Consider the following 115,343-nt stretch of genomic DNA (forward strand, 5'->3'; position numbering starts at 1 on the left):
GTCGGCAGCGGCGGGTGCGGCCGGAGCAGCGGCGGGTGCCGGAGCAGGTGCGGCGGGTGCGGCCGGAGCAGGTGCGGCGGGTGCGGCCGGAGCTGCAGCAGGTGCGGGCGCGGCAGCCGGAGCGGGCGCGGCGGGCGCGGGTGCAGCAGCCGGTGCGGGTGCGGCGGGGGCTGCAGCGGGAGCGGCCGGAGCGGCGGGGGCTGCAGCGGGAGCGGCACCGGACCCGATGCGGGCGAGCACCGCGCCGACGGCGACGGTCTCATCCTCAGAGGCGAGGATCTCCTGCAGCGTGCCGGCGACGGGAGAGGGGATCTCGGTGTCGACCTTGTCGGTCGAGATCTCCAGCAGAGCCTCGTCGACGGCGACGTCATCGCCGATCTGCTTCAGCCAGCGGGTGACGGTGCCCTCGGTGACGCTCTCGCCGAGTTCCGGCAGGACGACGTCCACAGCATCCGACGATGCCGCCGGCGCTGCTGCCTCGGCGGCAGGAGCAGCCGGAGCTTCAGCGGCGGGAGCCGGGGCTTCAGCCGCGGGCGCTGCTTCAGCCGCAGGGGCTGCCGCTGCGGGTGCGGCGGCGGAACCGGCGCCGCTGCCATCGCCGATGCGCGCGAGAATCGCGCCGACCTCGACGGTGTCGTCCTCGGCGACGAGGATCTCCTCGATCACGCCGCTGATCGGCGAGGGGATCTCGGTGTCGACCTTGTCGGTCGAGATCTCGAGCAGGCCCTCATCCGCCTGTACGGTGTCGCCCACCTGCTTCAGCCATCGGGTGACGGTACCCTCGGTGACGCTCTCCCCGAGTGCGGGAAGGACCACGGGTGTGCTCATGACGGAGTCTCCTTCAGAAAATCTTTGACGCATCCAGCTTAGTGAACCGGACGCCTGGTTGTGTGGATCAGAGGGCGTGGAGCGGTTTTCCGGCGAGGGCCAGGAAGGCCTCGCCGAGCGCTTCACTCTGTGTCGGGTGTGCGTGGATCAGGGGAGCGATGTCTTCGGGGTGCGCCTCCCACGCGACGGCCAGCTGGCCCTCGGTGATGAGCTCGCCGACGCGGTCGCCGAGCAGGTGCACACCCAGCACGGGGCCGTCCTTCTGGCGGACGACCTTGACGGTGCCGCCGGTGCCGATGATCTCGCTCTTGCCGTTGCCGGCGAGGTTGTAGTCGTAGGCGACGACGGCGTCCTCGCCGAACTGGGCGACGGCAGCCGCCTCGGTGATGCCGACGGACGCCACCTCGGGGCTGCAGTACGTCACGCGCGGGATCTGCGATTCGGGCAGCGTCGGAACCTGCATGCCGGCGATGCGCTCGGCCACCGCGATGCCCTGCAGGAACCCGCGGTGCGCGAGCTGCAGTCCTGGCACGATGTCGCCGACCGCCCACAGTCCAGGCACGCCGGTGCGGAGCTGATCGTCGACGGTCACGAAGCCGCGGTCCAGGGTGACACCGGCCTCTTCGAACCCGAGACCCGCGGTCACGGGTCCCCGGCCGACGGCGACCAGCAGGTAGTCGGCGGTGAACGTCTTGCCGTCCTCCAGCGTCACCGTCACCTGCGCGTCGTCCTGCTCTGCCTCCTGGAACCGCGTGCCGAGCGAGTACTTGATGCCACGGCGGCGGAACGCGCGCTCCAGGCCCTTGCTGAGGGCGATGTCCTCGTTGGGAACCAGATGCGGCAGCGCTTCGACGATCGTGACCTCGGCGCCGAACGAGCGCCACACGCTCGCGAACTCGACGCCGATGACGCCGCCGCCCAGGATCACGACGCTCGAAGGCACCTCATCGAGGGCGAGCGCCTGCTCGCTGGCGATGATGCGTCCGCCGATCTCCAGCCCTGGCAGCGAGCGGCTGTACGAGCCTGTCGCCAGCACGACATCGGCACCGACGTAGCGGTCGTCGCCGACGCGCACAGAGCGGTCGGTCTCGAGCCGCCCTTCGCCTGCGATGACGGTGATGCCGCGGGCCTTGATCAGACCCTCGAGGCCCTTGAACTTCTTCGCGACGATGCCCTCGCGGTAGGCGCGGACGCCGGCGGGGTCGATGGCCTCGAAGGTCGCCGTGACGCCGACCGAAGCCGCCGTGCGCACGTGATCTGCGACCTCGGCCGCGTGCAGCAGCGCCTTGGTCGGGATGCAGCCGCGGTGCAGGCAGGTGCCTCCGACCTTGTCCTTCTCGATCAGGGCGACCTTCTTGCCCAGCTCACTGGCGCGCAGGGCCGCGGCGTAGCCGCCGCTGCCGCCGCCGAGGATGACCAGGTCGAACTCGTGGGTTGCCATCAGGACTCCTTGACCGATGCCTGCGCGAATGCGATGAGTGAGCGGACCGTCGCGCCGGTCGGGCCCTTCTCGGTGTAGCCGTACGCGGAGCCCTTGTGCTCGCCGGAGCCGGCGATGTCCAGGTGGACCCACGGGATGCGGGGAGCGTCGTCAGCATCCGACGTCTTGCCGATGAAGCGCTGCAGGAAGAGTCCTGCGAACAGTGATCCACCCGAGCGGTCGGCCATGTTGGCGTTGACCATGTCGGCGATCTGCGAGTCCAGCGACTCCTCCATGAACTCCGGCAGCGGCAGCGCCCAGGCGGGCTCGCCGGTGGCATCCGACGCGGCGAGGTACTCGGCGACCGCGTCATCTGAGCCCATCACACCGGTGTGCCGCATGCCGAGCGCGACGATGATCGCCCCCGTCAGCGTGGCGACGTCGATGATCACGTCCGGGTTCTCGCGGCTCGCGGCGACCAGGCCGTCGGCCAGCACGAGGCGACCCTCGGCGTCGGTGTTCATCACCTCGACGGTCTGACCGTCGAGCATGCGCAGCACGTCGCCGGGGCGAGTGGCGCGGCCAGAGGGCATGTTGTCGGCGATGCACATCCAGGCGGTCACTCGCACCGGAAGCTGCAGCGCCGCGATGGCGCGGATGGCGGCGAGGATGCTGGCGGCACCGGCCATGTCGAACTTCATCCCCACCATGGCGGCCGCCGGCTTCAGCGAGAGTCCGCCCGTGTCGAACGTGATGCCCTTGCCGACCAGGGCGATGTGACGCCCGGCACCGGCGGGCGCGTAGTCCAGACGGACGAGGCGCGGCGGGCGGTCCGATCCGCGGCCGACGCCGAGGATGCCCCCGTAGCCCTGATCCTCGAGCTCGTTCTCGTCGAGAACCTGCACATCGATCGGCAGCTCGGCGACCGCGTCGACGGCGGACTGGGCCAGCTGCGCCGGGCTCTGCCATTCGGCGGGCGTGTGGACCAGGTCCTTCACCAGGGCGACGGCCTCAGCCACGGCGCGGGCGTGCTCGAGCGCGCCTGCGGGCAGCTCGGCAGAGTGCAGCACGAGCGATTCGGCGCGCGCCGGCTTCTTCTCGGAGCGGTAGTCGTCGAAGCGGTAGCCGCCGAGCATGGCGCCCTCGGCGGCAGCGGCCGCGAACTCCTCGAGGCCAGGGGCGAAGCCGATCGAGACGGTCTCGAATCCGGTCAGACTGCGCACGGCCGTCGCGACCGCGTCGCGCACGGAGGCCGCGTCCGGGGTCGAGCCTGCGCTGACGACGGCCAGCGGCAGCGCGGTGACAGCGGGCAGGTGCACGCGCGTGTACGCGGACGCCTTGCCCTTGTAGCCGATGGCGGAAAGCGTCTCCACGAGTCCCTCGTATCCGGTCAGCGCATCGGTGTCGGCTGCCGGATCGGGGATGACGAGCACTGCGGCGTCTGCAGCACTTCCTGGGAACGGATCGGACGTGTGCGAGATCACGGGAAGCGTCATGCCTCCATCCTAGGGAAGCTGCCGTGTCGGCGGCCTCACGGCCGGCCGTGTTCGCTGTGAGCTTCCATTCCGCAGACCCCTTCGGTCCCCGGCCTCGTAGCATTGACATATGCCCTCTTCCGCAGACCTCTACGAGTCGATCGCCGGAGCGCCCGACGTGCCGACCGGCCTGCCGCTGGTCATCCTGCTCACCGGGTTCACCGATGCGGGAAACGCGGTATCCGGCCTGATCGAACACCTGCAGGCCACGGTCGATCCGCAGCTCATCGTGAGCTTCGACAACGACGTGCTGCTGGACTACCGTGCCAGGCGCCCGATCGTCGTGTTCGACCAGGATCACCTCACCGAATACCGGCCGGCACGGCTCGACCTGTCGCTGGCGCATGACGCGCTGGGGCAGCCGTTCCTGCTGCTGTCCGGGTACGAGCCGGACTTCGCGTGGAACGCCTTCACCGATGCCGTGCTCGACTTCGTCGACGCCTTCCAGGTCTCGACGGTGACGTGGGTGCACTCGATCGCGATGCCGGTGCCGCACACCCGCCCTCTGGGCACCACGGTCAGTGGCAACCGCCACGACCTGATCGCTGCGCACTCGGTATGGCGTCCGCGCACGCAGGTCCCCGGAACCGCCGCGCATCTGCTGGAGTTCCGTCTCATCGAGCACGAGCAGCGGGTCGCCGGGTTCGTGCTGCTGGTGCCGCACTACCTGGCAGACACCGACTACCCGGACACGGTGATCGCGGCCGCGGACAAGCTGATGATCGGCGCGGGGCTCGTGCTGAGCATGGACGAAGTGCAGGAGCGGCGCGAGGAGTTCCTCACCCGAGTGGGCGAGCAGGTGGTCGGCAACGATGAGCTGACGCAGATGCTGCACACGCTCGAGCGCCGCTACGACGCCTACATGGCCGGACGCGAGGACGACGACGGCGATGACGAGTCGTTCGACGAACGCGACCTGCCGAGTGCAGATGAGCTCGCCGCAGAGCTGGAGCGCTACCTGGCCAACCGACGGCCGGGAGACGACGAGAAACAGCGGTGATCACGATTGTGCCGCAGAGGACGCACCATGCTCCGGTGTGTGTGATAATGGATCTCTGACCCGTTGTCAATGGTCGTTCTCATACGGAACGCGCTTGACAAGGGTCTTACTAGTGTCCGAAACAGCTCGGAGCGCGTGCACCGCTCCGTGAAAGGCGAAACGTGACTGCTGCCACGAGCAAGAAGACCCGGACGAGCACCAAGACCGCCGCTGCCGAGGTTGCCGCCCCCGAGGTCGACCCGACCGAGGTCGACGAGGCGACGGCGCCCGCGACCAAGGCCCCGGCGAAGAAGGCTCCCGCCAAGAAGGCCCCTGCCAAGAAGGCCCCTGCCAAGCGCGCCAAGAAGGTCGAGGAGCCCGAGGCCGACGAGGAGGCCGCTGAGGCTGACGAGGCCGACGAGGAGGAGGGCGACAAGAAGCCCGCCTTCACCGAGCCACTGCCCACCGGCGCCATCGTCATCTCCTCCAAGGACGAGGACGACGCCCCGGTCTACTCCACCCAGATCACCGGCGCGACCGCCGACCCGGTCAAGGACTACCTGAAGCAGATCGGAAAGGTCGCGCTGCTGAACGCGGCCGAAGAGGTCGAGCTCGCGATGCGCATCGAGGCGGGTCTGTTCGCCGAGGAAAAGCTCTCGGTGATGTCCGCCAAGGAGAAGTCCAGTCAGCTGGGCCTCGACCTGCAGTGGGTCGCCCGCGACGGTCAGCGCGCCAAGAGCCACCTGCTGGGCGCCAACCTGCGTCTGGTCGTCTCACTCGCCAAGCGCTACACGGGCCGCGGCATGCAATTCCTGGATCTGATCCAGGAGGGCAACCTCGGACTCATCCGCGCTGTCGAGAAGTTCGACTACACCAAGGGCTTCAAGTTCTCTACCTACGCGACGTGGTGGATCCGCCAGGCGATCACCCGCGCCATGGCCGACCAGGCCCGCACCATCCGCATCCCGGTGCACATGGTCGAGGTCATCAACAAGCTCGCCCGCGTGCAGCGCCAGATGCTGCAGGACCTGGGCCGCGAGCCCACGCCCGAGGAGCTCTCGCGCGAGCTCGACATGACGCCCGAGAAGGTCGTCGAGGTGCAGAAGTACGGCCGCGAGCCCATCTCGCTGCACACGCCTCTCGGCGAGGACGGCGACAGCGAGTTCGGTGACCTCATCGAAGACACCGAGGCCGTCGTGCCGGCGGACGCCGTCGGATTCACGATGCTGCAGCGCCAGCTCGAGCAGCTGCTCGACTCGCTCTCGGAGCGCGAAGCCGGTGTGATCCGGATGCGCTTCGGACTCGGCGACGGACAGCCCAAGACCCTCGACCAGATCGGTGACACGTTCGGCGTGACGCGTGAGCGCATCCGTCAGATCGAGTCGAAGACGATGGCGAAGCTGCGCCACCCGAGCCGTTCGCAGTCGCTGCGGGACTACCTCGAATGAGTCAGACGGCACCTCAGGCGCGCTCAGCCGGCCTGCGGTACGTCTTCCCCGTGCTGGCGGGTAAGCTCGCGCGTTTCGCGACCCGTCTGCGCGGGGGAGGGTCCGCCTTCCCCGGCTACCTCACGAACCGTCTCTCGCCGACGCTGCTGCCGACCCTTGCCGGTCAGTTCCGCTACGGCGTGGTGTTCGTGCTCGGCTCCAACGGCAAGACCACCACGACGCACATGATCAGCGAGGTGCTGCGTGCGCACGGCCTGACCGTGTTCACCAACCCCACGGGCGCCAACCTGCCGCAGGGCGTCACCAGCGCACTGCTGGCCGATGCCACGCTCACGGGCCGGATCAAGGCCGACGTCGCGGTGCTCGAGATCGACGAGGGCTTCGCTGCCGATCTCGCCGATCGTCTGTCGCCGTCGGTGATCCTGTCGCTGAACGTGCAGGTCGACCAGCTGTACCGGTTCTACGAGACTGAGCGCGTCGCCGACATGATGCTCGAGGCATCCAAGCGCGCCTCGGCGCACGTCGTGATCAATCGCGATGACCCGTACCTGTCGAAGATCGACGTGGATGCCATGCGGGCACCGGTGTCGTTCTTCGGAGTTGCCCCCGAGATCGTCGCCGCCTCCGCACACGGACTCGCCAACGCGGCCGACACGCGCAGCGGCACCGCCGGCACGCTCGCACGCGACGCCTTCGCCGAAGTGCGCGAGGTCTCCGGTCGCGACATCGTCGTGAACGTCGGGGGAGCGGATGCCCGTGTCACCCTTCCCGCCCGCGGGCTGCACTACGCGGCAGATGCCGCGGCGGCGCTCACGGTGGCATCGGGAGTGCTCGGCGACGAGTTCGACACCACGCGCGCCGCGGCAGGGTTCGCCACCATGGCACCGGCCTACGGTCGCGGTGAGGTCATCCCGCTGCGCCGGGACGGCGCCGGCGAGCAGGTCGAGTTCGTCATGTTCAAGAACGCCCCCAGCATCCAGATGAACCTGGACGCGCTCGAGGGAGCGCCGGCGCGTGCGCTGATCGCGATCGACGAGGGCACCCCTGATGTCTCGTGGCTGTACGACGTCGACTTCGCAGCGCTGCCGCGGGTAGACGTCGTCACGGGTGAGAAGGCGTACCAGCTGGCTCTCGCCCTCTCCTACGCCGGAGTCGAGATCGGCACCGTCGAACCCGACATGGAGAAGGCTGTCGCGATCATGCGCTCCTTCCCCGACACGGATGCCGGCAAGCAGACCTGGTTCGTGAACTACGAGCTGATGATGATCGGCCGCCGCATTCTCGGCCATGGCGACCAGGAGGTGGCGCGCCGATGACGCAGCTCACGATCGCACAGCTGTACCCGGCGGAGCTCGGGATCACCGGCGACCGCGGCAACGTGCGCGCCATCGAAGAGCGCATCGCGGCGCGCGGTGCGAACCGCGTGACCGCTCGTGCCGGTGTGGGCGAGAACCTGCCGGACGACGTCGACATCATCGTCATCGGCAATGGTCCGCTCTCGGCCATGCGCGGCGTGCACGCAGACCTGGTCTCGCGTGGCGACCAGCTGCGCTCCTTCATCGAAGCGGGTGGCGTGCTGTTCGCGGTTGGCGGCTCGGCCGAGCTGCTCGGCGCCGGCATCGACCTCACCGACGGCACGAGGGTCGAAGGCCTTGGGCTGATGCCGTACCGGGTCGCCCGGACGCGTGACCGTCGAGTCGGATACATCACCGTGCAGACGCCTGACGTGCGCGTGGTCGGATTCGAGGACCACGCCTCGGAATGGACGCTCGACGACACGGCGGCCGCCTACGGCGCCGTGATCGCTGGACGCGGCAGCTTCGCCCACGGCGAGGGCCGTGGCGAGTTCGTGCGTCACCACAACGCGTTCGCCGGCAACGTGCAGGGCCCCGTCCTGCCGCTGAACCCTGCGCTGGCCGACCTGCTGGTGGCCGCTGCCGGCGAGCGCCGCGGCATCGCCCTGAGTGAGCCTGTAACCGGCCCGTTCGACGAGCACGCCGAGGGCGCTCGGGCGGCGATCGACCGCTTCATCCACGAAAAGGGCTTCAAGACCATCCAGCTTTGAGATCGCAGACCCGGAGGACGGCATGAGCATCAGCAGCGCGGCACCCCGAGTGCTGCTCTCGCGTGCCGCGCTCGAGCAGAACGCGCGCACGCTGCTGACCGATGGCTGCACGGTCGATCTGCGGCACGATGCCTTCGGTCACGGTCTGGACGAGTCGGCGCGGATCTTGGCGGATGCCGGGGCCGGGGCCGTTCTGGTCGACGGGCCGGATGAGGTGGAACGGCTTGGCGCCGTCGGCATCGCAGCGCACGTGAACGGCGCAGCCGACATCGACGCGTGCGCGCTGTTCGGGATCCCGGACGCCACAGCATCCACCACCGAACCGGTGATGCGGCTGGAAGGCCGCGTGCTGTCAACCAAGCCGCTTCACGCCGGTGAGGCGGTCTCGTACGGATACACGCACCGCGCACAGCAGGACACGCGCGTGGCGCTGGTCACCGGCGGCTACGCACAGGGCATCCTCCGCGCCCTCGGCAATCACGCCCTGGTGCAGATCGGGGAGCGCACGCATCCCATCGTCGGCCGCATCGCCATGGACGTCTGCGTCGTCGACCTCGAGGGAGCCGATGCCCCCGTCGGAGCACCGGTGGCGTACTTCGGCACCGGCGCGATGCGTGACGCGCTTGCGCACTGGGCCGACGTCACCGGGCTGACGGCTCTGGAGATGGCGGTCGTCATCGGTCGCCACGGACACCGGGAGTGGGTCGCATGAACAACGAGGTCGGTCCGGTGCTGGAGATCTCGCGGGCGGCGTTCCGCCGCAACCTCGCCGCGGTGCGTGAGCACATCCGGCCGGCCGAGCTCATGCTCGTGATGAAGGACGACGCCTACGGGCATGGCCTCGACTGGTCGGTGCCCGAAGCTGCAGCGAGCGGCGTCACCTGGTTCGGCGCCTACGACATCGAGACCGCGCTGCGCATCCGCGCGCTCACCGATCAGCGCGTCTACGCGTGGGCGACGTCGACCACTGCCGAGGTCGAACAGGCCATCGCGAGTGGCATCCACCTCGGCATCGGGTCGATGGACTACCTGAGCGACGTGATCGGTGTCGCCGGGCGCACCGGTGTCCGCGCGGACGTGCATCTGAAGATCGACACCGGGCTGCACCGAAACGGATTCCGCCCAGAGGACTGGCCGCAGGCGGTCGCCGCCGCCCGCCGGGCGGAGCAGCGCGGCGCCGTGCGGGTGGTCGGGGTCTGGAGCCACCTGGCTGAGGCCAGTGACGCGGAGGACGACGCCGCACAGCAGGTCTTCCACGAAGCGGTGCGCATGCTGACTGATGCCGGCGGACGGCCAGAGGTGCTGCACCTCACGGCATCAGCGGCGTCGTGGTGGCGTCCGGAGCTGCGCGGGTCGCTGAGCCGGATCGGAGCGTTCTGCTACGGCATCCGATCCGCAGACGGTCCCGAATTGGACGGCATCGAGTTGATCTCGCGGCTGTCGGCGAGTGTGGATGCCGTCGACGACGATCATGTCGTGGTCGGCCTCGGCGCGTTCCATGGCCTGCCGTCCACGCTGCGTGGCGCGCTCGTCGCGACGCCGGGTGGACCACGGCGGATCGTGCGCATCGAGGGGGACTCGACAATGGTCGAGCGCTGGGACGGCGCGCAACCCGGTCAGCGGGTGGTCGTGTTCGGTCCAGGCTCCGCCGGGGAGCCGGATGCGACCGCTCTCGCAGAGCGCATTGACACCGTCGGCGAGGAGATCATCACTCGCCTCACGCCCGCCGTGCGGCGGGTCATAATCGACTGAGGGCCGAGCCCGGCGGCGGGCTCAGAACCTCAGGTGCGTGTCACGCCTCGATCAGCCGCGCTGTCTCGTCGTGCCACGTCGTGGCGATCGCGCGCAGCTTCGCCTCGTACTTGCGGCCGTGGTGGGCGCAGAACAGCAGCTCCGAGCCGTTGACCTCGGCGGCGATGTAGGCCTGTGCCCCGCAGGAATCACAGCGGTCCATCGCAGTGAGGCGGTACTCGACAGTCTCTCGCTCAGTCGTAGCGTTCATCTCGGTGCCTCCTCAGGTTCGAGCATTGTGAGATCGTGCTCAATACAACCACGAGACGCTTGAGGTAATGCCCGCCGCGCGGCGTGTTTCGCTGTGCGCGTATCCGGCCCCTGTCAGTGCGTCGCTGGGGGAGTGTCGCGGCCTGCGGCGGTCCGCGCGCGAAATAGACTTGATCATTGTGACCGCCGAGTATTCCGCCCATCACCTTCAGGTGCTCGAAGGGCTCGAAGCCGTTCGCAAGCGCCCCGGAATGTACATCGGGTCGAACGGCTCGCCTGGCCTCATGCACTGCCTGTGGGAGATCATCGACAACTCCGTGGACGAGGCCGTCGCAGGCAACGGCGCGAAGATCGACATCGTGCTGTACGCCGACGGCAGCGTGCAGGTCGGTGACCGCGGCCGCGGTGTGCCCGTCGACGTGGAGCCGCGCACCGGATTGACCGGCGTCGAGGTCGTCTACACGAAGCTGCATGCCGGTGGAAAGTTCGGCGGCGGATCGTACGCCGCATCCGGAGGTCTGCACGGCGTCGGCGCCTCGGTCGTCAACGCGCTGTCGGAGCGCCTCGACGTGGAGGTGGATCGCGACGGCAAGACCTATGCGATGTCGTTCCGCCGTGGCGAGCCCGGCATCTTCGAAGACGCCGGCGAGCCGCGTCCGGATGCCCCGTTCCGGCCGTTCGAGGACCGCAGCGAGCTGCGCGTGATCGGCAAGGTGCGCAAGGGTGTCACTGGTACTCGGGTGCGCTACTGGGCAGACCGACAGATCTTCACGAAGGACGCCGCGTTCCAGCTGGGCGACCTGGAGAACCGTGCGCGACAGACCGCGTTCCTCGTGCCTGGACTCGAGCTCGTCGTGCGCGATGAGCGTCCGCGTCCGGCATCCGCCGCCACGGCGACCGAAGACGGCGCGCCCGCCGCCCCGATCGAGACCTCGTACCTGTACGAGGGCGGCATCTCCGAGTTCGTCGAGTACCTGGCATCCGACGCGCCCGTCACCGACACCTGGCGCATTCAGGGCACCGGGTCGTTCACCGAGACGGTGCCGGTGCTGCAGCCCGACGGGCACATGAAGGCTACCGAGGTGCACCGCGAGTGCGAGGTCGACATCGCGCTGCGCTGGGGCACCGGATATGAGACGACGCTCCGCTCTTTCGTCAACATCATCGCCACGCCCAAGGGAGGCACCCACCAGCAGGGCTTCGAGCAGGAGCTGCTGAAGACCCTGCGCGGCCAGGTCGAGCAGAACGCCAGGCGACTGAAGGCCGGCAACGACAAGCTCGAGAAGGATGACGTTCTCGCCGGTCTCACCGCCGTGCTGACCGTCACCGTGCCGGAGCCGCAGTTCGAGGGTCAGACCAAGGAGGTGCTCGGCACGCCCGCCGTGCGCGCGATCGTCGCCAAGGTGCTGCGCACCGAGCTCGGGCAGCGATTCACCTCGACCAAGCGCGACGACAAGAACCAGGCGTCGATGCTGCTCGACAAGATCGTCTCCGAGATGAAGGCGCGCGTCTCGGCGCGCGCGCACAAGGAGACCCAGCGACGCAAGACCGCGCTCGAGTCGTCCTCGCTGCCGGCCAAGCTCGTCGACTGCCGTTCGAATGACGTCGCGCACAGCGAGCTGTTCATCGTGGAGGGCGACTCGGCTCTCGGCACCGCACGTCACGCTCGCAACAGCGAGTTCCAGGCGCTGCTGCCGATCCGCGGCAAGATCCTCAACGTGCAGAAAGCGTCCGTCAGCGACATGCTCGGCAACGCCGAGTGCGCGGCGATCATCACCACCATCGGCGCAGGTTCTGGGCGCTCGTTCGACCTGAGCCAGGCACGCTACGGCAAGATCATCCTGATGAGCGACGCCGACGTCGACGGTGCGCACATCCGCACCCTGCTGCTGACGCTGTTCTTCCGGTACATGCGGCCGCTGGTCGAAGCCGGACGCGTGTTCTCGGCTGTGCCGCCGCTGCACCGCGTGATCGTGATGAACCCGGGTTCGAAGCCCAACGAGACGATCTACACGTACTCAGAGGCTGAGCTGCACTCCCTGCTTTCGAAGCTGCAGAAGGCCGGCAAGCGCTGGCAGGATCCGATCCAGCGCTACAAGGGTCTCGGCGAGATGGATGCCGACCAGTTGGCGAACACCACCATGGAGAAATCAGGGCGCCTGCTGCGCCGCGTCACGATCGGCGACGCGGAGTCGGCTGACGCCGCGGTGCGCACCTTCGAGCTGCTGATGGGCAGTGAGGTCGCTCCGCGCCGCGAGTTCATCATGACCTCGAGCGACCGCCTCAGCCGCGAGTCGATCGACGCATAGCGGGTGCCGGCCCGCCGGCTGCGCCGGCGGGACCCGCTCAGCCGATTGCGGTTCCGATGGAACCGATCATGGCATCCAGCGCCTGGCCGGATCCGTCGCGCTTCATGCCGGACTCCGGCAGCTGCCGCACGCTGCCATCGGTGCCGATCGCGCGCGGCTCGATGCCGACCCAGGCCAGGGTCAGGCGGTTCTCGCCCTTCAGGAATGCGTGACCGCGCACACCGCCGGTGGCGCGCCCCTTGCCGGGGAACTCCGCGAACGCCGAGACCTTCGCGCGTCCTGAGTCCGCCCCCGCCAGCATCCCCTCGGAGCCCGAGACCGTCACCACGACGGCCTCCTCGGCCGAGGTGATGACGGTGAATGAGATCACCTCGGCGCCGGAGCCGAGCTTCATGCCTGCCATGCCGCCGGCAGCCGCGCCCTGCGGCCGAACATTCGCCGCCGAGAAGTGCAGCAGCTGGGCATCCGAGGTCACGAAGACGAGCTCGGCGTCGTCGGATGCCTTGGCAGCGCCGATCACGACGTCCTTCGGCTTCAGCCCGATGACCTCCACCTCGGGGCGCACGGCGAGAGCCGACGGTACGAACCGCTTGATGACGCCTTCCTTCGTTCCGAGCGCCACGGGGGTGTCATCGTCGAACCGGATCAGGGTGACTACCTGCTCCTTGCGGTCGGTGAGACCGAGGTAGTCGGCGATGCGCACGCCGGCCCCGAGGCCCACCGAGGTGGCGGGCACAGCGGGGATGTCGACGGGGCTGAACCGCACGACGCGCCCTGTGCTGGTGACCGCGCCGATCTCGCTGCGTGTGGTGGTCTCCAGACGCGCTACGATCGCGTCGTGCTTGCTGCGGCGCGCCGGCGTGGTGATCGTGGTCCCCGGCTCGAGGTCTACGCGCACGGCGCGCCCCGTCGTCGACAGCAGCACCGTGGTGGGGGCGTCAGCCAGTTGAAGCTCGGCGACCGACTTCGTCGTGCGGGCCTTCGGGGGAGCGGCGTTCAGGAGCAGCGTGCGGCGGTGCGTGCCGAACTGCTCGGCCACGGCATCCAACTCCTGCGCGACCTGCGCGCGGATCAGCCCTGGGTCGCCAAGCAGTCGCTCGAGCTCGGCGATCTCGGCGAGCAGCTTGTCACGCTCGGTCTCCAGCTCCAGCAGCGAGAACTTCGTCAGGCGCCGCAGGCGCAGCTCTAGGATGTACTCGGCCTGGACATCGTCGAGGTCGAAGACCTGCTTCAGCCGCTCCCGTGCGGCCTCCGAGTCGTTCGAAGAGCGGATGACCTGGATGACCTCGTCGATGTCGAGGATGGCCAGCAGCAGGCCCCGCACCAGGTGCAGGCGCTCATTGCGACGCGCGAGACGGTACTGGCTGCGCCGGGTGACGACCTCGACGCGGTGCTGCAGATAGACCCGCAGCAGCTCCTTGAGTCCGAGCGTGCGCGGCTGCCCTTCGACGAGGGCGACGTTGTTGATCGAGAACGAGTCCTCGAGCGGTGTGTAGCGGAACAGCTGCTCGAGCACCGCGGCCGGGTCGAAGCCGGTCTTGACCGTGACCACCAGACGCAGGCCGTGCTTGCGGTCGGTGAGATCCTGCACGTCGCTGATGCCCTGCAGCTTCTTCGCGTTGACCGCGTCCTTGAGCTTCTCGATGACGCGCTCAGGCCCCACCTGATATGGCAGCTCGGTGACGACGATGCCGGTGCGCCTGGGGCCGAGAGATTCGATCGAGGTCTTGGCGCGCAGCTTGAAGGCGCCGCGCCCGTTCTCGTAAGCGTCCTTCACGCCGTCAAGGCCCATCAAGATCCCCCCGGAGGGGAAGTCGGGGCCTGGCACGAACTCCATCAGGTCGGCGGTGGTCGCGTCCGGGTTCTCCAGCAGGTGGATGGCGGCCGCGACGACCTCGATGAGGTTGTGCGGCGCCATGTTCGTCGCCATGCCCACCGCGATGCCGCTGGCACCGTTGACGAGCAGATTGGGGAATGCGGCAGAGAGCACGGCCGGCTGCTGGAACTGCCCGTCGTAGTTCGGCACGAAGTCGACGACGTCCTCGTCGAGGCTCTCGGTCATCGCCAGAGCGGATGCTGCCAGTCGAGCCTCCGTGTACCGCGAGGCGGCAGGGCCATCATCGAGCGATCCGAAGTTGCCGTGCCCGTCGACGAGCGGCACTCGCAGCGCGAAGTCCTGAGCAAGGCGCACCAGTGCGTCGTAGATCGCGGAGTCGCCGTGCGGGTGCAGCTTTCCCATCACCTCGCCGACGACGCGGGCGCTCTTGACATGTCCGCGATCAGGACGAAGGCCCATCTCGGCCATCTGGTAGAGGATGCGTCGCTGCACCGGCTTGAGGCCGTCACGGGCGTCCGGCAGAGCGCGCGAGTAGATCACCGAGTAGGCGTACTCGAGGAACGATCCCTGCATCTCCTGTGACAGGTCGATGTCCTGGATGCGCTCGGGGACGGACTCGGACGGCGGGGTCTTCGGCATGGACTTCCTGCTGGTCGCTCGGGGCGGGCTCGCGGCCGCTCACAGCGGACCGCGTCGGGATGCCTGTGAAAGACTGACCCGGATGCCTCTCATGCTACCGTCCGCCCTTGATTCGCCGCGAAACATCACCGGGGTGGCGCCCCACCTGCTGGCCGCGCTGCGCGGAGAATCCGACGAGCTCGCCCGGGCGAGATCAGTCGTGCTGGTGGTCGTGGACGGACTGGGGGCGATCCCGCTGCGAGCGCACGCCGGGCATGCGCGCACGCTGAGCTCGGCGATGGCGAAGAAGGACGTCGGTGGCGCGGTCTTCCCGACCACCACGGCGGCCGCGCTGACCAGCCTGCTCACCGGCGCAGCCCCGGGCGTGCACGGGCTGGTGGGCTACCGTGTGCGGCATCCGGAGCAGGACGTACTCGTCAACCAGCTCACGGACTGGGACCGCATCGACCCGCTCACCTGGCAGGCCGCTCCCACGGTGTTCGAGCAGGCGACGGCGGCAGGCAACGCGGCCTTCGTGATCGGCTTCGCCGGGCACGCCCGCAGCGGCTTCACCCGCGCCACGCTCCGCGGCGGCGAGTTCCACCCCGCGGGCTCACCCCCTGACCGCATCGCGCTGGCGTACGAGCTGGCGGATGCCAACGACGGCGCGATCGTGTACTGCTATCTGCCCGAGGTCGACAAGGCCGGCCACAAGCACGGCGTCGACTCACCGGAGTGGGTCGCAGCGCTGGAAGACATCGACGCGGCGCTGTCGCAGCGCGTCCCGGACGGCGTGGGGGTGCTCGTCACGGCCGATCACGGAATGGTCGATGTGCCTCCGCACCGGCAGCTGGTGCTGGACGCCGCCGGCGGCTGGCACGATGGCATCCGGCACATCGGCGGCGAGCCGCGAATGATGCACGTCTACACCGAGCCGGACATCGACCAGGGCGCCCTGCTGGCGCGCTGGCGGCGTGATCTGGAGGGCTTCGCCGATGTGGTCAGCCGCACCGAGGCGATCGACGCAGGGCTGTTCGGCCCGCTCGTGTCGGATGCTGCGCGTGGGCGGATCGGTGACCTGATGGCCATCGCACGGTCGAACGTCGCGTTGTACGACGGTGCGGCGGAGGATCAGCGCGGACGCGGCATGGTCGGCCAGCACGGCGCGCTCACGCCGGAGGAGTGGCGCGTGCCGTTCATCAAGCTGGGCGCCTTCCGGCGCTGAACGTCAGTCGTCGGTGCGTGCGCCGAAGACGATCTCGTCCCAGCTCGGCATCGCGTTGCGGCGCTTGCGGCGAGCAGTGCTCGCTTCGGCCGGCTCCGCGTGGGGCTCGGGGTCCGGCTCCTCGTCGGCCGGCTCGTCGAGTGCATCGAAGAGGGCGATGGGTGAGCTCTCGTCGCCGTCCTCGTCCTCGATCACCGGTGCCGACTCGCGCTGTCCTCGACGACGGCGAAGCGCCTCGAGCAGGTCAGCGGTCTCTGCGCTGGTCTGGTGCTCGTCGGGTGCGCGCCGCGCTGCAGCCGCCTGCGCAGCAGCGCTGGAGTGTGCGGGCTCGGCGACTTCATCGCTCTGCTCCTCGGGCGGGGGGAGCAGCCGAGGGCCGAATGCGGCGGAGTCGAAGCGGCTGTCGTCCTTGTACGGCGAGACGCGCTCGGCATCCACCGCACGCAGGCGGGGGATGAGTCCGTCGGGAAGCGACCCCTGGCGGGAGAGCTGCGTGGCGTCGGCGTTGGACGGCGACAGCGTGCTGCGCCGCGGATCGAAGGTCCACCTGGCGTCGTGCGCGACCTCGTTCGCGGTGAACTCGAGCTTGACGGTCCAGCCGGACTCGTCCTTCCAGCTGGCCCAGCGCTCCTCGGTCGCGGCGAGGTCGGCAAGCTTGGCCCGCACGGCGGTGCCGAAGGTGGGCTGCGCGTCTGGCTCGACATCGCTGCCGATCAGCACGGGCACCGCAAGCGCCTGGTTCACGATGTGCTCGCGCTCAGCCAGCACTGGACCCTCGAAGCGTGCGACGTCCGATTCGCTCACGCCGAGCAGGGCGGCGACCTCGGCGGCCGAAAGACCGGCGCGGATCTGAGCTTGGATGTCGCGTGGGCTCGCAGCGAGGCGAGCGGCCGCCGGCTCTGTCTGGCGGGTCGCCCGTCGCACCTCGCGGTGCAGCACGTCGTCGATGGGAAGCGCGAAGCGCTGCCCGGACTCGGTGGCGAGGACGAGGACTCCCGCTTCTGTTCCGACGATGGTGACGTTTTCCATGCCAATGCCCCTCTGATGGGTGTGCATTCATGGTGTCATGGCCACCCGTGCGGGGCCGGGAATAACGCGGGCGTGCCGCGAGTTTTCCCGTGCGAACACGACTGCATTTGCGAAATGCGCCGCAGTCATGCAAACTATGGCCGCCGCTCACCCGAAAACGGCACTTCATCACCCACCCACTCGTACCACGGAAGTGGAGATCCACCGCATGGCAACCGACTACGACGCCCCCCGCAAGAGCGAAGACGACTCCGAGTCGATCGAAGCACTGAAGGAGCGTGTGCCGAACACCCAGTCCGGCGCTGGCGACGTCGAGGACTCTGATAACCCCACGGGTTTCGAGCTCCCCGGTGCGGACCTTTCCGATGTGGAGCTCGACGTCGTCGTGCTCCCGGCCCAGCAGGACGAGTTCACCTGCATGAGCTGCTTCCTCGTGAAGCACCGCTCGCAGCTCGACCACGAAGGCCCTGAAGGTCCCATCTGCAAGGAGTGCGCCGCCTGACGCATCCCTGACACGTCCGCGCCCCGGCCTCACGGCTGGGGCGCGTTCTGTTTTCCGGGGTCAGGCGGGTGCGTCGGCTGCTGCGACGCGAGCAGCGCGGATCGCCGCGGCCAGCCGGTCGGGTGTGCGCGTCGAGATGGTCCAGCTGTTCATCGGGTCGTCCGGGTCCGTGACCGGCACGACCACGACGCCGTCAGCTCCGCCGCGCAGGAAGTTCCAGCCGTCACGGGCTATGTCGCGGGTGCGCCGATTGCGGGCATCCTCACCGGTGAAGTCCTCTGGCTCACCGAGCCAGCGCGCGTCGATGTGCGCACGACCGACGCGCAGCACGGTGCCAGCTACCCGCACGGTGGGGGAGAGCACGATGCTGAGCACGACGAGCACCAGCGACACCGCCGCTCCGATGAACAGCGCCGCGTTCGAGCTGATCGGGGTGAACACCAGCGAGACCATGGGCCCTGCGAGGGCGATCGTCACCAGCATCCACAGACTCGGGGTCAGTCGCTCGCGGTAGATCTCACGCGCGTCGCGTTCGGTGTTCTGCATTAGCCTCATGGGGTGACTCATTCCGTTGCCGTTCCCATTATCGCCGCGAACGTCCCGTTCTACGCACACCCAGGAGACGCCGGCGCCGACCTGGTCTCGACCGAGGCCGTGCGCCTCGAGCCAGGGGAGCGGGCGCTGATCGGCACCGGTGTGCGCATCGCGCTGCCAGAAGGACATGCCGCCTTCGTGGTGCCGCGCAGCGGCCTGGCGGCGAAGCACGGGATCACCGTGGTGAACTCGCCCGGCACGGTCGATGCCGGCTACCGCGGCGAGATCAAGGTGACCCTGCTGAACACCGACAGCAAGGAAGCGTACGATGTGGCGGTCGGTGATCGGATCGCGCAGCTGATCGTGATGCCCGTCGTCCAGGCCCGCTTCGAACCCGTCGAGGTGCTCCCGGACAGCGTCCGCGGCGACGGCGGCTTCGGATCGACCGGCTATACCCAGGGAAAGAGCGAATGACTGAAGAGATCGAACCCACGCTGAAGTCCGCACCGTCGGACCGTGCCACGGCGGGACCGTTCGACGACGCCGAGGCCAACCCGGTCCGGCCGTACATCGACCTCGGCGGCATCAAGGTGCTGCCCCGCGAGGGACTGAACCTGCGTCTCGAGGTCGAGGAGCAGAGCAAGCGCATCGTCGCGGTGGGCCTCGACTACGCAGCATCGTCGCTGCAGGTGCAGCCGTTCGCGGCGCCCCGCACGCGCGGACTGTGGGACGAGACCCGCGTGCAGCTTCGCGACCAGATCCGCACTCAGGGCGGGCGTGTCGAAGAGCGCGAGGGACCGCTCGGCAAGGAGCTGCTGGCCGAGGTGCCGGCGACTGCCGCAGAGGGATCCGGCATGCGCCTGGCGCGCTTCGTCGGCGTCGACGGCCCACGCTGGTTCCTGCGTGGCGTGATCGGCGGCGAGGCGGCGTCTGACCCGGCGGCCGCAGAGCAGGTCGAGGATCTATTCCGCTCGATCGTCGTCGTGCGAGGTGGATCGCCCATGCCGCCGCGCGACCTGATCCCGCTGAAGATGCCGTCCACGCCGGGCGCGGCGTGACCGGACACGCCCCGGAGCCGTCCGAGGGTTCCGCCCCGGAGCCGTCCGAGGGTTCCGCCCCGGAGCCCTCCGACCAGGCGACGCCGAGCGACGCCAGCGCAGCTGAGGTGTTCGGCGCGGCGCTGGGCTCGGCCGCGCGGCGCGCCGGCATCGACCCCGATGCTGAGCAGACGACTGGCCACATGGTCTGGCAGGTCATCGGCGGGTGGCGCGGCGTCATGGAGTCCGTGCTGCCGCTTCTGATCTTCATCGTCACGTACACGACCACGAACCACCTGGTGCTCTCGCTCGGGCTGTCCGTCGGCATCGCCGCGGTCTTCACGATCGTGCGCCTGGTGATGAAGTCGCCGCCGGTGGCCGCGTTCTCGGGCCTGTTCGCCGCTGTCATCGCCGCGGGGCTGCCGCTGTTCACCGGCCGAGCCGAGGACCAGTTCGTCGTCGGGTTCATCACCAACATCGTCTACGGTTCGGCGTTCCTCATCTCAGCGCTGGTCCGATGGCCGATCATCGGCCTTGTCGTCGGCTTCCTCGTCGGAGAGGGTGTGGCGTGGCGTCAGGATGCCCGCAAGTGCCGGACCTTCACCTGGCTTTCGGTGGCCTGGGCCGCGCTGTTCCTGCTGCGGCTCGGCCTGCAGCTGCCGTTCTACTACTCCGGCGATGTCGCCACACTCGGCACGGTGAAGCTCGTGATGGGCATCCCGCTGTTCGCCTCGCTGCTCGCGGTGACCTGGCTCGTGACACGCCGTCTCTACCCCCGCCGCGAACAACGCTGAACGTTCACCTTCTGATAGATTTATCTTGACATCAAGATAAATTTCGCACTTTCGCCGAGACTCGGCGCGGCGCACACTGGTAAGGCACACCTTGCTAGCCGCGACGCGCCCTCGGCGAGCAAGATGGATGTGCCTGTCGCTTCCATCCGAGTCAGAAGGAGACGGATTCGTGTCCACGGTGAACAGCTTCGGTGCCAAGAGCACCCTGACAGTCGGCAGCACCGACTATGAGATCTTCCGCATCGACACTGTCGCCGGCCACGAGACGCTCCCGTTCAGCCTGAAGGTGCTGCTCGAGAACCTGCTCCGCACCGAGGACGGCGCCAACGTCACGAAGTCGCAGATCGAGGCGCTCGGATCGTGGGATGCCACGGCCGAGCCCAACACCGAGATCCAGTTCACGCCCGCCCGCGTGCTCATGCAGGACTTCACCGGCGTGCCCTGCATCGTCGACCTCGCCACCATGCGCGAGGCGGTCACCGCCCTCGGCGGCGACCCGAGCAAGATCAACCCGCTCTCGCCGGCTGAGATGGTCATCGACCACTCGGTGATCGCCGACCTGTTCGGCACCGAGAACGCGCTGGAGCGCAACGTCGAGATCGAGTACGAGCGCAACGGCGAGCGCTACCAGTTCCTGCGCTGGGGTCAGACCGCATTCGACGACTTCAAGGTCGTTCCCCCCGGCACCGGCATCGTGCACCAGGTCAACATCGAGCACCTGGCCAAGGTCATCTATGACCGCACCGTCGACGGCGTGCTGCGCGCCTACCCCGACACCCTCGTCGGCACCGACTCGCACACCACCATGGTCAACGGTCTCGGCGTGCTCGGCTGGGGCGTCGGCGGTATCGAGGCCGAGGCCGCGATGCTCGGCCAGCCCGTGTCGATGCTGATCCCGCGCGTGGTGGGCTTCAAGCTCACCGGCGACATCCCCGCCGGCGTCACGGCGACCGACGTCGTGCTCACGATCACCGACCTGCTGCGCAAGCACGGCGTCGTCGGCAAGTTCGTCGAGTTCTACGGCGCAGGCGTCGCATCCGTGCCGCTCGCCAACCGCGCCACCATCGGCAACATGTCGCCGGAGTTCGGTTCGACCGCGGCGATCTTCCCTGTGGACGACGTCACCCTCGACTACCTGCGCCTGACCGGACGCTCCGACGAGGCCGTTGCTCTCGTCGAGACGTACGCCAAGGCCCAGGGCCTGTGGCACGACGCCGATCGCGAGCCCACCTACTCGGAGTACATGGAGCTCGACCTCAGCACTGTCGTGCCGTCGATCGCCGGCCCCAAGCGCCCGCAGGACCGCATCCTGCTGTCCGAGGCCAAGGAGCAGTTCGAGAAGGACATCGTCGGCTACGCCACGGCGAGCACCTCCGACGACATCGTCGACCTCGAGTCGAAGCACTCGTTCCCGGCATCCGACCCCGGTCAGGTTCCGGGGGACGAGGCACCGACCACGCGCCCAGTGCACATCAACAGCGGCGCCCCGGCGCACGCGTCGAAGCCGGTGCCGGTCACCTCGCCCGCTGGTGACAAGTACATCCTCGACAACGGCGCCGTCACGCTGGCGGCGATCACGTCGTGCACCAACACGTCGAACCCGTCGGTCATGGTCGCTGCGGGCCTCATCGCCCGCAACGCGCTGAAGAAGGGCCTGAAGCAGAAGCCCTGGGTCAAGACCACGCTCGCACCGGGATCCAAGGTCGTCACCGACTACTACGAGAAGTCGGGTCTGAACAAGGACCTCGAGGGCCTGGGCTTCTACACGGTCGGCTACGGCTGCACCGTCTGCATCGGAAACTCCGGTCCGCTGATCGACGAGGTCTCGGCCGCTGTCAACGAGCACGACCTGGCCGTCACCGCGGTGCTCTCCGGAAACCGCAACTTCGAGGGTCGCATCAGCCCCGACGTGAAGATGAACTACCTGGCCTCGCCGCCGCTGGTCATCGCCTACGCGCTGGCAGGGTCGATGCACTTCGACTTCGACACCGACGCGCTCGGCCAGGACACCGACGGCAACGACGTCTTCCTGAAGGACATCTGGCCCTCGTCGTCCGAGATCGAGGCGATCATCGGCCAGTCGATCTCGCGTGACCAGTTCATCAACCAGTACGCCACCGTCTTCGAGGGTGACGAGCGCTGGACGAGCCTGCCGACCCCGAGCGGCCCCATCTTCGAGTGGGACGAGGACTCGACCTACGTGCGCAAGGCGCCGTACTTCGATGGCATGACGATGGAGCTGACCCCGGTCGCCGACATCACCGGCGCCCGCGTCATGGCAGCGCTCGGCGACTCGGTCACCACCGACCACATCTCGCCTGCCGGCGCGATCAAGGGCGGCACCCCGGCCGCGAAGTACCTCATCGAGCACGGTGTGGCACAGAAGGACTTCAACTCCTTCGGCTCGCGCCGCGGCAACCACGAGATCATGATCCGTGGCACCTTCGCGAACATCCGCCTGAAGAACACGCTCGTCAAGGCCGTCAACGGCGGTGAGCAGATCGAGGGTGGATACACCCGCGACTTCACGCAGGAAGGCGGCCCGCAGGAGTTCATCTACGACGCGTCGATGAACTACCAGGAGCAGGGAATCCCGCTCGTGGTGTTCGGCGGCAAGGAGTACGGCTCGGGCTCATCGCGTGACTGGGCGGCCAAGGGCACCACGCTGCTGGGCGTCAAGGCTGTCATCACCGAGAGCTTCGAGCGCATCCACCGCTCGAACCTGATCGGCATGGGCGTCGTGCCCCTGCAGTTCCCCGCCGGCGAATCCTGGGAGTCGCTGGGCCTTGACGGCACCGAGATCATCGCGATCGAAGGGCTGACCGCTCTGAACGAGGGCATCACCCCGAAGACGGTCAAGGTCACCGCGACCCCGAGCGAGTTCTCGGCGGAGGGCCGCGAGCCGATCGTGTTCGACGCGGTCGTCCGCATCGACACCCCCGGTGAGGCGGACTACTACCGCAACGGCGGCATCCTGCAGTACGTGCTGCGTTCGCTCGTCTGACCCATTCAGCAGAAAGCGCCCCGCTCGGCTTCGGCCGGGCGGGGCGCTTCGCTGTTTCTGGGCTTCAGGAGAACATCTGACGGAGCACGTCGATGTCGCCGGTATCGATGTGCTCCTGAATCCTCGCGACGAGCGCGGGGTCATAGAGCATGCCCGACAGCGTGTCGGTCCACATCCTGCGCACAGCAGCGATATCTCCTGCATCGGCCGCCACACCCATCGCCTCCAGTGTGCTCTGGTACGGGATCTGCTTGAACCCGGCGGGCGCGGCGGCCGGACTGTAGTAGTCGATCTGCGGGAGGGCCGGGTCACGGTAGATCCGCAGCACCTGACCCGGATGGATCGTCCTGGTGTGGTTGAGCGCCGCGAGCGTGCCCGCATCCCGGAGGCACAGGCGTGCGCCGATCGCGTCAGGCGCGTCGCCGCTCGCGACGGTGTAGGTCACGATGCGTCCCTCGGCATCGCTGCCCACCGTGCCGGCGGCGAGCTCGCGTGCGCCCTGATCGACGATCTCGTTCGTGACGTCTGGACTTGCCATGCCGACCGCGATCCAGCCGGACTTGTCGCACGGATCGACGGGAGCAGTGTCCACCGGGGCGGCCGCATCAGCCGCCGGCTCCGCGCCGACCGGATCAGCCGAGGGATGCACTGCCTGCTCTTTCGGCACGGGTGCGAGAACAGGGGTGGGCGTGGCGCTGCACGCGGCGAGCATCGCGGTGAGCACGATCGTGGATGCTGCGGCGAGCGTGCGAGTCATGGCTGTCACCTTGGCAGGTGTCAGGGTGAAGTTCCACTCCCGCGATACACTGGGCGGATGCGCACGGGCACCCCGCCGTGCGATCGCCGAGTCGCGGAGGAGCGTCCATGCCGATCCTGCCGAGTATCACCGGTCCTCGAGACCTTGATCGCCTCTCACCGGAAGAGCTCACCGCGCTTGCGGCTGAGGTCCGCACATTCCTCGTCGAGAATGTCGCACGAACGGGCGGGCACCTCGGGCCGAATCTCGGCGTCGTCGAGCTGACGATCGCCCTGCACCGGGTGTTCTCATCGCCCGATGACCCGATCATCTTCGACACCGGTCACCAGTCGTACGTGCACAAGCTGCTCACCGGGCGGCAGGACTTCTCGCAGCTGCGCTCCCGCGGCGGGCTCGCGGGTTACCCGCAGCGCTCCGAGAGCCCGCACGACGTCGTCGAATCGTCCCATGCCTCCAGCTCGCTGAGCTGGGCCGATGGCGTCTCACGCGCGCTCACAGCGACGGGCAGAGCCGATCGGCACGTCGTGGCCGTCGTCGGCGACGGTGCCCTGACCGGCGGCATGACCTGGGAGGCGCTGAACAACATCAGCGATGACAACGACCGCAATCTCGTCATCGTCGTCAACGACAACGGCCGCTCTTACGCCCCGACGATCGGCGGCATGTCGCGCTACCTCAACCGCGTGCGCACGGCCGCCGCGTATCGCGATCTGCACCAGAAGTCCGACCGGCTGTTCCGGGCGTTCGGGCCGTTCGGGCGTGCGATGTTCCGCGGTGTGCGCGGTGGCACCCACGGGTTCCTGTCGCGCTTCACGAACAACGTCGCCCTGTATTCCAATCTCGACATCAAGTACCTCGGTCCGGTGGACGGTCACGACATCCCCGCGCTGCTCGAGACGCTCGAACTCGCCAAGGCCTACGGCGCCCCGGTGATCGTGCATGCGATCACCGAGAAGGGTCGCGGCTACCAGCCGGCTCGCGACGACACGGCAGACCAATTCCACGCCGTCGGACGCATCGATCCGAAGACGGGTGGAGCGCTGTCCTCGTCGTCCGGCCAGTCGTGGACCTCGGTTTTCGCCGATGCGCTCGTCGATGTCGGTGCACGCGAAGACAAGGTCATCGCGATGACGGCTGCCATGCTGCGTCCGACCGGTCTTGCCTCCTTCGCCGAGCGGTTCCCCGACCGGGTCTACGACGTCGGCATCGCGGAGCAGCACGCGGTGGCATCGGCCGCCGGCCTCGCCTTCGGCGGTCTGCACCCTGTCGTCGCCATCTACGCCACCTTCATGAACCGCGCGTTCGACCAGGTGCTGATGGATGTCGCACTGCACAAGGCCGGAGTGACGTTCGTGCTCGATCGCGCCGGCGTCACAGGGCCGGACGGCCCCAGCCACCACGGCGTCTGGGATCTGGCGATGCTGCAGCTCGTCCCCGGCATCCGCATCGCCGCCCCGCGTGACGCGGTGCGGCTGCGTGAGCTGCTCGATGAGGCTGTCGCCGTCGACGACGCACCGACGGTGATCCGCTACCCGAAGGGCGACGCCCCACACGAGATCATCGCGGTGGAGCGTCTGGCTGACGGCACTGATGTGCTCGCCCGCCGCGGTGACGAGGACGTGCTGATCGTGGCCATCGGCTCATTCGCCGAGATGGGTCTGGACATCGCCGAGAAGCTCGACGCGCACGGCATCGGCGCGACCGTGATCGATCCGCGCTGGGCGGTGCCGGTGCAGCCGGCGGTCGTCGAGCTCGCACGCCGTCACCGCCTGGTGATCACCCTCGAGGACGGCATCCGCGTCGGCGGCATCGGCACGCGCGTCCGCCAGGTGCTGCGAGAGGCCGGCATCGACACGGGCGTGGACGAACTGGGACTGCCCGATGAGTTCCTCGATCACGCGACGCGCGATGAGATCCTGAAGGATGCCGGCCTCACGGCCGAGAAGATCGCGGCCGATGTCGTCGAGCAGGTCAGCGGCACGCGTCTGCCGGTCGCGAAGGCTCCGGGGCAGACCGGTGTGATCGACCTGCCGCTGCACGGCAGTCGCTGAGCCCTCGGGCCGGGCCCGTAGCGGCGGTCAGTCGACGAGCTCCTCGGCGATGATCCGCTCGATGACGGGCAGGCAGCGCTCGCGATCCGCGTCGACGAGTCCGATCCGCGTGCGTCGATCGATGACGTCGTCAGTGCTCAGCGCGCCCTCGGCCTGCACCGCGAAGGCGATATCAGCGCGCGTGATGTCGATGCCCTCGGCGATGCCGGCGCCGGACCCGGCCGAAGCGGGCGCCCCCGCCACGAGGCGCAGCTCGGCGGTGCGCGATGCCGGCGCTGCGCCGCCGAGTCGCGCCCGCACCGCAAGGTCGACGGCATCCTCGGCCATCCGACGGTATGTGGTGAGCTTGCCGCCCAGCACCGCGATGGCACCCGAGTCGGATGCCGTCACCAGATGCTTCCGGGAGATGTCGGCCGTGGCGGCTGAACCGCTGTCGATGAGCGGGCGGAGACCTGCGAAGGCGCCCCGCACGCGATCGCGGCCGATCGGTGCGTCGAGCACCCGGTTGAGGCTCGCCAGCAGGAACGCGATCTCGGGTTCCGACGGCTGCGCGACCAGGGGGATCGGGCCGGGGGCTTCCTCATCCGTGAGCCCGACGATGATCCGCCCGTGCTGCTGCGGCAGCGCGAACACATATCGGCTGATCGATCCCTCATGCGGGATCGTCAGCGCCGCCGTCGGCGACCCGAGGTCGGCGGCATCCAGCACGATGTGCGTCCCGCGACTGGGGCGCACCGTGATCGACTCGTCGAGTGTCCCCGCCCAGACGCCGGCCGCGTTGATGACGGCCCGCGCGCGGATCTCGAACTGCTCGCCCGTGAGCGCATCCGACACGGTCGCGCCGTCTGCGCGCAGCTGCAGAGCGCGAGCACGAGTGAGGATGCGAGCGCCGAAGGCAGCGGCGGTGCGAGCGACGGTGACCACCAGGCGCGCATCGTCGACGAGCTGACCGTCGTTCGAGAGCACACCGCCGCGCAGCCCATCTGGCCGCAATGCCGGCGCCAGGCGCCGTGCGGTGCGTGCCGTGACGAGTCGGGGGCCAGGCAGCACTGAGCGGGGCGTGCGGGCGCGCATGCGAAGCAGATCGCCCATGCCCATGCCGACGGCACCCGCCACCCGCTGATTCAGGGTGACGCCGGGGACGAACGGCAGCAGCTGCGCCAGGGGATGAATCAGATGCGGGGCGATGCGCGTCATCAGCAGGTGGCGCTCCTGTGCGCTCTCCTGCGCGGTCGCGAAGTCGCCGGTGGCGAGGTAGCGCAGCCCTCCATGCACGAGCTTCGAGCTGAACCGACTGGTGCCGAAACCGAGGTCCTCGGCTTCGATGAGCGTGACGCTCAGCCCGCGCGAGGCGGCATCGAGCGCGACGCCGGCGCCGGTGATGCCACCACCGATGACGAGCACGTCGGTGGTCTGGTCTGCGGCCTCGATCAGCTCGCGACGCCTCCGAGCCGCGTTGAGATCGGCGGAGTGCGGGGCAGAGGCGGGGGAGAGGCGCGTCATGGTCGCAGATGTCCGTCGACCGCTGCGCGCAGTTCGCGAGCCCAGCCCGCCTCGTCGATGAGTTCGGCGACGGTGCCGTGCGAGAGCACCGCAGACTGCACGATCAGCAGCAGCATCACGGCGATCTGCTGCGGATCACCACTGCGCACCGACCCACCGGACTGCGCGGATGCGATCGCGTCGGCCAGCCAGCGCAGGATCACCCGCTGGCTGGAGCCGACCCGCTGCAGCGTGTAGCGGGTGAAGCTCTCGGGCTCATCCTCGAGCAGTCGTGCGTAGACCGGATCGGCGCGGAATCTGGTCGTGAAGGCGAGAACGTCGTCGACAAGCTCGGCGCGTGTTCCGACGGGCGAGGGGAACGCCTCGAGGATGACCATGACCCTGCGACCCAGCGCCGAGCGCACGACGTCGTCGGCATCGCTCCACTGCCGGTAGATCGTCGGGCGGCTCAGCCCTGACTTCCTGGCGAGCTCAGCGATCGTGACGCCGTGCACGCCGCGGCGCTGCATGAGGGCGTCAGCCGCGTCGAGGATCCGCGCCGGGGTGCTGTCCCCGGGCGAGGCGGCGTCCGCACCGGCCGTATCTGCGAGTTGACGTTCTTCCATGATGTGTCACACTGTAACGCATGGAGCAAGTGACGGACACTGCAGTCCCGCCGATGCGATGGAACGGCTGGGGCGACCCCGCCAAGGCCAAGGATCTGCCCTTCGCGGTGCGCAGCCTCATCCCGCTGCTGCTCGGCCGCATCAAGCGCCCTGACGCCGCAGCGATGCTCGAGGAGGTCCGCATCCCGGCATCCGCTCTCGATGCAGCCGACCTCGATGCGCTGCGAGATGCCGTCGGGGCCGACCACGTCGACACCAGCGCCGAGGCGCGCATCCGCCACGCCGGCGGACGCTCCACACTCGACCTGCTGCGCCGCAGGCGGCATGAACAGGCCGCTCCCGATGCTGTCGTCCGACCGGCGTCGCACCTCGAGGTGCGTGCGGTCCTCGACCTGGCGGTAGCGCGTGGCATCGCCGTGATCCCGTACGGCGGCGGAACCAGTGTCGTCGGTGCGCTCGATCCGGAGCGCGGAGCGCACCGAGCTGTCATCAGCCTCGACCTGCGGCGGCTGAGCGGCCTGCTGCGCTTCGACGAAGTCAGCGCTGAGGCGGTGCTCGCGGCCGGCACGGCGGGCCCCGAAGCCGAAGCTCTGCTCACCGCACACGGATTCGAACTCGGGCACTATCCGCAGAGCTTCCGCTACGCCACCATCGGCGGGTTCGCAGCGGCACGCTCGTCCGGGCAGAACTCCGCAGGATACGGCCGCTTCGACACCATGGTCACTGGCATCCGCGTCGCCACCCCGACCGGCGACATCGAACTCGGACGCTCGCCTGGCACCGCCGCCGGGCCCGATCTCATCCGGGTGTTCCTGGGCTCTGAAGGCGTGTTCGGCGTCATCACCGAGGTGCGGGTGCGCGTGCATCCGATCCCGCGCGAGCGGGTCTTCGAGGCCTGGACGTTCCCCGACTTCACCACCGGCGCCGACGGTCTGCGCCGCGTCGCGCAGCAGGGCGGCGGCCCGACTGTCATCCGCCTCTCTGACGAGGCAGAAACCGCCGTGAGCCTCGCGCAGGTGGGCAAGATCGGCAAGGCGCTCGCGAAGGGAGCGAGCGCGATCACGGTCTACGAGGGTGACGACATCCCCGCTCGCCGTGCACGCACGACGGCCCTGCTGCGCGCTGCCGGAGGCACCTCGTCCGGTGAGGGCGCCGCCGAAGACTGGCTGGAGGGCCGCTTCGACGGCCCGTACCTGCGCGACTCCCTGCTCGACGCCGGCGTCTTCTGCGAGACGCTCGAGACCGCCACCACCTGGTCGAACCTCGCCGAGCTGCGCGCAGCTGTCGAAGACGCCCTGCGCACCGGATTCTCGGATGCCGGGGCGAAGAGCTACGTCATGTGCCACGTCTCGCACGTGTATCCCACCGGCGCTTCGCTGTACTTCACCGTGCTGGCCGGCGTGCGCGGCGACCAGCTGGCGGCGTGGGAGCCGGTGAAGGCGCGCGCGAACGACGCCATCCTGGCCGCCGGCGGCACCATCAGCCACCACCACGCAGTGGGGCGTGACCACGCACCCTGGCTCGCCGAGGAGATCGGCGACACGGGCATCCGCATCCTCACCGCCATCAAGCGCGAAATCGACCCGACCGGCATCCTCAACCCCGGCGCGATCATCCCGGTTCCGGTCGCGGAGCCGCTGGCGTGAGCGCGTCGCCTCGCGTCGCGTTGCTGGCGAATCCGCACTCCGGCAAAGGTCGTGGGCGTCGCGCCGCCGATGACGCCATCGCGACGCTGCGGGCGCGCGGCGCCGAGGTGCAGGTGTACGCGGGGGAGTCGCCTGCCGATACGCGCAGGCTCGCCGAGGTCGCTCTGGCGTCCGCACCGGACGTGATCGCGGTGGTCGGCGGTGACGGCACGCTCTCCGGGATCATCGACGTGCTGGCCGCGGGTGACGTGCCGATCGCGCTCATCCCTGCCGGGACGGGCAACGATCTCGCCCGCGCGCTCGGCCTGCCGCGCGGCGACGCCGCTGCGGCCGCAGGGCTCGCGTTGCACGGGCATCCGCGCGTCATCGACGTCGGCGAACTGCACAGCGAGGGCCGGACGACCCCGTTCCTGTCCGTGGCGGCGCTCGGCTTCGACGCGAAGGTGAGCGATCGCACGAATCGGCTGCGCTGGCCGCGCGATGCGCTGCGCTACTACCTCGCGCTCGTGATCGAGCTGATCCGCCTGACGCCGATGGACTTCCGCGTCGCCGTCGACGGCGAGCCGGCGGCGTCAGCGCCCGGCACACTCATCGCGGTCGGCAACACCGCCAGCTATGGCGGAGGGATGCCGGTCTGCGTCGGCGCAGCGCCCGACGACGGTCTGCTCGACGTCGTGCACGTGGTGCCGCTCACGAGAATGCGTCTGCTGCGGCTGTTCCCGCTGCTGCTGCAAGGACGTCATCTGACCCGGCCTGAGGTCATCCACCGGCGAGCCCACACCGTGGAGGTCTCAGCCCCAGGGCTGGTCGTCTACGCTGACGGCGAGCGGGTCGGATCGGGCGAATGTCGGGTCACAGTGCGACCAGCCGCGCTGCGGGTGCTGGTGCCGGCGACGGGAGGAGACGCGGATGCCTGATTTCGACGTGGACGTGGCGATCATCGGCTCCGGATTCGGTGGCTCGGTGGCCGCCCTGCGGTTGAGCGAGAAGGGCTACCGCGTGCGCGTGCTCGAGGCCGGTCGCCGCTTCGAGGACGACGACTTCGCGAAGACATCCTGGGATGTGCGCCGGTACCTGTGGGCGCCGAAGCTCGGTTGCCATGGCGTGCAGCGCATCCATCGACTGCCGCACGTGATGATCCTCGCCGGCGCAGGCGTCGGCGGCGGCTCGCTGAACTACGCCAACACGCTCTACGAGCCGGGCGATGCATTCTTCACCGACCCGCAGTGGCCCGCGGACGTGCCGTGGCAGCACGAGCTCTCGCCGCACTACGCGACGGCGAGGCGGATGCTGGGTGTCGTCGAGCACTACCCGCACACGGGCCCCGTGGAGCGGATCATGCGCGGCGCCGCCGAGGACCTCGGCGTCGAGGAGACCTTCCGCCACGCGCCGGTCGGGGTGTTCCTGGGGATGCCGGGGGTGACGGTGCCCGATCCGTTCTTCGACGGCGAAGGTCCCTCCCGAACCGGCTGCACGCTGTGCGGCAACTGCATGGTGGGCTGCCGCGTCGGTGCGAAGAACACGCTGATGAAGAACTACCTGGCACTCGCCGAGCGACGCGGTGTGGTCATCGAGCCGCTGCGCACCGTGACCGAGGTGCGCGAGCATCCCGACGGCGGCTACCTGGTCACCACCGAGCGCAGCGGCGCCTGGGTGCGGCGCGAACGCCGCACGATCCGCGCAGAGCAGGTCGTGTTCGCCGCCGGCACGTGGGGCACGCAGCAGCTGCTGCATCGCATGCGGGCATCCGGTGCCCTGCCGCGCATCTCGGATGCTGTCGGCCGCCTCACCCGCACCAACTCTGAAGCCCTCGACGGGGCTGTCGCGACCCGCGTGCCCGAGACCGCGCAACTGGCGCAGGGCGTCGCGATCACGACGTCATTCCACGTCGATGAGCGCACGTACGTCGAGAACGTGCGGTACGGCCCGGGGTCCAATCTGATGGGCGCGCTCGCTACGGTGTTGGTGCCAGGGGACCGGGGGCTCGTGCGGCGCCTCGGCGCGCTCCTAGGGAGCGCTGTGCGGCATCCGATCAGACAGTTCCGGCTGGGCTCGCTGCGCCGCTGGAGCGAGCGCGGCATCATCGCGCTCGTCATGCAGACCGCCGACAACTCGCTGACGCTGTCACTGCGGCGCCGGTTCGGGCGCGACGTGCTGACCAGCCGTCAAGGGCACGGCGAGCCCAACCCGTCGTTCCTGCCGCAGGCGCACGTGGCCGTCGAGGCCATGGCTCGTCGGATGGAGGCCGAGACGGGCGTGCCGTCGGATGCCCGCGGCTCGTGGCCCGAGGTCTTCGGCATCCCGCTGACAGCGCACTTCCTCGGCGGAGCCGTCATCTCGGGCAGCCCAGAGACCGGTGTCATCGACCCGTACAACCGCGTCTGGGGGCACCCTGGCCTGCACGTCGTCGACGGCGCGGCCATGCCGGCGAATCCCGGAGTGAACCCCTCGCTGACGATCACGGCCATGGCCGAGCGGGCGGTGTCGCATTGGCCCGTCCGGGGTGCCGCTGACGCGCGCCCTGCCCAGGGCTGAACGTCTAGAAACGGCGACGCCCCGCCTGACCTTCTCGGTCAGGCGGGGCGTCGGTGTCTGCGGATCAGGCCTGCAGATCAGGCCTACGCGATACCGCGGATCGGCGGGTTGTGGAACGTGCCGCCGAAGGCCCGCTCGGACGCGCCCTCACGGTCGAGGTACGGCGATGCGCCGCCGTCGATGAACGGCCAGCCGGCGCCCAGGATCAGGCACAGGTCGATGTCTTCGACCTCTGGCACGACGCCCTCGTCCAGCATGATGCGGATCTCCTGCGCCAGGCCATCCTGCACTCGCGTGAGAATCGTCGACGCGTCGGCGGGCGACGAGCCCACCGCGCCCTTGAGCGCCTTCTCCGCAGCCTTGGTCCAGCCGGTCACGCGACCGCCCTTGTCCTTCTCGACGACGGAGTCCAGCGCCGCCAGGGCGTGGAAGTTCTCGTTCGCGTAGAAGCGCTCGGGGAACGCGCGCACCATCGTGTCCTGCACGTGCGCTGCCACCTTCCAGCCGACCAGGTCGATCAGCTGGAACGGACCCATCGGCAGGCCGAGCGGACCGAAGGCCTTCTCGACGTCGGCGATCGGGGTGCCCTCGTAAACGGCACGCGCGGCCTCGCCCATGACCTTCGCCAGCAGGCGATTGACCACGAAGCCGGGGGCGTCTGCTGTGAGCACGGCGTTCTTGCCGAGGCCCTTGGCGACCACGAAGGCGGTCGACAGCGCAGCATCCGACGTCTGCGGCGTCTTCACGATCTCGATGAGCGGCATGACCGCCACCGGGTTGAAGAAGTGGAAGCCGACCAGACGCTCGGGGTGAGCGAGCTGAGAGCCGATCTCCTCGACGGACAGCGACGAGGTGTTCGTCGCGAGAATCGCATCCTCAGCAATGATCTTTTCGATCTCGCCGAAGACCTGCTGCTTGACGCCGACCTCTTCGAACACGGCCTCGATCACGAAGTCGCAGTCCGCGTACAGGGACTTGTCGGTGGTGCCGGTGACCAGCGAGCGCAGCTTGTTGGCGGTGTCGCCGTCGAGGCGACCCTTCGCCTCGAGCTTGCCGATCTCCTCGTGGATGTACGCCACGCCCTTGTCGACGCGTGCCTGGTCGAGGTCCGTGATCAGCACCGGCACCTGCAGCCTGCGCACGAACAGCAGCGCGAACTGGCTGGCCATCAGGCCGGCGCCGATGATGCCGACCTTGGTGACCTTCTTCGCCAGGGCCTTGTCGGGTGCGCCGACCGGGCGCTTCGCGCGCTTCTGCACGAGATCGAACGCGTACATCGAGGCAGCGAACTGGTCGCCGGTGACGAGCTCGGCCAGTGCCTCGTCCTCACGGGCGAAGCCTTCGGCCTTGGTGCCGCTCTTGGCCTTGTCGAGCAGGTCGAGTGCGGCGTACGGCGACCGGGGAACGGTGCCGATCTTCGACTCGAGCATGTTGCGCGCCATCTTGATGGCGACCGGCCACTTCACGGTGCGCTCGATCTTGCCTGGCTGGTTCTTGCGCTCAACCTTCTTGCCGCCGAGCACCGCATCCGCCCAGGCCAACGAGTTCTCGAGGAAGTTCGATGCGGGGAAGATCGCATCCATGAGTCCGAGCTCGAAGGCCTGCTGCGGCTTCAGCATCCGATTCTGCTTCAGCGGGTTCGAGATCACGACCTCGAGTGCGTTCTCGATGCCGATCAGGTTCGGCACCAGGTAGGCACCGCCCCAGCCGGGGATGATGCCGAGGAAAACCTCGGGCAGCGCGAGGGCGGCGGCCGAGGAGTCGACAGTGCGGTACGTGGAGTTCAGCGCGATCTCCATGCCGCCGCCGAGGGCGAGACCGTTCACGAACGCGAACGAGGGCACGCCGAGGTCGGACAGCGAGCCGATCACCTTGTGGCCGAGCTGCGCGATCAGACGGGCGTTGTCCTTCGAACCGACCTTGCTGATGTCGGAGAGGTCGGCACCAGCGGCCAGGATGTACTGCTTGCCGGTGATTCCGACCGCCTGGATCTCGCCGGCCGCAGCCCGAGCCTTCAGCCCGTCGAGGGTCTCGCCGAGCTCGGTGAGAGTCGCCGGTCCCAGTGTGTTCGGACGGGTGTGGTCACGGCCGTTGTCGAGCGTGATGAGGGCGAGCACCTTGCCGGACGCGAGGCGCACATCGCGCACGGGGGAGTGCGTGATCACCTCGTCGTCAGTGAGGGCCATGATCGGCGAGAAGTCGATGTCGTCGTAGCTCACTTCTTCTTCTTTCCGTCGAAGAACGGGTTCTCCCAGATGACCGAGCCGCCCTGGCCGAGGCCGACGCACATCGCGGTCAGGCCGTAGCGCACGTCTGGGCGCTCGGCGAACTGCGCGGCGAGCTGGATCATCAGACGCACCCCTGATGCCGCCAGCGGGTGACCGAGGGCGATCGCGCCGCCCCACTGGTTGACCCGAGGGTCGTCGTCTGCGATGCCGAAGTGATCGAGCAGCGAGATCACCTGGATGGCGAACGCCTCGTTCAGCTCGAACAGGCCGATGTCGGCGATCGTGAGACCGGCCTTCTTCAGCGCCTTCTCGGTCGACGGGATGGGGCCGATGCCCATGATCTCGGGCTGCACACCGGCGAAGGCGAACGAGACCATCTTCATCTTCGGCGCGAGTCCGAACTCCTTCACAGCGCCGCCGCCGGCCAGCAGCGACATGGTCGCGCCGTCGGTGAGTGGGGAGGAGGTGCCCGCCGAGACATTGCCATGCGGACGGAACGGCGTCTTCAGCGCAGCCAGGTCCTCCATGGTGGTCTGCGGGCGGCGGCCCTCGTCCTCAGTGGCGAGGCCCCAGGCGCCGTCGGCGCCCTTGATGGCCACGGACACGAGGTCGGGCTGGATCTTGCCGGCGTCGTACGCCGCCTGCACCTTGTGCTGGCTGAGCATGCCGAAGCGGTCGGAGCGCTCCTTGGTGAGGTGCGGGAAGCGGTCGAAGATGCGCTCAGCCGTGACGCCCATGTTCAGCGCGCCGGGGTCGACCATCTTCTCGGCGACGAAGCGCGGGTTGGGATCGGCGTTGGCGCCGATCGGGTGGTGACCCATGTGCTCGACACCGCCGGCGATGGCGAAGTCGTACATCCCGATGCCGATCGATGCGCCCATCGTGGTCACACTGGTCATGGCTCCGGCGCACATGCGCTCGACAGCCAGGCCTGGCACCGACTGCGGAAGCCCGGCGAGGATGGCGACGGAGCGACCGAGGGTGAGCCCCTGGTCTCCGGTCTGCGACGTCGCGGCGATCGCCACGTCGTCGATGCGGTCGGCCGGCACTGCGGCGTTGCGCTCCATCAGGCCGATGGTCGCCTTCACGGCGAGGTCATCAGCGCGGGTGTTCCAATACATGCCCTTTTCGCCGGCGCGCCCGAACGGGGTGCGCACTCCATCGACGAAGAAGACGTCCGAGATCTCGGCCACTCTGCCTCCAAAGGTTGGGGATTGACCCCAGCCTAGGAGGCGGCGCGGAGCGCACGGCATCGGTTGGGTTGAATCTACGAAGCCGTCTCGTCGGCATCCGACGACGTTTGCGGCCCTTCTACAAAAGCATCGGCGATCTTCTGTGCAGTATGCGCAACCTGCCAGGGCCGCGCACCGAGGTCGGTCAGTGCCGCGCCGATGGCGTCGGCCGTGAGTGCGGGCGGATGCCACGCGACGCGTCGCAGAAAATCCGGTGTCAGCAGGTTCTCGGTCGGCATGTGCAGTTCTTCGGCCGTCGCCTCGACGAGCGGGCGCGCGGCCTTCAGCCGCAGGTCCGCCTCGGGGTTGCGATCCGACCACGCGCGTGGCGGCGGCAGAGCATCGCTGGGCACGCGCTCGCGAGGAAGCTGCTCGGCGGTGCGACCGCTCTCGATGGCATCCCACCAGCGATCCAGCTGGGTGCGGCTGGCACGACCGTTGAACTCCTTCAGCGCTGCCAGCGCCTGTTTGGACTGTGGGGCTGCGAGCACCGCGGCGAGCAGCGACCGATCGGGAACGAGCCTGCCCGGCGAGACGTCCATCTGCTGCGCATACTCCTCGCGCGCCGTCCACAGCGAGCGCGCCACGGCCAGCTGCCTGGCGCCGCGCACCTTGTGAAGACCGCTCAGACGTCGCCAGGGCTCGTCACGGGGCGGCTTCGGTGCGCGATGCAGGGTGGCATCGAACTCCTGATCGGCGAACTCGGTCTTCTGCGCGTCGCTCAGCTCGCCGGCGAGCACGTCGCGCACATCGATGAGGTGCAGGACGTCGAGTGCGGCGTACTCGAGCCACGGCTCGGGCAGCGGCCGGGTGGACCAGTCGGCCGCAGAGTGCGCTTTGGCGAGTGTGATGCCCAGCGCGTGCTCGACGACCGCTGCCAGCCCGAAGCCATCGCTGCCGAGCAGCCGGGAGGCCAGCTCGGTGTCGAAGATGCTGGGCGGCTCCAATTCGAGTTCGCGCAGCGAGGGCAGATCCTGACTGGCGGCGTGGAAGACCCACTCGGTGCCGCCGATGGCGTCCTGCAGCGGCGCGAAGTCACCGATCGCCGGCGGATCGAAGAGGAACACTCCCGCGCCGCGGCGGAAGACCTGCACCAGGTACGCGCGCTGCGAGTAGCGGAACCCTGAGGCGCGCTCGACGTCGACGGCCACCGGGCCAGTGCCCTCGGCCAGGGATCGGGCGGCGTCCTCGAACTCCGTGCGGTCGCTGATCACGGAGTATTCAGCCACGTCCGCCCTTTCTCGCGCCGAACACGGCGACATCCTCTGATCCTGGCGGAAGCCCTGCCAGCATTCCCACCAACTCTGCCCATGCTTCCACATGCGGGCGCAGTGGAGCATCCGGAGTCCACGACGCACGCAACTCGATCTGCGCTCCGTCGCCCTCGTCGGCGAGGCCGCCGAAACCCTTCGACAGCATCTTGGTCGACGTGCCCGAGGCGGCGTGATAGATCGCGTCACGGGAATCGAGGGCATCGACCAGCCAGGACCACGCGACATCGGCGAGCAGCGGGTCCGTGCCGATCTCGGGTTCGAGCGGCGCCTGAGCGAAGGCGATGACGCGCCACGCTCCGTTCCAGGCCGACGGCTCCTCTGGGTCGTGCAGCAGCACGAACCGCCCGGTGCCGTACACCGAGTCGCCGTGGTCATCCGGTCGCACATCGGCGGCGAGCGCCAGCGAGAATGGCGCGAGCCCACTCGGAGAGGGGATCTCGCGCACGACGATATCGGCGCGGAACGGCGTCGATCGCAGTTCTGCTGCGGCCGCTTCGAAGAGGGCGGCGGCATCCGGGGGTGCGCTCACGTGGACAGGCTAGAGTCAGGAGGCGATGAAGAGTCTCAGGCACGCCGTAGCCATCGCCGTCCCTGCCGTGATCGCAGCGGGTGCGGCGGTCGCCTTCGCGGTATTCGCGACCGCCCGACGGGTGGTGACGCCGACCGCGCGTCTGAACGACGTCGAGATCCTCGCCGTCGACACCGGCGCGCAGACGATCGAACTGACGCGCACGCCTGATACCGAGCTGCCTGGCCGCTATGGGCTCTTCACCACTGGCACGTACGGGTACGTCAAGCTCGGCGCGGTGCTGAGCGCGGATGCACGGACTGTGCGCCGCAAACTGCTGACGCAGGTCGAGCCGGGCGCGAACGTCGACCGCGCTGCCGCCTTCAGCGGCTGGTACTACGTCACGCCCAGCGAGCTGCATCTGCCATGGGAGAGCGTGCTGATCGGCTCGCCGGCAGGTCCCTGCCCTGCATGGCTCTTCCCAGCGGAGTCGTCGACCTGGGTCATCCAGGTGCACGGTCGCGGCACCACACGGTCGGAGTGCTTGCGTGCGGTGCCCGTTCTGCATGCACTCGGCCTGCCGAACCTGGTCGTGTCGTACCGCAACGACGGCGAAGCGCCGCGGTCGCGTGGCGGCGTCTACGCGCTCGGCGCGTCGGAATGGCACGACGTGGATGCTGCGATCGGCTACGCCCTGCGACACGGTGCTGAGCGGGTGGTGCTGATGGGCTGGTCGATGGGCGGAGCGCTCGTGCTGCAGACTGCTGTCTCTTCGGTGCACCGCGACGTGATCGCCGCAGTCATCCTGGACTCGCCGGTGGTCGACTGGCGCACGGTGCTGCGGTTCCAGGCGCGCGAAGCCGGTCTGCGCGAACCGCTGCCCGCCCTGGCGATGGGAGCACTGGAGAACAGCGTCACCGCGCGCCTGAGCGGCGCCGAGGGCGCGATCCCGTTCGATCAGCTGGACATGGTGGCGCGGGCATCCGAGCTCGACGCGCCTGTGCTCATCCTGCACAGCGAGGATGACGGCTTCGTGCCGGCCGACGCATCGCACGCCCTCGCCGCGGTGCGCCCCGATCTGGTCACGATGCCGTCGTTCACGGTCGCCAGGCACACTAAGATCTGGAACTACGACGAGACGGGCTGGACCACGGCTATCGCGGATTGGCTGCGCGCACAGGGAATCGTGGACGACGGCGTCTAGCGCTTCTGTGCGACCTGGTTCTTCGCGCGCATCAGCATCCCCGTCATCCCACCGATCCGCAGCGGCGAGACGAGCTTGGTCAGCCCGATCGTCTGCGGGTAGTCGTTCGGGATCGCCAGCACCTCATCAGCGGTGAGTCCGGTGATGCCCTGCGCGAGGATGCTGGCGAAGCCGCGCGTGGTCGGCGCCTCCGGCGGTGCGGTCGCGTGCATCGCCACCACACCGTCGTTCACCTCGATGTTGATGAACACGGGCGACTGGCACTCGGCGACGCGCTCGTACATCTCCGGATGATCCGCGAGATGTGCGGGCACCGCAGGCAGCTCGTTCGCGAACTCGAGCAGCAGCTCGAGCCGGTCGGTCTCGGGCGTATCGAGGAAGTCGTCGCGGAACTCGGCGAGCGTGGCGGGAACGTGCGTGTCAGTCATCCCTGCAATTCTCCCACGCCGAGCCGCAGGAGGGCTCGGCGTGGGCGGCAGTCAGAGCGAGCCCGGCTCGGTGCCGGTGGCGATCGGCACGCGCACGGCGCTGCCCCATTCGCTCCACGAGCCGTCGTAGTTGCGCACGTTCTCGAAGCCGAGCAGGTGCTGCAGCACGAACCAGCTGTGACTGGAGCGCTCACCGATCCGGCAATAGGCGATGACGTCATCGCCGGGCTTGAGGCCGGCGTCACCCAGGTAGATCGCCTCGAGCTCGGCCCGGGGCTTGAACCCGCCGTCCTCGGCGACAGCACGCGCCCACGGCACACTCTGGGCCGTCGGGATGTGGCCGCCGCGCAGCGCGCCCTCCTCGGGGTACGCGGGCATGTGGGTGCGCTCGCCCGAGTACTCCTCGGGGGAGCGCACGTCGATCAGCGGGCCGCGGCCGATGAACGCCAGCACGTCGTCCTTGTAGGCGCGCAGCACCGAGTCGTCGCGCTCGACGACCGGGTATTCGGTGGCGGGCCGGACGGGCTTCTCGGTGGTGAACTCGCGCCCCTCAGCGATCCACTTGTCGCGGCCACCGTCGAGCAGACGCACGTCCTCGTGGCCGAACAGCGAGAACACCCACAGCGCGTACGCCGCCCACCAGTTGTTCTTGTCGCCGTAGATGATGATCGTGTCGGAGCGTGTGATGCCCTTCCGGCTGAGCAGCGCGGCGAAGCCCTCGCCGTCGACGTAGTCGCGCACGACGGGGTCGTTGAGCTCGGTGTGCCAGTCGACCTTCACCGCGCCAGGAATGTGTCCGGTCTCGTACAGCAGCACGTCCTCATCCGACTCGACGACGACCAATCCGGGGGTATCGAGATTCGCCGCCAGCCAGTCGGTGGTGACGAGGCGGCCAGGCTCGGCGTACTCGTTGAACTTGGCGGATGAGGTGTCGTGGTCGACGGTCACAGCTGCTCCTCTGGGTGCAGGACGCGGGGTGGGTGCGGTGACGGCGTAAAGTTGAGCCGTCCCCCTTCGACCATAGATCCCTTCCGGCATGCCCGCACTCGGATCGTAAGACTATGACTTCCAGGAACGTGATGACCCAGCAGCTCAGCACCGGCGTCGTGCATCTGACCGACCGCACGCCCGTCGTGACCGGAACCGAGATGCTGACCAGTCTCGTGCCGCCGCCGCAGTTCGACAGCGCGACGTTCGAGACCTATCGCGCCGACGACGCCTACCCCTCGCAGGAGGAGGCCAAGCAGACGCTGATCCGCTTCGCCGGCCCCAGCGAGCCGGTCAAGAAGGCCGGCCTGTTCCGCCGTGCACCGAAAGAAGTGCCGATGAAGCCCGGCGTCTACCTCGACGGCGGCTTCGGCGTCGGCAAGACGCACCTGCTGGCATCGATCTACCACGCCATGCCCGCTCGCCGTAAGTACTTCGGATCGTTCATCGAGTACACCGCCCTGGTCGGCGCCCTCGGGTACAAGAACACCGTCGATCTGCTGCGCGGAGCCGACCTGCTGTGCATCGACGAGTTCGAACTCGATGATCCGGGCGACACCATGGTGATGACCAGGCTGCTCGGCGAGCTCGTGGCATCCGGCACCAAGCTCGCGGCCACATCGAACACCCCGCCCAACGCGCTGGGCGAGGGACGCTTCGCCGCGCAGGACTTCCTGCGCGAGATCCACGCCATGTCCGAGGCGTTCCAGACTCTTCGCATCGACGGCATCGACTACCGCCAGCGCGCGATCGACGGCACCGCCGTGGTGCTCACCGACGCCGACTACGCGAGCGCGGTCGAGCAGTCGGCTGCTTCTGGCGCAGCATCCGACGACGACTTCTCGGACGTCATCCGCCATCTCGCCCAGGTGCACCCTTCGCGCTACATCCGACTGATCGACGGGCTCTCGTTCGTCGGTCTGCACGATGTGCGCGTACTCACCGACCAGTCCGAGGCGCTGCGCTTCGTCGCGTTCATCGACCGCGTGTACGACGCGCAGCTGCCCGTGGCGGCCACCGGAGTCTCGCTCGACGCCGTCTTCGCCGATGAGATGCTCGCCGGTGGGTACCGCAAGAAGTACCTGCGCGCGATCTCGCGCCTGAACTCCCTCACGCACTCGCTGCCCGACGCCGCGTAACCTGACGTTCACATTCGGGCGGCGTCCGTAACACACCCGCAACAACGCACGCCGCCGCCGGAAACACGGCGGTCGCAGACTGAGCCTCGTTCACACACGATGAAGGAGGTTGGGATGGATGCTGCGGGCAACATCTCCTGGGTGATCACGGCCACTGCGCTCGTGCTGCTGATGACGCCGGGAGTGGCGTTCTTCTACGGGGGACTGGTGAAGGCGAAGAGCGTCATCAGCATGATGATGATGAGCTTCGGGGCGATCGGTCTGATCGCGGTGCTGTGGGTGCTGTACGGATTCTCGATGAGCGCCGTCACAGACCCCACCCAGTTCGCCGGCAACCCGTTCGCCGACTTCGGGTTGGTCGAGACTGCCGCGGGCGACGGGGCGAATGTGGCACTGCTGAGCGTCGCCTACGGGGCGACCTTCGCGATCATCACGGTCGCATTGATCTCGGGGGCCATCGCCGACCGCGCGAAGTTCGGCCCTTGGCTGATCTTCGTCGGCGTGTTCGCCACGCTGGGGTACTTCCCGATCGCCGCGTGGGTGTGGGGCGGCGGCTGGATCATGAACCTCGGCACGACCCTGTTCGGTGCCGACAGCGGCATCGCGGTGATCGACTACGCCGGCGGCACCGCTGTGCACATCAACGCCGGTGCGGCGGCGCTCGCGCTGGCGCTCGTCCTCGGCAAGCGGATCGGCTTCGAGAAGGGCATCCAGCGACCGCACAACGTTCCGCTGACGCTGCTGGGCGCAGCGCTGCTGTGGTTCGGCTGGTTCGGGTTCAACGCCGGTGCCGAATGGCTCTCGGAGGACATGGGCAAGGTCGGGCTGATCGGCGTCAACACGCTGGGGGCTGCGGCAGCGGGCATCCTGGGCTGGATCCTCATCGAGCGGATCAAGGACGGCAAGCCGACGTCGGTCGGCGCTGTCTCCGGGCTCGTGGCCGGCCTCGTCGCGATCACGCCCGCCTGCGCGAATCTCACGCCGGGGTGGGCGCTGCTGCTGGGTGGTCTGGCCGGCATCGCCTGTGCTCTCGCCGTCGAGCTGAAGTACCGCTGGGGCTTCGACGACTCGCTGGATGTGGTCGGTCTGCACCTGATCGGCGGTCTGCTCGGAACGCTCTACCTCGGCTTCTTCGCCACAGGGCAGGGCCTGTTCACAGGTGGGGACTGGCGACTGCTCTCGGTGCAGGTGATCGCCGCCGGCGGAGTGCTGATCTACTCCTTCGTGATCGCCCTGGTGATCGGCTTCGCGATCGAGAAGACGATCGGGTTCCGGGTGACCAGTGAGGCCGAGGTCGCCGGCGTCGACCAGGTGGTGCACGGCGAGGCCGGGTACGCGCTGGTCGAATAGCGTCTCGGTAGGGTGGGCAGGTGAGTTCGAGCAAGAACATCCTGTCCACCCTTGTCGACGTCGTCGTTCGGATGCTGTCCCCGAAGCCGTCGGCGAGCACGCAGCAGCATTCCCCGCAGCCGACAGCCACACTGCGCCCCGAGGGGCGCAGCACGCGCACAGGCACCCGACGCGACGAGCAGGCAGAAGCGGGGCGGATGCCGGAGTCGGAGACCGTGCAGGTCGACCCCGAGCGCATCCACGACGTGGCAGTGAGCTACTCGCCATCGCGCAATGACGCCCCGGACTCGGGCGAGGTCATCTGGACGTGGGTCCCCTATGAGGAGAATGACGGCCGCGGCAAGGACCGCCCTGTGCTGGTGATCGGACGACACACCGACGATCGCGTGTACGCCGTGCGGATGACCAGCAAGCCGCACGACCGCGACCGTGACTTCCTGTCGATCGGATCGGGAGCCTGGGACGGGCAGGGTCGTGAGTCCTGGGTCGATATCGAGCAGCTGTACAGCGTGCACCACGACGGCATGCGGCGTGAGGCCGCCGTGCTCGACAGGGAGCGCTACGGGCGCGTCGCGCAGGCACTGATCTCGCGCTACGGGTGGGCTCGGGAGTGATGCGACCCCACCCGCGGCGATTCAGCGGGTCGGCACCTCGAACGTGAGCTGCAGTCGTGCGGAGCGGGGACGCAGGTGGAAGGCCGGCGCCGACACCGGCCCGCACGATCCGCTTCCCACGGCGTGCTGGGCGGCATCGATGCCCAAGAACGCGGTCTCGCCAGGCACGAGTTCGTGGATGTGGCCGGCCGCATCCAGCTCGGCGTTCGACCAGGCGCGCGCCGTGAAGCCGAACGTGCCGACTCCGGTGATGCGCATCGCCGTGCCGTCCGCCCACGTGAGGTCCACGGTGCGCACGTCGGAGCGGTGACCGTTCTCCTGCGGCACGACGTACGGCGCCTGCAGCTCGTCGAGGCTCGCCGTATGACGGGCGAGCCATACGGCCGCCCGGCTGTCCGGGTACGACTCGCCAGGTCCGAGGCCGAACCAGTCGGCGCGCTCGAGGACACCGGGGATCGCGAGGTCGAGTCCGAGTCGCGGCAGCGGCAGATCAGGCCACACGCCGACCGGTGACGCCGTGGCGTCGAGCCGGACGAGCCCGTCCTCAGCCGACCAGCGGTAGCGGACCTCGAAGCCGAAGCCCTGGCCGACCGGGGCGAGCCTGGCGCTCACCTCGATCGCGTCGTCGCCGATCTCGACCTGGCGCGGCCAGTGCAGCATCCGATCGTATCCGTATGTCCGCCAGCCGCTCCCAGGCGATGTGGGCTGCACGCTGTCGTTGTCGATCGGCGCGCGCCAGACCGACCATCGCAGGGCGTCGACGCGCAGGTCGCCGATCGAGAGCGGCATTCCGGTGCTGGCGCTGAAGGTCGCGGGACCGAATCGGACGAGCTCGGATGTGGTCACGGGGCGAGCGCCCGTGGTCGTTGCTGTGGCCGGTGCCCGGCGCGCGCGCAGCGGCAGGTCGGCCCTGGCGACCACGTGCTCGGCATCCGCCCACGTCGCGGCAGCGGTCAGCGAGGCCTCCACCCGCACTGCCGACTCGCCGTCCGGCGCGCTGCGCGCGGCATCGTCAGCCGCTGCCAGCGAGACGAGCGTCGATTCGCCTGGTGCCAGGGTGGGCACGGCGAGATCTCCGCGGCCGACTTCGCCGTGCGCGCCCTCGACGATCCAGCAGAAGCGCAGGTGCGCGGTATCGATGTGGTCGTACTCGCTCGTGATTCTGACGCCGCCCGTCTCTGCGACGATCCGGACCGGCTGGATCTGGGCAGCGTACTCCAGAAGGCCCGGCGAGGGCATCCGATCGGGAAAGAGCAGGCCGTCGAGGCAGAAGCGTCCATCGTGCACCGGCTCGCCGAAGTCGCCGCCGCATGCGTAGGTGCCGTCGACGCGGCGGATGCCGTGGTCGATCCACTCCCAGATGAATCCGCCCTGGCTGCGGGGGTGCGTCCGGAAGATCTCGATGTACTCGCCGATGCTCCCAGGACCGTTGCCCATCGCGTGCCCGTACTCGCACAGGATGAGTGGCTTGTCGACGACGTGCTCGGCGGGGAAGCCCCACATCGCTGGTGCCACGTCGCCGCGTGCGTACGCGGCGAACTCCTCGTACTCCGAGTACATCTTGCTGAAGACGTCGGATGCTGCCGGATCTCCCTCATAGTGCACCGGGCGTGCGGGGTCGCGATCCTTGGACCACTCGTACATCGCGACGAGGTTCCGGCCCTTGCCGGCCTCGTTGCCGAGCGACCACATGATCACGCTGGGAGAGTTCTTGTCGCGCTCGATCATGCGCTCGATGCGATCGAGGCACGCGTCCCGATAGAAGTCATCGTCGCTGGGGTTGCCGACCCAGTCGGCTTCGATGAAGCCGTGCGTCTCGTAGTCGGCCTCATCCATGACATACAGGCCGTACTCGTCGCAGAGCTCGAGAAAGCGCGGATGCGGGGGGTAGTGGCTCGTGCGGACGGCGTTGATGTTGTGCTGCTTCATCAGCAGCACGTCGGTGAGCATGTCGTCGTCGGTGAGCGTCCGCCCACGATCGGGGTGGAACTCATGACGGTTCACACCGCGCAGCATGATGGCTGCGCCGTTGACAGTGAGGATGCCCTGCGCGATGGCGATGGTGCGGAAGCCGGTGCGCAGCCGCACGGTCTCCTGGGGCGCGACGATCTCGACGTCGTACAGTCGGGGAGACTCCGCGGTCCACGGTTCGACCGCGGTCGTGACGGCCTCACCTGCGGCGACGTCGATTCCCAGTTCGGGGATGCGGATGCGCGTGTCGGCGTCACCGTCGACGGCGCATGAGAAGCTCCCGACGCCGTCTGCGTAGCCGGCGTGGATCTCGACGTCGCGGATGCCCCGGACCGGCCGCAGCTGCAGACTCACGCCGCGGAAGATGCCGGAGAGCCACCACTGGTCCTGATCCTCGAGGTAGCTCGCCGCGGACCACTGCCACACGCGCACCTGCAGCGTGTTGGAACCCTCGTGGAGCAGCGCGCCGATCTCGAATTCACTCGGCAACCTGCTTCCGCTGGAGTAGCCGATCTGCTGGCCGTTCACGGCGACCGTGAACCAGGAATCGACGCCCTCGAAGCGCAGCAGCACCGAAGCGCCCGCCCAGCCGTCTGGAAGATCGAAAGTTCGCCAGTAGTCGCCGACAGGGCCGTCCGGCACGTGCGGGGCATCCAGCGGGAACGGGTACACGTGATTCATGTAGGCCGGCGAGCCGTGGCCCTGCAGCTGCCAGTGACCCGGCACCTCGATCTCGTCGCCACCGGGGTTCGTCAGCCAGGTGGCATCGGTGTCGGGCACGCCGGCCGGGTGGTACGCGAAGGCCCAGGTGCCGTCGAGGCTGATGCTCGGCGCGTCCGAGCGCAGCCAGGAGCGGGGCGACTCGATGCCGTCGTACGGCTGGATCCTCCCCGTCTGCGCGGTTGTGATGAAGCGGGGCATGGTCATGACGAGGGAGTCTCCTGGAGGGCGAGGGCGAGGTCGTGGATCACGCGGCGGTAATGGCCCGGATCGGCGGGGAATACGTCGAGTGCGAGCGTTCCATCGGGGTCGGCGATCCGTTCTGCGCGAGCGGCGCCGAGGCGGTCGCGGACGGCCTGCAGCGCCCGAAGGTCGGTCATCGCCTCGGCGAACACCCTGTACCGGATCGAGGAGAGCGGCTCTCCGTGCGGGCCCGGGTAGACCAGGAAGGGGTCGCCGCCGGGGAACGCGCGGTCGGCGCACGTGTCGCGGAACGGGTCGATCGCCTTGCGCGATTTCGCCGAGTTGTAGAAGTTGAAGCCCCAGTGCAGGAAGCCGGATGCCCGTGTCAGAAACAACTGGGCGCCGATCACGCGGTTGCGGGCGGAGGGAAGTGCGATGAAGCGGTTGGACACGTCGGTGTCCTGCGCGACGCAGTAATACAGCCACGGCTGCACGCCCGCCTGCAGGAACGGCTGGGCGTGATCGGTCGCCACCACAGGGGTGGGCACCACGCCGCTCTCGTAGAGCTCGAAGTCGCTGATCGCGTCGATGATCGTGCATCCCTCGAGCAGGTCGCTGACGACTGCACGGGCGGCGCGGTAGCCCTCGAGATTGTCGCGCGTGGGTTCGTCGGAGATGTGGAAGTACACGTGATCCAATCCCCACTCGCTGTCGAGCACCTGCCGCAGCTGCGGAAGCAGCTGCTCGAGGAAGGCGCGGTAGCGCGGGTCTGTCGATGGGACGTGCCAGCCGAAGCGCAGTTCGAGGTCGTCGTCGGTCTGCACGTGGATGGCCGGCGTGGCATTCGCGCCCCACTGGGTGAACAGATGGGCGATCTCCAAGCGGTCGAAGCCGTGGCTGCGGCACAGGTCCATCCAGCGGCGCAGGGCGGAGAAGTCGAACTCGTATTCGTCGGTGCCGACGTCGCGGATGCCGAGCAGCTGGGTCGGCGTGCGATGCCCGCCGATGGCGGTGTCGAGCGGCGGCGTCCACACCGGCGTGAGGATCGTGTTGGCCTGGATGCCGCGCGCGGAGGCGAGGAAGCGGTCGACAACGGCCCAGTGCTCGTCGCCGAACACCTCGAGGCCGTAATGGTTCGCCAATCCGTCACAGTGGAACCATTGTGTGTTCGGGATCTCGAGCTCGGGGAGCGACTGATCGACGATCATCACGGGCACGGACAGCTCGGCGATGATCTGCTCACCGGCGTACACCCGGACGGCCGCGGAGTCGGCCAGCGCGGCAGCCTCGGGGTCAACCACCAGATCGACCCACAGTGCGCGCCACTGGGCGGCTACGGCGGTCACGCCGTCGGACTCGATCGGCAGCAGCAGGTCGGGGTACAGGCCCGGTGTGGTGTGCAGATACCCGGCATCCGCTCCAGGAGGGGCGGGATACTCGACCGGCACCAGCTCGACCGAGGTCGCCTGCGCGCTCACACCGGTGGGGGAGTCCACCTCGATCCGCAGACGCTCGGTGCCGGACACGGCCCCGATGGGCTGCCACCGCACGGCCACCTGGAATGACGCGGTCTCGCCTCGGAATCCGATCAGGGGCAGGTCCGTGTCGAAAGGACGGGGCTCGGCGGTCGGCTGCACTTTCTCGAGCGAGTCGCACAGCACGACCCGCCATGTTGAATCGCGGATGATCTTTCAGCCTTTCACGCTGGATGAGGTGATGCCCTCGACGAACTGTCGTTGCAGCACGAGATACATGACGACGAGGAAGCTACGCTCAAGTTACCGGTAATGCACCTTGTGCGACAAGCCAGGATCAGTGCGCGGTTCTGCCGCCCAGGACCGCCGTCAGCCGCGCGGAGGCGTCGTCGACTTGCGCACGTGGAGCAGTGGCGCCGCAGGCTCGGTGATGGGCCCTGAACGCGCTGGCTCGATCTTGCGGAGCAGCTGCTCGACGGCACGTCGCCCGACGCTCGCGACATCGATCTTCGTCGTCGTCAGGGGCGGGTAGAAGTACGCCGCCTCCGCGATGTCATCGACTCCGGTCACGCTGATCTGTTCCGGCACGCCGATGCCGCGTTCGTGCAGAGCGTGGATGACGCCGAGAGCGATCTGATCGTTCGCGGCCACGACAGCTGTCACCTCGTCGACGGGCAGGGTGAGTCCGATCTCGTATCCCGCGCGGGCAGACCATCCGCCGAAGCGGGCTCCGACCGGCTGCAGCTGCTCGGCCTGCAGTGCGGCTGTGAACGCTCTGCTGCGACCGTGGCTGGCGAGCCATTTCTCCGGCCCCCCGACGTGGAACAGTCTTTTGTGGCCCAGCGATAAGAGGTGCTGCGTCGCGACCAGCACGCCGGCGGCGCCGAGGTCCAGTCCCTGCTCAGGGTTCTGCACCGAGTCGCTGCGTTCCATGAGCACCGGTACGCGGAAGGTGGCTCCGGTGAGCGCGTCCGCGATGCTCTCGGTGGGGATCAGTGCGATGACGCCGGCGAGATCCTGCTGGTTGATCAGTGCGAGTGCCTCGTCGATCGACTCGTCGCGATCCGGCTCGAGAGTGATGATGTCGAGCAGGTATCCCGCTTCGCGCGCAGCCTGCGACGCGGCACGGATGACTTCGATCGGACCGACCTGATCCATCTCATAGGTCAGCGCCGCGATGCGATGCGATCGCTGAGTGGCCAGAGTCCTGGCGGTGACGTTCGGCACGTAGCCGAGCTCGGCGATCGCAGCGGCCACGCGCTCGCGCGTCTCAGGGCGGAAACCCTCATCGCCGCGCACGATGCGCGCCACTGTCTGATGGGAGACGCCCGCGCGCTGTGCCACATCGTAGATCGTGGGGCGCTTGAGCCGCGTGCCGCTGTGGTCAGTCATCGTGTTTGGCCTATCCGGCCCCTGTGCGGGGAGCCGTTCGGGGTCAGCCTAGCGGCCCGCAGTTAGGCTGACACCGGGTCATGCACAACGTCGCCACCGGACTCATGCAGTCCGATCGCGACGTTTGGCGTGGAGAGGATAAGTGGGCAGAACCCGCTGAGATCAGTTGTCGTCTCCGGCGTCTTCTGAATCGCTGGATTCGGGGGTCTCCTCCGAGTCCGCTGCGTCGTCGGCCTCATCGGTCGGAACCACCTTGACGGCCGAGATCTCGAACTCGAGGGTGATCTTCTCGGAGACGAGCACTCCGCCGGAATCCAGGGGAGTGTTCCACTCCAGGCCGTAGTCGCGGCGGTTGAGGCGGCGACTGCCTTCGAAACCGGCGCGGAGTTCACCGTACGCGCCCACCTCGATGCCTGTGAGCGCGAGCGGGATCATGACCTGGCGTGTGACGTCGCGGATCGTCAGATCGCCAGTGACGCTGAAGGCGCGGTCATCGACCTCTTCGATGTGCGTGCTGACGAAGGTGATCTGTGGCCACGTGTCGGCCTCGAAGAAGTCGGCGCTGCGCAGGTGGTCGTCACGCTGCTTGCTGCGAGTGTCGACGCTGGTGACGTCCATCGTGACCTTCGCCCAGGAGTTCTCCGGGTGCTCGGTGTCGACATGCAGGTGGCCGGTGACGTCATTGAACGCGCCGCGGACGGTCGTGACCATCGCGTGCTTTGCAGAGAAGCCGATCCGGGTGTGTGCCGGGTCGAACTCCCAGTCGCCGTTCACTTTGTCGTGGTCGATCACGCGTAACTCCTGTTCGCTCTCGCAACGGTCGGCGAGACAACTGGTAGATAGTACCGGTTCGACCTGGGGAATACGGGGCCATCGGATTGTGCGGCGCACAGCCAATCCGTTCGGGCGACGTCGACGAACCTCTTGTGAACCGCACAGCGGTGAGATCCAAGGAGGAATCATGCGTTTCATCCCCACAAAGGTCCACGGCATCCTCGACTACATCGTCGGGGTCGCACTCATCATCGCGCCGTGGCTGTTCGGATTCGCGTCGGTCGGGGGAGCGGCCGTCATCATCCCGATCGTTCTCGGCGTCGGCTTGATCGTCTACAGCCTCTTCACGAAGTACGAGTGGGGCCCGTTCGGGTTCATCCCGATGCCGGTCCATCTCGTGTTCGATGTCGTGGCAAGTCTCTTCCTGGCGCTGTCGCCCTGGATCTTCGGCTTTGCCGACGAGGCGATGAACGTGTGGCTGCCGCATGTCGTGGTGGGCGCGGCGGTGATCGTGGTCGTGATCTTCTCGCAGCCGCAGCCAGCTCAGGTGCGAACCCGCGAGATGCGCGTCTGACGGCCGCCGCGCACGTCGCGCACAAGCGAGTGGTGGGCGGGGCCACCGGCGGTCCCGCCCACCTGCCAGATGTGAGCGATCAGCAGCCGTCGCCTACGAGCCGCTCTTCCCGTTCTTCGCGGCGAAGTCGACCGAGACGACGACACCTTGCTCGACCCCGCGGACCCAGAGCCAGTTCCCCTGCACCTCGAAGGACTCCACACCCGACACGGCGACCTCCGAGTTGCGGACGGCATGGCTTTCGCCGCCTTCAGCCGAAGACGCAGCAGCAGCGTGGAGACCGTCACCGCTGTGGTGATCCCGCCTCGCAGGGCCAAGCCGGACGTTCGTGGACGTCGGCGGGGGAGCGACGAGTCTGGGGCGTTCTGCATGTCTGATCTCCTGAATCGCGGGGGATTGCTGCGATCAGTGACGGTAGGGAAGTCAGATCACTTGAGTGCGGCGTGAGGATGAACGACCAGACAGCGATTCTCGTCTGTCGTGGTGAACGGCGGGTGTCACCGCATGCTGTGGCCTGAGGTCTAGCGACGTGCGGCCGCGAACTGCGGAAACGCGAGCAGCACCATGTCCACGAGTTCGTCGAGGGGGCGCGTGAGCGGATCGGTGGCAGGAAGGCCGAATTCCAGCTCGATGTCGTCGATGGCCCCGATGATCTCGTCTCCGGTCATGCCCTCGTGGTTGACGGCGACTCCGATCACCTTCGCGTCGGAGAAGGCCTCGATCAGGGCGATCTCGCTGGCGAGGGTGGGCATGGGGATCAGTGGGAAGTCGCCGAGGGCCAGTCGGTGCGGGGCGTGCTGCACGATCACGCCGGTCGGCCTGCTGCCACGCAGGATGTATGCCGAGGTCAGGTAAGCGGGATGGCTGAGCGCGCCCTGGCCCTCCACGATGATCAGATCCGGGTTCTCACCGTCGAAAGCGGCGACAACTTGATTCTCGACCTCACCGGAGCAGTACTGCGGCACCAGGGCATCCAGCGCGACGCCGTACTTCCCACCTTGGATGATGGCCGTCTGCCCGGTGCCCACCAGGACAGTCCGGATGCCGCGATCGTTGAGCGATGCGGTGAGCAGCGTTGCTGTCGTGCGTTTGCCGATCGCGCCGTCAGTGCCGAGGACAGCGATGCGCGGGCAGGAGACGTCGAAGATGCGGCCGGAGAACTGATGGAGCTCCTCGATGCGACGCGGACGACGGATGTCGGTGATGGTCACCCCGCTGAGCAGACTTGCCGCGACGAATTCGACGTCGTCGCCGAGGAACTCATGTAGACCGTTGATGATGTGCATGCCCCGCGCGACGCCGTCAAGGAGAACCTCCCGCTGAGCGGCGGAGAGTCTTCCATCGCTGGGGGCGACGCCACAGATGAGGTAGTCCGGCGTGTGCCCGGCGTGCGTGATCGCCTCGGCGAGGGTCGCGAGGATCGGGATGCCGTTCGCGGTGTCATCCAGGATCATTCCGGCGTCGGCGCCGGCGAGCGCGCTGTCCAGGACACTCAGGACGTTGTACTTCTCGGAGTGACGGACGAGGCCGTTGGCGGTTTTGCCGTCCTGTTTGCCGAACTGGCCTTCGCAGTAGACGACGGCGGTGACCCCCGCCGGAAGCGAAAGTCCGGTGCCAGGTCGTTGTTCGTCTCCGGGAAGGCCGATAGTCGTCGGGATGACGGTGTTCATTTTTTCCTCAGTTGTCGCACAGAGGAGGCGACAAGAAGCGGAGGGCCGTGAAGCTGTCGGTCGACGAGAAGTCTTCCCTGATGATCGGCGAGATGCCGACAACGCTGACGCTATCAGGTGCGGGAGGGAGAAAGGCCGGATCGGCCGTGAAGTGTGGGCGATACCGGACTCGAACCGATGACCTCTTCCGTGTGAAGGAAGCGCGCTACCAACTGCGCCAATCGCCCATGTGTAGTTGTCGTGTGCACTGTGGCACAGGTAGAAAGCATACCCGATCGCTGGAGTGGTTCCGGCACGCGGTGGGCGACCGGGCGTGGCGCATCTCGAGGGTCCGACGTGACACGCCCGGCTGCGTCACGCGGTTTGGTGATGGGCCGATCCTGGGATAATGTATTTCAAGTGCCCGGGACACCGGGAACGAAATGCGGATGTAGCGCAGTGGTAGCGCATCACCTTGCCAAGGTGAGGGTCGCGAGTTCGAATCTCGTCATCCGCTCGAGTGCAGGAGCCCCTTCGGGGGTTTCTGCATGTGGGTTCGAATCCACCTCATGGTGGCGTGGCCGAGAGGCTAGGCACCGGCCTGCAAAGCCGTTTACACGGGTTCGAATCCCGTCGCCACCTCTCTGCACAACTGAATAGCCTTCTAGGCGCGATTGGCGCAGCGGTAGCGCGCTTCCCTGACACGGAAGAGGTCACTGGTTCGATCCCAGTATCGCGCACAGACAAAACCCCGGTTCAGCCGGGGTTTTTTGTGTTTAAGCCGACCGCGCGCTGTGCGCGCAGCACCGGAGCGCGCTCACCGCATCGAGTTGTGACGCATCCAGTCGTCCCAGGTCATCGACGCCCCGACACGGACGGGCTCGGCGAGCGAGGCTCGCAGGCCGCGCAGGTAGTACTCCAGGTGTCGCAGATTCAGGGCGCGGTCCTCATCCGGGTCGTCCGAGGCAGACGGGCGCAGGTGGACGATCGCGGCCATGATGTCGCCGGGGCCGAACTCGTAGGGGATCACGCCGCGGGCGGCATCGAGCTCGACCAGAGCCTTGAGTGCCTCGTGCAGCTCGTCGGAGAGTCGCTCGATCTCGGGTGTCATCGGCGTGCTGCGGTTGAGCAGCGTCGGCAGATGTCCTGTGGACTGCTCGAGGTGGCTGCGCAGGAAGTGCGCGACGGTGCCATCGTCGCCTCCGTCTGCGGCGCTGGCACCTGCCGTCTGCACTATGTCCTCCAGTGAGCTGCGACGCAGCTCGCGGATCAGATCGTCCTTGCTGGCGTAGCGGCGGTAGATGCCGCCGACGCCGATTCCAGCGCGCTCCGCGATCAGTGACATCGGGGCGTCGTAGCCGCGCTCGGCGAACACTTCGCGGGCGGCGCGGAACAGAGCTGTGTCGTTCGCGCGAGCCTCTCGGGCGCGCCCGGGGGCGGCAGGGGGATCGGCGGGCATTTCGCCAAGGTAGCAGAGTGCGGCTATGCTCTCCAGATAGAACGGAACGTTCCGTTCCGATTGGAGATTCATGTCGACTGACACGCTGCGCGTGGCGGCATCAGCCCCGCGCCATACCGAGCCGAAGGCCCCGCGACCCTGGTTCGTGCTCGCTCTGGCGGTCGCAGTCCTCACCTATTCGATGATGCAGACGATGCTGCTGCCAGTCCTGCCGGCACTGAAGGATGCCCTGCACACGGACGGGATGGGAGTGAGCTGGATCCTCACTGCCTACCTGCTCAGCGGTGCGGTGGCCGCCCCCGTACTCGGTTCGTTCGGAGACAGGTTCGGTCACCGTCGCATGCTGCTCGTCTCGATGGGCGTGTTCGTCGTCGGCAGCATCATCGCGGGCATCGCACCGAACCTGACGCTCGTGCTGATCGGTCGTGTGCTGCAGGGGGCATCCACGGCATCATTCCCACTCGCACTCGCGATCGTCAGCACGTACCTCTCCGGTGACGAACGGCGCTCGGCGACCGGATGGCTCAGCGGAACCGTCGGCCTCGGCGCCGGCATCGCGCTCGTGATCGGCGGGATCATCGCGGGAATCGCTCCCTGGCAGTGGCTGTTCTGGGTCGGCGCGGTCTTCGGAGTCCTGTCGATGGTGCTCGTCGCCGCCGCGGTGCCGGCGCGTCGCGCAACCGGGCAGGCGCGTGTCGACTACGCCGGAATCACGCTGCTTGCCGTGCTGCTCGTCGGTGTGCTGCTGGTCGTGTCCCAGGCGTCGAGTTGGGGGATCACGTCGCCCGGCATCGTGGCAGCAGCCGTCATCGCGCTGCTGGCCGCCGTGGCGCTGATCGCCGTCGAGCGACGCGTCTCGGCGCCACTGCTCGACCTGCCGGTGCTGGGCCGCCCGACGATAGCGATCGGCAACGCGCTGGGCGTGCTGCTCGGGTTCGTGCCCTACCTCTTCTACGTCGGCATGCCGATTCTGCTGCAGACGCCAGAGCCGGTCGGCGCCGGCATGGGAACCCAGGCGACCGGCTGGGTGATGCTGCCTGGAACACTCGTCGCGTTCGTGGGCGGACGGTTCGCGTCGGTTCTCATGCGGTGGATGCGGTCGGCATGGGTCTCCGCGCTGGCCATGGTGCTCATCGCGGTGGGAGCGCTCGGCATCGCCGCATGGCCGCACGACCTCATCGCGAACATCGTCTTCTACGCCGTGATGGGGCTGGGCGCCGGGATCGGCATGACGGTGGTGGCGGATCTAATCGCGCGAGGGTCTGAGCCGCACGAACTCGGCGGGCTGCTGGGCGTGAACGGCGTACTGCGCACGATCGGCTCGTCGTTCGGTGCGCCTGTGGCGATGCTGATCCTGGCCGCCGCTGCCGGCGTCACCGGGTTCGTCGTGCTGTTCCTCGTCGCTGCGCTCGCGAGCATCGTCGGCGCGGTGCTGTCGCTGTGCCTGCGGACCGGAGCGCGCTGAGCGCAACGGGGGCATCCGGCAGTGTTTCCGGATGCCACGGGGGAGGCGCGTAGACTCAACCCATGGAATCCGTGTCGACCCTTCCCGTGACCTCTGTCACCGGCGTCGTCACGCGAACTACGAGCGCCTGAGCGGGCAGGGCGCCATGCGCCCGCAGCTGAGCCGACTCATTCCATCGTCTATCAGGAGAAACCCCCGTGTCAGACAACGCCCAGCCCAGCGCCGACAAGCGCGACGGCTTCGCCCTGTTCACCGACCGATCCGTCATCGCCATGCAGGTGAACGGCGACCTCAAGGATCTCGCGGCCACCGTCACCGAAAGTGACATCGTCGAGCCGGTCACGATCGACAGCCCTCTCGGGCTCAGCATCCTGCGTCACTCGACAGCGCACGTGCTCGCGCAGGCAGTGCAGCGCATCCGGCCGCAGTCCAACCTCGGCATCGGACCGCCCATCACCGACGGCTTCTACTACGACTTCGGTGTCGACGAGCCCTTCACGCCCGAGGACCTCAAGTCCATCTCGAAGGAGATGCAACGCATCATCCGCGATGGGCAGCGCTTCACCCGTCGCGTCGTCACCGAGGAAGAGGCACGAACAGAACTCGCGCACGAGCCGTTCAAGCTCGAGCTGATCGAGCTCGCGGGCGGCCCCGGCTCTGGTGCGGATGCTGCCGAAGGAGCCTCCGCCGAGATCGGCGCCGGCGAGCTGACCATCTACGACAATGTCACCAAGGATGGCGAAGTCGCGTGGAAGGACCTCTGCCGTGGCCCCCACGTGCCGACCACCCGGATGATCGGCAACGGCTGGGATCTCACCCGCGTCGCCGCGGCCTACTGGCGCGGCAGCGAGAAGAACCCGCAGCTGCAGCGCATCTACGGCACGGCCTGGCCCACCAAGGACGAGCTGCGCGCCTACCAGGAGCGGCTGGCCGAGGCCGAGCGCCGCGACCACCGCAAGCTCGGCGTCGAGATGGACCTCTTCTCGTTCCCCGATGAGATCGGCTCTGGTCTGGCGGTGTTCCATCCCAAGGGCGGCATCATCCGCTACGAGATCGAGGAGAACCTGCGCCGTCACCTGCTGCGCAACGGCTACGACGTCGTCAACTCGCCGCACATCACCAAGAAGGATCTGTTCCAGACTTCAGGGCACCTGCAGACCTACGCAGATGGCATGTTCCCGCCGATGCACCTCGACGAGGTCGTCGACGACGAGGGCAACGTCACCCGTCAGGGCCAGGACTACTACCTCAAGCCGATGAACTGCCCGTTCCACAACCTGATCTTCCGCTCTCGCGGTCGCAGCTACCGCGAGCTGCCCCTGCGCCTGGCAGAATTCGGCACCGTGTACCGGTACGAGAAGAGCGGCACGCTCTCTGGCCTGACCCGCGTGCGGGGGCTGACGCAGGACGACGCGCACATCTACGTCACCCAGGATCAGGTGCGCGAAGAGCTCACCACCAACCTCAACCTGGTGCTCGAGCTGCTGCGCGACTACGGGCTCAACGACTTCTACCTCGAACTGTCGACCAACGAGATCGGCAACCCGAAGTTCCTCGGCGAGCCAGAGCAGTGGACCACTGCGATCGACACGCTGCGTGAGGTCGCTGTCGAGTCGGGTCTCGACCTCGTCGACGACCCGGGCGGAGCGGCCTTCTACGGCCCGAAGATCTCGGTGCAGGCACGCGATGCGATCGGTCGCACCTGGCAGATGTCGACGATCCAGCTGGACTTCAACCAGCCGGAGCGCTTCGAACTCGAGTACACCGGCCCCGACGGCGCCAAGCACCGTCCGGTGATGATCCACCGCGCGCTGCTCGGCTCCGTGGAGCGCTTCTTCGCGATCCTACTCGAGCACTACGCCGGCGACTTCCCGCTGTGGCTTGCGCCCGCGCAGGTGGTCGGGGTGCCGGTCGCCGATGATTTCGGCCCGTACCTGGATGAGGTCATCTCGCAGCTGCGTGCAGCGGGCATCCGGGCTGAGGTCGACCACTCCGACGACCGGATGCAGAAGAAGATCCGCAACCACACCACCGCCAAGGTGCCGCTGATCCTGATCGCCGGTGCGCAGGACCGCGACGCCGGCACCGTGTCGTTCCGGTTCCGCGACGGCTCGCAGGAGAACGGCGTGCCGATCGCGACCGCGATCGAGCGCATCCGCACCGCCGTCGCGAGCCACGCGCGGGTGATGACGGCAGAGGATCTCGCGTGACTGACGTCGAGGACGCCGGCCGGCTGGCCGGCGTCCCCGACGAGTTCCAGCGGCTGTGGACCCCGCACCGGATGGCGTACATCCAGGCTGGACCCGAACCGCTGCGCGAGGAGTGCCCGTTCTGCGAGGCGCCGAAGCACGATGATGTCGAGCGGCTGATCGTCGCGCGCGGCAAGACGGCGTACGTGCTGTTGAACCTGTTCCCGTACAACTCCGGCCACCTGCTCGTGTGCCCCTACCGCCATATCGCGACGTACGACCAGGCGACGGCCGAGGAGGTCGCCGAGATCGGTGAGCTCACCCAGATCGGCATGCGGGTGCTGCGCGGGGTCTCGAACTGCGACGGGTTCAACCTGGGCATGAATCAGGGCGCTGTCGGCGGCGCGGGAGTGGATGCCCACCTGCATCAGCACGTCGTGCCGAGGTGGACGTCGGATGCCAACTTCTTCCCGATCATCGCCAAGACCAAGGCTCTGCCGCAGCTGCTCGGCGAGGTGCGCGAGGCCGTGGCCGGGGCCTGGCCAGCAGGCGCCTGAGACCGCATCGACGTCCGGGGGAAGATCATCCACATTCTGCAGACGCGTACGCCAGGCCTGTTCCTCGCCGGCGTTGCGATAGTCGGCATGGTGGCCCTCACAGGCTGCGCGCCCACTGATCCGGTGGCCGAACCCTCGGCGGTCGAGACGACGTCGCCGGGGTCGCCGACGCAGCCTTCGCCGGCGGACACCGAGGCGGAATCGGATGCCATGTCAGAGGCGCTCGCGGAACGCGAGGCGTTTCTCGACGCCCAGCAGTTGCCGCGGGACGGGACACCGCTCGTGGCCGTGACGGATGCCCAGAAGCAGCTCGTGACCGAGCAGCGCGCCTGGTCGGAGTCGCAGGGCGCCACCTGGACTCCACAGGACGAGTCCATCGTGCTTGCCCTCGCGGCGGACGCCTGCGAGAGCGCGATCCTCAATCAGCACGTGATCGACGGCGCGTTCCTGATGACTGTGGTCACGAACTCACCCCTCGTGCAGCAGCTGATCCCTGCCGACGCGAGCGATGAGAAGAAGGCGCTTTACGTGCGCAACCTCGCATCCATGTCGGTTTTCGGCGCAGGATTCCTGTGCCCCAGCGACAAGGCGGCCTACAACGTGGCATTCGCGGAGGCCTTCCCGGAGCAGTGATCACGGGAGCCTGAAATGAGATGCCCCGTGATGGGCCTCAGCGCACCTGGCGCGCGGTGAACTGCATCCGCGGGTTGGCGTACGACTCCTGCACCTCGATCAGGCGCAGCTCGCGATCGCCGGAATCCAGCGTCGCCTGCAGCAGATCGAACACGCTGGACACGGTGCGCTCGAGGGCGAGCTTCGCGTCTGAGGTGGCGACGTAGTGCGCGGTGAACAGCGCCGCGGTCACGTCACCCGACCCGTTCGCCTTCATCGGCAGGTGCGGGGTCGTGACCAGCCACGCGCCCTTCGCATCGGCTGCGAGCATCTCGATCGTGCCCTGCTCGCGGTCGGGACGCTCCACCGAGGTCACCAGCACGGTGGACGGGCCCATGGCCATCGCCGCATCCACCGAGGCGAGGGTCGACTCGAGGGTGTCGGGCGAGGTGCCGGTCAGGTATCCGAGCTCGAACTGGTTCGGCGTGATGATGTCGGCCACCGGCACGACCTTGTCGCGCAGCAGATCGGGAATCGCCGGTGCGACGAAACAGCCCGACTTGGCGTTGCCCATCACGGGGTCACACGCGTACACCGCGTCAGGGTTCGCTGCCTTGACGCGTGCGACGGCATCGATGATGACGTCGCCGATTCCCTCACCGCCCTGGTAGCCGCTGAGCACAGCATCGATCTGACCGAAGACGCCGCGGTCCTCGATGCCGGTGACGACCTCGCGCACATCGGCCGGATCGATCATCGGACCACGCCACGCACCGTAACCGGTGTGGTTCGAGAAGTTCACCGTGTACACCGGAAGCACATCGACGCCGATGCGCTGCAGCGGGAAGACGGCGGCGGAGTTGCCGACGTGTCCGTAGGCGACGGCGGACTGGATCGAGAGGATCTTCATCCTGTTATCTTCGCACCCGCCACGGCACCGCTCGTCACGCGACGGCACCGCTCGTTACGCGAGGGCGCCGTCTGTCACCGCTGCGCCGCCGCGAGGTCGTCGATGAGGCGCTCGGCATCAGCATCCGACAGGTCGTGCACGGTGAGGCGCAGATGATGCGAGGCCGGCGTGGTCTCATCGAGTCGGAACTCGTCACCGGTACGCGCGAGCCAGCCCCGACGCATCAGCCGCTCGGCGGCGATCCGTGCCGGCACCGCCAGCTGCACCCACAGACTCAGCCCGTCGGACGACGCGGTAGGGATGCCGCGGGCGGCGAGCGCCGCGGCGAATGTCGCATTGCGCTCCGCGTAGTACGCCGCGGCGCGGGAGATCTGGGCGCGCACGTCGGCATCCGTCAGCTGCGCATGCGCGAGCCGCTGCAGGAGGTGACTCACCCAGGTCGTGCCAGGGCTGAGGCGCATCGACAGGCGCTCGGCCGTGGTCGGGTCTGTGGCGGCCAGGGCCAGGCACATGTCGGGCCCGAGAAACTTCGACACCGAGCGCACCAGCGCGTAGCGCCGGTGCTCCGGGCTGATCAGGGACGCGTACGGGTGCGGGGACAGCAGCGAGAAGTGGTCGTCTTCGATGATCAGGACGTACGGATGCTCGGCGAGCACTTCCCGCAGAGCGGCGGCGCGTGCGGGGGAGAGGCTGACCCCGGTCGGGTTCTGCGCGCGCGGTGTGCTGATGATGGCGCGCACGCCGGCATCAAGGGCGGCGCTCAGGCCCTCGACGGTCATTCCCTCGTCGTCCACCGGCACCGGCACCGCGCGATAGCCGCCGAGACGGACAGTGTGGATGCTGGCAAGGAAGCAGGGGTCCTCGAGTGCCACGGCGTCGTCGCGCATGAGTGCCTGCGCGAGCAGGCGCTCCACGGCATCGACGGCGCCGCTGGTCACGCAGATCTGCAGGTCATCCCGGGGGAGGTCTGCCAGCATCCACTCCCGCGTCCACTCCTCGAGACCCGCGTCGATGACGGGCTCGCCGTAGAGCACCGGGCGCCCGACGATGCGGCTCAGGGCCGCCGTCGGGTCGGGGATCAGCGCGGGGTCCGGGTTGCCGGAGGCGACATCGTGCAGCACGGTGTCGGCCACACCTTCCTGAGCGACGCTCTCGGCTCCGGCGATGAGCGTGCCGGCTCGTCCTCTGGACACGACGAGACCCGCCTGGGCGAGTTGACGATAGGCGGCGACCGCCGTGTTGCGGTTCACGCCGAGGAGGCCAGCGAGCTCTCGCACCGGCGGCAGGGCGTCACCGGGGCGCAGCATTCCGCGCTCGCGCAGCCCGCGCACGCTGCCGGCGATCTCGGCGGCGGTGGTCCCGGTGATCATGTCGTTCACACCTCGATTCTATGGTGCTATCTTTTGACATAGGCCAAACAATTCTTTGTCACAAGAGGAGTCACCCATGGCATCCGACCAGAACCCGACCACCGGATCGCAGCGCGTCAAGCGCGGACTCGCCGAGATGCTCAAGGGCGGCGTCATCATGGACGTCGTCACAGCGGAGCAGGCGAAGATCGCCGAGGATGCCGGCGCTGTCGCCGTCATGGCGCTCGAGCGCGTACCCGCCGACATCCGCGCTCAGGGCGGCGTCTCGCGCATGAGCGACCCCGACATGATCGACAGCATCATCGCCTCGGTCTCGATCCCCGTCATGGCGAAGGCCCGCATCGGGCACTTCGTCGAGGCACAGGTGCTGCAGGAGCTCGGCGTCGACTACATCGACGAGTCCGAGGTGCTCTCACCCGCCGACTACGTCAACCACATCGACAAGTGGGACTACACCGTGCCGTTCGTCTGCGGTGCGACCAACCTCGGCGAGGCGCTCCGCCGCATCAACGAGGGTGCGGCGATGATCCGCTCCAAGGGCGAGGCCGGCACCGGTGACGTCTCCGAGGCGATGAAGCACATCCGCAAGATCCGCGGCGAGATCGCAGCGCTTGGCGCGCTGTCGAAGGACCAGCTGTACGTCGCAGCCAAGGAGCTGCAGGCACCGTACGAGCTGGTCGCCGAGATCGCTGAGACCGGCAAGCTCCCCGTCGTGCTGTTCGTCGCAGGCGGCGTCGCGACGCCGGCGGATGCGGCGATGATGATGCAGCTCGGCGCAGACGGCGTGTTCGTCGGCTCCGGGATCTTCAAGTCCGGCGACCCCGTAGCGCGTGCCAAGGCGATCGTGCAGGCCACCGCTGCCTACGACGACCCGAAGGTCATCGCGGAGGTGTCGCGCGGACTCGGCGAGGCGATGGTCGGCATCAACGTCAGCGACCTGCCCGCCCCGCACCGGCTCGCCGAGCGCGGCTGGTAGCGCGCAGCACCAGGCATTGCGCCCGTCGCTGGCATCCGATCGAATCGAACGCGAATGATCGGGTGCCAGGGGCGGTGCTCCGACGAGAGTGGATGTCGAAGGGAGCAGCGATGATCGAGACTCTGAACCATCTCGTCGACGAGATCGAGGCGCACCTCGGTGACGCCCCGGACGTCGACGAAGTCGCACGTGGCTCTGGGGCCACCGGGTATCACGTGCGGCGGATGTTCTCGTCGCTCGCAGGCATGTCGGTGTCGGAGTATGTCCGCCGCCGCCGGATGACTGTCGCCGCGGCGGATGTCATCGGCGACGAGGATCTCCGCACCATCGCCGTGCGGTACGGCTACGGCTCGACCGAGGCGTTCGGGCGAGCCTTCCGTGCCGTGCACGGTGTCGCGCACGGCGATGTCCGTCGTGACGGCGGCCCCCTTCGCAGCCAACCACAGCTCAGGTTCCGCCTGACCGTCGAAGGGAGCATCCCGATGGATGCACGAATCCACGAACAACCCGCGTTCCGTCTGATCGGTCACGCCGCGCGCGTGCCGCTGATCCACGAGGGCGTCAACCCGCACATCCAGGAGCACATCGCCTCGCTGCCGCCCGCCGAACACGGTCGGCTGAAGATGCTGAGCAGCATCGAACCGGCCGGCCTCCTGCAGGTGACGGCCGACGTCGATGACGAGTATGCGGAAGGCAGCGAGCTCACCTACCTGCATGGGGTCGCGGTGTCGGCAGAGACCTCGACCCCAGATGACCTCGACGTCATCGACGTCGGGGCCGGCACCTGGGTGGTGTTCCGGATCTCGGGCCCGTACCCGGCGGCCCTGCAGTCGGCGTGGGCCGCGACGGCAGCCGATTGGTTCCCGTCGAACCCGTGGCGACTGCGCCACGGGCCGTCCATCGTCGCGATCCTCGATCGTGCCGAGGACTTCAGCACCGCAGTCTGCGAACTGTGGATGCCCGTCGAACGGAGTCTGCCTTGACCGACCTTCTGACACCACTGCAGGGCAAGCGCGTCGGCGTGCTCGCCCTGCAGGGCGACGTGCGCGAGCACGTCTCGATGCTGGAGAGGCTCGGGGCGGAGGTCGTGCGCGTGCGCCGCCCCGAGGAGTTCGCCACCGTCGGAGGACTCGTCATCCCGGGCGGGGAGTCGAGCGTGATCGACAAGCTCACGCGCATCTTCGGACTGCGCGAGCCGATCCGCGACGCGATCGCCGAGGGGATGCCGATGCTCGGCACCTGTGCGGGGCTGATCATGCTCGCCGACACCATCACCGACGCCATCGACGGCCAGCAGACGTTCGGCGGCATCGACGTCGTCGTGCGGCGCAACGCCTTCGGCCGCCAGGTCGAGTCGTTCGAGGCGTCACTCGACGTGCCCGCGCTCGGCCCCGAGCCGGTGCGGGCGACGTTCATCCGCGGTCCGGTCGTCGAGACCGTGGGATCGGATGCCACCGAGCTGGCCGCCCTCGCTGACGGCCGTGTCGTGGCGGTCGAGCAGGGCAACCTGCTCGGCATCAGCTTCCACCCCGAACTCGACGGCGAGACGCGCTTCCATCGGCGGTTCCTCAAGCGCGTGGCGGAGCAATCGGCACTGATAGGGCAGCGCATCCCGTCCCGCTGATCTAGCGCAGACCATCCACCAGGGTGCGCACCGCCTCGACCGATCTGGCGATGTCGTCTTCGGTCGTCGCCCAGGACGACATCGAGCAGCGCAGCGCCGCCTGGCCGCGCCATTCGGCACCGGTCATCGCGGCCGTGCCCTCTGCGAGAATCGCTTCACCCAGTTGCCTGGTCTGCTCGTCTGAGCCGAAGCGGAACATCACCTGGGTGTAGTCGACGTCGTTGAGCACTTCCACTTCCTCGATCGATTCCAGTCCATCGGCGAACAGGCGCGCATTCGCGTGCAGGCGATCGATCAGCGTGGCGACGCCGGAGCGGCCGAGAGCGCGCAGCGCGGCCCATGCGGGCACGCCCCTCGCCCGGCGCGACAGTTCGGGCGCGGCATCCCACGGATCAAGACTCGAGTAGATGAGGTAGTCACCGCCGGTGCGGAACATCGCGATCGAGTCGGCAGGGTCCCGCACGATCGCCATGCCGCAGTCGTACGGCACGTTCAGCGTCTTGTGCGCATCGGTCGCCCACGAATCGGCATCCGCCATCCCCATGGTCAACGGTCGCAGCGCAGGCGACGCCGCAGCCCACAACCCGAAAGCTCCGTCTACGTGTACCCACGCGCCATGCTCCTGGGCGAGAGGGATCAGCACGTCGAACTCGTCGAACGCGCCGGTGTGCACCTCGCCGGCCTGCAGGCACACGATCAGTGGGCCCTCTCCGCCGGCGAGCGCCCTCTGCAACGCGTCAGGGCGCATCCGTCCCTGGTCATCGGCATCGACCACCAGCATCTCGTCGCGTCCGATGCCGAGGAACCGCGCCGCCCTGTCGACCGAGCCATGCCGGTCAGCGCCGACGACGAGCCGCAGCGGCGGGGCATCGCGCAGACCCCGTGCAGCCAGGTCCCATCCGCTCCTGGCATAGACCGCGTTGCGAGCGGCGGCGAGGCAGGTGAAGTTCGCCAGCTGTCCACCGGTGACGAAGCCGACGCTGGATGAACGCGGAAGATCCAATAGATCCAGCATCCACTGTCCTGCCACTCGCTCCATCGCGACCGTGGCAGGCGTGAGCAGGGACGAGCCGGAGTTCTGATCCCACGCCGACACGAGCCAGTCCGCGGCGAGAGCCGCCGGGTGGGTCCCGCCGATCACGAACCCGAAGAAGCGGCCGCCCGGGATGGCGACGAGTCCTGGATCGGCCAGTGTCGCCATCTGCTCCACGACCGATGCCGGATCCGCACCGTTCTCGAGCAGCGGGCCGCCGAACGCGGTGAGCATCTCATCGATGTCCGCGCGCGGCCAGACCGGCCTGTCGTCGAGGGTGTGCAGGAATCGCGTCGCGAGGTCGTGCGCGGCGTCGAGAGCCCGCTCCCGATCATCCATGTTCGCCAGTCAAGCACCGGCCCGATGCGCCGGCAAGAGCATGCACCGCGTGCGGTCGCCGCCGCTCTCGGCAAGCGGACCGCTCGTTGCTAGAATGGACGACGCCCTGGAGGCGACTCCGGGCGGATAAACGAGCGGAGATATATGTCCGGGCATTCCAAGTGGGCCACGACCAAGCACAAGAAGGCGGTCATCGACTCGCGCCGTGCCAAGTCGTGGGCGAAGCTCATCAAGAACATCGAGGTCGCGGCAAAGCTGGGCGGCGCCGACATGGCCGGTAACCCGACGCTGTTCGATGCGGTGTTCAAGGCCAAGAAGATGTCGGTCCCCAAGGACAACATCGACCGCGCAGTGAAGCGCGGAGCGGGCATCGGCGGCGAGTCCGTCGAGTACTCCTCGATCATGTACGAAGGCTACGGACCCAACGGCGTCGCACTGATGATCGAGTGTCTGACCGACAACAAGAACCGTGCGGCAGCCGAGGTGCGCACCGCGCTGAGCCGCAATGGCGGCACTCTGGCAGACCCCGGTTCGGTCGCGTACAACTTCAGCCGCAAGGGCGTCATCGTCGTGGGCGGCGAGGGCACCACTGAAGACGACCTCATGATGGCAGCCCTCGAGGCCGGCGCGGAGGAGATCGAGCCCCATGGCGACGGCTACGCCGTCATCACCGAGGCGACCGACCTGGTCACGGTCCGCACTGCACTGCAGGCCGCCGAGATCGACTATGAATCGGCAGACGTCGAGTTCGTGCCGAACCTCAAGGTCGAGATCGACGCCGCCACCGCGCGCAAGGTGTTCCGCCTGATCGACGCGCTCGAGGACAGCGACGACGTGCAGAACGTCTTCAGCAACTTCGACCTCACCGCTGAGGTGCAGGCCGAGATGGAGAACGACGGCGACGACGACTGAGCCGATCCGGCGGCGCGGGCGCGCCTGTGCCGCCGCGTCGGTGACCGATCGTAGCCTGGGGGAGTGAGCTCCTCTCTGCGCGTTCTGGGCATCGATCCAGGACTCACCCGCTGCGGCATCGGCATCGTCGACGTCGACCGGTCGCGTCGCGCGACGCTGGTGCACGTCGGCGTCGTGCGCACTCCGGTGGATGCTGACATCGCCGAGCGCCTGGCCGGCATCGCCGCCGGCATCCGCGCTGTCATCGAAGAGCACGCCCCCGCAGCGGTGGCGGTGGAGCGGGTCTTCGCCCAGCAGAACATGCAGACGGTGATGGGCACGGCCCAGGCATCCGGTGTCGCGCTCCTCGTCGCGGCCGAAGCGGGCCTGCCCGCCGCCACACACACGCCCAGCGAGGTCAAAGCCGCAGTCACCGGGTACGGCTCGGCCGACAAGCGCCAGGTGCAGGCGATGATCGCGCGCATCCTGCGACTGGATGCCCCACCGCAGCCCGCTGACGCAGCGGATGCCCTCGCCATCGCGCTCTGCCACGCCTGGCGCCGTGGCGGGCCCACGGCCGGTTCCGGCGGTGGCGGACTGACACCTGCCCAGCGCGCGTGGGCTGACGCAGAGCGCTCCACGCGCGTGTCTCGAACGTATGTGCGACCATCCAGCTAAGGTGAAGTCATGATCTCCTCCCTGCGCGGCACGGTGCTGCACACTGCACCCGGTCAGGTCGTGATCGAGACCGGCGGCGTCGGGCTCTCGGTCTTCGTACCGGCCGACATCGGACACACGGCTGTGGCGGGGGAGCAGCTTCGCCTGCACACCAGTCTGATCGTGCGCGAGGACGCCCTGACGCTGTACGGATTCAGTGACCAGGACGAGCTGGAGATCTTCGGGCAGCTGATCAGCGTGACCGGCGTCGGGCCGAAGTCCGCGCTCGGCGTGCTCTCGCACCTCACCGTCGACCAGATCGCCGAGGCGGTCACTGCCGAGGACGACGCTCCGTTCCGCCGTGTCTCCGGCATCGGACCGAAGACCGCGAAGCTGATCGTGGTGCAACTGGCAGGCAAGGTGCAGCCGCGCATCGCCAGCGCGCCCGCGGGCGCTCCGGCTACAGTCATCACCGATCAGGTGACGGCGGCGCTGGTCGGGCTCGGATGGTCCGAGAAGGTCGCGGCAGAGGCTGCCCTGCAGACTGCGGAGGTCGCGACGGATGCTGAGCGCGAGTCCGTGCCGGCACTGCTGCGCCGCACGCTCGCCGCCATGGGCCCTGGAGGCAAGCGTGGCTGACGAACCACACGACGCCGCCGAGGCGCTCGACGAGACCGAGCTCGCGATCGAAGGCGCGCTGCGGCCGACCAGCCTCGACGAGTTCGTCGGACAGCACAAGGTGCGCGGCCAACTGCAGCTTCTGCTCGAGGCCGCCCATATCCAGGAGCGCACGGCAGACCACATCCTGCTCGCCGGCCCGCCGGGACTCGGCAAGACGACCCTCGCGATGATCGTCGCGCACGAGAGCGGTCGACCGCTCCGGCTCTCCAGCGGCCCCGCGATCCAGCACGCCGGCGACCTCGCCGCACTGCTGTCGAGCCTGACACCGGGCGAGGTCCTCTTCATCGATGAGATCCATCGGATGGCCCGCTCCGCGGAGGAGATGCTGTACCTCGCGATGGAGGACTTCCGCATCGACATCATGGTCGGCAAGGGCGCCGGCGCCACCAGCATCCCCCTCGAACTCGCCCCGTTCACCCTGGTCGGCGCGACCACGCGCTCGGGCCTCCTGCCCAATCCGCTGCGAGACCGGTTCGGGTTCACCGGACACCTCGAGTTCTACGATGAGTCCGACCTCGAGCGCGTGATCTCACGGTCGGCGAGCGTGCTCGGGGTGCGCCTGCCTCATGATGCCCTCTCGGAGATCGCCCGTCGCTCCCGAGGCACGCCCCGCATCGCCAACCGACTGCTGCGCCGCGTGCGCGACTACGCACTCGTGCATGGTGGTGGTGGCTCAGCATCCATCTCCGACGTGCGCGCGGCGCTTGAACTTTACGACGTCGACCCGATCGGACTCGACCGCCTCGACCGCGCCGTGCTCGACGCGCTCGTGCGTCGCTTCCGTGGTGGCCCGGTAGGACTCAGCACCCTGGCCGTCGCCGTCGGCGAAGAGGGCGAGACCGTCGAGAGCGTGGTCGAGCCCTATCTGGTGCGGATCGGCTTCCTCGGGCGCACCCCGCGCGGCCGCATCGCCATGCCGGAGGCGTATGCACATCTCGGCATTGCGCACCCCGACGGGGCCGCATTGTTCGATGACCTATAATCGCTGAAGACTTCCCGGCTCATCCCCCCTACGCACCGCCGCGTTCGGCGTGCACCTCGAAAGGCTGTAACTCTCATGGAAATCATCCTCTTCGGACTTCTTGCCGTGATGCTCGTGTTCATGTTCATGAACACCCGCAAGCGCCAGAAGCAGATGAAGGAACAGCAGGAGGAGAAGGCTTCGAAGACCGTCCCCGGCGCGAAGGTGCTGCTGCAGGGCGGCCTGTACGGAACCGTCGTCTCCTACGACCCCGTCGATCTCGACAAGCCCGCCGAGATCGAACTCGCTCCCGGCGTGATCATCGAGGTGCACAGCCAGTCGATCCTGCGCGTCGTCGAGCCGACCGAAGCCGCTGACTCGTACGCAGAGGATGCCGCTGCGGACGCCGTGGAAATCGTGGATGAGGAGCACCCCGAGGTGACTCCCGCCAAGGACGCGAACGACGGCATCGAGACGATCCAGGTCGAGACGCCTGAGGAGACCAAGGCACGTCTCGAGCGCAACGACGACAACTGACGAAAATCGACGCCTTCGGGCGTTTCACGCGGAAAGCGGAACTACGTGGCATCCTCAACTCCGACCCGCCATGCGTGGCGGGTCCTTCTAGGCCTGCTCCTCGTCACGGCGGCTTTGTTCGGCATCAACGCCCTCGGCGTCTACGGGTTCAAGGAGAGCTCATGGACGCCGGAGCTCGCACTCGACCTGCAGGGTGGTACGCAGATCGTACTGAGCGCGCAGACCGCCGACGGCTCCGACCCGACGCAGGAGCAGCTCGACCAGGCCGCGGCCATCATCCGCCAGCGCGTGGACGCCTCCGGCACCGCAGAAGCTGACATCACCACCGAGGGCGGCCGCAACATCGTCGTCCAGATCCCCGGTGTCGCCGATCAGGAGACTCGCGATCGGATCCAGGCGAGTGCACAGCTGGAGTTCCGCGCCGTGCTCGTGGCCACCGACCCCGCGACGGAGTTCGTCGGCGAGGACGGCAAGACGACCGCCTTCCCGACGCCGAACGAGACCATGAACGCGGTCCCGACGCCGAAGCCGACCGACGGCAGCGATCCGTCGCAGATCACCGAGAAGCAGTTCGCCGCGCTGCAGTCGTTCGACTGCACGGCCGAGCGTCCGAGCACCACGCCGCCGGCTGACGAACCGCTGGTCGCCTGCGACCCCACCGGCTCGGTCAAGTACCTGCTCGGCCCGATGGAGCTCGACGGCACCGTCATCGACGATGCCACCGCCGGTCGTGACCAGAAGTCCGGCGCATGGACGGTCAACCTCGAGCTCGACAGCAAGGGCACCGAGGTGTTCGGTGACATCAGCCAGCGACTGAACGCCAACCGCATCGCGGGCCTCAGCCCGCGTGACCAGTTCGCGTTCGTGCTCGACGGCGTCGTCATCTCCGCCCCGGTCATGCAGGCCGCGATCCTCAACGGCAAGCCCAGCATCTCGGGCAACTTCACGCAGGAGAGCTCGCAGACCCTCGCCGACCAGCTGCGCTACGGCGCCCTGCCGCTGAGCTTCAACGTTGAGAGCTCTGACACGATCTCGGCGACGCTCGGCTCGCAGCAGCTGCAGATCGGCCTCATCGCCGGTCTGATCGGACTTGGTCTCGTCGCGATCTACTCGCTGATCAGCTACCGGGCACTCGGCTGGGTGATCATCGCATCCATCGGCGTGATGGGTGTGCTCACCTACATCATCATCTGCATTCTCGCGTGGCGCATGGGCTTCCGCCTGTCGCTGGCAGGTGTGGCGGGTCTGATCGTCTCGATCGGATTCACGGCCGACTCGTTCATCGTCTACTTCGAGCGAATACGAGATGAGCTGCGCGATGGCAAATCCATCACCGGCGCCGTCGAAGACGGCTGGGGCCGCGCCAAGCGCACGATCTACATCTCGAAGTCGATCAACATCCTTGCAGCCGTGGTGCTGTACATCCTCGCCGACGCCACGGTGAAGGGCTTCGCGTTCACGTTGGGTCTGACAACGCTCATCGACGTGTTCATCTTCGTGATCTTCACGCATCCGGTGATGCAGCTGCTGGCGCGCACCAGATTCTTCGGTGGCGGACACCGGCTGTCCGGACTCGATCCGGAGTCGCTCGGTGCGGTGTACCGGGGTCGTGCCCAGTTCCGTGAGGCGCAGGTCGGCTCCGCCGGTCGCGCGGCTCGCAACAAGGGCGCCCGCAATGAGGCCGAGAAACGCCAGACCATCGCCGAGCGCAAGCGCGCGGAGGCACTCGCCGCCAAGGGATCCTCGGATGCCGGAAAGGACTCCGACAGCTGATGTTCTCCATGAATGAGTTCGGCAACAACCTATACTCGGGCAAGACGTCCTTCCCGTTCGTCGCGAAGCGTCGCCTGTGGTTCATCATCGCGATCGTGCTGATCGTCGGCAGCGCCCTGGTGCCCCTCATCCGGCCGGTGCAGTTCTCGATCGAGTTCACCGGTGGATCGCAGTTCGTGGTGGCAAGCCCCGCGACCGGTGCCGACGGCAAGCCCGACCAGTCGCTCGCGACCGATGCGGTGCGCTCGGTGGTTCCCGAAGCCACGGCCAAGGTCGTGATCGTGAACAACCGCGACGTCCGCGTGCAGACCGACCAGATGAGCGCACTGCAGACCCAGCAGGTCACCGAAGCGCTCTCGCAGGCGTACGACGTCAAGGTCGAGGACATCACCAACTCCTTCATCGGACCGGCCTGGGGCGAGAACGTCACCCGGCAGTCGCTGTGGGGCCTGGCGATCTTCCTCGCGCTGACCTTCCTGATCCTGGCGATCTACTTCCGCACCTGGAAGATGTCGGCGGCAGCGATCCTCGGTCTGCTCGACGTGCTCGTGATCACGGTCGGCGTCTACGCGCTGGCCGGATTCGAGATCTCACCGGCGGCGGTGATCGGATTCCTGACGATCCTGGCGTACTCCTTGTACGACACCACAGTCGTGTTCGACAAGGTTCGAGAGAACACCACCGAGGACGCGAATCAGACCACGCGAACGTTCGGCGAATCGGTGAACCTCGCGGTGAACCAGACGCTGGTGCGATCGATCAACACCTCGGTCGTGGCAGCGCTGCCGGTCGGTGCGATCCTGTTCATCGGCGCGTTCTGGCTCGGTGCCGAGACGCTCACCGACATCTCGCTGTCGATCTTCGTCGGCATCATCGTGGCGACGTACTCGACGCTGTTCGTCGCCGCCCCGCTCTACTCGCTGTTCCGCGAGAACGAGCCCGCGATCGTCGCTCACGACGCCAAGGTGCACGAGGCGCGTCAGCGCTCTGTAGCGGCCAAGGCCTGATCCGCTCGCGGGGTCGGCAACTGCCGGCCCCGCGTAGGATGTTCTGATCGGACAGGAGCAGCAGATGGCGGATTCGCAGGCGACCTCGCAGGGATCGAGCCTGCGTCGGCTCGTGCCGCGCATCTTCTCGCGAGCTCCCCGCGTCAACGACCTCGATAACCTGATCCGCACCGTCCGCGCGAATCATCCGCGCGGTGATCTGCCGATCATCGAGCGCGCCTATCAGGTCGCGCGCGACAAGCATGCCGGGCAGCTGCGCCAGAGCGGTGAGCCGTACATCACACATCCACTTGCCGTCGCGCAGATCCTCGCCGAGCTCGGGCTCGGGCCACGCGCCATCGCCGCGGCGCTGCTCCACGACACGGTGGAGGACACCGGCTACGCACTGACGGAGTTGACCGAGGAGTTCGGCGACGAGGTCGCCATGCTGGTCGACGGCGTCACCAAGCTCGACAAGGTCAAGTACGGCGAGAGCGCGCAGGCCGAGACGGTCCGCAAGATGATCGTCGCGATGTCGAAGGACATCCGCGTGCTGCTCATCAAGCTCGCCGACCGCCTGCACAATGCCCGGACCTGGGGCTTCGTGCCGCCGGAGAAGTCCGCGCGCAAGGCCAAGGAGACCCTTGAGATCTATGCGCCACTGGCGCATCGCCTCGGTATCCAGACGATCAAGTCCGAGCTCGAGGACCTGTCGTTCGCCGTCCTGCATCCGAAGATCTACGCCGAGATCAACAGTCTGATCGCGCAGCGCACACCCCAGCGTGAGAAGTACCTGCAGAACGTCATCGACTCGATCGACGAGGACCTGCGCGAGCTGCGCATCCGCGGCAAGGTCGTCGGTCGTCCCAAGCAGCTGTACTCCGTCTATCAGAAGATGGTGATCCGCGGACGCGAGTTCGACGACATCTACGACCTGATCGGCATCCGCGTCCTGGTCAACTCGGTGCGCGACTGCTACGCGGTTCTCGGTGCGATCCACGCGCGCTGGACGCCGCTGCCCGGCCGGTTCAAGGACTACATCGCCACCCCGAAGTTCAACCTCTATCAGTCGCTGCACACGACGGTCATCGGCCCGGCCGGTCGCACCGTCGAGATTCAGATCCGCACGCACGAGATGCACCAGCAGGCCGAGTTCGGCGTCGCCGCGCACTGGATGTACAAGGAGCGCGTCAACGGCGGCAAGGTCGATTCCCGGGTTCCCGACACCGACATGGCCTGGCTGGCGCACATCTCGGACTGGCAGGCGGAGACGGCCGACCCCAGCGAGTTCCTCGACTCGCTGCGTTTCGAGATCGGCGCCAAAGAGGTCTATGTCTTCACGCCCAAGGGTCGGGTCATCGGCCTGCCGGCCGGGGCGACGACCGTCGATTTCGCGTATGCCGTGCACACCGAGATCGGCCATCGCACGATGGGGTCGAAGGTCAACGGCCGACTGGTGCCGCTGGAGACCGAACTGAAGAGCGGCGACGTCGTCGAGGTGTTCACCTCGAAGAACCCGGATGCGGGTCCGAGCCAGGACTGGCTCACCTTCGTCAAGAGCACCAGGGCTCGCAACAAGATCCGTGGCTGGTTCACCAAGGAGCGCCGCGAAGAGGCGGTCGAGCAGGGCAAGGAGGCCATCGCGCGGGCGATGCGCAAGCAGAACCTGCCGCTGCAGCGCCTGATGAGTCAGGAGTCCTTCACCGAGGTCGCACATCAGCTGCGATACGAAGACGTCTCTGCACTGTACGCCGCGGTCGGTGAAGGGCACGTGTCCACCCAGTCCGTGCTGGAGAAGGTCACCGCACTGGTCGCCGTCGAACAGGACACCAGCACCGGTGCGATCGATCTGCCAGGACAGCGGGTGCCGGTGCGCGAAACGCGCGGCGGTGACTCCGGCATCCTCGTGCGCGGTGCGTCTGACATCCTCGTCAAACTGGCGCGCTGCTGCACTCCGGTGCCAGGTGACCAGATCGTCGGCTTCGTGACCAGGGGCAGCGGCGTGTCGGTGCACCGCCAGGACTGCGTCAACGTCAAGGCACTCGCATCGGATCCGGAGCGCTTCGTCGAGGTGGAGTGGGCCCCGACCACCAAGAGCGTGTTCCGTGTGCAGATCCAGGTGGAGGCTCTCGACCGGGCGGCGCTGCTCTCGGATGTCACCCGCGTACTCAGCGAACACCACGTCAACATCCTGTCCGCCACGGTGACCACGACTGACGAGCGGCTGGCGCTGAGCCGTTTCGTCTTCGAGATGGGTGACTCGGTGCACCTGGACCGCGTGCTCAACGCCGTGCGCAGGATCGACGCGGTGTACGACGTCTACCGCGTCACCACGTCCTGATCTGAGAGCAGCTCTGCGAGAAGCTGCTTCGCCTTGCGACTGCCAGGGCGATGCGCGATCGATGCGACGTGCGTGCGCATCGCATCCCCGAGTCCGGGGGATGTGCTCAGCAGGTCGCGCAGCCACTTCTCATCGCCGCCTTCGCGCGCGAGATCGAACAGCAGTGTGACGGCGGTCGCGAGGCGCGTGGTCACCGCGACAGGTCCGATCATCTCGACCTCATCGGCTGCCAGGCAGCGATCGTGGTAGACGACGCGTGCCGAGGAATGGGCGCGCAGCCGCGAGGGGCTGTTGCGCGTCGCATGGTGCACTCCCGGCGGCCGATCGCCCGCACCGTGCACCCAGGCCGCGGTCGGTCCGCTCGCGGCAGTCCGCTCCGGCAGCAGCGCCGCGATGCTCATGGCTCGCGCCGCAGGGTCCTCCACCGTGTCGATGGGCATGAATCCCTCGCCGACTTCGGTGACCTGTCCGTCGAGGCGCGCAGCGCCGAGCTCGGAGAGCGAGAGTCGCTCACCTGGGCGGTAGAACAGGGCCGGGTGCACGCTCAAAAGTATGAGCCGTGGCGCCCCGCGATGGGGTGCCACGGCTCATGCTGTGGATAACGGGGATCAGCCGCCCAGCGCGCTCAGCCACGCACGGCGCGCTGCGAGAGCTTCGGTCGCTTCCTTGATCGACTTCTTGTCGCCGGACTTCTCGGCTGCCGCGAGCTCGGCCTCGAGCTTCTCGATGGCCTCGAGGAGCTGCGAGCTCATGTCGTTCGCGCGCGCCTTCGTCTCGGGGTTGTTCTTCTTCCAATCAACCTCTTCGCGCGACTTCAGCGCCTGCTCGATGGCGCGCATGCGGTCATCCAGCGCGCGCTCCTTCTCGCGAGGGAAGATGCGACCGACGTCGTCCCACTGGCGCTGAATGCGGGTCAGCAGTGCGCGGGCGCGCTTGAGGTTGGACTCGTCGGCGACGGCCTGCGCCTCGACCAGCAGCGCCTCACGGGCCTCGATCTTCGGAGCGGAGTCGGCTTCGTCAGCGGCAGCCTGCTCTGCGCGGGCAGCGTAGAGCGCGTCGCCGGCGGCCTTGAACTTCGCCCACAGGGCGTCGTCGGCCTTGCGACCGGCACGGCCGGAGGCCTTCCACTCGTCGAGCAGGTTGCGGTAGGCGGGGATGCCGTCGATGCCGCGAGGAGCCAGTGCCTCGGCACGCTCGACCAGTCGGGCCTTCGCGTCGCGGGCGGTGCGATGCACATCGTCGAGCTCGGAGAAGAACGAGCGGCGAGCCTTGTCGACCGTCGACCGCGCGTCGCGGAATCGCTTCCAGAGCTGCTGAGCGGTTCCCTTCGGCAGTCGTGGCCCGTTCTGCTGATGCGCCTGCCAAGCGTCGAACAGGTCGGTCATCTCGACGGTGACCTGCTTCCACTGCACCTTGCTCAGGTCGCGAGCAGCGATCGCCTCGGCCTTCTCCACGATGGCGGTGCGCTCGGCGATGGCGGCGTCGAGCGCCTCCTTGGCTGCCTCGGCCTCCTTGGCGGTCGCCTCGGACAAGGAAGCGACAAGCGTCTCGATGCGCGTGCGGAGTCCTGCCAGGTCGCCGACGACTGCGGCGTCGGTGGCCTCGCCGAGCAGATGCGTCGCCTGCTTGGTCAGGTCGGATGCTGAAGCACCGCCACCCTGTGCACGGGTCTCGAGTGTGCCGAGCTTCACGGCCAGGTCATCGTACTTGCGAGCGAAGTACGCCAGTGCCTCATCAGGGGTGCCGTCAGGGTACTGGCCCACCGCGCGCCATTCCTCGCCCTCGCGGACCTCGACGGTGCCGTCTTCGGTGACGCGGCCCCATTCGGCTGCATCGGAGGTCACGGCGGCGACCGGCGTCGGTGCGACTGCAGCAGCGGCCGCCACGGTGGGCATTGGCCGACGGGGCGGTGCAGGAACAGGAGGACCCGGGACGGGCGGGGTGGGCTGGGTGGCGTTGTCGTCAGACACGATGTTCTCCTTGCGCGGTCAACCCGCGGGAGTGGGAAAGGACGATGCTCAGCCTAGCCGCCGCCGCAGAAGTCGGCGAGCAGGTGCCGCGCTCGGCGGCGCCATCGCCCGCAAGCCGAAGCGGATGCTGCTCACATCGTCGTTATCGAGTTGTGAGAAACCCGTTCCACGCCCGTAACAGCCGGTGGCTGATACGTGAAACACGGCGTGCGTAGCGTGAGCGTCGTCCACAGCGAGCGTCAGGGGAGTCATGAGCACCGATTCGATGAACACCGATGTGATGAACACCGAGACCACCGCCATCCGACGCACCCACGTCATGGATGTCGTCGTGATCGGCGCCGGCATGGTGGCGCACCGCTTCGCGGAGAGCCTGCTCAGCAGACCAGAAGCTGGTGTGCGATTGACCGTTCTCGGTGAGGAACAGCATCCGCCGTACGACCGCGTCGGTCTGTCCGGACATTTCCGCGGGCTCACGCCCGCCCAGCTCACGCTCGACGCCGGCGTCTTCGGGGATGACAGGGCGATCCTGCGCACCGGCGACCCGGTGGTGCGCATCGACCGGCGGCAGCGCCGCGTGCAGACGAAAGCAGGCAGCACGTTCGGCTACGACGCCCTCGTTCTCGCCACCGGTTCCAGAGCCGCGCGCATCGCCGCCTCCGGGGCGGATCTGCCCGGCTGCTTCGTCTACCGCACGCTGGACGACGTCCAGGGACTTCAGGCCTATGTGGAGCGACGCGGCCGCGAGCTCGCAAGACCGCTGAGGGGCCTCGTCATCGGCGGCGGACTGCTCGGCCTCGAGGCCGCGGGCGCCCTGCAGGGGCTCGATGTCGCCTGCACGGTGATCCAGTCCTCGGACAGATTGATGTCGGCGCAGCTCGACTCGGCCGGCGGTGCGCTCCTCGGCCGGCTCATCGCGCAGCGCGGCATCGGAGTGCGGACGAAAGCGCGAACGGTGCGGCTGGACGCCGATCGATCGGGCGCTGTCGCCGCGGCGCAGTTCGAGGACGGCAGCTTCGAAAGCGCCGATGTCGTCGTCTTCACGGTCGGAGTGCGGGCCCAGGATGCCCTCGCGCGCGAGTCGGGTCTGCGCACCGACCCGTGGGGAGGTGTGCTCATCGATGAGCACTGCGTGACCAGCGATCCGCGCGTGCTGGCGATCGGAGAGGTCGCCAGCTTCGGCGGGAAGACCGTCGGTCTCGTCGCTCCTGGATATGCGATGGCCGAGGTCGCCGTGGACGTGCTGCTGGGCGGCGACGCGGCCTTCCCCGGGTTCGACGACTCGGCGAAGCTGAAGCTCTCCGGCGTCGAGGTGGCGAGCTTCGGCGACGCGATGGGCAGCACGCCGTCGTGTCTGGATGTCGTCTACGCGGACCCGGTGGCCGGCGTGTACAAGAAGCTGGTGCTCTCCGATGATGCGCAGACGCTGCTCGGCGGCATCCTCATCGGTGACGCCTCGGCCTACGGTGCGCTGCGCCCGCTCGTCGGTGCGCCGCTCGGCGCCGACCCCGTCTCATACCTGCTGCCCGAGGGTGGCGCCCTGCCGGTCAGCGGCGATCTGCCCGACTCGGCGGTGGTGTGCTCATGTTCGAACGTCACCGCCGGCCGCATCCGCAGCGCCGTGCATGAGGACGGCTGCCGCGACGCGGCGGCGGTCAAGTCATGCACGAAGGCGGGGGCGACCTGTGGGTCCTGCGTGCTGATGGTCAAGAAGATCGTCGGCACCGAGCTCGCCCGTCTCGGCGAGACGGTCTCGACCGCGCTGTGCGAGCACTTCGATCTCACCCGCCGCCAGTTGTTCGACGCGGTGCGGGTGTCGGGGCTTTCGACCTTCAGCGCGATCATCGAACGGTTCGGCCGGGGACGCGGATGCGACATCTGCAAGCCGGCGCTGGCCAGCATCCTCTCCTCCCTCCTCGGGGCACACGTGCTCGACGGTGAGCTGGCGACGCTGCAGGACACGAACGACCACGTCATGGCGAACCTGCAGAAAGACGGCACGTACTCTGTCGTGCCGCGCATGCCAGGCGGCGAGGTGACCCCGGCTGGGCTCATCGCCATCGGCCGCATCGCAGACGACTACGGCCTGTACACGAAGATCACCGGCGGCCAGCGCATCGACATGTTCGGCGCGCGACTCGAGCAGCTGCCGCCGATCTGGCAGCGGCTGGTGGATGCCGGGTTCGAGTCCGGTCAGGCCTACGGCAAGGCGCTGCGCACCGTGAAGTCGTGCGTCGGGTCGACGTGGTGCCGGTACGGCGTGCTCGACTCGGTCGGGATGGCGGTCTCGCTCGAACTGCGCTACCGCGGCCTGCGCGCCCCGCACAAGCTCAAGGTGGGCGTCTCCGGCTGCGCCAGGGAGTGTGCCGAGGCGCGCTCGAAGGACGTCGGCGTGATCGCCACCGAGACCGGCTGGAACATGTACGTCGGCGGCAACGGCGGATTCACGCCCCGTCACGCCCAGCTGCTGGCATCCGGCCTCGACGACGACGCGCTCATCCGCGCGATCGACCGCTTCTTCATGTACTACATCCGCACCGCGGATCGATTGCAGCGCACCGCCGGATGGTGCGAGGACCTCGACGGTGGACTGGAGGGGCTGCGACAGGTGATCGTCGAAGACAGCCTCGGCATCTGCGCCGATCTCGACGAAGCGATGGCGGCCCATGTCGATCGGTACGAGGACGAATGGGCGGCGACGCTGCGCGATCCCGAGAAGCTGCGGAGGTTCGAATCGTTCGTGAACGCGGCCGACACTCCCGACCCTTCGCTCGCCTATGTGCCCGAGCGCGGGCAGGTGCGTCCCGCCACACCTGAGGAGCGCGCCGGGGCCGTGCTGATCGCCGGAACCGTGCTGGAGGTGCGTCGATGAGCGTCCTGATCGATGCCGCCGCAGGGGTGCGCGTGTGCCACCTGCGTGATCTCGAGGTCGAACGCGGCCGCGCGGCGCTGCTGGGAGACACACAGATCGCGTTGTTCCTGCTCACGGACGGCACCGTGCATGCCGTCTCGAACCTCGACCCGTACAGCGGAGCCAATGTGATGTCCCGCGGCATCGTCGGAACCCGCGGCGAGGCGCCGACGGTGGCGTCACCCATGCACAAGCAGGTGTTCGACCTGCGCACTGGTCTCTGCCTCGAGACACAGGGCAGGGCGGCGAGCGCGCTGCGTGTCTGGCCGGTGGCCGTCGTCGACGGTGAGGTTCTGCTGACTGAGGATGGTGTGCAGTGACGCTGATGCTGGGCATGTCGATCACCGGACGCGACGTGCTGATGGTCGGCGGAGGCGCGGTGACGGCCAGAAGGCTGAGCCGCTTCATCGCCGAGGGCGCCCGCGTGCGCATCGTCGCCCCCGAACTGCACGAGACGACCGCCCTGCTTGTGCGTCGGCACGAGATCCCGTGGCGAGCCCGCCCGGTGCGCGCACGCGACCTGCGCGGCGCCTGGCTCGTGCACGTCGCCACTGGAGACCGCCGCACGGATCGGATGGTCACGGCGCTGTGCGAGCGGCGCCGCATCCTGTGCGCCGGCGAGGGCGCACGAGGAGCCGTGCGGATGACGGCGCAGGTGGATGCCGGTGACGCGACCGTCGCGGTGGCGAGCCGGGTCGGAGCGGACCCCCGACGCTCCGCCGCCGTGCGGGACGCCGTCGCGGATGTAGTCGCGGATCTCATCGCGGACGGCAGGCTGCCGCTTCGTCGGCGCCGGTCGGGGATGGGACGCGTCGACCTCGTCGGCGGCGGCCCCGGACCTGCCGACCTGATGACTGTGCGGGCACGGCGCCTGATCGCAGAGGCTGACGTGATCATCGCCGACAGGCTCGGACCGGCAGCGGAGGTGCTGCAGTCCGTGACCTCCGACGTCGAGGTGATCGACGTCGGGAAGCAGCCAGGGCACCACCCGGTCTCGCAGGAGGAGATCAACCGGCTGATCGTCGCGCGGGCCGCGGCAGGACTGCGCGTCGTGCGGCTGAAGGGTGGCGACCCCTTCGTGTTCGGTCGCGGAGGTGAAGAGGTGCAGGCCTGCCTCGCCGCGGGGATCGCCGTCGAGGTGACACCCGCGCCGTCGAGTGCGATCGCCGTGCCGCAGGCAGCTGGCATCCCCGTCACGCACCGCGGCACTGCCGCGGCGTTCCACGTCGTCAACGGACAGGGCGAACTCGGACCGACCACGCTCGCCGCCCTCGCCGACCCCGGTGTGACCACGGTCGTGCTGATGGGCGTCGCCGCGCTCAGCAGACTCGTCGATGCCGCGCTCCTTCACGGTGTGCCGCCTGACCGGCCGATGGCATTCGTCGAGAGCGGTCATACCGCCGAGCAGCGCACCACCTGGACCACGCTGGCGGCTGCGGTCGCCGATGCCGACGAGGTCAGCCTGCGCAATCCTGCCGTCATCGTCGTCGGCGACGTGGCGATACCAGGACTGCTGCTTCCGACGTCGACGACGATGTCGGAAGCAGCGAGCGCATGACGGCCGTCTCGTCGGGAGCGACTCCGAACAGGCTGGACGCCGCTCTTGTCGGGTGCACGATCGTGATCGCGGCCGACCGGCGCGGCGCGGACCTCGCCGCCGCACTCGAGCGACACGGTGCGCAGACGTACCGTGCGCCGGCGCTGAGCATCATTCCCAACGCGGATGACGAGCAGCTGCTCGCGTGCACCGAGGAGCTGCTCGCGAACCCGCCGGACATCGTCATCGTCACAACCGCGGTGGGATTTCGCGGCTGGATGGATGCTGTGCACGAGCAGGAGCTGTCGGATGCGCTGTCCGCGGCATTCGCGCGGACACGATTCGTCGCGCGCGGGCCGAAGGCGCACGGCGCGATTCTGCAGGCAGGATTCCGGGCCGACTGGGTGGCGGTGTCCGAGACCGCGGCCGAGGTGGGGGAGCACCTGACCGCAGGGGACATCCGTGGCCTGCGCATCGCGGTGCAGCACCATGGCGCCGGTGCCGATGGGCTCGACACCCTGCTGGCAGAGCGGGGCGCAGACGTCGTCAACGTCACGGTGTACCGCTGGGGTCCGCCGCCGGACCTGCGCGTCGTCCACCGCTCGGTGCTGCAGGCAGGCGCCGGAGAAGTGGATGCGGTGCTGTTCACGTCTGCACCGGGCGCTGCGGCGTGGGTGCAGACGGCATCGGATGCCGGTGCGCTGGAACACCTCGGCGAGCGCGCGGCTTCGGGGCGCCTGCTGCTGGCTGCGGTCGGTCCGGTGACCGCCGGGCCGCTGGAAGCGGCGCGATTGCGCACGACCGTCGCGACCCGAGGCCGACTGGGCTCTCTGGTGCGCTGTGTGGTCGACCATTTCGGTTCGGAGGGATCGCCGCGGCAGATAACGCCGGCGGGGCACGTGCAGGTGCGCAGCGGCGGGGCGCTGGTAGACGGAGCGTATGTGCCGCTGTCGCGTGCATCGGCCGGCGTGCTCGGCGCGCTGTTCGACGCGGAAGGACGGGTGCTGACCCGTCAGGAACTCGGACGCGCCCTGCCTCGTGGGGGTGACAGTCTGCATGCCGTCGAGATGGCCATCGCCAGGCTGCGGGATGCGCTGGGTGAGGGGCAGATCATCCGAACGGTCATCAAGCGCGGGTATCGACTCGAGGTCGCCGACGCGTTCTGACGGGTGAGGGACTGACGCCGCGGCTCCAGTCCCTCACCCGTGCTGTCGAGCCGGGCGGTCGGATCAGCTGATGCCGACCGGCTCGCGGACCTCGCTGTCGGATGGCATATCAGTGGCGACGGTGTCAGCCACGGCAGCGGCGTCGGCAGAACCGACCGCATCCGCAGCAGGCAGGGCCGGCTGCACACGGTCGGTCCTGACGCGACGCAGCTTGGTGCGTCCGTGGGTGAAGTACAGCGGCAGTCCGACGAAGAGCAGCCCGCCCACGAGGTTGCCGACGACGGTGGGGATCTCGTTCCAGATCAGGTAGTCCCAGATGGTGAAGTCGGCGCCGAGGAGCAGACCAGAAGGGAAGAGGAACATGTTCACGATCGAGTGCTCGAAGCCCATGTAGAAGAACAGCGAGATGGGCAGCCACATCGCGACGATCTTGCCGATCACGCTGTCTGAGATCATCGCGAGCACGACGCCGCTGGAGACCATCCAGTTGCACAGCACCGCGCGCACGAACAGCGTGAGCATGCCGGCGGCACCGTGATCCGCGTAACCGACGGTGCGGGAATGCCCGATCTCGCCGATCGCGGCTCCGACCGGGCTGGGTTCGGTCGAGAACCCGTACGTGAAGTAGATCGCCATGAGCACCGCTACGACGAACGCACCGGCGAAGTTGCCGATGAAGACCAGCCCCCAATTGCGCAGCATCGCACCGACCGTCGCGCCGGGCCGGCGGTCGAGCACGGCGAGCGGACCGAGCGTGAACACGCCGGTGAGCAGGTCGTAGCCGAACAGGTAGAGGATCACGAACCCGATCGGGAACAGCAGCGCGGCTGCGAGCGGCTGACCGGTGTTCGTCGACACGCTGACGGCGAAGGCGGCTCCCATCGTCAGCAGAGCGGCGCCCATGAAGGCGCGGATCAGCGTGTCACGGGGGGACAGTTGCATCTTGTATGCGCCGGCATCCGTCATCCGGCTCACCAACTCGGCGGGTTTTACGTAGGACACACGACCTCCACTGGGACGAGAGCCCTCGGGCTCGGTTTCGTCCAGCGTGCGGGAAGCCTGTTTCCGACACTCGCGCGCGACGTTACAGCTGTGCGCCGAACATCTCACTCCCATTGCAGTGAGATGTGAGAATCACGGTGCGGGCGTCTGAGTGGACTCGGGGGTCGGCGAGTCGGTGGGCGTGTCCGTCGACGTCGGCGTGGGGGAGGGCGGTGTCGACGGCGCTTCGGAGGAGGTCGGCGATGGGGCGGGCGCCGGAGCGTTGGACTGCCCGAGGACGGTCTGGCTGACGATGGCGCCGATGACGATCAGCCCTCCGACCACCACCGCGATCCAGTTGTCGCGCCGTCGCCGCCGCAGCTGCATCTCGTGCCAGCCCGTTCGCGCCGCGTAGAGTCGCGCCCGTTCCGCCTCGGTGCGCGCGCGCTGCTGCGCACTGCGAGAACCGCGTTCCGCCATCGTCGTTCCTCTCTGCGGCGACCTGCAGGACTGCAGCCCGCCGACGTCTGCGAGCCTACCGTCGCCGCGACTCGATGTCGGACGCGCCGGTAGCCTGGGAGCATGACCCCCGCCGCCGCTCTGATGTCTGGACAGACGCCACTCGCCGTGCGCATGCGGCCGGTGTCGCTGGCAGAGGTCGCGGGTCAACAGCACCTGTTGCGTGCTGGGTCGCCGATCGTCGCTCTCGCCGACCCGCAGGCGAAGGCGCCCGGTGCCGTCTCGATCATCCTCTGGGGGCCGCCTGGCACCGGAAAGACGACGGTCGCACAGGCGATCGCGCGCTCGTCCGGTCGCCGCTTCGTGGAACTGTCGGCGATCACGGCGGGGGTGAAGGACGTCCGCGAGGTGATGCAGGATGCCATCACCCAGCGCGACCTGTACGGCCAGACCACGATCCTGTTCCTCGACGAGATCCACCGGTTCACCAAGGCCCAGCAGGATGCCCTTCTACCTGGTGTCGAGAACGGCTGGGTGATCCTCATCGCGGCCACCACCGAGAACCCCTCGTTCTCGGTGATCTCGCCACTGCTGTCCCGCTCGCTGCTGCTCACCCTGCAGCCGCTGACCGATGATGACATCGGCGTCCTGGTCGATCGCGCCGTCACCGACGCGCGGGGGCTCGCCGGCGCTGTGACGCTGAGCGATGATGCACGGGCAGCCCTGATCAGGCTCGCGTCCGGTGATGCGCGACGCGCGTTGACGGGGCTCGAGGCGGCCGCTGCCGTCGCGCTGTCGAAGGCGGAGTCGGATGCCACGGCCGAGGTGACGGGCGAGGACGTCGCTCAGGCCGTCGACCGCGCCCTGCTCAGGTACGACAGGCAGGGCGATGAGCACTACGACGTCATCAGCGCGTTCATCAAGTCGATCCGCGGCTCCGACCCGGATGCCGCCGTGCACTACCTCGCGCGGATGATCGAGGCGGGGGAGGACCCGCGCTTCATCGCCAGGCGTCTGGTGATCTCCGCATCCGAGGACATCGGTCTCGCTGACCCCCAGGCGCTGCTGATCGCGACCGCCGCGGCCGACGCGGTGGCCTTCATCGGGATGCCCGAAGGGCGCATCCCGCTCGCCGAGGCGACCATCTACCTGGCGACCACCGCCAAGTCCAACGCCGCCTACGCGGCCATCAACGCAGCCATCGCCGACGTGCGCGCCGGCGGGTTCGGCCGCGTGCCCATCCACCTGCGCGACGCGCACTACGCCGGAGCGAAGCGCCTCGGACACGGCAAGGGGTATCGATACCCGCACGACAGCGACGCGGGCATCGTGCCGCAGCAGTACCTGCCCGACGATCTGGACGGGCGCCAGTACTACCAGCCGAAGGGACTGGGCGCCGAACGCGATGTGGCCGCGCGCCTGGAGCGCATCCGCCGTATCCTCGGCGATCGGTGAGACGATCGCCGTCTGCTGCACACTGATGAGTGAGGACGCCGATGAGTGAGGGCGCCGCAGCAGCGGAGCTCGGCGTCGACTGCCAAGGAGGGCAGATGACGACAGTCAGCACGCGCAGGTGGCAGGTCGATGCGCGCCCGGCCGGCGCGGCGGCAGTCGTGATCACTGCAGCGCTCGCTCTCACCGGGTGCGCGACGCCGCCGGCATCCGATGGCGAACCGACCTCTGCCGCCGGGGCGACCTCTGCGGGCGAGCCGGTCCGGCTGACGACGCCGTTCGGGATCACGGTCCTCGACGATGGCGACGGTGCAGAACTGTGCCTCGGGGCCGTGCTCGAGTCGTACCCGCCCCAGTGCAGCGGCGCGAAGCTCGTCGACTGGGACTGGACCGACTGGACGGGGGCCTACGAGGAGGCCGGTGACGTGCGCTGGGGGAGCTTCACCCTCACTGGCACATACGACCCTGAGGCGTACACGTTCACCGTGGCCGAGGCGACAGCGTCCGACCCGGCCGACCTGCCGGAGCAGAACGTGGGCGCGCCGGACGCCATGTTCGCGACTCCCTGCGCGGAGCCGGACGGCGGGTGGCGCGTGCTCGACCCTGCGCGCACCACGGATGACACCATGAACCTTGCGTTCGAGCGCGCCGCGCAGCTGAACGGCTACGCCGCCTCGTGGGTGGACCGCTCGCGTGTGCCGGACCCGGGGCCCGACGCCACACCGCAGGAGCAGCTCGAGATGACGTCGCCGTTCCCCGACCTGACGGTCATCAATGTCAAGCTCGTCGGCGACGTCGCGGCCGCTGAGGCCGCATTGAGTCAGATCTGGGGCGGGATGCTGTGCGTGACGGCCGCCGAGCGCACTGAGGCCGAACTGCAGTCGATCGCCGACGAGCTGATCGCCGAGATGACGCCGAGCGGGGCGATCTCCGGCGTAGGCGTCGACGGCATGGCGGGGACGGTTGGCCTGCAGGTCGTCTATGACGATGGAGCCCTGCAAAAGCGGATGGATGACGAGTACGGAGCCGGGCTGGTGGTCGTGACGTCGCTGCTGACGCCCGTCGACTGAGTTCCCACCTGCGATCTGTTAGCATTGAGCGGCTCGAAACACAGTTTTCGGGCATCCCTCCTCTCACCATCCTCGGATGGAAACCGTCACGGCGCCCCGGCGTGCGCCCAGCGGCAGAGCGGCGGAGATACGCCCGTGAGACGTGAAAGACGCGTCCACGTCACGGAAGGAATGCTTCGTGGTCACGAAGTCCCAGGACCGCCGCAAGGTCCGTCTCAGCCGCGCGCTGGGAATCCCGCTCACCCCGAAGGCCGCCCGCTACCTCGAGAAGCGTCCCTACGCTCCCGGCGAGCACGGCCGCACCAAGCGCAAGGCTGACAGCGACTACGCCGTCCGTCTGCGTGAGAAGCAGCGTCTTCGCGAGCAGTACGGCATCCGCGAGAAGCAGCTGCGCATCGCGTTCAGCGAGGCTCGCCGCAAGGACGGCCTGACCGGTGAGAACCTGGTCGAGCTGCTCGAGATGCGTCTCGACGCCCTCGTGCTGCGTGCCGGCTTCGCCCGCACCACCGCGCAGGCCCGTCAGCTGGTTGTGCACCGTCACATCCTCGTCGACGGCCAGCTCGTCGACCGCCCGTCGTTCCGCGTGAAGCCGGGTCAGCTCATCCACGTCAAGGCCAAGAGCGAGGGCCTCGAGCCCTTCCAGGTCGCAGCAGCCGGCGGTCACGCCGAGGTCCTGCCTCCCGTTCCCGGCTACATCGAGGTCGAGCTCGACAAGCTGCAGGCCCGCCTGGTCCGTCGTCCGAAGCGCGCCGAGGTCCCCGTGACCTGTGAAGTGCAGCTCGTCGTCGAGTACTACGCAGCCCGCTGATACAGAGCGTTTGCACGAGAGGCGTCGGGGATTCCCCGGCGCCTCTCGTCGTAGGATGGCGGAATGAAGAATCTGCAATGGTTCCTGCTCGGCGTGATCGGCGGGTTCGTCGCCGCCCACTTCATGAACAAGGACCCTCGCGGCCAGGAGATCTTCGGCGAGGTCGACGCGCGCCTGTCTCAGTTCACGGCGATCCTGGGCGACGCCTACCGTCAGCAGGACGCGCGTCTGTCTGACCCCGCCGACGACTGACGCGTCGTCGGCGCGCTGAACCACCGACTGCACTGAACCATCTGTGCCGCGTCCCAGGATGCTGCACTCCACGCAAGGACACACACCAGCTCTATGAACACTGCGGAGATCGCGCAGCGGTACCTCGACTACTTCGAGAAGAACGACCACGTCATCGTCCCGTCGGCGTCGCTGGTCAGTGATGACCCGACGCTGCTGTTCACCGTGGCGGGCATGGTGCCGATGATCCCGTATCTGACGGGAGTGGTGCCTGCACCCCACCCGCGCATCGCGGATCTGCAGAAGTGCATCCGCACCAACGACATCGAAGAGGTCGGCAAGACCGCGCGGCACGGCACGTTCTTCCAGATGATGGGCAACTGGTCGTTCGGCGACTACTTCAAGGAAGGCGCCATCCGCTACGCCTGGGAGCTGCTCACGTCCTCCGAGTCCGACGGCGGACTCGGATTCGACGAGAAGGACCTCTGGATCACGGTCTTCGAGACCGACGATGAGGCCGAGGCGATCTGGCGTGACATCATCGGCGTGAAGCCCGAGCGCATCCAGCGACTGGGTGCTGCTGACAACTACTGGCACACTGGGCAGCCCGGACCCGGTGGTCCCGACTCGGAGATCTTCTTCGATCGCGGCCCCGCCTACGGCAAGGATGGCGGCCCCGCCGTCGACGATTCCCGGTTCCTCGAGATCTGGAACCTCGTCTTCATGCAGGACCTGCTCGATGGAGTGCGGTCCAAGGTCGACTTCGACATCGCCGGCTCGCTGCCCATGAAGAACATCGACACCGGCATGGGTCTGGAGCGCGTCGCCTTCCTCAAGCAGGGCGTCGAGAACATGTACGAGACCGACCAGGTGCGTCCGGTTCTCGACCGCGCTGTCGAGCTCTCCGGCCGCCGCTACGGCGCTGTGCACGAGGACGATGTGCGCTTCCGTGTGATCGCCGACCACGTGCGCTCCTCGCTGATGCTGCTCTCGGACGGCGTCCGTCCGTCGAACGAGGGACGCGGGTACATCCTGCGTCGCCTGATGCGCCGCACGGTGCGCGCCATGCGCCTGCTCGGCGTCGACGCCCCGAGCTTCCCCGAGCTGTTCGAGGCATCGCGCGATGCCATGAAGTCGACCTACCCAGTGCTGGACACCGAGTGGTCGACGCTGTCCGCAGCGGCATTCGCCGAGGAGGAGACCTTCCGTCGCACCCTCGCCCAGGGATCGACGATCCTCGATCTGGCACTGGCCGACACCAAGAAGAGCGGCGGATCCACCCTCAGCGGACCCGAGGCGTTCCTGCTGCACGACACGTACGGCTTCCCGATCGACCTCACGCTCGAGGTCGCCGAAGAAGCCGGCCTGCAGGTGGACCGCGGCGCCTTCGACTCGCTCATGCAGCAGCAGCGCGAGCGCGCCAAGGCCGACGCACGCGGGCGCAAGAGCCAGCTCGCCGACCTGTCGGTGTACCGCGACTTCCGGGCTCAGGGCGAGACCGGCTTCGCCGGCTACACCGATCTGCAGACCGAGTCGCGCGTGCTCGGCATCCTCGTCGACGGGCAATCGGTCACCAGCGCCGCTGAGGGGGATGTCGCCGAGGTGATCCTCGCCGAGACGACCTTGTACGCCGAGTCGGGCGGCCAGGTGGCAGACAAGGGCACCATCGTCGGCACGGGCTTCGAGCTCGACGTCCTCGATGTGCAGCGTCCGGTGCCTGGCCTGATCAGTCACACCGTTCACGTGGCATCCGGATCCGTCGCGGTGGACGACCGCGCGACGACCGTCGTGGACGCCGCCAACCGTCGCGCCGCTCGCCAGGCGCACTCCGCGACCCACCTCGTGCACGCCGCGCTGCGCGACACTCTCGGCAAGACCGCGACGCAGGCGGGCTCGCTGAACCGCGCCGGTTACATGCGCTTCGACTTCGCCTGGTCGCAGCCGCTGTCGCTGGAGACTCGCTCCGAAATCGAGGACATCGTCGGCCGTGCCGTCAATGACGCACTCGAGGTCACGACCCGCGTCGTCTCGCTCGACGAGGCCAAGGAAGCCGGCGCCATGGCGCTGTTCGGCGAGAAGTACGGCGATGTCGTGCGGATGGTCGACATCGGCGGCCCATGGTCGCGTGAGCTGTGCGCAGGCACCCACGTGTCCACGAGCTCTGAGATCGGGCTGGTCAGTCTGGTCGGCGAATCCTCGATCGGCGCGTCGAACCGTCGCATCGAAGCCCTGGTCGGGCAGGACGCATTCCGCGAACTCGCCGCCGAGCGGACCATCGTCTCGCAGCTGACCGCTGCGCTGAAGACCCCGCGTGACCAGCTGAGCGCGCGCATCGACGAGCTGCAGGCGAACCTGAAGGCCGCCGAGAAGCGCATCGCCCAGTTCGAGGCGAAGGAGCGCGCAGGACGCGTGCCTGCGCTTGTCGAGGCCGCGCAGAACGTCGGCTCGTACCGAGTCGCCTCAGCCTCGCTCGGCGAGGTCGGCTCGGCCGACGATGTGCGCACGCTGGCACTCAGCGTGCGCGAGCGGATGGGGTCGGATGCTGCCGTCGTGGCGTTCGGCGGCGTGGCATCCGGGCGTCCGATCGTCGTCATCGCGACCAACGATGCCGCACGCGCACAGGGTGCGAAGGCCGGTGCGCTCGTGCGCATCGCGGCCGGCGTGCTCGGTGGCGGCGGAGGCGGCAAGGACGACGTCGCCCAGGGCGGCGGCACGGACGCAGCGGCGCTCGATGCCGCTCTGGCCGCTGTCGTCACGGAGCTGGGAGGCGCGTGAGCGGCTTCCGACGCGGCGTCCGACTCGGCATCGATGTCGGGAAGGCACGCGTGGGCGTGTCGCGCTGCGACGCCGACGGGATGCTGGCAGTGCCGGTCGAGACGGTGCCGCGATCGGAGACATCGATCGATCGGCTCGCCGAGCTCGTCGCGGAGTGGGAGCCCATCGAGCTCGTCGTAGGGCTGCCTGTGAACATGCGCGGTGATGAGACGCTGTCGACGACGGATGCCAGGGACTTCGCCGCCGCGCTGCAGGCGCGCACCGCGCGGCCCGTGCGCATGGTCGATGAGCGGCTCAGCACCGTCACCGCACACGCCGCGCTGCGGTCTTCGGGCAGATCTCAGAAGAAGTCTCGTAACATTGTCGATCAGGTGGCCGCCGTGGTGCTGCTGCAGCACGCGGTCGACACTGAGAAGAGCACCGGACGCCCCGCCGGTGCGTTGATCGATCCCCCCGAGGAGCCCTCGAGCGATGCCTGAACCGGATGCACGGAACGGCGCTGTTCCGAACGATCTCTTCGGCAGCCTTCCCACCGCCCGCTCGCCGCTTGCCGACCTGCACGCGCGATCGGCGCCGGCGCCCGGTTCGCGGCGCGCGCTCCGCGAGGCGGCCGAGCAAGACGCCGCAGCACGCGAGGCCGTGGCCAGGCATGCCGCGCAGCGACACGGCGTCGACCAGCCCGCGCCGCAGCCGGTGACCCCGCCGCAAGCGACCCCGCCGCAGCAGACGGCGCCCCAGTCGCCGGCATCCGACAGCATCACGACGTCGACCGGATCGGTGCGCACCGCCGCCCACGACGCCGGGATCGCCGCGCTGATGGCCCCTTCGACCGCCACCTGGCCAGTGCCAGTGCAGGCTGCCGCTGCGCAGGCCGCGCCAACGGCGCACTCGGCGCAGGTGCCGGATCCGCAGGCCCCTGCGGCCCACGAGCCCGACGCACAGGATCCTGTTCCGTTCGCGTCGCCGGTGCAGGCCGCTGTGGAACCAGCCGACGGTGAACAGGCGACCGAGCGACAGCTCGACGACGAACAGGACGAAGACGAAGAGGCTGCAGACGAGCCCGGCTCGCTGAACTCACTTTTCGCCCCTGAGCAGCACCACGACGTGCCCAAGAAGAAGCGCGGCCGCGGCTGCCTGATCGGATTGCTCGTCGTGCTCGTCGTGCTCGGCGGCATCGCCGCCGGTGGCGTCTGGGTGTGGAATCAGTACGGCGACAAGATCAGCGATGTCATGGGCTGGGGTCCTTCGAAGGACTACGAAGCCGGCATGGCCGAGGGCGAAGCACTCGTGACGATCAAGACCGGTGACACCGGCGCGATGGTCTCCACGTCGCTGTACAGCGCCAAGGTGACCAAGACCGACAGCGCCTTCTACGACTACCTGATCGCCGAGAACAAGGCCATCACGTTCTACCCCGGTGTCTACAAGATGCAGCAGAAGATGACGGCCGCAGCCGCGCTGGCTGCTCTCGAAGACCCGGCGAACCGCATGGAGAACACGGTGAGCGTCGGCGAGGGCGGCACCGTCGCTGCGACCCTGCCGCGGATCGTCGACGGTGTCGGCATCCCGCTGGAGGAGCTGCAGGCCGCTGTCAAGGATCCGAAGACCTACGGGGTGCAGGCCGCGACGCTCGAGGGCTGGCTGTTCCCGGCGGTGTACACCTTCGATCCGGGCGCCACAGCGCAGGACGTCATCAAGGCGATGGTCGACCGCACCCAGGAGGCGCTCAGCGCTGCCGGTGTCGCACCCGCCGATGCGCAGCGCATCCTGACGATCGCGTCGATCGTGCAGCGCGAGGGACACACTGCCGACTTCGACAAGGTCTCCCGCGTCATCGAGAACCGCCTCGATCCGGCCAACGACGAGACCCATGGGCTGCTGCAGATGGACTCGACAGCGCAGTACGGATACGGACTCACACACGAAGGCCCTGTTTCGTCCTGGCCGTGGGACGCGGTCGTGAATGACCAGAACCCGTGGAACACCTACGCGCACGCAGGACTCCCGGCATCGCCGATCTCGAACCCAAGCGAAGCGGCGATCAAGGCCGCGCAGAACCCGGCCGACGGCCCGTGGTTCTACTTCGTGACGGTGAACCTCGACACCGGCGAGACGGTGTTCTCGGCGACGTATGCGGAACAGCAGGCCGCCGAGGCGGAATACCAGAAGTGGTGCGAGGACAATCCCGACGGCGGCTGCTATTGACGTCGATGCGCTGACAGGGGTCAGCAGGTGATCGAGCGCACGCGCCTTGCCGTCTGGGGTGACCCGATCAGCCACAGTCGCTCACCGCAGCTGCATGCCGCCGCGTACCGACTGCTCGGGCTGGACTGGACGTACGACCGCCGCCAGGTGGATGCTGACGGCTTCGCAGCTGCACTCGGGTCGTTGGATGAGAGCTGGCGCGGTCTGTCGCTCACGATGCCCCTCAAGGAGGTCGCGCATGCGGCTGCCGACGAGCGGGATCGCCATGCGGAACTCACCGGAGCCGTTAACACACTGCTGCTGACGGCGGGGCCCGACGGAACCGTGCGACGCGGCTTCAACACCGATGTCGGCGGCATCGTCGACGCGTTCACGCACGCGGGGTCGGCCTCCATCGGCAGGGCCCGCATCCTCGGCGCCGGCGCCACAGCGGCCTCCGCCCTCGTCGCCGTGCACGAGCTGGGAGCGACCCGCGTCGACGTGCGCGCACGCCGACCGGAGGCCGCGCAGGGACTGCGGCGGATCGCCGACGCCCTCGGAGTGACGCTCACCGTGCAGAACCTCTCGGCGCCGGCATCCGACGTGGATGCCACGATCGCGACGCTCCCGAGCGGCACCGTCCTCGATGACGACATCATGACGCCGCTTGTGGCTGTCGGCGGCACGCTGTTCGAGGCCGCCTACGCGCCATGGCCGTCGGCGCTGGCGGCGCAGTGGCCCGCAGCGAACGTGATCTCGGGCTTCGAGATGCTGCTGTACCAGGCCGTGCGGCAGATCCGCATCTTCCGGGATGGCTCCCAGGAGCACCCACTGCCGGATGAGGACGTCATAGTGGCGGCCATGCGGTCGCGCGCCATGGAAGACTAGAGCAATGCTCCGCGTGCTCACGGCCGGCGAATCCCACGGCCCCGAACTCATCGCCATCATGGAGGGTCTGCCCTCCGGTGTGACCATCACTGCCGAGGCGATCCAGGCCGACCTGCAGCGACGCAAGCTCGGCTACGGTCGTGGCTCGCGCATGAAGTTCGAGCAGGACGAGCTGACGATCTCCAGCGGCGTCGTGCACGGCCGCAGCCTCGGCAGCCCCATCGCGCTGCGCATCGGCAACACAGAGTGGCCGAAGTGGACCGAGGTCATGAACCCGGCGCCCACCGAGCTCACCGACCGCTCCCGCGGCAGGGGAGCGGCGCTCACCCGTCCGCGTCCTGGGCACGCCGACCTGGTCGGCATGCAGAAGTACGACTTCGACGAAGCGCGTCCCATCCTCGAGCGCGCCAGTGCCCGTGAGACCGCTGCCCGAGTGGCACTGGGCGCCCTGGCCCGCGCGTTCCTGTCAGAGCTCGGCATCCGCCTGGTCAGCCACACGCTCTCGATCGGCCCCGTGCAGGTGCCGGACGGGTCGCCGCTGCCCACCCCCGACGACGTCGAGGCGCTGGACGCCGATCCGCTGCGCTGCTTCGATGCCGCCACCTCCGCTCTCATGGTCGCCGAGGTCGATGCCGCGAAGAAGGACGGCGACACGCTGGGCGGCATCGTCGAGGTGCTGGCGTACGGACTGCCCCCTGGAGTCGGCTCGCACGTGCACTGGGATCGCCGCCTGGACGGCCGGCTGGCGCAGGCGCTGATGAGCATCCAGGCCATCAAGGGCGTCGAGGTCGGCGACGGCTTCGAGACCACCCGCCGCCGCGGTTCGGCAGCGCACGACGAGCTGTTCGCCGCTGAGGCCGGCATCACTCGGGCATCCGATCGCGCCGGCGGCACCGAGGGCGGCATGACCACCGGCACCGTGCTTCGGATCCGCGCCGGCATGAAGCCGATCGCGACGATCCCGCGCGCGCTGCACACGATCGACGTCGCCTCCGGCGAGAGCGCCACGGCGCACCACCAGCGCTCCGACGTGTGTGCGGTGCCGGCTGCCGGTGTCGTCGCCGAGGCGATGGTCGCGATCGAGCTGGTCAACTCGCTGCTGGAGAAGTTCGGCGGCGACAGCGTCGGTGAGACCCGCCGCAACATCGAGTCGTACCTCGCAGCGATCCCCGAGGCGCTTCGCACGGCGCCGGCATCCGAGGCGGCGCTGCTCGCCCATGATGAGCTCTCCTGATCAGCCGCTGACGCTCGTGCTGGTCGGTCCGATGGCCTCGGGCAAGACCAGCGTGGGTCGCAAGATCGCGCGCATCCTCGACGTGCCGTTCGTCGACACAGACAAGCGCATCGCGGCCGCGAACGGACCGATCCCGCAGATCTTCGCCGAGCACGGCGAGGCGCACTTCCGTGAACTGGAGCGCGCCGCCGTCGCCGTGGCCGTCGCCGAGGGGGGAGTCGTGTCCCTCGGCGGGGGAGCGGTGACGGATTCCGGCACCAGAGCACTGCTCGCACAGCATCCCGTCGTCTTCCTGACGGTGAGTGTGGATGCTGTCGCCGGGCGCATCAGCGGCTCGACCCGCCCGCTGCTCGCCGGCGAGGACGACCCGGTGACGCGATGGCGCACCATCTTCGACCAGCGCCGAAGCTGGTACGAGGAGGTCGCCGATCTGACCGTCGACACCTCACGTCGACCCATGCGCACGTTGGCAGAAGAGATCGCTGCCTGGAGGAAGGAACAGCAATGAGCACGACCACCATCAGCGTCACAGGGCAGAGCCCGTATGACATCACCGTGGGGCGTGACATCCTCGACTCCGTCTCCGGAGCGCTGGCGCCGAGCGTGCGCAAGGTGCTGGTCGTGCACCCGCCGACCCTCGGAAAGCGCGCTGCCGAGCTGCGCGAGCGCCTGCTGGCTGACACCGCGAACGGTCCGCGTGAGGTGCTGCTGGCCGAGATCCCGGATGCCGAGACCGGCAAGCGCATCGAGGTCGCCGCATTCTGCTGGCAGGTGATGGGCCAGGCTGATTTCACGCGCACCGACGCGGTCGTCGGCTACGGCGGCGGATCGGTCACCGATGTCGCCGGATTCGTCGCGGCGACATGGCTGCGCGGAGTGCAGGTCGTGCACGTGCCGACCACGGTTCTCGGACTGGTCGATGCCGCCGTCGGCGGCAAGACGGGCGTGAACACCGCCGAGGGCAAGAACCTGGTCGGTGCGTTCTGGGCGCCCAGCACCGTGATCGGCGACCTCGATGAACTGAGCAGCCTCAGCGCGAACGAGGCGACAGCGGGGTACGCAGAGGTCGTCAAGGCCGGATTCATCTGGGCGCCGGAGATCCTCGACATCGTCGAGGCAGACCCGGCGCGCGCCGTGGACCCGTCGTCGGACGAGTTCCGCCGCACGGTGGAACTCGCGATCGAGATGAAGGCGAAGGTCGTCTCGGATGACTTCCGCGAGGCGGGGCTGCGCGAGATCCTCAACTACGGCCACACACTCGGGCACGCGATCGAGCACGCTGAGCGCTACCAGTGGCGACACGGCGCGGCGATCTCGATCGGCATGATGTACGCCGCCGAGCTGTCGCGGCTCGCGGGTCGGCTGTCGGATGCCAGTGCCGACCGGCACCGGCAGGTGCTGGAGTCACTCGGCCTGCCCACCACCTACCGGGCCGGCGCCTGGCAGCAGCTGCTGGCCACCATGCAGCGCGACAAGAAGTCGCGCGGCGGGATGCTGCGCTTCATCCTGCTCGACGACATCGCCAAGCCCACCGTGGTGCAGGCACCCGACGAGACGCTGATGTTCGCTGCCTACCAGGAGATCGCGGGATGACCTTTGTCGTCCGCCGCGTGCGCGTCGATGAATGGCAGCAGGTGCGCGCGCTGCGCCTGCAGGCCCTGCACGATCCGGCGGCGTCCATCGCCTTCCTCGATTCTGTCGAGAACGCCTCGAGGCAGCCGGACGAGTTCTGGCAGCAGCGCACCTCGAACGCGGCGGTCGGCGATGACGCGGCACAGTTCATCGCGATCGACGCCGACGGCGAGTGGTTCGGAACGGTGACCGTGCTGCACCCGCTGGGCGTGGAGACCGGTCTGGTCGTCGGCGTGTACGTCGCAGACGGATACCGTGGCTCCGGAACGATCGACGCGCTCCTGACGGCCGCCGTGGACTGGACGACAGCGCGCCAGGCGACTGCGCTCACTCTCGAGGTCCACGTCGACAACGCACGTGCCAGGGCCGCATACCTGCGCAACGGGTTCGCGCTGACCGGCGAGACGACGACCGCCGACATCGGCGAGGAATACGTCATGCTGCGTGAGCTCACTCCGGGTGCACGTAGAGTCACCTCATGACTGGCGTGCTGCTTCTGGTGAACGGCCCGAATCTCAACCTGCTCGGCACGCGCGAGCCCGAGGTGTACGGCACCGCGACGCTCGCCGATGTGGAGCGGATCACCTCCGAGGCGGCCGCGGAACTCGGCTTCGAGGTGCGCGCCGTGCAGAGCAACCACGAGGGCGTGCTGATCGACGCGATCCACGCCGCGCGCGCGGACTGCGCAGGCATCATCATCAACCCCGGTGGACTCACGCACACCTCGGTCGCGCTGCGCGATGCGCTCACCGGAGTCACGCTGCCATTCGCCGAGGTGCACATCTCCGACGTGTACGCCCGCGAGTCCTTCCGGCACTTCTCGTACCTGGATGATGTGGCCGCCGTGCGCGTGGTCGGCAAGGGTGTGGACGGCTACGCCGAGGCAGTGCGCGAGCTGGTCACGCTGATCAGCGAGTGACACCGATGGTCGCATCCGGGGACTGCTTCGATGCCGTTCCGGCCGCTCCGAACGGCACCGCTGTGCTCCTTCTCGCGGGGTCGAGCGGACGTGTGGAAAGCGATCGGGCTCGGCTGCTGTCGAGGACGGGCTCACGGGTGCGCGCCATCCGATGGTTCGGTGGGGTGGGTCAGCGGCCGTCTCCGCACGAGGTGCCCCTGGAACTTTTTGCGAAGCAGCTCGATCTGCTGCGGCGGGATGCTGATCGCGTCCTCTTGTTCGGCACATCCTTCGGTGCGGAGGCCGCGCTCGCGACGGCGAGCAGGTACCCCGTCGACGGGGTGATCGCCGTCGCCCCGTCTGCCGTCGTCTGGGCAGGGGCGGATGCAGGGACGTGGTCGTCGCATTGGACGCACCGTGGTGAGCCGGTGGCGTTCGTTCCATTCGATCCGGTGTGGGTGCCGGATGCGGATCCGCCGGCATTCGTCTCGCTGTACGAGTCGAGTCTGCGGCTCGACCCTGCGGTGACACAGGCTGCACGCATACGCGTCGAGGACATCCTGGCCGAAGTGCTGCTGATCGCCGGCGGTGACGATCAGGTCTGGCCGAGCGTGCACTTCGCCGAGCAGATCGCCGGCACCCGGGAGCCGCTCGGGCTCACGACGACCATCGTCAGTCACGCGCACGCCGGGCATCGGCTGCTTCTGCCCGGTGAGCGTCCGGTCACCGGAGGGGTCAGCATGCGCCGCGGCGGCACGCCGGACGCGGATGCTGAACTCGGCGCACTGGCATGGCCGGAGATCGGCAGGATGCTCCGCGGTCCGGTTGACTGAAAGGGCCCGCCACGGGCATCCGATAGAATCATTGCTTGGCCACTCTCGCGCGCAACCGCGCCGGCCATCTGACTTCGAAACGAATGGACACGCACGCATGGCATCCACCGCAGACATCAAGAACGGCGTCGTCATCAAGATCGACGGACAGCTCTGGAGCGTCGTGGAGTTCCAGCACGTCAAGCCCGGCAAGGGCGGCGCGTTCGTCCGGACCAAGCTGAAGAACGTCGTCACGGGCAAGTCGGTCGACAAGACCTACAACGCCGGCACCAAGATCGAGATCGAGAACGTCGACCGCCGCGACTTCACCTACCTGTACACCGACGGTGACAGCTTCGTGTTCATGGACGTCGAGGACTACGACCAGATCACGGTGTCCGACACGGTCGTCGGCGACGCGAAGAACTACATGCTCGAGAACCAGCAGGTGCAGATCGCACTGAACAACGGCAACCCGCTGTACATCGAGCTTCCGGCATCCGTCGTGCTCGAGGTCACCTACACCGAGCCCGGCCTGCAGGGCGACCGCTCATCGGCAGGCACCAAGCCCGCCACCGTCGAGACCGGCTACGAGATCCAGGTTCCGCTGTTCCTCGAGCAGGGCACCAAGGTCAAGGTCGACACCCGCACGGGCGACTACCTCGGCCGCGTCAACGACTGAGTTGAGCGCCCGCACCAAGGCGCGCAAGCGCGCCCTCGACATCCTCTTCTCGTCCGACATCCGTGACGAGGAGCTCTCGGTGACGCTCGCTGCGGCCGCCAAGCGCGCCTCGAGCGAGCCCTCCCGCGAAGCGTCGTGGCTGTACGCCCGCGACATCGTGGACGGCATCATCGATCACCACGATGAGATCGACGAGCACATCACCACGCACAGCCGTGACTGGAAGCTCGAGCGGATGCCCGCCGTCGACCGCGCCCTGCTGCGGATCGGCACATGGGAGATCGCTTACAACGACGAGGTCCCGACCGCCGTCGCGATCGATGAGGCCGTGGAACTCGCGAAGGAGCTCTCCACCGAGGACTCCGGCGCGTTCGTGCACGGCGTGCTCGCCCGAATCGCTCGCTCGATCTGACCCCGCCCGGCGTCCGTGATGTCGGAAGCAGCGGACAGGATGCTGTGATGAGGTCCCCCCAGCCGGATGTCCACACGCTGCGCGCGCTCGCGGGCAGCGGCGGGTACCAGCGCGGGCTCGACTACGCCCGCAAAGGGCGGGTGGGCAAGATCCGCTGGGACGCCGCGGCGCAGACCCTGTCGGCCGACGTGTTCGGCAGCGGACGCTCACCGTACCGCTGTCGAGTGCGGTTCGACGGTGCACGGATCATGCGTGCAGACTGCTCGTGCCCAATGGTGTCCGACTGCAAGCACGTGATCGCCGCGATCCTGATCGGCGCCGAGGCCGAGCGCGACCTCGGCGCGGCAGGGGGATCGGATGCCGCGACGCGCGCTCCGGCATCATCCGCTCCCGTCGATCCGCCGTCGGCCGCGTCCAGCCCGCCGCCGCGCGCGGCCTGGGAGCAGTTCGGCGCACTCGCGCGGACGCCAACCCAGCCGACCTGGCGTTCGATCCTCACCCCGCCGCCGACGCGCGGGGAGCAGGCATCGCTGGCACTGGGCATCGAGGTGCGCGTGCGCGCCGAGAGCCTGCACAGTCGCTGGGGCGCTGCCGCGCTGAAGACCGCGACACCGCGAGACCTCAGTGGAGCTCACGGCGAGATCATGCTCGTGGTGCGGCCGCTCATGCGCAGCGCGTCGACGGGAAACTGGATCCAGGGCGAGGCGTCCTGGGATTCGATGCGGCGCACCACGGGCCGGTTCGACCCCGCCCAGGTGCGCTGGTTCGACGACTTCCTCAACATCGCGCGGGACTCGCTGCTCTCCGGCACCGCCGGCGACTGGATCGCACTCGACCGCGTCGAATCGCCGCTGATCTGGCGGCATCTCGACGACCTCGGCCGCCTCGGCATCCCGCTCATCCCCACGCAGAAGCACACCATCGCGGTGATCGCCGCACAGGCCTCTGCGGGCCTGCGGATCGATCCTCTCGACACCGGTGACCGCGGTCTGAGCGTCGCCGCGGCAGTCGAGTTCGACGGTGAGGCCGTGCCGGTGGCATCCCTGCATCCGATCGGACACGTCGGGCTGTACCGCTGCGAGGTCGTCGCCACGACGATCCAGGTGACCCTCGGTCGTGTCGCACTGCCTGCCGCCGTGCACGCCGCGATCACGACCGGCAGGGCCATTCCCGTGCCGGAAGCCGATCGCGAGGCGTTCCTGCGCGACCTGTACCCGGTGCTCGCGCGGCAGACCACGGTGCAGGCGCCGAAGGCCCTGACGCTGCCGGCTCTCGCCGTTCCGGAGCCGGTGCTGCGCGTCGCATTCCGCAGCGAGCACCGCGTCGAGTACCGCTTCGAATGGGAGTACGCCGGTCACGGCATCGTGCCGTTCGCCGCCGCCTCGGAGACCTTCCGCGATTCGGATGCTGAGGAACAGCGTGCGCGCGACATCGAGCGCATCTGGTCATCAGTGACCTCTGAGGCGTTCCAGGGGCACGGTCGCCTCGAGCAGATTCCGGCAGCGGAATGGTCGGCGCACGTGCTGCCGGCGTTCGAGGACAGCGACGTGAAGGTCGTGACGACAGGGCGCCGCACGAAGTACCGCGAGCTGGCCGGCACACCTGAGATCTCGGTGTCGACCGTGGAATCGACCGATCCCGACTGGTTCGACATGGGCATCCTCGTGAAGATCGCCGGTCACTCGATCCCGTTCACGCCACTGTTCACCGCCCTGAGCATGCGGCGCACGAAACTGCTGCTCGTCGACGGCAGCTACTTCTCGCTCGCGCACCCCGCGCTGCAGCAGCTGCGCGACCTCATCGATGAGGCGGCAGGACTCACCGAATGGGAGACCGGACCGCGGATCAGCCGGTATCAGACGGCGCTCTGGGAGGACTTCGAAGATCTTGCAGACGAGGCGGAGCCCGCGGTCAGCTGGCGAGCGATCGCCGAGGGCCTGCGCGGGGTCGAGCAGGTGCCGACGACGCCGGTGCCCGCTGGCCTGCACGCGCAGCTGCGTCCCTACCAGCAGCAGGGCCTGGACTGGCTGGCGTTCCTGTGGCAGCACCGACTCGGCGGCATCCTCGCCGACGACATGGGTCTGGGTAAGACGCTCCAGCTGCTGTCGCTGATCGCGCACGCCAAGCAGCACGGCGAGAAGCGACCGTTCCTCGTGATCGCGCCGACATCCGTGCTCGCGACGTGGCGCAACGAGGCTGCTCGCTTCACGCCGGGCCTGGACGTGCGCGTCGTCGAGGGCACCGCCACCCGCCGCGACATGGGCATCGTCGACGTCGCCGCGGATGCTGACATCGTCGTGACCTCTTACACGCTGCTGCGGTTGGATGCTGAGGAGTACGCGCGCGTGCCCTGGGCGGGCATCATCATCGATGAGGCGCAGTTCGCGAAGAACCCCGCCACAAAGGTGCACCGGGCGATCGCCGACCTCGAGGCGGATGTCACGATTGCCGTGACGGGCACGCCGATGGAGAACAGCCTGATCGATCTGTGGGCGCTGTTCGCACTCACCGCTCCTGGACTGTTCGCATCGAAGCGCCGGTTCCGCGAGGAATACGTGCAGCCCATCGAACAGGGCAAGGTGCCGGACAATGAGGAAGGCGGCGAGTACCGCCGACGGCGGCTGGAGCGGCTGCGTCACCGGATCAGACCCCTGATGCTGCGACGCACGAAGGACCTGGTAGCCGCCGAACTGCCTGAGAAGCAGGTGCAGGAGGTATTCGTCGAACTCAGTCCGGCGCACCGCGCCGCGTACGACACCGTGCTGCAGCGGGAGCGGCAGAAGGTGCTCGGGCTGCTGCAGGACCTCGACCGCAACCGGTTCATCGTGTTCCGCTCACTCACCATGCTGCGGATGCTCGCGCTGTCGCCCGCTCTGATCGATCCGGAGGCCCCGCACGTGGCCTCCGGCAAGCTCGACGTCCTGCTCGAGCACGTCAGTGAACTGCGCTCCGAGGGGCACCGCGCGCTGGTGTTCAGCCAGTTCACCTCGTTCTTGGGGCTCGCCGCCGAACGTCTGCGCGCCGCAGGGATCCCGTACGAATATCTCGACGGTTCGACCAGGCGTCGCGAGGAGGTCATCGCCTCGTTCCGCGACGGCGACGCCCCGGTCTTCCTGATCAGTCTCAAGGCCGGCGGGTTCGGCCTCACCCTGACCGAGGCTGACTACGTTTTCCTGCTCGACCCGTGGTGGAACCCGGCGGCCGAGGCGCAGGCCATCGACCGCACACACCGCATCGGGCAGACGCAGCGCGTGTTCGTCTACCGACTCATCGCCGCCGGCACCATCGAGGAGAAGGTGCTGGCGTTGCAGCAGCGCAAGGCGCGGCTGTTCACCGCCGTGATGGACGATGAGGCGCTGTTCTCGCAGGCGCTCAGCGCCGACGACATCCGGGGACTGCTCGAGGACTGATCGCGCAGGTGTGCGCTGTTCTGAACGCCCGCCTCTGTCCTCGTGTCACTGTCCTCGTGTCACTGTCCGGTCGTAGTCTCGGGGGATGACGCCGCACGTACTCACTCGCGAGCAGGCGCGCCGGATCATCGTGCGAGCCGAGCTGCTTGACGCCCAGCGCCCTGGCGATGTCGTCGAAGTGGCCGAGCAGATCATGCAGATCAAAATCGACCCGACGGCGGTCGTCGCGCCGAGTGAGCAGACGATCCCGTGGTCGCGGATCGGATGGTCATACGAACCGGGGCAGCTGAAGAAGGCCGTGGAGGATGACCGGGTGCTGTTCGAGTACTATGGCGCCTTTCGGCCCGCGTCGCTGCTGCCGGCCATGCGCCAGAAGATGGAACACGCCGCACTGCGCTCCGGCACCCAGACATGGCTCGATGCCAACGAGCGGTTCCGCCGCGACGTACTGGCGCGGCTGGGTGCGGAAGGGCCGCTCTTCTCGGCTGACATTCCCGACACGTCGCAGGTCTCCAGGGCATCGGACGGGTGGTCGGGATCGAATCAGGTGCCCGCCATGCTCGAGGTGCTCGCCTACCGGGGCGAGGTCGCGATCGTCGGGCGGCGCGGGCGGCAGCGGTGCTGGGACCTCGCCGAGCGCGTGTATCCGGCCGAGACGTCGCCCCTGACCCTCGATGAGGCGACCGCCGAGATCGAGCAGCGCTCGCTTCAGGCCGCAGGCTTGGCCCAGCCGCACTACCACTGGAGCGGCGTCGGAAAACAGACGGGGGAGCCCGCCGCCGTCGAGGGCAGCAGCATGAAGTTCCGCGTCGATCCCGCGGCGTTGGCGGCTCTCGACGAGCCGGACCCGGGCGGACGGGTAGCGCTGCTGAACCCGTACGACCGGATGCTGTTCGATCGCACCCGCCTGGTCGAAGTGTTCGAGTTCACGTTCGTGCTCGAGCAGTTCAAGCCGAAGTCGCAGCGGGTGTTCGGGTACTTCGCGCATCCGATCCTCTGCGGGGACCGCTTCATCGGCATGCTCGATGCCGAAGTGGATCGCCCACGCGAGACGCTGCGGGTGAACGCGATCCATGAGCTGACGCCCTGGGAGCCCGATGAGCATGAACTCGTCCGTGCTGAGATCGGCGAGCTCGCCGACTGGCTTGGTGTCGAGGTCTCGGGGCTGGACTGAGGGTTTCGGCTGGACTGAGGTCTCGTTGCGGAGCGCGCCGGTTAGTCACGGCCGCGCGCCAGCATCCGCTCGGTAGAATCGAGGCTGCCCACAGCAGGAGGAGACACATGCGGATCACGGGACTCGGCCACGCCGGGATGTTCATCGAGACGACCGGCGGCAACATCATCTGCGACCCGGTGCTCGGTCCATCATTCTTCGGCTCGTGGTTCCCGTTCCCTGACAACAGGGGTCTGGACTGGGAGCGCTACGGACGTGAAGCCGACTTCCTGTACATCTCGCACCGTCACCGCGATCACTTCGACCCGCGGCTGCTTGAGAAGTACATCTCGAAGGACATCGAGGTGCTGCTGCCCGAGTACGTCACCGACGACCTCGAGGTCGACATCCGCGCACTCGGCTACAACAACATCACCTACGCGCCGGCGGGGCAGATCATCGAGCGCGGCGATCTGAAGATGATGATCACCCCGCTTCGCGCCCCCAGCGACGGACCGATCGGCGACTCGTCGCTGAGCGTCGACGACGGCACGGCATCCATCCTGAACCAGAACGACTCGCACCCCCTCGACCTCGAGGCGCTGCTGTCGTTCGGCAAGCCGGAGGCGTACTTCACGCAGGTCTCCGGCGCGATCTGGTGGCCGATGGTCTACGACCTGCCCCAGGACGCCAAGCAGAACTTCGCGAAGCTCAAGCGCGACGCCCAGAACAAGCGTGCGATGTACTACATCGAGAAGGTCGACGCTCCGCACGTCTTCCCGATGGCGGGTCCGCCGATGTTCCTGCGCGAGGAGCTGTTCCGGTACAACGGCACCGGTCAGCACGACGACTCGATCTTCACGGATCACAAGGAGTTTCTGGCGCACCTCAAGGAGCAGGCCCCGCAGTACGACGGGCAGCTGTTCATCCCCGGCACGGTCGTCGAGATGAATAACGGCGAGATGGACATCTCGCAGAGCCTGTACACGCAGGCCGAGATCGACCACATCTACGACGAGAAGTGGGAGTACCTGGCCGAGCAGAAGGCCACCCGCCAGCAGGAGGTCATCGACGAAGAGGCGCGGCGCGCGCCGGTGCTGCCGGCCGATGAGATCCTCGCCGCTCTGAAGGAATGGTGGGAGCCGCTGCTGAAGAAGTCGCGCACCATCCGCCTTGGCGTCGGCGGCAACGTGCGCTTCCAGATCGGCGAGCTCGACATGGTCGTGGACTTCCCGAAGGCGAAGGTTCGCGAGTACGCGGGGGAGGAGTGCATCTACTGGTACACGATCCCCGCCGCCCTCGTCTCGACCAACATCCGCGACCACGAGATCGACTGGTCGAACTCGATCTTCCTGTCGATGCAGTTCTCGGTGGGCCGCAGCGGCAAGTTCAACGAGTTCCTCACCACGTTCCTGAAGTGCCTCTCGGTCGACCGCATCGAGTACGTCGAGAACTGGTACCAGGAGCAGACCGACCAGACCGAGGATGCCGAGATCGACGACTGGGTGGTGCAGCGCCGCTGCCCGCACCTGCGCGCCGACCTCACCCGCACCGGCAAGATCGAGGACGGGATCCTGACGTGCAGCATGCACGACTGGAAGTGGGACCTGAACACCGGCAAGTGCCTGTCCTCGGCCGGTCACGAGATCCGCGCCGCGAAGATCGACCCCGTCACCGATGAGGCGCTGCGCCTCGGCGCGTGATGGGCGCCGGTACCAGCATCCGACTGCTCACGCTCGACGACGTCGCGGACCTGACCGCGCTCGAGTTGGCGAACCGCGAGCACCTGCGTCCTTGGGATCCGGCACGTGCGCCGGAGTACTTCACCGCTTCGGAGCAGCGGCATCGGCTCGAGGTCGCGCTGCGCGAGCACGATGCCGGGCGCGCCGTCCCGTTCGGGATCACGACGGATGGCGGTGAGCTGATAGGCCGGGTCACGTTGAGTGGCGTCGTGCGTGGCGCCCTGCAATCGTGCGCGATGGGGTACTGGATAGCGGCCGATCATCTGCGTCGTGGACACGCTGTGCGCGCGGCCGCCCTGGCGGTGGAGCACGCGTTCACGGAGTTGAAGTTGCACCGGGTGCAGGCCGAGACGCTGCCGGAGAACACCCCTTCGCAGGCTGTGCTGGAGCGGATCGGGTTCACGCAATACGGTCTCGCACCGCAGTATCTGCGTATCAACGGCGCGTGGCGTGACTTCCTGATGTTTCAGAGGATCAATCCGGCGATCGACTGAGCGACGCCCGCTCGCGGGCCGACCCTGTGTCGGACCACTGACGATCGCGCCTGCGGACGGCGTGTCGCAGATCGACACGCCGACGGACGCGCCAGCGCGTCAGTGATCAGACACGCGCCAGCAGGGTCTTGAGTTCGGCGGGGCGCAGGTCGACGCCGGCAAGCTCCTCGGGATGCACGCGCTCGATGTCGTAGCTGCCGCGCGACGGGTCGGCGAACTCCGGTCCGTCGCGAAGAGCGGGGTCCAGGCTGATGAGGTTGGCCGCGTAGAAGATCTCAGATCGGATGCTGTCCAGCGGGCGCTCATGCATGATCTCGCCGATCTCGATCTCGGCCCCGAGCTCTTCGCGCAGCTCGCGGCGCAGGGCATCCTCTGGCGAGGCATCGGTCGCTTCGACCCCACCACCGGGCATCGTCCAATAGGGCTGCTGCCCGGGGCGGGTGCGCTTGATCAGAATCATTCGTCCCTCAGCATCCGACAGCATTGCTCTGACACGCACCAGGGGGAGGGCGACCTCTACGACGGCGGGGAAGTCCAGTGCCTCCCAGAAGGCGACCGCCGCGTCGCCGGGCGCAACCCGCCCGTGCGCCACCAGCCAGGCCGTGAGCACCATGCCGTGCGTGCCCACGATCAGATGGTCTGTGGTGTGGGCGAGCAGCCCCTCGTGGAAACGCTGCGCCGCAGCATCCGGGGTCTCCCACCCTTGATGACGGCTGTCGAGCAGGCCGGCGACCCACGCCGCCCGCGCGGCGCGGAAGTCGTCATGCACACGCTCGACGCGATCGACTTCACGGAACCGGGCGTCGGCGGCGACGGCATCCACGGTGCGGGCCGTCATCAGCGCCGCAGTCTGCAGCGCTTTCCGCTCCGGACTCGAGACGACCACCGCATCTGCAGCTGAGACCGGATGAGCTGCGGCGGCAGCGATTCCGGAGGGGTTGAGCTCCCACGTGCCGGGGGAGCTGAAAGCATCGACGCGCGGCATCGCGTGGCGCAGGAAGATGATCCGCCGCAGGGGTAGGTGCGGTCGGGGCTCGTTCACATGTCGAGGGTATGGCACCTCCTGCCGATGCAGCGGGCAGCGACCGTCCTGGACCCCCGAGGCGATTCGCTAGACTGGATCCATCACCACCTTTAACCCCGTCCCGTGAGGCGGAGAAGGGAAGTGGCCATTGTCTGCACGCACCGTGCTGCAAGAAGCCGATATCGCGCGCGCTCTGACGCGCATCGCCCATGAGATCCTCGAATCCAACCGTGGCGCCGAAGGCCTGGTCCTGCTCGGCATCCCGACTCGGGGAGTGACTCTGGCAGACCGGCTCGGTCCGGTCATCTCCGGCATCGCCGGCGTCGACATCCCGGTCGGGTCTCTCGACATCACGCTGTTCCGTGATGATCTGTCGAAGCATCCGACACGCGCTCCGAAGCGCACCGCGATCCCCGATGGCGGCATCGACGGGAAGACCGTCGTGCTCGTCGACGACGTGCTGTTCTCCGGACGCAGCATCCGCGCAGCCCTCGACGCACTGCAGTCGATCGGGCGCCCCGCAGCCGTGCGTCTGGCGATCCTCGTCGACCGCGGGCATCGCGAACTGCCGATCCGGCCCGACTTCGTCGGCAAGAACATCCCGTCAGCCCGCACCGAGCGCGTGAACGTGCGGCTGCGAGAGCTGGACGGCGCAGATGAGGTGACGATCGAATCATGAGGCACCTGCTCGATACCCGCACACTCGACCGCGAACAGGCCCTGCGCATCCTCGACGTCGCCGAGGACATGTCCGACACGCAGTCCCGCGAGGTCAAGAAACTGCCGACTCTGCTCGGCAAGACCGTCGTCAACCTCTTCTTCGAGGACTCCACCCGCACCCGCATCTCGTTCGAGGCCGCTGCGAAGCGGCTCTCGGCGGACGTGATCAACTTCGCTGCCAAGGGCTCCAGCGTGTCGAAGGGCGAGAGCCTGAAGGACACCGCACAGACCCTGCAGGCGATGGGAGCGGATGCTGTCGTCATACGCCACTCCGCTTCAGGCGCCCCGCGCACCCTCGCCACGAGCGGGTGGATCTCGGCCGGCGTCGTCAACGCTGGTGACGGCACGCACGAGCACCCCACCCAGGCACTGCTCGACGCGTTCACGATCCGCAAGCGTCGGCATGGCGTCGACAGCCGCGGGCGCGACCTGCAGGGCCTGCGAGTCGTCATCGTCGGGGATGTGCTGCATTCCCGTGTCGCTCGCTCGAACGTGTGGCTGCTCTCGCTGCTCGGCGCCGACGTCACTCTCGTGACGCCGCCGACACTGGTGCCGCAGAACGTCAGCCAATGGCCGGTGCGCGTGCTCTACGATCTGGACGTCGCACTGGCCGAAGGCCCTGATGCCGTCATGATGCTGCGCATCCAGGGGGAGCGCATGCACGCCGCGTATTTCCCCACTGAGCGGGAATATTCACGGCTGTGGGGGTTGGATGCCGTGCGCGCAGCGACGCTGCCGAGCGGTAGCATTGTTCTGCACCCCGGACCCATGAACCGCGGCTTGGAGATCTCTTCCGAAGCCGCCGACTCCCCACGCTCAACCGTGTTGGAGCAGGTCACGAACGGTGTCTCAGTGCGCATGGCGGTGCTGTACCTGCTGCTCGCAGGCGAACGGAACGACGACGAAAAGAACGAGGGGAAGTGATATGAGCCAGACCCTCGTCATCGAAGGCGTCCAGCTGCTCGGACGCGAAAGCGCCGACATCGTCATCGAGAACGGCGTCATCGCCGAGATCGGGAGCGGCCTGAGCCGCACCGGCGCACGCGTCATCGACGCCGCCGGCCTCGTCGCACTGCCCGGCTTGGTCGACCTGCACACGCATCTGCGCGAGCCCGGCTTCGAGGCATCCGAGACGGTGCTGACCGGCACTCGCGCCGCGGCCGCCGGCGGCTTCACTGCCGTGTTCGCCATGCCGAACACCCAGCCGGTCGCCGACACCGCCGGAGTCGTCGAGCAGGAGCTCGCGCTCGGAGAGGCCGCCGGCTACGCCACCGTGCAGCCCATCGGCGCCGTCACCGTCGGCCAGAAGGGCGAGCGCCTCGCCGAACTCGGTGCGATGGCATCCTCCCGCGCCAAGGTCCGCGTCTTCAGCGACGACGGCTTCTGTGTGTGGGACCCGCTGATCATGCGTCGCGCCCTGGAATACGTGAAGTCCTTCGGCGGTGTGATCGCGCAGCACGCGCAGGACCCGCGGCTCACCGAGGGGGCACAGATGAACGAGGGCATCGTCTCGGCCGAGCTGGGACTCACCGGCTGGCCCGCCGTCGCCGAGGAGTCGATCATCGCCCGCGACGTGCTGCTCGCCGAGCACGTCGGCTCGCGCCTGCACGTGTGCCACCTCTCCACCGCCGGCAGCGTCGACATCATCCGCTGGGCCAAGAAGCGCGGCATCAATGTGACCGCCGAGGTCACGCCGCATCACCTGCTGCTCACCGACGACCTGGCGCGGGACTACGACGCCCGCTACAAGGTCAACCCCCCGCTGCGCACGCAGGAGGACGTGATGGCCGTGCGCGAAGGCCTCGCCGACGGCACCATCGACATCGTCGCCACCGACCACGCCCCGCACCCCGCCGAGAACAAGGCGTGCGAATGGCAGGCCGCGGCCAACGGGATGGTCGGGCTCGAGAGCGCGCTGCGCGTCGTGCACCAGTCGATGGTCGAGACCGGGATGTTGGACTGGGCGGACGTCGCCCGCGTGCTCAGCACGACTCCGGCACGCATCGGTCAGCTCGAGGGCTTCGGCTCGCTCGAGATCGGCCGTCCCGCGCACGTCACCCTGTACGACCCGTCGGTGCCTGGCGTCTTCACCGAGGCCGATCTGCACGGACGCAGCCACAACTCGCCCTACATCGGACGCGAGCTGCCAGGCCGCGTGCAGTGGACGATCCACGGCGGCACGCCGACCGTCGCCGGTGGCGTGCTCGTCGAAGATCTGCACAGCGTCAGGAGCAGCGCGTGACGCGTGAACTCGCCGGTCTGATCATGGCCGCCGTCGCGGTGGCACTGCTGCTCGCGATGTTCTTCGCCTGGCGCGCCCGCCTGCGACGCGACTCCGCTCTGACCGCCCCCATCGGGGTGCCGGAGCATGCCGATGTCACAGCTCGACACGAGATCCTCTACGTGTCGACCACGAAGCACGACGAGCCGCTGGAGCGTCTCACGGTCAGCCCGCTGGCCTACCGCGCACGTGGCGAGCTGGTGCTCACCGACAGGGGAGCGGCGCTCAGCCTAGACGGCGCCCCGACCGTGTTCCTCTCGTCACAGCGACTGGCCGCAGCCGACCGTGCGACCGTCACCATCGATCGCGTCGTCGAGCCAGAAGGGCTCATCCGCCTCGTCTGGCGGGTGGCAGACGGTGTGCTCGTCGATTCCTACCTCCGGCCCACCGCGGCCGATCCCCAGCAGATCCTCCCGGAGCTGCAGCGCCTGTGCGCCGCTTCGGAGAACGGAGTGAACCCTTGACCACGCAGACCCCAGACTCAGCCGTGCTCGTCCTCGAGGACGGCACCCGCTACGTCGGACGCGCCTACGGCGCACGCGGCACGACCCTCGGCGAGGTCGTCTTCGCCACCGGCATGTCCGGATATCAGGAGACGCTCACCGACCCGTCCTACGCAGGACAGATCGTGCTGCAGACCGCACCGCACATCGGCAACACCGGCATGAACAGCGAGGACAACGAGTCCTCGAAGATCTGGGTCGCCGGATACATCGTGCGCGACCCCGCACGCCGCGTCTCGAACTGGCGTGCCGAGGAGTCCCTCGATGATGCGCTCATCCGCGACGGCATCGTCGGCATCAGCGGGATCGACACCCGCGCACTCACCCGTCGCATCCGCGACGCCGGCGCCATGCGCGGCGGAGTCTTCTCGGGTGCGGACGCGGCGCTGGACGCCGACGAACAGCTGCGCCGCGTCACCGACGCCCCCGCGATGGCCGGACAGAACCTGTCCGCTGCCGTCTCGGTGACTGAGGCGCGCGTGCTGCCTGCCACGGCCGATCTGATCGGCAATCTCGCCGTGATCGACCTCGGTGTCAAGCAGTCCACGCTCGACAACCTCACCGCACTCGGCTTCGACGTGCACGTCCTGCCGCAGTCGGCTACGTTCGCCGAGATCCAGGCCATCGACCCGGTCGGCGTGTTCTACTCGAACGGTCCAGGCGACCCGTCCGCTTCCACTGCCCAGGTGGCGGTGCTGCGCGAGGTGCTCGATGCGCGCATCCCGTACTTCGGCATCTGCTTCGGCAACCAGCTGTTCGGCCGCGCGCTCGGACTCGGCACCTACAAGCTGCAGTTCGGCCACCGCGGCCTGAACCAGCCCGTTCTCGATCGGGCCACCGGCCGCGTCGAGATCACCGCGCACAACCACGGCTTCGCCGTCGAGGCGCCTCTGGAGGGCACCTTCGAGAGCCCGAACGGCTACGGCCTCGTCGAGGTCAGCCACGTCGGTCTCAACGATCAGGTCGTCGAGGGTCTCCGCGCCCACGGCATCCCGGCGTTCTCCGTGCAGTACCACCCCGAGGCGGCGGCAGGTCCGCACGACGCCCACTATCTCTTCACCCGCTTCCGCGATCTCGTCATCGCGAACCAGGAGGCCAGCAAGTAATGCCGAAGCGCGACGACATCAATTCCGTCCTGGTCATCGGCTCCGGCCCGATCGTGATCGGTCAGGCCTGTGAGTTCGACTATTCCGGCACCCAGGCCTGCCGCGTGCTGCGCGAGGAGGGCGTGCGCGTCATCCTCGTCAACTCCAACCCGGCCACGATCATGACCGACCCCGACTTCGCCGACGCGACCTACATCGAGCCGATCACGCCCGAGGTCATCGAGACGATCATCGCCAAGGAGAAGCCGGATGCCATCCTGCCTACCCTCGGCGGACAGACCGCCCTGAACGCGGCCATGGCGCTGCACGAGCGCGGCATCCTCGAGAAGTACGACGTCGAGCTCATCGGCGCCAAGGTCGATGCCATCCGCAAGGGCGAGGATCGCCAGATCTTCAAGGAGCTCGTCCTCGAAGCAGGCGCCGACGTCGCGAAGTCGGTCATCTGCCACAGCATGGACGAGCTGCTCGCCGGTGCCGAGGAGCTCGGCTACCCGCTGGTCGTGCGCCCGAGCTTCACGATGGGCGGTCTCGGATCCGGCTTCGCCTACGACGAAGAGGACCTGCGCCGCATCGGCGGCGCCGGCCTGCACGACTCGCCCACCAATGAGGTGCTCCTCGAGGAGTCGATCCTCGGCTGGAAGGAGTACGAGCTCGAGCTCATGCGCGACACGGCCGACAACACGGTCGTCGTCTGCTCGATCGAGAACGTCGACCCCGTCGGCGTGCACACCGGCGACTCGATCACGGTCGCTCCTGCACTGACGCTCACCGACCGTGAGTTCCAGCAGCTGCGTGACATCTCGATCGACATCATCCGCGCCGTCGGTGTCGACACCGGTGGCTGCAACATCCAGTTCGCCGTCGATCCCACCAACGGCCGCATCATCGTCATCGAGATGAACCCTCGCGTGTCGCGTTCGTCGGCGCTCGCATCGAAGGCCACCGGCTTCCCGATCGCGAAGCTGGCCGCCAAACTCGCCCTCGGCTACCGCCTCGACGAGATCCCGAACGACATCACCGGCGTCACCCCGGCGAGCTTCGAGCCGACGCTCGACTACGTCGTGGTCAAGGTGCCGCGCTTCGCCTTCGAGAAGTTCCCTGCAGCGGATGCCACGCTGACGACCACCATGAAGTCGGTCGGCGAGGCGATGGCGATCGGCCGCAACTACACGACGGCGCTGCAGAAGGCGCTTCGGTCGCTCGAGAAGCGCGGCTCCAGCTTCCACTGGGGTCCCGAGGAGCGCTCTGTCGAAGAGCTGCTCGAGATCTCGAAGACCCCCACCGACGGCCGCATCGTGACGCTGCAGCAGGCGCTGCGCAAGGGCGCCACGATCGAGCAGGCGTTCGAGGCCACCGCGATCGACCCGTGGTTCATCGACCAGATGGTGCTGATCAACGAGGTCGCCGACAGCGTCAAGCACGCCGCCGAGCTCGACGCCGCCACGCTGCGTCGCGCCAAGGAGCACGGCTTCTCGGACGCGCAGATCGCGCAGCTGCGCGGCATCGGCGAGGCCGAGGTCCGCGGCATCCGCCACGGCCTCGACGTGCGCCCGGTGTTCAAGACGGTCGACACGTGCGCGGGGGAGTTCCCGGCGCTCACGCCGTACCACTACTCGAGCTACGACTTCGAGAACGAGGTCGCACCGTCAGACCGCACCAAAGTCGTGATCATCGGCTCCGGCCCGAACCGCATCGGTCAGGGCGTCGAGTTCGACTACTCGTGCGTGCACGCGTCGTTCGCGCTGTCGGATGCCGGTTACGAGACCGTCATGGTCAACTGCAACCCCGAGACCGTCTCAACCGACTACGACACCTCGGACCGCCTGTACTTCGAGCCGCTGACGCTCGAGGACGTGCTCGAGGTGCTCGACGCCGAGGCGCGAAGCGGCACGATCCTCGGTGTGGTCTGCCAGCTCGGCGGACAGACCCCGCTCGGTCTCGCCAAGGGCATCGAGGCGGCCGGCTACACGGTGCTCGGCACCAGCCCGGCGGCGATCGACCTCGCCGAGGAGCGCGAGCTGTTCTCGCGGCTTCTCGACGATGCCGGCCTCGTCGCGCCGCGCAACGGCACGGCGATCGACGTCGACGGTGCCGTGCGCATCGCCGAGGAGATCGGCTACCCGGTGCTCGTGCGCCCCAGCTTCGTGCTCGGCGGTCGCGGCATGGAGATCGTCTACGACACCCCCTCGCTGCGCGACTACTTCGTCCGCACCGCTGGTGAGGTCATCATCGAAGCGGGCAAGCCGCTGCTGGTGGACCGGTTCCTCGACGACGCGATCGAGATCGATGTCGACGCGCTGTACGACGGCACCGACCTGTACATCGGCGGCGTCATGGAGCACCTCGAAGAGGCCGGCATCCACTCCGGCGATTCCAGCTGCACCCTGCCGCCGGTCTCGCTCGGCCGCTCCGACATCGACCGCGTCCGCGTCGCGACACTCGCGATCGCCAAGGGCGTCGGCGTCCGAGGACTCCTCAACGTGCAGTTCGCGATCAGCGCCGGCGTGCTCTACGTGATCGAGGCCAACCCGCGCGCCAGCCGCACCGTCCCGTTCGTGTCGAAGGCGCTTGGCATCCCGCTCGCCAAGGCAGCAAGCCGCATCATGGTCGGGGCCACGGTCACCGAGCTGATCGACGAGGGCATGCTGCCGGAGCAGGACGGCTCGCGTGTGCCGCTGGGCTCGCCGGTCGCCGTCAAGGAGGCCGTGCTGCCGTTCAAGCGGTTCCGCACCCACGACGGCAAGATCGTCGACTCGGTGCTTGGACCCGAGATGCGCTCGACCGGTGAGGTCATGGGCATCGACAAGGACTTCCCGACCGCGTTCGCGAAGAGCCAGGCCGCGGCCTACGGCGGCATGCCGACCTCTGGCACCGTGTTCATCTCGGTGGCGGATGCTGACAAGCGCGCCGTCATCCTGCCGGCACACCGCCTGCAGCAGCTCGGCTTCACGCTGGTCGCGACCGAGGGCACCGCAGAGATCCTCAGCCGCAACGGCATCCAGGTGACCGTCGTCTCGAAGTTCAGCGAGACACAGGACAGCGGCGATCAGAACATCGTCGACCTCATCAACGACGGACGCATCGACATCGTCGTGAACACCCCGAGCGGCGGCGCGGCACGCGCCGACGGATACGAGATCCGCGCGGCCGCGGTCGCGGCAGACAAGGCCCTGTTCACGACCATGGCCGTGCTCGGCGCCGCCGTGAGCGGGATGGATGCCGCGCACGAGGGCTTCGAGGTGCGCAGCCTGCAGGAGTACGCGCTCGATCGGAGGGCCTCGGCGTGACGAACTCGTTCGGCGCGCGCCTTCGGGCGGCTCTCGACGCGCACGGCCCGCTGTGCGTTGGCATCGACCCGCATGCTGCTCTTCTGGAGCAGTGGGGACTGGGGCAGGATGCCGACGGTATCCGCGCCTTCGGTCTCGGCGTGGTCGAGGCCGCCGCCGGGCGGGTGGGCGTAGTGAAGCCGCAGGTGGCGTTCTTCGAACGGTTCGGATCCCGCGGATTCGCCGCATTGGAGGACGTCATGTCGGCGGCGCGCGCCGCCGGCCTGCTCGTGCTCGCCGACGCCAAACGCGGCGACATCGGCTCGACGATGGCCGGCTACGCGTCGGCCTGGCTCGAGCCGGGCTCGCCGCTCGAAGCTGATGCCGTGACGATCAGCCCGTACCTCGGGCCGGAGTCGCTGCGCGAGACGCTGACAGCCGCGGTGCGCGCCGAGAAGGGCGTGTTCGTGCTGGCAGCCACCAGCAATCCTGAGGCGGCTGCACTGCAGACCGCCCACACGATCGACGTGTCAGCGGGGGAGGGCGAGACAGTCGCCCAGCGCGTCGCTCGTGATGTCACCTGGGTGAACGGATCGGACGCCTTCGCAGGCGGATTGGGCCCCGTGGGTCTGGTCATCGGCGCGACAGTGGATCGCGCCGAGTTCGGTCTCGAGGACGGGCTGCTGCAGAGCACCCCCATCCTCGCCCCTGGATTCGGCGCGCAGGGCGCCACACCGGAGGAACTCATCGGACGTTTCGGGTCGCTCGCGCACAACGTGCTCGCGAGCGAGAGCCGCAGCATCCTCGGCGCCGGACCCGACGGCATCGCCGAGGCGATCAGCGCGCAGAGCGCGCGCTACCAGGAGGTTCTCCGTGGCTGACCGCCGTGCCGTTCCCGAAGTCGATCGAGCCGCCGCATCTCGGCGCGCGCTGGAGCGCCGCCGCGCTCGGGCGTCGCTGAAGCGCGACCTGTCCACGCGCGTCATCGCGCCGCAGGCGGTGCTGGCGCAGGCGATCGCGGACGCAGAGTCGGATGCTGCCACGATGCGCGTCACGGACTTCCTGATGGCTCTGCCCGCGATCGGCGCCGGCAAGCGTGACCGCGTGCTGGAGGACCTCGGCATCTCGCCGGTGAAGCGCCTCGGCGGGCTCGGCGTCCGCCAGCGCGTCGCACTGTCGGATTGGCTCGACGAGCGCTTCCCGCCGCACGCCGCACGCGCTGGCCGCAGCCGCCTCCTCGTGCTCGCCGGTCCCACTGCCGTCGGCAAGGGCACTGTCGCCGCGCACATCCGCGAGACGCATCCCGAGATCCACCTCTCGGTCTCGGCCACGACCAGGGCCCCGCGCCCCGGTGAAGTCGACGGCGTGCACTACTTCTTCGTCGATGACGCCGAGTTCGATCGCCTTGTCGCCGAGAATCAGCTGCTCGAGCACGCGACCGTGCACAACAAGTACCGGTACGGCACACCCCGAGGTCCGGTGGATGCCGCGCTGTCCGAGGGCAAGACCGTGCTGCTCGAGATCGACCTGCAGGGTGCGCGTCAGGTGCGGGCTGCCGAACCATCGGCATCCCTGGTCTTTCTGCTGCCGCCGACCTGGGACGAACTCGTGAACCGGCTGGTCGGACGCGGTACCGAGGACGCCGAGGAGCGCGCCCGTCGCCTGCGCACCGCCCGCACCGAACTCGCCGCACAGAACGAGTTCGATTACGTCGTCGTGAACGCCGACGTCGCGACAGCGGCTGAAGAGGTCGTAGAATTGTCCTCAGGCTCTGCGCGCTGAGCATTCGGCGCGCCAGCATCCAACGATTTAGCGACACGTCGTCAACCGACAACAGCGTCGCCCGACCAGGAGGTCCACTATGGCTGGAACCAACCAGGGCATCATCGACCCGCCCATCGACAACCTTCTCGAGCGCGTCGAGTCGAAGTACGAACTCGTCATCTACGCATCCAAGCGCGCGCGTCAGATCAACGACTACTACTCCGACCTGCACGAGGGCAACCTGTTCGACAACGTCGGACCGCTGGTCGACTCGTCCGTCGAGGACAAGCCGCTCACCATCGCCCTGCACGAGATCAACGAAGACAAGCTTCGCATCCGTCACGCTGAGTGACCTCTGCCATGTGAGCCGCCGACGTCCGCAATCGGATGTCGGCGGCTTCATGCACACTGGCAGCAACAACCTGGCGCCCGGCCGAACCCGGCTCCGCCCGA

The 115,343-nt window shown here is 68.2% G+C and carries 100 protein-coding genes and 4 tRNA genes (1 of these 104 running past the window's edge); 73 read left to right on the forward strand and 31 right to left on the reverse strand.

Going from position 1 to position 115,343, the window contains the following annotated elements; genetic code table 11:
• The 3 genes from sucB to MNR00_RS08100 all read right to left on the reverse strand — a co-directional run.
• On the reverse strand, positions 1–828 hold the beginning of the coding sequence (gene sucB / locus MNR00_RS08090) for a 2-oxoglutarate dehydrogenase, E2 component, dihydrolipoamide succinyltransferase (protein WP_241928636.1). 909 nt of this gene lie to the left of the window's left edge; 828 of the gene's 1,737 nt are visible here — the first part of the coding sequence; it begins with the start codon at positions 826–828; its stop codon lies beyond the left edge, outside the window.
• A 67-nt stretch (positions 829–895) separates the two neighbouring features.
• On the reverse strand, positions 896–2,269 hold the full coding sequence (lpdA, locus tag MNR00_RS08095; protein WP_241928637.1) for a dihydrolipoyl dehydrogenase: 1,374 nt from the start codon (positions 2,267–2,269) through the stop codon (positions 896–898).
• On the reverse strand, positions 2,269–3,744 hold the full coding sequence (locus tag MNR00_RS08100; RefSeq protein ID WP_241928638.1) for a leucyl aminopeptidase: 1,476 nt from the start codon (positions 3,742–3,744) through the stop codon (positions 2,269–2,271). The genes lpdA and MNR00_RS08100 overlap by 1 nt, the downstream gene beginning before the upstream one ends.
• 109 nt (positions 3,745–3,853) lie before the next feature.
• Here MNR00_RS08100 and MNR00_RS08105 point away from each other — a divergent pair, with 109 nt between their 5' ends.
• The 6 genes from MNR00_RS08105 (at position 3,854) to MNR00_RS08130 (ending at position 10,027) form a co-directional block, all read left to right on the forward strand.
• Positions 3,854–4,783, forward strand: a complete 930-nt coding sequence (locus tag MNR00_RS08105) for a PAC2 family protein (protein ID WP_241928639.1) — start codon at positions 3,854–3,856, stop codon at positions 4,781–4,783.
• A gap of 161 nt (positions 4,784–4,944) precedes the next feature.
• Positions 4,945–6,210: an RNA polymerase sigma factor gene (locus MNR00_RS08110; protein ID WP_241928640.1), complete on the forward strand. Its 1,266-nt coding sequence runs from the start codon at positions 4,945–4,947 to the stop codon at positions 6,208–6,210.
• Complete coding sequence (locus MNR00_RS08115; RefSeq protein ID WP_241928641.1) at positions 6,207–7,526, forward strand: MurT ligase domain-containing protein; 1,320 nt, start codon at positions 6,207–6,209, stop codon at positions 7,524–7,526. The genes MNR00_RS08110 and MNR00_RS08115 overlap by 4 nt, the downstream gene beginning before the upstream one ends.
• The gene (locus tag MNR00_RS08120; protein WP_241928642.1) at positions 7,523–8,275 is read left to right on the forward strand and encodes a glutamine amidotransferase; all 753 of its coding nucleotides are present in this window, start codon (positions 7,523–7,525) and stop codon (positions 8,273–8,275) included. The genes MNR00_RS08115 and MNR00_RS08120 overlap by 4 nt, the downstream gene beginning before the upstream one ends.
• Before the next feature lie 22 nt (positions 8,276–8,297).
• A complete protein-coding gene (locus MNR00_RS08125; protein WP_241928643.1) occupies positions 8,298–8,987 on the forward strand; it encodes an alanine racemase C-terminal domain-containing protein in 690 nt (229 codons plus the stop codon).
• The gene (locus MNR00_RS08130; RefSeq protein ID WP_241928644.1) at positions 8,984–10,027 is read left to right on the forward strand and encodes an alanine racemase; all 1,044 of its coding nucleotides are present in this window, start codon (positions 8,984–8,986) and stop codon (positions 10,025–10,027) included. Before MNR00_RS08125 ends, MNR00_RS08130 begins: the two co-directional genes overlap by 4 nt.
• A gap of 40 nt (positions 10,028–10,067) precedes the next feature.
• Here the strand turns inward: MNR00_RS08130 and MNR00_RS08135 are convergent, their stop codons facing one another.
• Complete coding sequence (locus MNR00_RS08135) at positions 10,068–10,277, reverse strand: hypothetical protein (RefSeq protein ID WP_241928645.1); 210 nt, start codon at positions 10,275–10,277, stop codon at positions 10,068–10,070.
• 178 nt (positions 10,278–10,455) lie between these two features.
• Here MNR00_RS08135 and MNR00_RS08140 point away from each other — a divergent pair, with 178 nt between their 5' ends.
• Positions 10,456–12,585, forward strand: a complete 2,130-nt coding sequence (locus tag MNR00_RS08140; RefSeq protein WP_241928646.1) for a DNA topoisomerase IV subunit B — start codon at positions 10,456–10,458, stop codon at positions 12,583–12,585.
• 37 nt (positions 12,586–12,622) lie between these two features.
• Here the strand turns inward: MNR00_RS08140 and MNR00_RS08145 are convergent, their stop codons facing one another.
• Entirely contained in the window at positions 12,623–15,061 is a 2,439-nt protein-coding gene (locus MNR00_RS08145; RefSeq protein ID WP_241928647.1) for a DNA topoisomerase IV subunit A, read from the reverse strand.
• An 82-nt stretch (positions 15,062–15,143) separates the two neighbouring features.
• On the opposite strand from MNR00_RS08145, the gene MNR00_RS08150 reads away from it, so the two are divergent.
• Positions 15,144–16,265: a nucleotide pyrophosphatase/phosphodiesterase family protein gene (locus tag MNR00_RS08150; protein WP_241928648.1), complete on the forward strand. Its 1,122-nt coding sequence runs from the start codon at positions 15,144–15,146 to the stop codon at positions 16,263–16,265.
• 3 nt (positions 16,266–16,268) lie between these two features.
• Here the strand turns inward: MNR00_RS08150 and sepH are convergent, their stop codons facing one another.
• Positions 16,269–17,294 (reverse strand): septation protein SepH, encoded by a 1,026-nt coding sequence (gene sepH / locus MNR00_RS08155; protein ID WP_241928649.1) that lies wholly within the window; start codon positions 17,292–17,294, stop codon positions 16,269–16,271.
• A gap of 208 nt (positions 17,295–17,502) precedes the next feature.
• Here sepH and MNR00_RS08160 point away from each other — a divergent pair, with 208 nt between their 5' ends.
• On the forward strand, positions 17,503–17,796 hold the full coding sequence (locus tag MNR00_RS08160; RefSeq protein ID WP_241928650.1) for a DUF4193 domain-containing protein: 294 nt from the start codon (positions 17,503–17,505) through the stop codon (positions 17,794–17,796).
• Between the two features lie 60 nt (positions 17,797–17,856).
• On the opposite strand, the gene MNR00_RS08165 is transcribed toward MNR00_RS08160, so the two are convergent.
• Positions 17,857–18,351 (reverse strand): DUF3093 family protein, encoded by a 495-nt coding sequence (locus tag MNR00_RS08165; RefSeq protein ID WP_241928651.1) that lies wholly within the window; start codon positions 18,349–18,351, stop codon positions 17,857–17,859.
• Between the two features lie 3 nt (positions 18,352–18,354).
• Between MNR00_RS08165 and dut the strand changes: the two genes are divergently transcribed.
• The 4 genes from dut to acnA all read left to right on the forward strand — a co-directional run bounded on the left by dut (position 18,355) and on the right by acnA (position 23,165).
• Entirely contained in the window at positions 18,355–18,804 is a 450-nt protein-coding gene (dut, locus tag MNR00_RS08170; protein ID WP_241928652.1) for a dUTP diphosphatase, read from the forward strand.
• Positions 18,801–19,388, forward strand: a complete 588-nt coding sequence (locus MNR00_RS08175; RefSeq protein ID WP_241928653.1) for a DUF3710 domain-containing protein — start codon at positions 18,801–18,803, stop codon at positions 19,386–19,388. The genes dut and MNR00_RS08175 overlap by 4 nt, the downstream gene beginning before the upstream one ends.
• A 107-nt stretch (positions 19,389–19,495) precedes the next feature.
• On the forward strand, positions 19,496–20,161 hold the full coding sequence (locus MNR00_RS08180; protein ID WP_241928791.1) for a DUF3159 domain-containing protein: 666 nt from the start codon (positions 19,496–19,498) through the stop codon (positions 20,159–20,161).
• Positions 20,162–20,288: 127 nt separating this feature from the next.
• Positions 20,289–23,165: an aconitate hydratase AcnA gene (gene acnA / locus MNR00_RS08185; protein WP_241928654.1), complete on the forward strand. Its 2,877-nt coding sequence runs from the start codon at positions 20,289–20,291 to the stop codon at positions 23,163–23,165.
• A 64-nt stretch (positions 23,166–23,229) separates the two neighbouring features.
• Here the strand turns inward: acnA and MNR00_RS08190 are convergent, their stop codons facing one another.
• Positions 23,230–23,922, reverse strand: coding sequence for a hypothetical protein (locus MNR00_RS08190; RefSeq protein WP_241928655.1), 693 nt, complete (start codon positions 23,920–23,922; stop codon positions 23,230–23,232).
• A gap of 107 nt (positions 23,923–24,029) precedes the next feature.
• Between MNR00_RS08190 and dxs the strand changes: the two genes are divergently transcribed.
• Positions 24,030–25,973, forward strand: a complete 1,944-nt coding sequence (gene dxs, locus MNR00_RS08195; RefSeq protein ID WP_241928656.1) for a 1-deoxy-D-xylulose-5-phosphate synthase — start codon at positions 24,030–24,032, stop codon at positions 25,971–25,973.
• 27 nt (positions 25,974–26,000) lie between these two features.
• On the opposite strand, the gene MNR00_RS08200 is transcribed toward dxs, so the two are convergent.
• The gene (locus tag MNR00_RS08200; RefSeq protein WP_241928657.1) at positions 26,001–27,476 is read right to left on the reverse strand and encodes a glycerol-3-phosphate dehydrogenase/oxidase; all 1,476 of its coding nucleotides are present in this window, start codon (positions 27,474–27,476) and stop codon (positions 26,001–26,003) included.
• Entirely contained in the window at positions 27,473–28,081 is a 609-nt protein-coding gene (locus MNR00_RS08205) for a TetR/AcrR family transcriptional regulator (protein WP_241928658.1), read from the reverse strand. The genes MNR00_RS08200 and MNR00_RS08205 overlap by 4 nt, the downstream gene beginning before the upstream one ends.
• A gap of 20 nt (positions 28,082–28,101) precedes the next feature.
• Between MNR00_RS08205 and MNR00_RS08210 the strand changes: the two genes are divergently transcribed.
• From MNR00_RS08210 to MNR00_RS08220, 3 genes are read left to right on the forward strand one after another with little or no spacing between them, the layout of a single operon-like run.
• Complete coding sequence (locus MNR00_RS08210) at positions 28,102–29,727, forward strand: FAD-binding oxidoreductase (protein WP_241928659.1); 1,626 nt, start codon at positions 28,102–28,104, stop codon at positions 29,725–29,727.
• Positions 29,724–30,644 carry a YegS/Rv2252/BmrU family lipid kinase gene (locus tag MNR00_RS08215; protein ID WP_241928660.1) on the forward strand — a complete coding sequence of 307 codons (921 nt, stop codon included), beginning with the start codon at positions 29,724–29,726 and terminating at the stop codon, positions 30,642–30,644. Before MNR00_RS08210 ends, MNR00_RS08215 begins: the two co-directional genes overlap by 4 nt.
• Positions 30,637–32,262 (forward strand): GMC family oxidoreductase, encoded by a 1,626-nt coding sequence (locus tag MNR00_RS08220; RefSeq protein WP_241928661.1) that lies wholly within the window; start codon positions 30,637–30,639, stop codon positions 32,260–32,262. Before MNR00_RS08215 ends, MNR00_RS08220 begins: the two co-directional genes overlap by 8 nt.
• Positions 32,263–32,345: 83 nt before the next feature.
• Here the strand turns inward: MNR00_RS08220 and MNR00_RS08225 are convergent, their stop codons facing one another.
• The 4 genes from MNR00_RS08225 to MNR00_RS08240 form a co-directional block, all read right to left on the reverse strand.
• The gene (locus tag MNR00_RS08225) at positions 32,346–34,448 is read right to left on the reverse strand and encodes a 3-hydroxyacyl-CoA dehydrogenase NAD-binding domain-containing protein (protein WP_241928792.1); all 2,103 of its coding nucleotides are present in this window, start codon (positions 34,446–34,448) and stop codon (positions 32,346–32,348) included.
• A gap of 29 nt (positions 34,449–34,477) precedes the next feature.
• Positions 34,478–35,683 carry a thiolase family protein gene (locus MNR00_RS08230; RefSeq protein ID WP_241928662.1) on the reverse strand — a complete coding sequence of 402 codons (1,206 nt, stop codon included), beginning with the start codon at positions 35,681–35,683 and terminating at the stop codon, positions 34,478–34,480.
• A 74-nt stretch (positions 35,684–35,757) separates the two neighbouring features.
• Entirely contained in the window at positions 35,758–36,951 is a 1,194-nt protein-coding gene (locus MNR00_RS08235) for an HRDC domain-containing protein (RefSeq protein ID WP_241928663.1), read from the reverse strand.
• Entirely contained in the window at positions 36,944–37,525 is a 582-nt protein-coding gene (locus tag MNR00_RS08240) for a DUF3000 domain-containing protein (RefSeq protein ID WP_241928664.1), read from the reverse strand. The genes MNR00_RS08235 and MNR00_RS08240 overlap by 8 nt, the downstream gene beginning before the upstream one ends.
• 25 nt (positions 37,526–37,550) lie before the next feature.
• Between MNR00_RS08240 and MNR00_RS08245 the strand changes: the two genes are divergently transcribed.
• Positions 37,551–38,708, forward strand: coding sequence for an alpha/beta fold hydrolase (locus tag MNR00_RS08245; protein WP_241928665.1), 1,158 nt, complete (start codon positions 37,551–37,553; stop codon positions 38,706–38,708).
• On the opposite strand, the gene MNR00_RS08250 is transcribed toward MNR00_RS08245, so the two are convergent.
• Together MNR00_RS08250 and MNR00_RS08255 are read right to left on the reverse strand one after the other, a co-directional pair.
• Positions 38,705–39,136: a SufE family protein gene (locus tag MNR00_RS08250; RefSeq protein ID WP_241928666.1), complete on the reverse strand. Its 432-nt coding sequence runs from the start codon at positions 39,134–39,136 to the stop codon at positions 38,705–38,707. The genes MNR00_RS08245 and MNR00_RS08250 overlap by 4 nt on opposite strands.
• A 51-nt stretch (positions 39,137–39,187) precedes the next feature.
• Positions 39,188–40,084, reverse strand: coding sequence for a sulfurtransferase (locus MNR00_RS08255; protein WP_241928667.1), 897 nt, complete (start codon positions 40,082–40,084; stop codon positions 39,188–39,190).
• Positions 40,085–40,215: 131 nt separating this feature from the next.
• Here MNR00_RS08255 and zapE point away from each other — a divergent pair, with 131 nt between their 5' ends.
• The 3 genes from zapE to MNR00_RS08270 all read left to right on the forward strand — a co-directional run bounded on the left by zapE (position 40,216) and on the right by MNR00_RS08270 (position 43,226).
• On the forward strand, positions 40,216–41,262 hold the full coding sequence (gene zapE / locus MNR00_RS08260) for a cell division protein ZapE (protein ID WP_241928793.1): 1,047 nt from the start codon (positions 40,216–40,218) through the stop codon (positions 41,260–41,262).
• Between the two features lie 114 nt (positions 41,263–41,376).
• Positions 41,377–42,612, forward strand: coding sequence for an ammonium transporter (locus tag MNR00_RS08265; protein ID WP_241928668.1), 1,236 nt, complete (start codon positions 41,377–41,379; stop codon positions 42,610–42,612).
• Between the two features lie 197 nt (positions 42,613–42,809).
• Positions 42,810–43,226, forward strand: a complete 417-nt coding sequence (locus tag MNR00_RS08270) for a type II toxin-antitoxin system PemK/MazF family toxin (RefSeq protein ID WP_241928794.1) — start codon at positions 42,810–42,812, stop codon at positions 43,224–43,226.
• A gap of 21 nt (positions 43,227–43,247) precedes the next feature.
• Here the strand turns inward: MNR00_RS08270 and MNR00_RS08275 are convergent, their stop codons facing one another.
• From MNR00_RS08275 to MNR00_RS08290, 4 genes are all read right to left on the reverse strand, one after another.
• Positions 43,248–46,124, reverse strand: coding sequence for a glycoside hydrolase family 2 TIM barrel-domain containing protein (locus MNR00_RS08275; protein ID WP_241928669.1), 2,877 nt, complete (start codon positions 46,122–46,124; stop codon positions 43,248–43,250).
• Positions 46,121–47,761, reverse strand: coding sequence for a DUF4091 domain-containing protein (locus MNR00_RS08280; protein ID WP_241928670.1), 1,641 nt, complete (start codon positions 47,759–47,761; stop codon positions 46,121–46,123). The genes MNR00_RS08275 and MNR00_RS08280 overlap by 4 nt, the downstream gene beginning before the upstream one ends.
• A 183-nt stretch (positions 47,762–47,944) precedes the next feature.
• Positions 47,945–48,967, reverse strand: coding sequence for a LacI family DNA-binding transcriptional regulator (locus tag MNR00_RS08285; protein WP_241928671.1), 1,023 nt, complete (start codon positions 48,965–48,967; stop codon positions 47,945–47,947).
• A 162-nt stretch (positions 48,968–49,129) separates the two neighbouring features.
• Positions 49,130–49,759: a YceI family protein gene (locus tag MNR00_RS08290; protein ID WP_241928672.1), complete on the reverse strand. Its 630-nt coding sequence runs from the start codon at positions 49,757–49,759 to the stop codon at positions 49,130–49,132.
• A gap of 169 nt (positions 49,760–49,928) precedes the next feature.
• Between MNR00_RS08290 and MNR00_RS08295 the strand changes: the two genes are divergently transcribed.
• Complete coding sequence (locus tag MNR00_RS08295; protein ID WP_241928673.1) at positions 49,929–50,315, forward strand: SPW repeat protein; 387 nt, start codon at positions 49,929–49,931, stop codon at positions 50,313–50,315.
• Between the two features lie 521 nt (positions 50,316–50,836).
• On the opposite strand, the gene MNR00_RS08300 is transcribed toward MNR00_RS08295, so the two are convergent.
• Together MNR00_RS08300 and MNR00_RS08305 are read right to left on the reverse strand one after the other, a co-directional pair.
• On the reverse strand, positions 50,837–51,985 hold the full coding sequence (locus tag MNR00_RS08300) for a DUF1611 domain-containing protein (RefSeq protein WP_241928674.1): 1,149 nt from the start codon (positions 51,983–51,985) through the stop codon (positions 50,837–50,839).
• A 154-nt stretch (positions 51,986–52,139) separates the two neighbouring features.
• Positions 52,140–52,212, reverse strand: a tRNA-Val gene (locus MNR00_RS08305).
• A gap of 197 nt (positions 52,213–52,409) precedes the next feature.
• Here MNR00_RS08305 and MNR00_RS08310 point away from each other — a divergent pair.
• The 3 genes from MNR00_RS08310 (at position 52,410) to MNR00_RS08320 (ending at position 52,704) form a co-directional block, all read left to right on the forward strand.
• Positions 52,410–52,481, forward strand: a tRNA-Gly gene (locus MNR00_RS08310).
• 54 nt (positions 52,482–52,535) lie between these two features.
• A tRNA-Cys gene (locus MNR00_RS08315) sits at positions 52,536–52,606 on the forward strand.
• A 26-nt stretch (positions 52,607–52,632) separates the two neighbouring features.
• Positions 52,633–52,704: transfer RNA gene (locus MNR00_RS08320), tRNA-Val, on the forward strand.
• A 77-nt stretch (positions 52,705–52,781) separates the two neighbouring features.
• Here MNR00_RS08320 and MNR00_RS08325 read toward each other — a convergent pair.
• The gene (locus MNR00_RS08325) at positions 52,782–53,423 is read right to left on the reverse strand and encodes a TetR/AcrR family transcriptional regulator (RefSeq protein WP_241928675.1); all 642 of its coding nucleotides are present in this window, start codon (positions 53,421–53,423) and stop codon (positions 52,782–52,784) included.
• 70 nt (positions 53,424–53,493) lie between these two features.
• Between MNR00_RS08325 and MNR00_RS08330 the strand changes: the two genes are divergently transcribed.
• From MNR00_RS08330 to MNR00_RS08345, 4 genes are all read left to right on the forward strand, one after another.
• Complete coding sequence (locus tag MNR00_RS08330) at positions 53,494–54,888, forward strand: MFS transporter (RefSeq protein WP_241928676.1); 1,395 nt, start codon at positions 53,494–53,496, stop codon at positions 54,886–54,888.
• A gap of 272 nt (positions 54,889–55,160) precedes the next feature.
• Entirely contained in the window at positions 55,161–57,098 is a 1,938-nt protein-coding gene (gene thrS / locus MNR00_RS08335; protein WP_241928795.1) for a threonine--tRNA ligase, read from the forward strand.
• Positions 57,095–57,634 carry an HIT domain-containing protein gene (locus MNR00_RS08340; protein WP_241928677.1) on the forward strand — a complete coding sequence of 180 codons (540 nt, stop codon included), beginning with the start codon at positions 57,095–57,097 and terminating at the stop codon, positions 57,632–57,634. The genes thrS and MNR00_RS08340 overlap by 4 nt, the downstream gene beginning before the upstream one ends.
• A gap of 123 nt (positions 57,635–57,757) precedes the next feature.
• On the forward strand, positions 57,758–58,267 hold the full coding sequence (locus tag MNR00_RS08345; RefSeq protein ID WP_241928678.1) for a hypothetical protein: 510 nt from the start codon (positions 57,758–57,760) through the stop codon (positions 58,265–58,267).
• A 37-nt stretch (positions 58,268–58,304) separates the two neighbouring features.
• Here MNR00_RS08345 and pdxY read toward each other — a convergent pair whose 3' ends face one another.
• Both pdxY and MNR00_RS08355 read right to left on the reverse strand, forming a co-directional pair.
• Complete coding sequence (pdxY, locus tag MNR00_RS08350; protein ID WP_241928679.1) at positions 58,305–59,156, reverse strand: pyridoxal kinase PdxY; 852 nt, start codon at positions 59,154–59,156, stop codon at positions 58,305–58,307.
• A 74-nt stretch (positions 59,157–59,230) separates the two neighbouring features.
• The gene (locus tag MNR00_RS08355) at positions 59,231–60,526 is read right to left on the reverse strand and encodes an aminotransferase class I/II-fold pyridoxal phosphate-dependent enzyme (protein WP_241928796.1); all 1,296 of its coding nucleotides are present in this window, start codon (positions 60,524–60,526) and stop codon (positions 59,231–59,233) included.
• A 76-nt stretch (positions 60,527–60,602) separates the two neighbouring features.
• On the opposite strand from MNR00_RS08355, the gene pdxS reads away from it, so the two are divergent.
• The 3 genes from pdxS (at position 60,603) to pdxT (ending at position 63,126) form a co-directional block, all read left to right on the forward strand.
• Entirely contained in the window at positions 60,603–61,502 is a 900-nt protein-coding gene (gene pdxS / locus MNR00_RS08360) for a pyridoxal 5'-phosphate synthase lyase subunit PdxS (RefSeq protein WP_241928680.1), read from the forward strand.
• Between the two features lie 110 nt (positions 61,503–61,612).
• Positions 61,613–62,485: an AraC family transcriptional regulator gene (locus MNR00_RS08365; RefSeq protein ID WP_241928681.1), complete on the forward strand. Its 873-nt coding sequence runs from the start codon at positions 61,613–61,615 to the stop codon at positions 62,483–62,485.
• A 77-nt stretch (positions 62,486–62,562) separates the two neighbouring features.
• Positions 62,563–63,126: a pyridoxal 5'-phosphate synthase glutaminase subunit PdxT gene (pdxT, locus tag MNR00_RS08370; protein WP_241928797.1), complete on the forward strand. Its 564-nt coding sequence runs from the start codon at positions 62,563–62,565 to the stop codon at positions 63,124–63,126.
• 1 nt (position 63,127) lies between these two features.
• Here pdxT and MNR00_RS08375 read toward each other — a convergent pair whose 3' ends face one another.
• Positions 63,128–64,498, reverse strand: a complete 1,371-nt coding sequence (locus MNR00_RS08375; protein ID WP_241928682.1) for an aminotransferase class V-fold PLP-dependent enzyme — start codon at positions 64,496–64,498, stop codon at positions 63,128–63,130.
• A 144-nt stretch (positions 64,499–64,642) separates the two neighbouring features.
• On the opposite strand from MNR00_RS08375, the gene MNR00_RS08380 reads away from it, so the two are divergent.
• From MNR00_RS08380 to MNR00_RS08415, 8 genes are all read left to right on the forward strand, one after another.
• Entirely contained in the window at positions 64,643–65,410 is a 768-nt protein-coding gene (locus MNR00_RS08380) for a YebC/PmpR family DNA-binding transcriptional regulator (RefSeq protein WP_241928683.1), read from the forward strand.
• A 63-nt stretch (positions 65,411–65,473) separates the two neighbouring features.
• Positions 65,474–66,067 (forward strand): crossover junction endodeoxyribonuclease RuvC, encoded by a 594-nt coding sequence (gene ruvC / locus MNR00_RS08385; protein ID WP_241928684.1) that lies wholly within the window; start codon positions 65,474–65,476, stop codon positions 66,065–66,067.
• A 9-nt stretch (positions 66,068–66,076) separates the two neighbouring features.
• The gene (ruvA, locus tag MNR00_RS08390) at positions 66,077–66,685 is read left to right on the forward strand and encodes a Holliday junction branch migration protein RuvA (RefSeq protein WP_241928685.1); all 609 of its coding nucleotides are present in this window, start codon (positions 66,077–66,079) and stop codon (positions 66,683–66,685) included.
• Positions 66,678–67,709 carry a Holliday junction branch migration DNA helicase RuvB gene (gene ruvB / locus MNR00_RS08395; protein ID WP_241928686.1) on the forward strand — a complete coding sequence of 344 codons (1,032 nt, stop codon included), beginning with the start codon at positions 66,678–66,680 and terminating at the stop codon, positions 67,707–67,709. The genes ruvA and ruvB overlap by 8 nt, the downstream gene beginning before the upstream one ends.
• A 75-nt stretch (positions 67,710–67,784) precedes the next feature.
• A complete protein-coding gene (locus tag MNR00_RS08400) occupies positions 67,785–68,225 on the forward strand; it encodes a preprotein translocase subunit YajC (RefSeq protein WP_241928687.1) in 441 nt (146 codons plus the stop codon).
• Between the two features lie 45 nt (positions 68,226–68,270).
• Positions 68,271–69,998, forward strand: coding sequence for a protein translocase subunit SecD (gene secD, locus MNR00_RS08405; RefSeq protein WP_241928688.1), 1,728 nt, complete (start codon positions 68,271–68,273; stop codon positions 69,996–69,998).
• Positions 69,998–71,005 (forward strand): protein translocase subunit SecF, encoded by a 1,008-nt coding sequence (gene secF / locus MNR00_RS08410; RefSeq protein WP_241928689.1) that lies wholly within the window; start codon positions 69,998–70,000, stop codon positions 71,003–71,005. The genes secD and secF overlap by 1 nt, the downstream gene beginning before the upstream one ends.
• Positions 71,006–71,069: 64 nt before the next feature.
• Complete coding sequence (locus MNR00_RS08415) at positions 71,070–73,325, forward strand: bifunctional (p)ppGpp synthetase/guanosine-3',5'-bis(diphosphate) 3'-pyrophosphohydrolase (RefSeq protein WP_241928690.1); 2,256 nt, start codon at positions 71,070–71,072, stop codon at positions 73,323–73,325.
• On the opposite strand, the gene MNR00_RS08420 is transcribed toward MNR00_RS08415, so the two are convergent.
• Together MNR00_RS08420 and MNR00_RS08425 are read right to left on the reverse strand one after the other, a co-directional pair.
• Positions 73,304–73,867, reverse strand: coding sequence for an SAM-dependent methyltransferase (locus tag MNR00_RS08420; RefSeq protein WP_241928691.1), 564 nt, complete (start codon positions 73,865–73,867; stop codon positions 73,304–73,306). The genes MNR00_RS08415 and MNR00_RS08420 overlap by 22 nt on opposite strands.
• Positions 73,868–73,933: 66 nt before the next feature.
• Positions 73,934–75,295 (reverse strand): DUF349 domain-containing protein, encoded by a 1,362-nt coding sequence (locus MNR00_RS08425; protein ID WP_241928692.1) that lies wholly within the window; start codon positions 75,293–75,295, stop codon positions 73,934–73,936.
• Between the two features lie 319 nt (positions 75,296–75,614).
• Here MNR00_RS08425 and nirB point away from each other — a divergent pair, with 319 nt between their 5' ends.
• Genes nirB through MNR00_RS08445 form a run of 4 tightly spaced genes read left to right on the forward strand, consistent with a single transcriptional unit; the run spans position 75,615 to position 80,909 of the window.
• Positions 75,615–78,167, forward strand: coding sequence for a nitrite reductase large subunit NirB (gene nirB / locus MNR00_RS08430; protein WP_241928798.1), 2,553 nt, complete (start codon positions 75,615–75,617; stop codon positions 78,165–78,167).
• On the forward strand, positions 78,164–78,526 hold the full coding sequence (nirD, locus tag MNR00_RS08435; protein ID WP_241928693.1) for a nitrite reductase small subunit NirD: 363 nt from the start codon (positions 78,164–78,166) through the stop codon (positions 78,524–78,526). The genes nirB and nirD overlap by 4 nt, the downstream gene beginning before the upstream one ends.
• Before the next feature lie 5 nt (positions 78,527–78,531).
• Complete coding sequence (cobA, locus tag MNR00_RS08440; protein ID WP_347271937.1) at positions 78,532–79,764, forward strand: uroporphyrinogen-III C-methyltransferase; 1,233 nt, start codon at positions 78,532–78,534, stop codon at positions 79,762–79,764.
• Positions 79,761–80,909 carry a uroporphyrinogen-III synthase gene (locus MNR00_RS08445; RefSeq protein WP_241928695.1) on the forward strand — a complete coding sequence of 383 codons (1,149 nt, stop codon included), beginning with the start codon at positions 79,761–79,763 and terminating at the stop codon, positions 80,907–80,909. The genes cobA and MNR00_RS08445 overlap by 4 nt, the downstream gene beginning before the upstream one ends.
• A gap of 63 nt (positions 80,910–80,972) precedes the next feature.
• Here MNR00_RS08445 and MNR00_RS08450 read toward each other — a convergent pair whose 3' ends face one another.
• Both MNR00_RS08450 and MNR00_RS08455 read right to left on the reverse strand, forming a co-directional pair.
• Positions 80,973–81,911, reverse strand: a complete 939-nt coding sequence (locus MNR00_RS08450; RefSeq protein WP_241928696.1) for a formate/nitrite transporter family protein — start codon at positions 81,909–81,911, stop codon at positions 80,973–80,975.
• A 132-nt stretch (positions 81,912–82,043) separates the two neighbouring features.
• Complete coding sequence (locus tag MNR00_RS08455) at positions 82,044–82,370, reverse strand: hypothetical protein (protein WP_241928697.1); 327 nt, start codon at positions 82,368–82,370, stop codon at positions 82,044–82,046.
• 102 nt (positions 82,371–82,472) lie between these two features.
• On the opposite strand from MNR00_RS08455, the gene MNR00_RS08460 reads away from it, so the two are divergent.
• The 20 genes from MNR00_RS08460 (at position 82,473) to MNR00_RS08555 (ending at position 104,226) form a co-directional block, all read left to right on the forward strand.
• On the forward strand, positions 82,473–83,804 hold the full coding sequence (locus MNR00_RS08460; RefSeq protein WP_241928698.1) for a replication-associated recombination protein A: 1,332 nt from the start codon (positions 82,473–82,475) through the stop codon (positions 83,802–83,804).
• A 95-nt stretch (positions 83,805–83,899) separates the two neighbouring features.
• Complete coding sequence (locus MNR00_RS08465; protein WP_241928699.1) at positions 83,900–84,871, forward strand: hypothetical protein; 972 nt, start codon at positions 83,900–83,902, stop codon at positions 84,869–84,871.
• Between the two features lie 178 nt (positions 84,872–85,049).
• Positions 85,050–85,679 carry a 30S ribosomal protein S4 gene (gene rpsD / locus MNR00_RS08470; RefSeq protein ID WP_241928700.1) on the forward strand — a complete coding sequence of 210 codons (630 nt, stop codon included), beginning with the start codon at positions 85,050–85,052 and terminating at the stop codon, positions 85,677–85,679.
• A 63-nt stretch (positions 85,680–85,742) separates the two neighbouring features.
• Positions 85,743–85,931 (forward strand): hypothetical protein, encoded by a 189-nt coding sequence (locus tag MNR00_RS08475; RefSeq protein ID WP_241928701.1) that lies wholly within the window; start codon positions 85,743–85,745, stop codon positions 85,929–85,931.
• A 93-nt stretch (positions 85,932–86,024) separates the two neighbouring features.
• Positions 86,025–88,685: an alanine--tRNA ligase gene (alaS, locus tag MNR00_RS08480; protein ID WP_241928702.1), complete on the forward strand. Its 2,661-nt coding sequence runs from the start codon at positions 86,025–86,027 to the stop codon at positions 88,683–88,685.
• A complete protein-coding gene (gene ruvX, locus MNR00_RS08485; RefSeq protein WP_241928703.1) occupies positions 88,682–89,164 on the forward strand; it encodes a Holliday junction resolvase RuvX in 483 nt (160 codons plus the stop codon). Before alaS ends, ruvX begins: the two co-directional genes overlap by 4 nt.
• Positions 89,157–90,890: an endolytic transglycosylase MltG gene (gene mltG / locus MNR00_RS08490; protein WP_241928704.1), complete on the forward strand. Its 1,734-nt coding sequence runs from the start codon at positions 89,157–89,159 to the stop codon at positions 90,888–90,890. Before ruvX ends, mltG begins: the two co-directional genes overlap by 8 nt.
• Positions 90,891–90,917: 27 nt before the next feature.
• Positions 90,918–91,757, forward strand: coding sequence for a shikimate dehydrogenase (locus tag MNR00_RS08495; RefSeq protein WP_241928705.1), 840 nt, complete (start codon positions 90,918–90,920; stop codon positions 91,755–91,757).
• 4 nt (positions 91,758–91,761) lie between these two features.
• Positions 91,762–92,991 (forward strand): chorismate synthase, encoded by a 1,230-nt coding sequence (gene aroC / locus MNR00_RS08500; protein ID WP_241928706.1) that lies wholly within the window; start codon positions 91,762–91,764, stop codon positions 92,989–92,991.
• Positions 92,975–93,499: a shikimate kinase gene (locus MNR00_RS08505; RefSeq protein ID WP_347271931.1), complete on the forward strand. Its 525-nt coding sequence runs from the start codon at positions 92,975–92,977 to the stop codon at positions 93,497–93,499. The genes aroC and MNR00_RS08505 overlap by 17 nt, the downstream gene beginning before the upstream one ends.
• Positions 93,496–94,584 carry a 3-dehydroquinate synthase gene (gene aroB, locus MNR00_RS08510; RefSeq protein WP_241928707.1) on the forward strand — a complete coding sequence of 363 codons (1,089 nt, stop codon included), beginning with the start codon at positions 93,496–93,498 and terminating at the stop codon, positions 94,582–94,584. Before MNR00_RS08505 ends, aroB begins: the two co-directional genes overlap by 4 nt.
• A complete protein-coding gene (locus MNR00_RS08515; protein ID WP_241928708.1) occupies positions 94,581–95,105 on the forward strand; it encodes a GNAT family N-acetyltransferase in 525 nt (174 codons plus the stop codon). Before aroB ends, MNR00_RS08515 begins: the two co-directional genes overlap by 4 nt.
• Positions 95,102–95,542 carry a type II 3-dehydroquinate dehydratase gene (gene aroQ, locus MNR00_RS08520; RefSeq protein ID WP_241928709.1) on the forward strand — a complete coding sequence of 147 codons (441 nt, stop codon included), beginning with the start codon at positions 95,102–95,104 and terminating at the stop codon, positions 95,540–95,542. Before MNR00_RS08515 ends, aroQ begins: the two co-directional genes overlap by 4 nt.
• A gap of 137 nt (positions 95,543–95,679) precedes the next feature.
• A complete protein-coding gene (locus MNR00_RS08525; protein ID WP_241928710.1) occupies positions 95,680–96,354 on the forward strand; it encodes an acyl-CoA thioester hydrolase/BAAT C-terminal domain-containing protein in 675 nt (224 codons plus the stop codon).
• A gap of 97 nt (positions 96,355–96,451) precedes the next feature.
• The gene (gene efp / locus MNR00_RS08530) at positions 96,452–97,015 is read left to right on the forward strand and encodes an elongation factor P (RefSeq protein ID WP_241928711.1); all 564 of its coding nucleotides are present in this window, start codon (positions 96,452–96,454) and stop codon (positions 97,013–97,015) included.
• A 1-nt stretch (position 97,016) separates the two neighbouring features.
• On the forward strand, positions 97,017–97,427 hold the full coding sequence (gene nusB, locus MNR00_RS08535) for a transcription antitermination factor NusB (protein ID WP_241928712.1): 411 nt from the start codon (positions 97,017–97,019) through the stop codon (positions 97,425–97,427).
• A 47-nt stretch (positions 97,428–97,474) separates the two neighbouring features.
• Complete coding sequence (locus MNR00_RS08540) at positions 97,475–100,837, forward strand: DEAD/DEAH box helicase (protein WP_241928713.1); 3,363 nt, start codon at positions 97,475–97,477, stop codon at positions 100,835–100,837.
• Positions 100,838–100,922: 85 nt separating this feature from the next.
• Entirely contained in the window at positions 100,923–102,011 is a 1,089-nt protein-coding gene (locus tag MNR00_RS08545; protein ID WP_241928714.1) for a crosslink repair DNA glycosylase YcaQ family protein, read from the forward strand.
• 107 nt (positions 102,012–102,118) lie between these two features.
• On the forward strand, positions 102,119–103,693 hold the full coding sequence (locus tag MNR00_RS08550) for a Rieske 2Fe-2S domain-containing protein (RefSeq protein WP_241928715.1): 1,575 nt from the start codon (positions 102,119–102,121) through the stop codon (positions 103,691–103,693).
• On the forward strand, positions 103,693–104,226 hold the full coding sequence (locus MNR00_RS08555; RefSeq protein ID WP_241928800.1) for a GNAT family protein: 534 nt from the start codon (positions 103,693–103,695) through the stop codon (positions 104,224–104,226). Before MNR00_RS08550 ends, MNR00_RS08555 begins: the two co-directional genes overlap by 1 nt.
• 106 nt (positions 104,227–104,332) lie before the next feature.
• On the opposite strand, the gene MNR00_RS08560 is transcribed toward MNR00_RS08555, so the two are convergent.
• Positions 104,333–105,268, reverse strand: a complete 936-nt coding sequence (locus tag MNR00_RS08560) for an NUDIX domain-containing protein (protein WP_241928716.1) — start codon at positions 105,266–105,268, stop codon at positions 104,333–104,335.
• Positions 105,269–105,398: 130 nt separating this feature from the next.
• Between MNR00_RS08560 and pyrR the strand changes: the two genes are divergently transcribed.
• The 9 genes from pyrR (at position 105,399) to rpoZ (ending at position 115,242) form a co-directional block, all read left to right on the forward strand.
• Positions 105,399–105,929: a bifunctional pyr operon transcriptional regulator/uracil phosphoribosyltransferase PyrR gene (pyrR, locus tag MNR00_RS08565; protein WP_241928717.1), complete on the forward strand. Its 531-nt coding sequence runs from the start codon at positions 105,399–105,401 to the stop codon at positions 105,927–105,929.
• On the forward strand, positions 105,926–106,894 hold the full coding sequence (locus MNR00_RS08570) for an aspartate carbamoyltransferase catalytic subunit (protein ID WP_241928718.1): 969 nt from the start codon (positions 105,926–105,928) through the stop codon (positions 106,892–106,894). Before pyrR ends, MNR00_RS08570 begins: the two co-directional genes overlap by 4 nt.
• A 1-nt stretch (position 106,895) precedes the next feature.
• Positions 106,896–108,212, forward strand: a complete 1,317-nt coding sequence (locus MNR00_RS08575; protein WP_241928719.1) for a dihydroorotase — start codon at positions 106,896–106,898, stop codon at positions 108,210–108,212.
• The gene (locus MNR00_RS08580; protein ID WP_241928720.1) at positions 108,209–108,715 is read left to right on the forward strand and encodes a hypothetical protein; all 507 of its coding nucleotides are present in this window, start codon (positions 108,209–108,211) and stop codon (positions 108,713–108,715) included. Before MNR00_RS08575 ends, MNR00_RS08580 begins: the two co-directional genes overlap by 4 nt.
• On the forward strand, positions 108,712–109,860 hold the full coding sequence (gene carA / locus MNR00_RS08585; protein ID WP_241928721.1) for a glutamine-hydrolyzing carbamoyl-phosphate synthase small subunit: 1,149 nt from the start codon (positions 108,712–108,714) through the stop codon (positions 109,858–109,860). The genes MNR00_RS08580 and carA overlap by 4 nt, the downstream gene beginning before the upstream one ends.
• The gene (gene carB, locus MNR00_RS08590) at positions 109,860–113,147 is read left to right on the forward strand and encodes a carbamoyl-phosphate synthase large subunit (RefSeq protein ID WP_241928722.1); all 3,288 of its coding nucleotides are present in this window, start codon (positions 109,860–109,862) and stop codon (positions 113,145–113,147) included. The genes carA and carB overlap by 1 nt, the downstream gene beginning before the upstream one ends.
• Positions 113,144–114,007 (forward strand): orotidine-5'-phosphate decarboxylase, encoded by an 864-nt coding sequence (gene pyrF, locus MNR00_RS08595; protein ID WP_241928723.1) that lies wholly within the window; start codon positions 113,144–113,146, stop codon positions 114,005–114,007. The genes carB and pyrF overlap by 4 nt, the downstream gene beginning before the upstream one ends.
• The gene (gmk, locus tag MNR00_RS08600; protein ID WP_241928724.1) at positions 114,000–114,908 is read left to right on the forward strand and encodes a guanylate kinase; all 909 of its coding nucleotides are present in this window, start codon (positions 114,000–114,002) and stop codon (positions 114,906–114,908) included. The genes pyrF and gmk overlap by 8 nt, the downstream gene beginning before the upstream one ends.
• Before the next feature lie 79 nt (positions 114,909–114,987).
• Complete coding sequence (gene rpoZ, locus MNR00_RS08605; RefSeq protein ID WP_179410807.1) at positions 114,988–115,242, forward strand: DNA-directed RNA polymerase subunit omega; 255 nt, start codon at positions 114,988–114,990, stop codon at positions 115,240–115,242.
• The last annotated feature ends 101 nt before the right edge of the window (positions 115,243–115,343 follow it).

This window comes from Microbacterium sp. H1-D42, from assembly GCF_022637555.1.
Taxonomy (GTDB): Bacteria; Actinomycetota; Actinomycetes; order Actinomycetales; family Microbacteriaceae; genus Microbacterium.

Coding starts and splice junctions, on each gene's coding strand:
- lpdA (WP_241928637.1), bottom strand. CDS start 2,269: ATGGCAACCCACGAGTTCGACCTGGTCATCCTCGGCGGCGGCAGCGGC.
- MNR00_RS08100 (WP_241928638.1), bottom strand. CDS start 3,744: ATGACGCTTCCCGTGATCTCGCACACGTCCGATCCGTTCCCAGGAAGT.
- MNR00_RS08105 (WP_241928639.1), top strand. CDS start 3,854: ATGCCCTCTTCCGCAGACCTCTACGAGTCGATCGCCGGAGCGCCCGAC.
- MNR00_RS08115 (WP_241928641.1), top strand. CDS start 6,207: ATGAGTCAGACGGCACCTCAGGCGCGCTCAGCCGGCCTGCGGTACGTC.
- MNR00_RS08120 (WP_241928642.1), top strand. CDS start 7,523: ATGACGCAGCTCACGATCGCACAGCTGTACCCGGCGGAGCTCGGGATC.
- MNR00_RS08125 (WP_241928643.1), top strand. CDS start 8,298: ATGAGCATCAGCAGCGCGGCACCCCGAGTGCTGCTCTCGCGTGCCGCG.
- MNR00_RS08130 (WP_241928644.1), top strand. CDS start 8,984: ATGAACAACGAGGTCGGTCCGGTGCTGGAGATCTCGCGGGCGGCGTTC.
- MNR00_RS08135 (WP_241928645.1), bottom strand. CDS start 10,277: ATGAACGCTACGACTGAGCGAGAGACTGTCGAGTACCGCCTCACTGCG.
- MNR00_RS08145 (WP_241928647.1), bottom strand. CDS start 15,061: ATGCCGAAGACCCCGCCGTCCGAGTCCGTCCCCGAGCGCATCCAGGAC.
- MNR00_RS08150 (WP_241928648.1), top strand. CDS start 15,144: ATGCCTCTCATGCTACCGTCCGCCCTTGATTCGCCGCGAAACATCACC.
- sepH (WP_241928649.1), bottom strand. CDS start 17,294: ATGGAAAACGTCACCATCGTCGGAACAGAAGCGGGAGTCCTCGTCCTC.
- MNR00_RS08160 (WP_241928650.1), top strand. CDS start 17,503: ATGGCAACCGACTACGACGCCCCCCGCAAGAGCGAAGACGACTCCGAG.
- MNR00_RS08165 (WP_241928651.1), bottom strand. CDS start 18,351: ATGAGGCTAATGCAGAACACCGAACGCGACGCGCGTGAGATCTACCGC.
- MNR00_RS08175 (WP_241928653.1), top strand. CDS start 18,801: ATGACTGAAGAGATCGAACCCACGCTGAAGTCCGCACCGTCGGACCGT.
- acnA (WP_241928654.1), top strand. CDS start 20,289: ATGTGCCTGTCGCTTCCATCCGAGTCAGAAGGAGACGGATTCGTGTCC.
- MNR00_RS08190 (WP_241928655.1), bottom strand. CDS start 23,922: ATGACTCGCACGCTCGCCGCAGCATCCACGATCGTGCTCACCGCGATG.
- dxs (WP_241928656.1), top strand. CDS start 24,030: ATGCCGATCCTGCCGAGTATCACCGGTCCTCGAGACCTTGATCGCCTC.
- MNR00_RS08200 (WP_241928657.1), bottom strand. CDS start 27,476: ATGACGCGCCTCTCCCCCGCCTCTGCCCCGCACTCCGCCGATCTCAAC.
- MNR00_RS08205 (WP_241928658.1), bottom strand. CDS start 28,081: ATGGAAGAACGTCAACTCGCAGATACGGCCGGTGCGGACGCCGCCTCG.
- MNR00_RS08210 (WP_241928659.1), top strand. CDS start 28,102: ATGGAGCAAGTGACGGACACTGCAGTCCCGCCGATGCGATGGAACGGC.
- MNR00_RS08220 (WP_241928661.1), top strand. CDS start 30,637: ATGCCTGATTTCGACGTGGACGTGGCGATCATCGGCTCCGGATTCGGT.
- MNR00_RS08225 (WP_241928792.1), bottom strand. CDS start 34,448: ATGGCCCTCACTGACGACGAGGTGATCACGCACTCCCCCGTGCGCGAT.
- MNR00_RS08245 (WP_241928665.1), top strand. CDS start 37,551: ATGAAGAGTCTCAGGCACGCCGTAGCCATCGCCGTCCCTGCCGTGATC.
- MNR00_RS08250 (WP_241928666.1), bottom strand. CDS start 39,136: ATGACTGACACGCACGTTCCCGCCACGCTCGCCGAGTTCCGCGACGAC.
- zapE (WP_241928793.1), top strand. CDS start 40,216: ATGACCCAGCAGCTCAGCACCGGCGTCGTGCATCTGACCGACCGCACG.
- MNR00_RS08265 (WP_241928668.1), top strand. CDS start 41,377: ATGGATGCTGCGGGCAACATCTCCTGGGTGATCACGGCCACTGCGCTC.
- MNR00_RS08270 (WP_241928794.1), top strand. CDS start 42,810: ATGCCGGAGTCGGAGACCGTGCAGGTCGACCCCGAGCGCATCCACGAC.
- MNR00_RS08275 (WP_241928669.1), bottom strand. CDS start 46,124: ATGACCATGCCCCGCTTCATCACAACCGCGCAGACGGGGAGGATCCAG.
- MNR00_RS08285 (WP_241928671.1), bottom strand. CDS start 48,967: ATGACTGACCACAGCGGCACGCGGCTCAAGCGCCCCACGATCTACGAT.
- MNR00_RS08295 (WP_241928673.1), top strand. CDS start 49,929: ATGCGTTTCATCCCCACAAAGGTCCACGGCATCCTCGACTACATCGTC.
- MNR00_RS08300 (WP_241928674.1), bottom strand. CDS start 51,985: ATGAACACCGTCATCCCGACGACTATCGGCCTTCCCGGAGACGAACAA.
- MNR00_RS08325 (WP_241928675.1), bottom strand. CDS start 53,423: ATGCCCGCCGATCCCCCTGCCGCCCCCGGGCGCGCCCGAGAGGCTCGC.
- MNR00_RS08330 (WP_241928676.1), top strand. CDS start 53,494: ATGTCGACTGACACGCTGCGCGTGGCGGCATCAGCCCCGCGCCATACC.
- thrS (WP_241928795.1), top strand. CDS start 55,161: ATGCAGGTGAACGGCGACCTCAAGGATCTCGCGGCCACCGTCACCGAA.
- pdxY (WP_241928679.1), bottom strand. CDS start 59,156: ATGAAGATCCTCTCGATCCAGTCCGCCGTCGCCTACGGACACGTCGGC.
- MNR00_RS08355 (WP_241928796.1), bottom strand. CDS start 60,526: ATGATCACCGGGACCACCGCCGCCGAGATCGCCGGCAGCGTGCGCGGG.
- pdxS (WP_241928680.1), top strand. CDS start 60,603: ATGGCATCCGACCAGAACCCGACCACCGGATCGCAGCGCGTCAAGCGC.
- MNR00_RS08365 (WP_241928681.1), top strand. CDS start 61,613: ATGATCGAGACTCTGAACCATCTCGTCGACGAGATCGAGGCGCACCTC.
- pdxT (WP_241928797.1), top strand. CDS start 62,563: ATGCTGGAGAGGCTCGGGGCGGAGGTCGTGCGCGTGCGCCGCCCCGAG.
- MNR00_RS08375 (WP_241928682.1), bottom strand. CDS start 64,498: ATGGATGATCGGGAGCGGGCTCTCGACGCCGCGCACGACCTCGCGACG.
- MNR00_RS08380 (WP_241928683.1), top strand. CDS start 64,643: ATGTCCGGGCATTCCAAGTGGGCCACGACCAAGCACAAGAAGGCGGTC.
- ruvA (WP_241928685.1), top strand. CDS start 66,077: ATGATCTCCTCCCTGCGCGGCACGGTGCTGCACACTGCACCCGGTCAG.
- MNR00_RS08400 (WP_241928687.1), top strand. CDS start 67,785: ATGGAAATCATCCTCTTCGGACTTCTTGCCGTGATGCTCGTGTTCATG.
- secF (WP_241928689.1), top strand. CDS start 69,998: ATGTTCTCCATGAATGAGTTCGGCAACAACCTATACTCGGGCAAGACG.
- MNR00_RS08415 (WP_241928690.1), top strand. CDS start 71,070: ATGGCGGATTCGCAGGCGACCTCGCAGGGATCGAGCCTGCGTCGGCTC.
- nirB (WP_241928798.1), top strand. CDS start 75,615: ATGGATGTCGTCGTGATCGGCGCCGGCATGGTGGCGCACCGCTTCGCG.
- nirD (WP_241928693.1), top strand. CDS start 78,164: ATGAGCGTCCTGATCGATGCCGCCGCAGGGGTGCGCGTGTGCCACCTG.
- cobA (WP_347271937.1), top strand. CDS start 78,532: ATGCTGGGCATGTCGATCACCGGACGCGACGTGCTGATGGTCGGCGGA.
- MNR00_RS08445 (WP_241928695.1), top strand. CDS start 79,761: ATGACGGCCGTCTCGTCGGGAGCGACTCCGAACAGGCTGGACGCCGCT.
- MNR00_RS08455 (WP_241928697.1), bottom strand. CDS start 82,370: ATGGCGGAACGCGGTTCTCGCAGTGCGCAGCAGCGCGCGCGCACCGAG.
- MNR00_RS08460 (WP_241928698.1), top strand. CDS start 82,473: ATGACCCCCGCCGCCGCTCTGATGTCTGGACAGACGCCACTCGCCGTG.
- MNR00_RS08465 (WP_241928699.1), top strand. CDS start 83,900: ATGACGACAGTCAGCACGCGCAGGTGGCAGGTCGATGCGCGCCCGGCC.
- MNR00_RS08475 (WP_241928701.1), top strand. CDS start 85,743: ATGAAGAATCTGCAATGGTTCCTGCTCGGCGTGATCGGCGGGTTCGTC.
- alaS (WP_241928702.1), top strand. CDS start 86,025: ATGAACACTGCGGAGATCGCGCAGCGGTACCTCGACTACTTCGAGAAG.
- mltG (WP_241928704.1), top strand. CDS start 89,157: ATGCCTGAACCGGATGCACGGAACGGCGCTGTTCCGAACGATCTCTTC.
- aroC (WP_241928706.1), top strand. CDS start 91,762: ATGCTCCGCGTGCTCACGGCCGGCGAATCCCACGGCCCCGAACTCATC.
- MNR00_RS08505 (WP_347271931.1), top strand. CDS start 92,975: ATGATGAGCTCTCCTGATCAGCCGCTGACGCTCGTGCTGGTCGGTCCG.
- aroB (WP_241928707.1), top strand. CDS start 93,496: ATGAGCACGACCACCATCAGCGTCACAGGGCAGAGCCCGTATGACATC.
- MNR00_RS08515 (WP_241928708.1), top strand. CDS start 94,581: ATGACCTTTGTCGTCCGCCGCGTGCGCGTCGATGAATGGCAGCAGGTG.
- aroQ (WP_241928709.1), top strand. CDS start 95,102: ATGACTGGCGTGCTGCTTCTGGTGAACGGCCCGAATCTCAACCTGCTC.
- efp (WP_241928711.1), top strand. CDS start 96,452: ATGGCATCCACCGCAGACATCAAGAACGGCGTCGTCATCAAGATCGAC.
- MNR00_RS08540 (WP_241928713.1), top strand. CDS start 97,475: ATGAGGTCCCCCCAGCCGGATGTCCACACGCTGCGCGCGCTCGCGGGC.
- MNR00_RS08545 (WP_241928714.1), top strand. CDS start 100,923: ATGACGCCGCACGTACTCACTCGCGAGCAGGCGCGCCGGATCATCGTG.
- MNR00_RS08550 (WP_241928715.1), top strand. CDS start 102,119: ATGCGGATCACGGGACTCGGCCACGCCGGGATGTTCATCGAGACGACC.
- MNR00_RS08555 (WP_241928800.1), top strand. CDS start 103,693: ATGGGCGCCGGTACCAGCATCCGACTGCTCACGCTCGACGACGTCGCG.
- MNR00_RS08570 (WP_241928718.1), top strand. CDS start 105,926: ATGAGGCACCTGCTCGATACCCGCACACTCGACCGCGAACAGGCCCTG.
- MNR00_RS08575 (WP_241928719.1), top strand. CDS start 106,896: ATGAGCCAGACCCTCGTCATCGAAGGCGTCCAGCTGCTCGGACGCGAA.
- carB (WP_241928722.1), top strand. CDS start 109,860: ATGCCGAAGCGCGACGACATCAATTCCGTCCTGGTCATCGGCTCCGGC.
- rpoZ (WP_179410807.1), top strand. CDS start 114,988: ATGGCTGGAACCAACCAGGGCATCATCGACCCGCCCATCGACAACCTT.